Source organism: Microbacterium sp. NPDC055988, assembly GCF_042269505.1.
GTDB lineage: Bacteria > Actinomycetota > Actinomycetes > Actinomycetales > Microbacteriaceae > Microbacterium.
In genome coordinates, this window is record NZ_JBHJXY010000001.1 from 2,833,973 (window position 1) to 2,946,315 (window position 112,343).

Consider the following 112,343-nt stretch of genomic DNA (forward strand, 5'->3'; position numbering starts at 1 on the left):
GAACGACGTGACTGCTCGTGACCTGCAGCGCAAGGACGGCCAGTGGTCGCGCGCGAAGGGATTCGACACGTTCTGCCCCCTCGGGCCAGTGATCGAGACCGACTTCGACCCGGCGAACGCCACGATCGAGACGCGGGTGAACGGCGAGGTTCGCCAGCATGCTCCTCTCACCGACATGATCCACTCGGTGCCGGCGATCATCGAGTACGCGTCCGCCGTGTTCACGCTGCTGCCCGGCGACGTCATCATGACCGGCACCCCGGCCGGAGTCGGCACGTTCGACGCGGGCGATGTGGTCGAGGTCGAGATCTCCGGGCTGGGCATCCTGCGCAACACCGCACGCGACGCCGTCCCCACGCCATGAGCGATGTCGCCCTGACGGCGGCGCAGCAGACGGCGGTCCAGCGACGCACCGTGCTGGTGCTGTCGTTCGGGCAGGTTCTCGGTGGCATCGCCTTCGGGGCCACGGTCTCACTCGGTGCCCTCCTGGCCGCGGACATCTCGGGGAATGATGCCCTCTCCGGTCTGGCGACGGCGTCGGTCACGCTGGGAGCGGCGGCGTGCGCGATCCCGCTCGCACGGCTCGCCGCGCGCGTCGGACGTCGGCGAGCGCTCACTCTCGGCAACCTCTTCGCGCTGGTCGGCATCGCCGTCGTCATCCTCGCCGCCTCCCTGCGCGTCTTCCCCTTGCTGCTTGCCGGCATCCTGATGATCGGCGCCGGAAACGCGGGCAACCTGCAATCCCGATTCGCGGCGACCGACCTGGCGGCTCCGCAGCACCGGGGCCGTGATCTCTCGATCGTCGTCTGGTCGACGACCATCGGCGGCGTGGCCGGGCCCCTGCTCCTCGGACCCGGAGAGATCGTGGGGCAGGCGGTGGGCATGCCGCCGCAGACCGGCTCCTATCTCTTCTCCTTCGTCGCGCAGTGTGCGGCTCTGGTGCTCTACATCGTCGCACTCCGACCGGATCCGCTCCTGGCAGCGCAGCGCCTCGCGAAGGTGGCGGCGGCGACGACCGGAGCGGTGGTGCTCGACCGTCCTCGCGTGGCGCGCTACGCGATCTTCGCGATCGCCGGATCCCACGTGGTGATGGCATCCGTGATGGCGATGACCCCCGTGCACCTGTCGCACATGGCGCACGGCGCGCATGGCATGGCGGCCACCCCGGCCGATGTTTCCGCGCTCGTGGGGATCACGATCGCCCTGCATGTCGGCGGCATGTACGCCCTGTCGCCGGTGTTCGGCGTGCTGGCCGACCGCTGGGGGCGGCTGCGCGTGGTGCTGCTGGGGCAGGTGCTGCTCGCCGGCGCGCTGGCTTTCGCGGTGTTCACCGGCACGGAGGCGTGGGGCGTCATGGTCGCGCTCATCCTGCTGGGGCTGGGGTGGAGTGCGGCGACGGTCGCCGGCGCCGCACTGCTCACAGAGGCTTCGGCACCCGAGCTGCGAACCCGTCGGCAGGGACGCAGCGACTCGCTGATGAGCCTGTCCGCGGCAGCAGGATCGGTGCTGGCCGGGGTCGTGCTGGCGAACTTCCAGTATGCGGGGCTCGGCGTGGCGGCGTTCATCCTGGTCATCGCGATCGTCGCGCTGTCTCCGCTGGCCCGCTCCGGCACCCGATGAAGGACTGGGCCGGGGTCGGCGAGGCCTTCTCCGCCTCGTACGCGGACCTCTGCGCCGGGACCTTCTCGACGATGCACCGCGCGCTCGGCGCGCCGAAGCGGCGCAACCTGCTCGATGTCGGTGCGGGCGATGGCAGGCTCGCTGCTGCCTGGGCAGACGCGGGGTGGATCGTCCGGGCGTGTGAGCCCGAGGCATCGATGCGTGCGGTGTCCCGGCGCCGCCATCCGCAGGTCGACACGGTCAGCGGGGCGCTGCCGGATCTGCCGTTCGAGGACGGCGCGTTCGACGTGGTCGTCGCGAACTTCGTCCTGAATCACGTCGCATCTCCGCGGAGATCCGCAGCCGAGCTGCGGCGCGTGAGCCGTGATGCCGTGGTCGCGACCACGTGGATGCTCTCGCCGTCGTGGTTCTGGGCCGAGATCACCGAACGCGCCGGGGTGGAGCCGTTCGCCGGTGCGAAGCTCTCGGCCGCGGAGGACTTCGAGCGGACTGCTGACGGATTCGCGCGGATGCTGCGGGAGGCGGGCCTGGAGCACGTCACCGTCGCCGAGCACGGGTGGACCTGGAACGCGGAACCGGATGCGCTCTGGCTCTCGGTCGAAGGCGGAGTGGCCGGCGCCGGGGCGCTCTACACCGGGCTCGACGACGATGATCGGCGGCGATTCCGCGCGGCGTTCGACCGCGTCATCGAGGAGCGGCGCACGGGTGGTGTCCTGCCCCTCGAGCACCGGGCGGCGATAGCCGTGGCGACGGCCGGCTGAGCGCCTGCCACCCGCCAACGGAGACGACCCCGTCCCCGTAGAATCGAAGGGCTATGGCTACCCCTCACCCCCTCACCACGACTGTCAGTGGTGCCGACGTCCGCGTCCGCTTCTGCCCATCGCCGACCGGACTGCCGCACGTCGGCATGGTCCGCACGGCGCTCTACAACTGGGCGTACGCGCGCCACAACGGCGGGAAGATGGTGTTCCGCATCGAGGACACCGATGCCGCCCGCGACAGTGAGGAGAGCTTCCGTCAGCTCGTCGACGCGCTCACCTGGCTCAAGATCGACTGGGACGAGGGCGTCGAGGTCGGCGGACCGCATGCTCCCTACCGGCAGTCCGAGCGTCACGACATCTACCGCGGCGTGATCGACAAGCTCATCGCCACCGGTGCGCTGTACGAGAGCTATTCCACCGCCGAGGAGATCGACGCCCGCAACGAGGCGGCCGGCCGTGCCAAGCAGCTCGGCTACGACAACTTCGACCGCGACCTCACCGACGAGCAGAAGGCGGCGTTCCGCGCCGAGGGCCGTCAGCCCGCGCTGCGACTGCGCGTGCCCGACGAGGATGTCACCTATGTCGACCTCATCCGCGGCGAGGTCACCTTCCCCGCCGGCTCGTTCCCCGACTTCGTGGTCGTGCGACCGAACGGTGTGCCGCTGTACACGTTCGTGAACCCCGTCGATGACGCACTCATGGGCATCACCCACGTGCTGCGCGGCGAAGACCTCATGCCGTCGACCGCGCGCCAGCTGTCGCTGTATGCGGCGCTGATCGACGCCGGTGTCACGACATTCGTGCCGCGCTTCGCCCACATGCCACTCGTGCTCGGTGAGACCGGCAACAAGAAGCTCTCCAAGCGCGACCCGCAGGCCGACCTGTTCCTGCACCGCGACCGCGGCTTCATCCCCGAGGGGCTGCTCAACTACCTGGCGCTGCTCGGCTGGTCGATCGGCCCCGACCGCGACGTGTTCTCGCTGGATGAGTTCACTGCGGCATTCGACATCGTGAACGTGAACCCGAACCCGGCCCGCTTCGACCAGAAGAAGGCCGAGTCGATCAACGGCGACCACATCCGGATGCTGGGGGAGAAGGACTTCGCCGAGCGCACGATCCCGTACCTCGCTGCCGCCGGCCTCTTCGACGAGCCCACGCACGAGCAGCTGGTGATGGCCTTCCGTGTGGCACCGCTCGTGCAGGAGCGCGTTCAGTTGCTGGGCGAGGTCCCCGGCATGGTCGGCTTCCTGTTCGAGGACGAGGTGTCCTACGCCGAAGACGCGCTCAAGGGGCTTCCGGCGAATGCCGCCGAGGTTCTCGATGCGTGTGTCAGCGCTCTCGAGCCGGTGGAGGAGTTCACGCCCGAGAAGATCCAGGAGGCGTTGGCGACCGCGTTGGTCGAGCGGCTCGAGCTCAAGCCGCGCGTTGCCTACGGCCCGCCCCGCGTCGCGATCACGGGCCGCCGGATCTCTCCGCCGCTGTTCGAATCGATGGAGCTCCTCGGCAAGGAGGAGTCGCTGCGTCGTCTGCGCTCTCTGTCGGCGTTCCTCGGAAGCTGAGCGCGACGCGCCCGAGCGGCAGCAGACGCCGGTGGTTTTGGTGTTCGGCCGCCGCTCGGGTAGGCTTGATTCTCGGTGCGAGGCTCCTGTTTCGCCCTTGGGGTATGGTGTAATTGGCAACACGACGGTTTCTGGTTCCGTTATTCTTGGTTCGAGTCCAGGTACCCCAGCCACACGAACGTTACTCGAACCATGGTCAAATGAACTGGCCATGGTTCGTTTGTTCTCAGACCTCCCTGCTCTTGAGCGGGGAGGTTTTGTGGTTCTTGGCGTCTGTTCGGCACTGGCTGCATCTTGTCGGCTGTGGACCTCCCGGATGCCGCGGTTCGCGTCGTTGCGTTCGCCGGAGATCTGGATCTTGTTGTCCTCTACGCGGACGATCAGCTTGCTGAAGTACGCAGTCAGAAGGTCGCGGCGGACGGTGTCTGAGGCCCGCTGATAGAGGTTGCCCGGCTCGCCAAGCAAGTCGATGTACGCCAGCGCGGTGTCCGCGCCATACTGGAGGCGATCAAGCGTGACGTCGAGCTTCTCTCTGATGGCTTCCGTCTGAAGGGTTGTCTTCTCGATCCGCTCGCGAATCTTGGCGATGGGCAGTGTGCCAGTCGCGGCGAGTTCGATCAATCGTTCTTCCTGCGCCTCGAGCTTCCGGAGCTGCTTCGTCAGTTGAGCCTTCGTGTCGCGGTCCGAAGCGAGCAGATTGTTGATGGCGTCGGTGGCGCTCGCCCTCATCCCGTCGATGGCGTCAGGCGCGAGCCGTTCAGCGGCCACTACGGGCATGACTTCGCCCTCGATCTGCTCGACCCTTAGCCACGGCGTCGGGCACTGCTTGCGCTGGCGTCCGGCGCAGACAAGATACTCGTACGTGCCGCCGTTCCCTGCGTTCTGGCTGTAGACCATGCGACTCTGTCGACCGGCATCAAGGCACGCGCCGCAATAGAGCATGCCCTTGAGGTAATGGAAGTGGATGATGTCGCGATCGCCCTTGCGGTTGCGGTGGTCGAGCACTTCCTGCACCTTCAAGAATGTCTCCTTCGAGACAAGGGCTTCGTGCCGTCCGACGTAGAGCTTTCCTTTGTAGCGGATGACGCCCGTGTAGTACGGGTTGCGAAGTATGAGCGCCAGACGACTGCGGCTGACGGCTTGAGCTGGCCGCGACGGCGATGGGCGTGTAGTGAGGCCGCGCTCGTCGAGCATGTCGTTGAGTTGACTGATCGAATACCGCCCGGTGGCGTACTGCTCGAACGCCCAGGTGACGAGGGGTGCTCGTTCGTAGTCGACATCGATGGTGTTGACCAGTCGGCCACTGAACTCTTTGCGCACGTTCAGGTAGCCGAGCTTCGCACGGCCGACGGTGCCGCCTTGCTCTACCTTGTGGGCCATCTTCACCTTGACGTCCTCGCCGTTCATGCGGACTTGGACTTCATTCATGATGTCGGTGATGGCTTCCATGGCATCGGCCATGTACCCCTCGCCGAACTCCTCCTTGGCCGAGATGAGCCGGACGCCTTTCTCGAGGAGTTGGCGTTTCGTGATTGCGGCGTCGGTGAAGTTGCGGAAGACGCGGGAGCGCATGTAGATGACGACGAACCTCACTTCGGGGTGGTCATCGACGTAGCGCAACAGCTTCTTGAACTCCGCGCGTTTGGAGATCGTCTGCGCCGACTGCCCTGGCTCAAGGAACTCTTTCGCGACAGTCGCTCCGAGCTCGCGCACCTTTCGCAGTGCCTCGACCCGCTGCGTTGCAATGCTGTTGCCGTCTTCGTCGATGTCTGCAGCAGTATGCAACTGCCTCGGCGTCGAGACGCGCAGGTAGATGACGGCCTGCGCAACGGCGAGTTTGCCGTCCTCGCCGGCGATGGTCGTCGGCGAGGACAGCAGATGTTCGAGTCCGTCGAGGGAGTTGGCGGGTGCCGACGAATCGACTGAACCCGCAATTTCTAGGGTCATGGGTGGGTTACCTCCGTTTAGGTCCTCCGGATTAACCCTCTCTTCGGCCGAGAAGTCCAGTCCTTCTGGCCCTTCCACAGGAGGTTCAGGGAGGCACACCGGGGTGGCGTCGGCGATGTAGTTTTCACCTCGTTCAGCGGCGTTCGGCATGACGTTCCTCCTCTCGTGTGGCTAGGTTCAATGCAGGCGGGTCAGCGTGAGTCCGTCGACTATCCCGTCTCGGTTTCGGTCTCTGCCTGCCCCGCGTCGTACCGCTCTTGGGCGAGACGCAACAGCGCTCGCCCCAAGTGGTGGACATCGATCTGATCACGTCGCTCGGGCGTGAGGTGGATCCTGCGGTTCGTTTGGAGCCCACCACCCTTGCGCGGCGAAGAGCGGCGGCTACTTGTTGAAGACATAGGTGCGTCCCCTCCACTCGATGAGGTCGTAGCCTTCGCGGACGTGATCTTCGATGAGGCCGTAGTCGATGGCGACGGCGTTGTCGGGGAGCGATCGTGATTCGGTGGCTTCGTAGATGGCGAGCTCGAGGCCGTCAACCTCGGCCAGGTCGCGCACCGCGTCCTCGAGGAACGGATAGGCATTGACGAAGCTCTCGTGGAAGCTCTCCATGACGTTGTCGGCCCCGACGCTTACGTCTGGGAGCATGAGGAACGCCTGCAGGGCTTCGTCTTCCCCTAGGCGAAGGTCTGTGAGCAGTTCAATCAGGCTGTCTTCTTCGCCGCTGTCCCAGCTGGCCGGCACGTTCACGGTGAAGTAGTCGCCGCCGACGTGAATGCTGGTCCGAACGAGCAGCTGATCCAGCTTCGGCGGTTGGTGTTCGTTCATGAATTGGCGGCCGCTGCCGGTGTTCTCGCGTTGCACGAGGTAGGTGCCGAGCCAGTCGATCCACTCCTTGACCTCGGCTGGAGTGTCGGGGTCGCCGTAGAGGTCGAGGTACTCGTCGCGAAGCGTCAGGTACTGTCCTTCGCCATTTCGTCCGAACTCGGCAAGGGCCGATTCCCGACCGTAGGCGCGTCCGATGACGTGGGCGATGCAACGGGCCGTTTCGTTGCTGATCTCGTGGCGTTCAGCTTGAGCGGTAGCGATGCCGTCGACGATGTACTGGGCGAACCGTCGGGTGGTGACTTCGAGGCGTCGAAAGTCTGGGATCGTGCGGTCTCCCGCTACTCGTGCTTCAGGTGCCCGCTGCGGTTCGTGTTCGTTCATGATCGGCCTCCCGCGGTTGCGAGGATGTAGCGTCCGAGCGCGTCGACCCAGGCTTCTTGCTCGAAGGGCACGCGGAGGCTGTTCAGTTCAGCGAGTGCCGCCTCGTGGCAGAGTTCGCCCACGCCGGCGAATCGGTACAAGGCGGTATCGGTGCCGCCGTGGACGCTCCCGGCGATGAGCCGCGCGAGCGTTTCGGAGCGAGCTTCGGGGTCCATGGCAAGGCCGAGCTCGATGAGCTGCCGAGCCTTGTCGGTCTGGTCCGGTGTCGCGGTGATGGTGGTTGATGAGTTCATGAAAATCCTCCTTTCGGATTGGTAGTGGTGGGTGCCGAGGGTTGCTCGGCCAGTGCGTAGGGAGCGAGGTGCGCAAGCGCCTGGTCGGTAGTCGTGATCCAGAACAGGTCGGCGTCGAGATCGCGTGCGGCCTGGATGGCGTCTGCAATCATCTGAGCGCGTTTGGTGGTCGGGACGAGCCAGACGACGGCTGGGAAGAGCCCGCGCTGTGCTTGTTCGGTGCCGGTGCGGAAGTAGCGCTGGTAGATCCGGCACTTGCGGATGACGGCCGGGAGGTGCTCGGTGTCGAGGTCGACTTCGACGAACGAGTGTGTCTCGGTGTCCGGGTCGGCGGTGACGACGGATAGGTCGGGTTTGAGGGTTGCTTCGCCGGTCGCTGTGGCGAACGGACGCCAGCAGCGCGGTTCTGTTTCGAGGTCGATGAGTTCGAAATTGGTGGCTCCGGCGTGTTCGCGTAGGGTGACTGCGATGTCGGCGACGGCGAGCGTGTGGGTGGCGAACGGTCGCCCAGGCTCGAGATACTGGATGCGATCGGTGTCGCCTCGCCGTAGTCGCAGGTATCGTTCGCCGGAGTATCCGAGCTGCCAGATGGTGAGCGCGGAGCCGTGTTCTACGCCGCCGATGCGTCGCTCGAGCCGGGAGACGGCTTTGAGACCTTCGAGTCGCGTCAGGATACGGGTGGTGCCGCGAGTGGCGGCGCTGACGGTGACGTGCTCACCGAACGGCGCTGCGGGCAGGTGCAGGCGCTGGATATGCCGCGTGGTGAGGAGCCGGAGGTGTTCCAGGTCTTCGAGTATCCGGATGTCCCTCGCCGTGAGGTGGAAGCCGAGATCGCGCTTGAGTCCAGGGGTCATGATGCCGCCCCCAGGGCTGGACCGGCATCCGCTGCGAAGCAGCGGGAGTCCCTTGCTGAAACGGGCGGAATCGGCCGAAACACGGGGCGATGAGGCGGTGGGTGTTCCTGGTGAAGCGAACGCCGACAGGAACACCGACAGGAATGCGGCCGCCACTTCTTATGGAAGCGAATCGTGGGAATCATGTCTGCCTCGCCTTCTGGTGCGACCGTCGCAGCGGTGGCTCCCTGTCTGCTTGGCCGGACACATTCGGAACGGATGCTGTCGGGACCGGCGCGGTAGGGTTCGTCGGTCGTGCCCCGTACTGTTCGCGGCTGGCGTCGCGGATGAGGTCCCCGACGCGACTGTCGGGTGCGGGCGGGAGGACGGCAGCCGAACACCACTCGGTCGGCGTTGAGCCTGCGACGAGGCGGGCGTAGACGTGGTGCTTCGGCAGCGTTTCGAAGTCGGCGACGGTCAGCGCGGGTGCGCGCTTTGCCATGTCGTGGGCGTCGTCGGTGTCGAGGGCGAAGCAGACTTTGGAGCGGGCGTTGGCGTCGAGGCCGCTGCGCATCTGATCGGGCAGCTGCTTCCGGTACTGGTGCGCGACGTGCAGGCCTACTCCGTAGGAGCGAAACACGCTCATCGCGTTCTCGACGCTGGTGGGCAGGTGGAGGTAGTTCTGGACTTCGTCGATGAAGATCATGCCGGGGCGCTTCATCGGCTCCTTTTCCGTTGCCCGCTCGGTGGTGGCCAGGAAGAGTTCCGCGACGATGAGGCTGCCGAGCAGCTTGGAGGCGCCTTCGCCGAGGAGCGCATCGTTGAGCGGCACGAGGACGGTCTTCTTCTCGCGAAAGATGTCGCGGAGTCGGAAACGCGGCTGAGACTGACCGAGCACCCGAACCAGCGGTTGGCGCATCACGATTTTTCTTAGCTTGTTCAAGGGCGAGGCGATCACCGCGGCACGCTGCGCGGGGCGCATGTCCTCGAACTCGGCCCAGAACGCGGCCAGTGTGGCGTCGTCTTGCACGGCGGCGACGACGGGTCGGCGAAAGGCCGCGTCGGTGAGCAGCGTGGGCAGGTCGATCAGCGTGTACGGCACGGCTCGCTTCTGTCCGGCTCTGGCGAGGGACAGCAGCGCCCCTTGGACGAGATACTCGGTGCGGGGCCCCCATCCGTCGTGGAAGACGGCACCAAGGGCGGCGAGGATGCCGTCGACCACGATGTCGGGATCGCGATCGCCGACGTCGAGCGGGTTGAACCCGACCGGTGCTTCCGTCTCGGTGGCGTCGAGGACGACGATCTGCCCTGCCGCTGTGGCAGGTGCCGTATCGAGGATGCGATCGACCAGTTGCTTCTTGGGTTCGATGACGCAGCAGGCACGTCCCGCTGCGATATCGGAGAGGATTAGGTGTTCGAGCAGCGTTGACTTCCCTGACCCGGTCGGGCCGATGGCGACGAGATGCTGCAGGCGGCTCTCGGTATCGAGGCCAACACGCCGCTCTGGGCCGGGCGCGGTGCCGATAGCGAAGACAGATTCGGTCCGGCTGACGATCTCGGGAACAGGCAGCATCCGCGGATGCACGGCGGGAACGCCCGGGTACGGATGGTCGCCGAGCGGCCATCCGAGGAGCGGGATGAGTTCGGTGGTGGTCAGACGCAGCTTCGTCCCGGGGCCGGCCTGCCCGTTCTTCCACCGCGCGGCGGTGTCGCGGACGAGGGAGAAGCGGACTCCGGGGCTTTCCAACGGTTGCAGGGCACCGAACATCTCCCAAGTGAGGGCATGACGACGCTTCACCGTCTCAGCGGTGACGCCGAGATGGAGCGTGACGTCGAAGCGGGCCTGGGCAGCATGCGTGTGCAGCCGTTTACGGGTGTCCGTCGATGCGGGGCGAACGCCGCCCAGGAGCATCGAGCCCAGCGGCTGCAGCGGATCGAGCGGCGTGGGGCGCAGCGATTGCGGAGGGTGGGCGCGGCCAAGGACCAGCTGGATACCGAGGACTTCGGAGCCGCGTCGGGCAGCCAACGCCTGGTACATACCGGCCATAATCCGCTCTGGATCGACTTCGGCCAGTGGGAGCCCACCAGGGCGGGCGGTGACGCGGCTGACAGCCGCCACGTCCGGGCGCGTGGCGGCCTCGAACCCGACCCCGGGCGCCAGGCCCGTAAGGAGGCGCTTCAGGCGCTGAACGGCCGTCGGCGCGCACCCGAGCACCGGGACGACCCCCTCGGCACTGGCGACAACTTCGAGGGAGATCGGACGCGCGATGTCGCTACCGACGAGGCGGGTCAGCAGCCCGTCGAGCATTTGAGCTTCGAGAGGGCGCGGCAAGTGGAGACGGGTGAAGACGAAGGCATCAGGCATGACCGGCCTCCTCCGCTTTTCGCTGCGCTTCTGTCCGGGCGTCCGCTTGCGCGGCGGCTTCCAGCCGGGCCTGCTCCAGGCCAGCGACGGTGATGATCTTCGCGTCCCGTTCGGGACGTAGATCGTGGTTGAGTTCGGAGAACACCCAGACGCGGCGTCCGGCGTTCGTGCGGTAGTGGCGGCGTGGGCCGCGGGCATGACTACTCATGCGTGAACCTCCTTCCCACCTCTGCTTTGGTTCGCGTGACGGTCGCGGAAGGACGTTCGGATGGCTCGCGGGCATAAGCCGGATGAGCACATTTCGCCCTGTTATGAACTTGAAAGACCGGATTGTCAAGCGTTTTGCGGGGCCGTTGTTCATTCCGCAACGACTTCACAGAGGCGAACGTGCTCATGCTTTTCACCGCCCACCCCACCAGTAGCGGTAGGCGTAGACCGCGGCACACAAGACGAGCACGATCACGCTTACCAGCAGGATCCAGCCCCAGAATCGGGCCAGAAGCTCCAGTGCGACCCAGAGCGCGAGAATGCCGCCGAGGACGAGCAGGCAGGCGCGGAAGAAACGTTGCGTGATCGGTGGTGGTGTCGAATCGCCCATCATGCATCCCTGCTTCCTCCATCGCCCGGCGAGGTGCGCCGGGTGAAGTCGGAGGGCACCGGGTATCCCGGGATCGCAATATCGGAGTCGATCTCGTTGCCCCAGACGCTCCAGTCCGCGTGGCTGTTCGGGCGCTGCCGGGCGAACAGCTCCAGGTATGGCCCGTCGAGAACTCTCTCGATGAGCGGGATCATCTCTTCGGGCTTGTGTGAATGGTCTTGGCGAGGAAACAGCAACGTGGAGCGCTGGCCGCGGAACTTGAAGGGTGCCTTACCTCGCACCCCGTGGAGCAAGATTTCGTGGCTGCCACGGAAGTAGTTTCCGAGCCCCATGTAGTACTTGTCCCAGACGGCGTTCGTCTTGTATTCGAAGCCCCAGGCCTTCATGACTTCCAGCGCACCCGGCAGGGCGGCGTTGGTCGTCCACAGCAGCAGCGTCGAGTCGTCATCCATCAGTTCCGCGATCGGCATCTGCTTGATGCGCTCTAGCGTCATGACGTCGTAGTGCTGGATGGCGCCACGGGCACCCTTCTGGGCGACATCCCAGGGCGGATCTGAGTAACAGACCTTGAACTTCTTCGGCTTTCGGAACGCGCTCGGCGCGTCCCTCGTGATGTTGGTGGTCATGTGAAAGTGCTCCTTCCTCCGAGCCCGCACGGAGCGGGCGTTTGCGATGACTGGTTATGCGCTTCTCGGCGCGGGTCGTCAATGTTCTGGTCGTCGTCGTTGCGAAAACCACAACGACGAAATCGGTTTGCCGTTTGGGTGGGAGGCACCCGGAGAATGGTCCGGGTGCCTCCCGTGGCACTACTCGTTGTCCGGCTTCTCGGGGTAGCGGAGATAGGCGTGGACGCCTTCTGCTCCTTCCACAAGGAAGACGCGATCTGCGAGTGCAGCTTCAGCACGCTCCTCATCGAGGGCGAGAAGCCCGTGATGCTCCCGATCCACGTCGGCGAAGAGTTCGTCGCGCGGCGGCAGGATGGCGAAGTGCTCGAGGAGCTCTTCCAGGGCTTCGCTTCGGTCGCGATACGTGGTGATGTAGAAGCGCAGCCAGAGGCCTTCAAGCTCATCTGGCCCGCTCGGCACCGCCCCGTTCGCGATCGCCAGCGCGAGCCCGAATAAGCACTCGCCGTACTTCTGTAGGCCTGCGCGCAGTTGCGATGCGACCTCGTCGTCCGAGGTGAGCCGGTGCAGCTCTCGCAGGTCTCTCAGCACCAGGGTGCTGATCGCGGCGTCGAACTGTTCGTCGCTCATCTCGTTGGTAGTGGTTGTAGTCATGGTCTTCCCTCCTTTCAGGGTGAGTTGCTTGCCGGGCTGCCCGTTTCGGGAGTGCCCGTCTATGGGGTCGAGTCGAGGGGTGGCCTGGTCGGCTCCCTCGCCCGCGACTGGCGCAGCGAGGAGCGTCGGGCACCACGCCGGCCGGTCGTGAGCGAGTGCATCAGCGCAGCAGCGGCAAGCCCAGGCGGGCTGTCGGTGGCGATACGGGTGATCGTGGCGTTCGGGAGCGCATTCAGCCGGGCGGGCGGATTGGCGTTGAGCGCGACGGCATGAATCTGTCCCGGGAACTGCGCCATCTCCTCGAACGGCTGGGCGATGTTGAGATCGGTGAGCTCGAAGTCCGAGAAGATCGTGCAGCGGGTGATGCCGCTGTACTCCCGAGCCAGTCGGTTCGCTGCGCTCATTGCTGGAGCGAGCGCGCTCGACCCGCCCGAGCCTGGGGGATCTATCAGCGCCGCGAGTACCTGATCGCGACCCGACGCGCGGTCGAGCTGGTGCGGGCCTCCGACCGTGACGTGCGGGTAGTCGAAGTGCAGCACAGCGACCTGCTGGCGGGCGGACGTCGTCCACTGCGACAGCATCTGCACGGCACGGCGAGCTTCTCTATACCGGTTCCCGACTGGGTCGTTACCGTTGCTCGCGCGCAGCGACCACGAGTCATCGAAGATGAGGATGTCGAGGCAGGGGTCAAGCGGGTCAAGGCCCGGCCAGCGCAGCCGTATTTCCCGTGCGGGTGTTGCCGCGGTGCTGAGCGTGCCGCTCGGGTGAAGCCCAGATCGGTGCATGAGCGAGGTCATGGCCGCCCCTCCTCACGTCGGGGCGTCTGACCGCCGATGCGGGCTGTACCCGGTCCGTGACCGGCGTGACTCGGGTTGCGGCGCAGGATGCCCCACTTCAGTGCCCGGATGCGGCGTTCAGCGGCCTCTCCGCGTGTGAGGTGTTCGAGCATGAGGCTGTCGGCTTCGGCGTCCGCCCCGGCCGCTGCCTGTAGAGCCGGGTGTGCGCTGAGTGTGAGGTGCTTGCTCGCGGCCCGGTCGTAGTCCGCCTCCGCGTGGTCGAGGAGATCAGCGACTTCATCAGCTCCGGCGTACGAGATCAGGAACGAGCCTCCGGCGACTGCCAGGGCGAGGCCGCCGAACACGATGCCGATAAAGGGATCGTCCACGGCGGAGCGCAGAGCAGCGATACCCACGCCGATCACGCCTGCCGTGCCTGCTGCGACAGTCAGCATGCGTCTGAGTGCCCCGTCAGTCGGTTCGACGAACAGGTGCGGGAACTCCTGCTGCGCCTCGGACGGCTCGGAGACGGCCCGGTGGCGTTGGCGGCGCTGCTCGCGGTCGCGTACGTCGACGCCGATCAGACCGGCGGCGACAGTAGCAACGGCGGCGCTGGCAGCGAGGCTGATCGCGATCACCGGCAGCTCGCCCAGCCAGATCGCGGCGGTCCCGAAACCAGCGACATCGCCACACAACAGCCCCGCCTTGCCGAGCTGGTACCAGAGCTTCGTGTCTCGGGCGCGGCGACGGAACGGGCTGAGTACGGTGCCTGTGCGCAACATCCGTTCCCGCGCCTGGTCGACGACGGCGCGGTTCGCGCTCAGAAGCGACCCGGCCTCAGTCGCGGTGACCTGGAGCTTCGCAGCTTCGATACCCGCGCTGCGGGCAGCGCCCTCGGCGGATGCCGACCACAGGTGGCGCTGCTCTTCCTGAAGCTCGTCGTACTCGTCTTCGACCCAGAGGTGCCCGATCCCCTCCGGGCGAGCGAAGACCAGCGCCTGCTCGGCATGAGGGATCATCACGCGGGACGCCGCATCCTCGGCGTCTTCCGCCACGACGAGCGGATCGAGAGGCATGGTAGTCATATCGGTCACCGTCCTTCGGTGGAGACGTGGCACTGGGCGGCACGAGTGTTCTGGCAGACCTGCTCCCAGAACACGGTGAGATTGGTGATCACCGAGGACGAAAGCTCACCGGAACCCTGCTTCCCGATCCCGACGATCGACACGTCCGCGCCCGACAGATCGGGCACCGCTTGCTGATCCGCGAGCGCCCGAGCAGCATCCGCATCCGGGACGGCGGTCGGGTCGACGCCGATCGTGTTGACCCCATCGGTGACCAGTACGTTGACCAGCGCGTGCTCCGGGTAGAGAGCGTTGGCCTGCTGCAGGAGCGTCAGCATCCCCAGCGGGACCGAGCCATTGCCGGTCATGTTCATGAGCGCCGCGTCGTAGTGTTCCGAGATCGTGGCGGTCGTCTGGTCCGCGAGCTTGCCGGCCTTTCGCAGCCGGGCATTCTCCGTGGGCGCCTCCACCAGAAGGTCGCCGTCGTAGAGCATCACCGTCGCCCCGGTCGACGATGCAAACGTGAACACTCGGACATGGCCACCGCACAGCGCCGCGCGCCGCACCTCCGCAGCGATCGTGTCCATGGCGGCGGTTTTCACAAGGTCGGACTGGAACGATCCCGACACGTCGAGGCCGACGGTCGACGCCACCGGTTTCGATGCACAGGACGCCACGATCTGCTGATCGGCCCCGGCTGTGCCATGACCGCCCATGCAGGATGCGAGCGTCAGGCCCGAGGTGAGAAGGAGAGCCGCGCGGAGGGCGCGACCGCGTACGGTAGAAAGGGTCATCAGAATGCTCCTGATTCATTTCGCGATGGGTGGGATGTTTTTGGCGACGGAGAGGGCTTCGTTGGCGCGAAGCCCTCTCGTGTCCATTCGGATGTGCGATGCTCCAGATACTCGGTCGTTACCTCGAAGGCTCGAGCGCTCGCTTGATGAGATTGAGCATCACATCAAGCTCGTCGACCCTCTCCTCCGAGTCCTGTCGGACCGCGCCGTCTGCCGGAGACTCAGTTGCTCCGCGACCGAGCACGTCGAGAGCTGAACCGAGGGCGTGTAGCGCGACGATGAAATGGCCATTGGGATCGAGTGATGCGTCCATGGCGGCTGCTCCTTGTCTGACGAGTGGCGGCTAAAGCGACTGCTTCGGTGGTGCCGTCAGAACGATTCTGGTTGGTGCACAAGGAAGCCGGGTGTAGCGCTGTGTACGATCGTGTACTCCCAGATCAGAGGCGATTTCATGAGACAGAAAAAGCCCGCACTCGGATGAGTGCGGGCTAGGTTGGCCCAACTGTTCTTTGGTCGAGAGGGCAGGCATCAGCACGATGCGTGCGCTATGACTAGCTGCTGGTCGCCCACTCGCGTTGCGCGCGAGTGGCTTCTTGCTTGTAGAACTCGTACGTGTCGCGGCGAAGTGCTGGGTGGTCGTACTGTGCACGCAGAAGGTGAAGCACTAGCCCGCCGCGCGCGTAACGTCGCGGCGCGTCCGGCTTCATCTTCGAGAGGTCCTTCTGTTCGAGGAGATCTTCCGTCGGGAGAGCTGGGAAGAGCTCGACGATCGGCTCTAACCCATACTCCTTCTTGACTCCTCCTGGCCAGTCGAAAGCCTCGGGCATTCGCTGCCAAAGATCGATGATCACGAATACGGTCTGGAGGTACGAATCGTACGTCGGGCATCGATAGAATGCTGTCCCGATGTCACCGCGCCGCTCCATCCGTGCGCCAGCCCTTAGCCACAGGTACAGCACATCCATGAGGCAGGTGGGCTCCGGGTTTCCTTGCTCCTGAACTGAATCGGACAGTGTGTCAGCAATGAGGCGATCGTCTTCCATGAAAAACGTCAAGAAAAGTTCTGCACCAAAGATCGATGCGGGAACGTAGTTGCGGGCCATGATTGGCCTCCAATCTGTAGGGGGCCAATCCTGCGCGCATTATGCACTAATTGAGATTACTTGTCAATAGGAGGCGTATGGTCGACACGCTGTCGGAGCATCAACTCGAGAAGGTGAAGGCTGGACTCGAAGCATTTCTTTTCGGGCGCGGCGACATATCGCAGCCGCAAGAGAAAGACGCGGGCTTTACGAGCGCCCTTTCTGAGGTGCTTCACTCGAGTACTCAGATCCAATCAATTCCGCCTGAATTCGTCTTACCCATTGTGCGCTACGCATATGACTGCGCGATGAAACGTGGAGGCCGAAACCCCACGACCGACGACAATCTCAAAGTACTGACGCATCTCCTGGGCCTAGGTGATTACGATGACAGCACTCTCGTACCTATCCTCAGGGGACTGAGACCGTTCGAGGACGGTGACCCAGTGGGCTTCGATTCAGCGAAGGTTGCCTTCTACGAGGCGGCGGGCGTGCGCCCTAAGCGGGACGAGACGTTTACTAGCCTGATGAGGCGTAGTGGCGGCGTGCGCACGCTGCTCGCCGTGTTGTCCACTGGGACCGCGGCCAACCGGGTGGCTCTCAAGCCAGGGTCGCCGGGTCGACGCCGACTGTTGTCGACGTTCTGGCCGATATTCAAGGAAGTTCTCGCTTCCCCTGTTGCCCTTCAGAGCGCATTGACCGATGACACCTATGCGCCAGTGACGGTCGAGAGCGGTTCCAGACTCGCTCCACGCGCGAATGTAAACCCGGCGATGGTGCGAGGCGGCTGGGGACCCGCCCGCGACAGCGTATCGTCTCTTTCGCGTCCCGCGCGTGTCGCGCTCAACTCGATCTTCAACAACCCCAGATACGGCGACGAGCGCAACTTTGCACGCGTCCGGCCCGTTGATGACATCGATGCGGACTACGTCAGTTACCTCACAGTGACGCCAGGGGTGCGATATCAAGCGCTTGTGTACTTCGGAAACAGCGCTCATATCGATTCCGGGCTGTCGACCGTTGACGCACGAGTGCGGGTGCAAGCTCCCGCTACCTTCGAGGGCTCCGGGCGTGTCACAACCTTCTTCTCGGCAGCGAACGCAACTCCGTCGACTGTGTGGGACAGCTTCGTCATCGGACTCCCCTCACCGACCGCAATAGCGGCCATACGGTACCTGCCCGATTCGGCGTTCGTTCACGTTGGCGGCTTACTGCTAGCAGTCGAGGAAGATTTGTACCGTTCTGACGGCGCGCTCGTTGGGCATGACGCCCTTGATGGGGTATTGGCGCCCGCCAGGAGTGATCTTCAGTTCCTCACATTTGAGTTTCGGATAGATCGTCCTGACTTCATCCTTACGTGCAAGATGCGGAAACTCGGATCGGAAACCTGGTCGCCAGAGCATCTAGATGTTCGCCCCGGCGATGTTATTGAAGTCGTCGTGAAGTATAAGAACACCGGGACAACCGTGCAGAACGATGTTGTTCTGCGGGTTCCCCATCTGCCCGATGCGCTGATCTATACCGTCGGATCAACCCGGGTCGCGAACAGTGCTTCGGCTTGGAAGTATCAGCAAACGACAAGCAACCTGGACAGCCCCCTCAACGTCGGCAACTATGCGCCGGGTGCGGGTGTCTATGCGAAGTTCGAGATGACAGTGCGCGATGGGGTGATGCTAGGCGCGGGGGAGAACCAATGGCTCGTACTCAACCCGCTGGCCACCGTCGAGACAAACAACGGAACCAAGGGCGCGCAAGCCACTCTGATTCTGATTCGCTGAGGAGAGCGCATTAGGCCTGATTGGAGGCGTGCGCTGCTTGATTCCCACCAGCTGAGAGGTGATGGTGATCGATGTGTAGACCGACCCGGTTGTGCCCGGGTGCACAACGCGCGAAGCTCGGCGTCCGAGGGCGGGCTGCGGGGCGTGGTCCTCAGGCGGCTTGCGTGCGAGCCGCCCGACCGCCGCGCGGCGACGCTGCTGGCGCGGATCCAGGAGGAGGGCAGCGATCCCGCAGTGAGTCCTCAACTCAAAGGGCCGCCTGTACTTATCGGCCTACAGCGACTCCCGGCGACTTCGACGGAAGCAACTCGCGCACGTCGACGTCGAGAATCTCTGCGAGAGCGATCAGCGTACGCAGCCTTGGATTCGCGGGCGTTCCCGGGTTCGACTCGCCCTTCTCCAGCTTGCGATAGGTGAAGGTCGAGATGCCGGCGGCGTGGGCCGCACGCTCTTGGCTAACGCCCTTCGCCGCACGTGCGCGCTGAAGGTTGATACCGAGTTCGCGAGCGTAGTCGTGCCAGGAGTTCGATGCAGGAGGCATCATTCCAGCCTGAACATATCCAAATCCAGCATGCGCATGTATACATGCGCAATTTCTGGTACGGTGGCGTCGCCGCGAACCGGCGCGGCCGGACGGAGGTGTGCCATGGGGCCACGCGAGGAACACGGTTGCGCTGTACGCATTCGAACGAACACGCTAATTTACGGGCAACCACCAGGCGTTGACTCGGGTGCAGGTTCCGGCCTCCCGCTTCCAGGAAGGTCATCGCCAACCGTCGGATCGCTCGGCAAAGAGTCGGTGCCGCTCATTCGCGTCCGGGGGCTTTCGAGGGCGCGAGCGAGGCGAATCGCGCTCGTTAGCGCCTTTGCGATCGGGGCAGTTGTACTTGCTGGCTGCTCCGCCGACGAAGCACCGGCGCCAACGGCCTCCGCAGACGTAGTTGTCGCGGAGCCTGAACCGACCTCGGAGATGTCTGCTACCGAGGAACCGGTTGTCGCGGCCATCGCCACTGTGCCGCTGGAGCTGGAGCATCGCGACGGGTACAAGGCCAGCGTGACACTTGACTGGTTGCCACTTCGGACGGCGACAGCCGAGGCGATTCCCGCCGCCTGCCTTGAATGGGTCCGAGGAACCAAGGCTATCGACGTAGAGAACTCTGTGTTCACACTTGTACCCGCGCGACTCACGTTTGACTTTCCGCCCAGCGATGGCTTCACGTGGCCGGCTGACCAACCGACGTTGTGGGGGTTCGATGCAGGAGTTCACGACGATAGCGTCGTGAACTGTTCGCCGGACTTCACCACGACTTCGGGACCGTCGGACAGTATCTCAGTCCCGTCGCTCCCGGGTACATGGGAGATCTACGGCATCCTCGTTGCGGAGAAAACTCCAAACAATCCCGAAGGCACACCTGAAATAAGTCCGGCAGATGTCGAGGTCAACGTCGGTTCCAATACTGTTACTTGCCTACCTGATAACTGCGCCTTTGTCCGATACCCGGGCTGAGTGCAGGAGACGCGAGACGGCGGTTTGAGCGATCATCTCGTACCGTCCGTGTAGACGGCTTCGCTCGGTGACGCTTCGCTTGCAGAGCTCGCCGAACGCTGTGTACTCCTCATCGCCAGCCGAAGTGGGCCGCCGCTCCGCGTCCACATCGTGGGCGTGAGGTTTGCGGTCGAGAACTACGTCACGACATCGTGACGCGGATGACAAGGCCCGCTTCAACGAGCTCATCGATCGCCAAGCGAATGTCCTCGACATCCTCGACAGCGTCCTCGTAGGGATTGATCGGTTGCCCCTGGCCAGTGAGCAGCAGCGCGTAGAGCCCTTTCGCGATGAGTGACAAGTGAGGGTCATCAAGCACCGCGTACGGAATCGCGGTGTCCTCGGCCTTCTCGCTCACAGCACGCGGGCCGGTCGCGGCGATCCAGTCCTCGTTCGTTGGCATCAGGTCTAACTCCAAACGTCGCGCATGAGGTTGTCGAAGAACGCATCGCCGCCGACTGGCGGTGGTGCCGGGGCTGGTGTGGCTGGCGGTGGGCTGGTGGCATTCAAGTAGGCCAGCACGCGCTCGACGTGCGTGTCTTTGCTCTTGATGCGGACGCCTTCGGCTCGCAGCATGTCCAGGAAGCGTTCCTTGCGAGCAGCCTGCAGTTTGCGCCACTGGCCATTCCAGTTGACACCATCGTCGGCGAGCAATTGCGGCTCATCCGGCATAACGCGCGTCACCATCATTCCCATAATGAGCGCCTTACTCTCGTCGCTCGCCGGCACCATGTTCTCTGCTGTCTTCGCGTGGTGACAGTCAAGGCAGAGCAACTGAAGATTCTTCGGATCATCGGAATTACCCGCGATGTGATCGACCTCGACGCCGGGCTTGCCGCACTGCTGGCATTGGCCTTGATCGCGCAATCGGATCTCGGTGCGGATGCGCGTCGTGAGTTTTCGTCCGAGCGACCGATACCCGCCGATAACCAGGAACGCGTTCTTCGTCTGGATCGCGAGCTGGACGTCGGGATCGTCGCGGCGGCCGTCTCGGAAGACGCGACGGACATACCGAACCTGAGCCGCGATCTCCTGGCACCATGTCGAGCAGTACAGCCCTTGGATATCGAGCGGCAGCTCGGTGAGACAGTTCGCGCAATGGTCGTCGCGGAAATAGCGCGGGTGCGGCACTTCGATGACGAACGGCGGCTTCATGAGGTCACCCTAGCCGAGCGTCGGCCTGAGACCTGTGATGACTTCGGCACAAGACCGGTGACGCTCCCGGTCACCAGCGCTGCGGGTTCTGCGCATCCCACTCGCGCCAGTCCTGGTACGCGAGGTCGGGGCGGTCGCCGTTGGGTAGCGGGATGAGTCGAAACGGATCCGATGCCTTAAGGTGCTCCTCGGCCCACTCGACGTACTCGAGTAACGCGTCGTAGTGTTCCGAATCCTCCCGTGAAGTCAGCGCCGCGCGGAGCCCGGCAACCACAGGAACGAGACGTTGGTGATGCTCGGCGTCCTTTCGCAGCGACTCGAGAACCTCCACCCAGTGGCCGTAGTTCCGAGCTCGTTTCCGCAGCGCCTCTGCACGCTGTCTCGCCTGCTCCGCTTCGATAGCGCGCAGGCGCTGCGCCTCGGCCCGAGCAACGGCGTCGTCGCTCATCTGCTGGATGCGCATGATGGCGCGCAGCAGCTTGTCCTCGATGCGAGTGGCGACGGTGTCCTCGAGCACCAGTGAGCCGTAGTGCCCCGCCCCGATCTCGAGCCGCATCTTGTCGGTCGGGACGTAGTCGCTTTTCGGTGCCCAGTAGTAACCGCCGCGCTGCTTGTCAGCAAGCTCTTTCTCAGACAGAACGTGATCGACCCGCCGCGTCTTCATGCGGAGCCGGATGGCGGCTGGCTCTTGACCGGCGTCGATGAGGAAGAGGTCGCTGCTGGGCCATTCTCGCTTTCGTGTCGTGTAGAAGGTCGCAGGCGTCATGGTCGAGAGCTGCGGTGTCACGGACCATCCGCGGCGCAGGGATTCCTGAGCCAACGCATGAAGGATGAGGAGTGCGCGCTGCCTTTCCTCTTCGGGAACGTCGAGGCGCTTCTTGTACTTTACGAGTTCGCGAATCGCTGGGTGGGCCCGGCTAATCTCGACCGGGATCGGGATCGTCTCATCGATCAAAGGGCGCCGTGGTTTCGGGGGAGTGGATGCTGGAATCTCCGGGCGGACATCGACTGGAACGGCGTCTGCACTAGGTTCGGACGAGCGCGGCTGCAACGATGCCTTCACTGGACGCTTCTGCGCCGTCGGTGGCGCGGGATTTGTCGAGCCTGCCGTCTCGTCTGATTCATATCGTCCATGCTCGATGTAGTACCGGCCACTGTTCGTGACGGTGGCTGTCCACGAGTCGCCGTGGCCGCGCACCTTGACGAGGCCGCGCCGCTCGAGCGCGCGAGCGGTGATGCGATGCGCGAACCCGTCGTCGTAAATACCCGGGGGCCGATCGTCGGCGACCCACCGCAGCACCGCGAGCTGAACTTCGTTGAGTGGTGTGTGCACGCGATCCAGTCTCCCGACAAGCGTGAACGCCGTCGAGGGCCTCGTGTACTACATCGCCAACCACGCGAGTTATCCACAGGTTGATAGGCCGATTTTCCCGTCTCGAACTACAGTGATGTAGTTCATCGGGTACGTCAAGGCGCCTCAAGCGCCTCAAGATCGGCACAGGTGGCCCCGTGGGGGCCGAAAAGCCTGTGGCTGGGCATCGAGGCCATCCACAGGTCTGAGCGGTTTAAACGGGCTTCTAGCCCGTCGGATGTCGGCGAGTCCAAGTAGACTGAGGAACGATAAACAGAGCCCCGATCTGACGGTTCGGAGCAGGGCTCTCAAACGGACAGGCCGGGGCCGTGTTGTCTGTGGAAGGACTACTCGACTCTAGACGCTCCAATAGCCCTTCGCGACCTCTTCTCGGGGTCGGGAGGCCTGTCTTCCCTTTTCAAGCAGGAAGGAGCGCACCATGGCGAAGTCATCGTCACGGTCGTCCGGAAAGCCCTCGAAAGGCCAGCTGAGCAAGGCGGGTCGCGTCCTCGCGACCGACTCGTCGGGCAAGGCGGCCAAGTCGAAGGCCGGATCGACGCTCGGCAAGGGCTGAGATGAGAGGAGGGCCGGTGACACTGTCGCCGGCCCTCCTTGTCACTCTTTCATCGCCGAGAACGTGTCGGGACTTCACGATTGGGCGCTCATCCTGCGTCAGCATCCCGAGCGGGATGAGGAAGCAGCACAGCATGACGAACGTCAGCTTTGAGTTCAACGAAGAAGGACTGCGCCGCGTCGCGGAAGAAGCCGTCAGGGACACGGCGGCGCAGCAGACGCAGGATCTGGAGCGCCTGCGGCAGCAGTACACCGGCCAGCCGATTGAGGCGATCCGTCCGGCGTTGCAGCAGCTCTTCGCTGGGTACGGCGGCAGCATCACCGAGCCGGATCTGTCGGATTGGGCACAGCTGATCCACGACGGTACGCGGATCGAGATGACGCCTGAGCCGATCGACTGGAGCCGGTGATGTCGGAAGAGCTCGATCCCAACCTGCTGACGCACCAGTACCTCTACGTCCCGTGGACGGATGGTGTCGACATGCTGGCTATCGGTGAAGCACTTGGGCTCTACGTCGCCCAGCACTTCAAGGTGCGACCCACGATCGTCACCGTAACCAAGCAGAGCGTGAGCACCAGACGGAGCTTCGAGAAGCTGAACATCGTCACCGAGCGCTCTGGTTTCGTGCCTGAGAACAGCGTGGTGATCGCCTGGTGCCCGAGTCGGAAAGTGATGCAGAAGGTCTACGACCGGAAAAGCTTCGTCGTCCTGGTTGAGTGGCCGAGTGAACGGTTCGAGGCCTGGGCGAAGCTCGTCGGCGCCTACAACGTGGTCACGCGCGAGGTCATGAGCGCCAACCTGAATAATGAGGCGGTGAAAGCGCTAGAAGGCGTCGTCTGGGAGGGGTACAACGGTTGGCACGACGAGACTGCCCGCATGCTCACGCTTGCCCGGCTCCGTGAGCTTGACGAGGCGGGCGGTTACGACCGCGACATCGTGATCCAGTACGCGGTGATGGAGCGAAGCCTCACCAGCATCGAGCGACTGGAGAAGATTTTGAATCAGTTCGAGGCATCGCGGGTGGCCGCGTAACTGATACTGCCTGCTCAAACCCTGCCGCCTCGGCTGGTTACCTCAGCTGAGGCGGCACGGGGAGCACTGGAGAAGAACCCAGCTTGAGTTCAGGGCAAGTCATCTGGTGGTCAAGCCGAGCGCATGGTCCTCGCGGGTTCTTCTCTTTATGTCTGCGCATGACTCTGAAGCATGAACGGGGTTCATTCAAGGCGTCCACCGCCGTAGTTTTTACAACGCTCGCGACCGGAAGATTGACGCCAGAAATCGTCGGTTCATACTCAGCGTCGTTCCTCGTCGGTATGCGGCTCGAAGGAGAACCATCCAGGTTCGCCGGCCGCTCCCGATGAGGAGGCTCACCATGAGTGAGAACAACCAAGCCGAGGTGCCCTCCACGGCACTCGGCCCGATCCGCACCCTCGCGGTGCGCGTCGCAGACGGACTGCGGGCGCAACTGGACGTCATCGCCCAGCTCAACGACCGTTCCGTCACCGAAGAGATCCGTATCGCCCTGGAGGTCTGGGTCGAGACCAGCAAGTCCGACCCCAAGGTCCTCGCCAGGGCCGAGACGGTGCGCGCCGAGATCGACCGCGAGGCCAAGACCAAGCAGAGCGCGATCGAAGCCATCTTCGGCGGCGCGGGAGCGAAGGCTCCGCGTGCCAAGTCAGGCTCCGCCTGACACACAAGGCTCCCTCTCACTGGGGGAGAGGGGCGGCTGTCCCGGGGATCTGAGCGTTTGGGGACGCTCTCCCCGGGCAGCTGCCCGGAATCACTTCCCTGCCCTCGTTGCTGCCCCGCGGCTTGCCAGAGAACCATTCAGGTTCTCGGCCGCGACAACAGTAAGGAGGTGGGAACGATGGTTCAAGGAATCGTCATCCCGCGGGACGGCGGCGGTGACCTTCGACTCGAAGAGCTCGCCGGTCTCCGGGACTTCCAAGAAGTCACGGGCGGCTGGATCGAACCCATTGAGCTCGACGGCATCGACGCCACGATCTAAGTCAACGGCGAAGCGCAACGTCACCCCGGCCCGTTCAACTCGCGGGCCACCGCGCTGCATTGGTACCACGGTCAGAATCGAGAGCGAGGGCTACTGCTCGGCGACGTCATCGTCACGGGGAGCGACCCAGGCGCAACGGCGGAGCAACTGCCGCGGGTCATCCATGGTCTGCTGGTTCACCGCGAGTTCGTGGTGCAGATCAGCCCAGACCGGGTGGTCTGGCACGACACCCCGCTGCGCTTCTCAACCATGTTCGAAGCGGCCATGTGGACGATGCTTATCGACGGCAACCTCGTTGAGGGTGTCGGACTGCGTATCGAAGCCCTCGATGGCTGCGACGAACATCCGCGGGAAAGTGTGCAGCCATGGTGAAGGCAATCGTCATCCCTGCGGACACTGAACTGCCGCTCCGCGAGATCGACACCACTCGGTCGGACGCCATTGCTCACGCGGTAGGCGGCTTCATGGAGGCCGTCGATCTCTACGAGCTCGGCATCACGGTACGTCAACGAGTCCGGGCTGCTACAGCATCTTCCGTTCAACGGCCGCGTCTCGTTCCTCTGGTGGTATCACGTCCCGGCAGTCCGCCGACGGGCCATGCTCGTGGGCGATGCCGTCATCGTGGGACTACCGGACGAGGACGGCGCCGATACTGAGGTGCCCGCATCCGCCCGCGAACTGCTATTCACAGAGGCGCACTACCGCGTAGAGGTGAAGCTCTCTGGCGAATACCGTTGGCGGCAAGGCCTTCCGATTCGCCTCGACTACTGGGAGGCGATCATGTGGGCAACGCTGTTGCTTGAGCAGATCCCCGGCGCGGAAGACGCACGCGTCGTCCCGGTCGAGCCCCATGAAGGTGCAGCCGCGGTCGCCTGACCTGCTTCCCTTACAGTCTCCGCCACGGCGGCGACCGCCCAGTTTCGAGAGCCACGCGCTTTCGGCTGGAGCGGTCGCCGCTCTTTCATTTGCGGGCCAGCAGAGGATCGATGAGTCTTCGCCGTGATAAGACCTTCGGGGTCGAGCGAATGATGTCCATGCCTGTCAAATCGTCGTACAAGCCGGGCGCGGGTCGCTGACGCGCGTGTGTTCTGCGTCATCTTGCTATCTTGCGATATGGCCAAAGGCAACTCCGACCTCGACGAGACCGAACAGCGCGCCGCAAGAGCGATGCGCGCGACCTACGGCCCGGGGTGGGCCATCGTCCCGACGGATGTCGCTGGAGCCCCAGCCGGAACTCACGACTTCGAGCTGACGAATGGTTCCCAGACGGTTGCCGTCGAGGTCTCGATGATCGCCGAGGAGGCGATTCTTCGGGACTCGGCGAGTTGGTCACGTCACGTTCCGGATCTCTCCGTCACGCTCGATGGACTTTCGCATGGCTGGATCGTTGTGGCCTCGACTCGCGGTCACGCTCGCCGGACTACGCTCGGCTTGAAGACGTGGCTTCGTGAGCTGGAGAAACTCGGGCTCCGCGCCATACGCACGGAACGCTGGCAGGACCAAATGTTCACGCCGGCAACGGGCCGTCCGCCCGAGTTCCTTACCCTGCATGCGATGGCAAGCGTCGGGTCGTTTCGGCTGAGGTAGCAGAGACGCTGCCTCCCGGTGTCTGTACGTTCATGCTGATCGACGACGGGTTCCACTGGAATCCGGATGACGACGTCTATATCTCGGAATTCGTGTCCGACCAACTGGCAGATCAACATTTGTCCGATGTGGAGAAGGTCGGGAGAGCTGCTGCAGACCGCCGCGCACTCTTTCTGTGGCTCGACGCTACGAGCTACTTCGACGTCATCCGCCGTCTGGACAACGGCCTCCTCTCGGGCTCCGTGACCGAGACCGGCACCGTCGATGAGGTGTGGCTTGGTCGGCACCTGGTGGATGGAACCGTCCTCGCTTACAGATGGCGCGCGCCCGATGGCTGGACGTCGCATGCTCTGCCGCAGGAAGCGTCCTAGCGGGTTCCGCGCAGGACCGTGATGATCAAAAGCGAGTGGCACGGATGAAGCTAAGTTAGCGTGACCAAGCTGAGCTGGCGGCGGTCGGCGAAGTACTTGAGTCCGACGACCAGCTTCGTCTGACGCCCGTCGGAGCGCGGTAATTCCAGCATGATCGTGAACTGCACGGTGCCGTCGATGTTTGTCTGCAGGCGGTAGATGTAATCGTTCTCGATCTCGGCACGAATGACTGCTGCGAGATCTTCTCGTGAGTGTTCGTCGAGCCCCGCGATCTTCAGGAGTTCGCCCTTCGCCGACCGGAGGTACCCAAACTTGGCTTCGGGGATGAGGACTTCAAAGTCGTTCAACTCCATGGGGTCATCCGAAATGGCGTTGAGTGAGACGAGCAGGTCGTCGCGATGGAGCGGTGCCCGCTGCGACTGGATCTTGTACGAGAGCAATGGTGCGAAGAGCGCACTCACAGTGCTCACGGTTCTGAACCCGAAGCTGTCGAAGGGCAACCCAATCTCGTTGCTCGTACCGACAAGTGGCTCGTCGAGCCCGTGGTCTGTGATGACAGCGCCGCGGTGCTGCACGAATGCGGCGGGGAGCATGTCCGCCACCTCGGTTCGGAACGCCGAGTGATGGGTGGCGGGAACATGTCCGAGATAGCCAGGCGTATCGACGAATGATGTATGAAGAGTTGTCACCTGCGTCGCCGACAGATTGTTCAGGTAGACGCAGTAGATGAGCTGCTCGCCCCAGTCCGAAAGCGTGCCTCGGACGAGGCCTGAGTACAGGGCGAGCTCGCGCGTGGCGCTCGGGTGCCATCCGATGTCTCCGTGCAGCACACTTCGGGTGGCCTTCCGATCAAGGAGTGGTAGGAGCCGTCTTGTCACGGCATGGCTATACCACCAGTCACCGAGGGCATCGACGTTGAAGAGCAGCGCCATCTCGTGCCGCTTCGTGCTGGGCACGAGAGCCGGGCCGAGTTGCTCGTAGTCGATCCCGTATTCTGCGAGGCCTCGGACAAGGCTGTCGTAGTGCTCACGGATCCAGCGGCGGAACTGAGCCGCGTTCATCTTGAACGTCGCTCGATCGACCTCTAAGCCGTACGAGTGCCTTTGATTCAGCGTGAGGATTGACGGCATCTGCTCTCCATGTAGCCGGTTGGCGCTCCGTCGCATGGTCTATGCAGGACGGGACAGATAGCGTATAAGTAAGGGCAGCGCCACGCGGCTGTTGAGCACTCGCTCCGGCCGCTACGCCACACCCCAGACTCTGGCTTCCGGACGATGTCCGCGTGCCCCGATACCCTGAGAGCAGTCCTGGGAGGACATCAAGTTACTGCGCGCGTTGTCGCGCGTTGGAGGAACCACACAGCATGACCCAAGCCACCTACAGCCGACCGAAACTCTCAACCGAGGAGTGCGTCAGCGAGCGCAGCGCGACCATCCAGTCGCCGAAGGTGGTGACGTGGTAGTGGCTCTCAAGAAGTCGGACCTCTATAGCTCACTGTGGGCAAGCTGTGATCAGCTCCGTGGCGGCATGGACGCGAGCCAGTACAAGGACTACATCCTGACGATGTTGTTCATGAAGTACGTCTCGGACAAGGCGAAGTCGGATCCCGACAGTCTCATCGAGGTGCCTGAGGGTGGCTCGTTCGACGACATGTTCGCCGCGAAGAACGATAAGGAGATCGGCGACCGCTTCAACAAGATCATCGGCAAGCTGGCCGACGCCAACGGTCTCCGGAATGTCATCGATCAGGCAGACTTCAACGACCCGGAGAAGCTCGGCAACGGTAAGGAGATGCAAGACCGCCTCTCGAAGCTCGTAACGATCTTCCGCGATCTGGACTTCCGTGGTTCCCGGGCAGAGGGCGACGACCTGCTGGGCGATGCGTACGAGTACCTGATGCGCCACTTCGCCACGGAGTCGGGCAAGAGCAAGGGGCAGTTCTACACGCCTGCCGAGGTCTCACGCGTGCTCGCCAAGGTTGTCGGCATCGGAAACTTGACCAGTCAAGACGAAACCGTCTACGACGGTGCCTGCGGATCCGGCTCTCTGCTACTGAAGGCCGCCGCGGAGGCGCCCCGCGGGATGACGATCTACGGCCAGGAGAAGGACAACGCGACCTGGGCGCTGGCCAGGATGAACATGATCCTCCACGGCAACGCGACTGCGGAGATCTTCAAGGGCGATACAATCACGAGCCCGAGCCCGCAGCTCACGAACGGCAAGAGCCTGAAGACTTTCGACTACGTCGTCATGAACCCCCCGTTCTCCATCAAGTCATGGAACAACGGCCTCGAAGAGGACTTCGGTCGGTTTGAGTACGGCATGCCACCTGAGAAGAACGGCGACTTTGCCTTCCTCCTCCACGCCCTCACGTCCTTGAAGTCTGAGGGCAAGGCGGCCGTCATCCTGCCGCATGGCGTGCTGTTCCGTGGCAACGCGGAGGGGAACATCCGACGCGAACTCCTCAAGCGCGGCTTCATCAAGGGCATCATCGGTCTGCCAGCGAACCTCTTCTATGGCACGGGAATCCCTGCGTGCATTGTGCTCCTTGATAAGGAGAACGCCGTCAGCCGAACCGGCGTCTTCATGGTGGACGCCAGCAAGGGCTTCATCAAGGACGGCAACAAGAACCGACTCCGTGACCAAGACATCCACAAAATCGTCGACACCTTCAACCGCCAGCTCACGATTGACGGCTACTCGCGCATGGTCCCGATGAGCGAAATCGCCGATCCGAAGAACAACTTCAACCTCAACATCCCGCGCTACATCGACAGCTCGGAGCCCGAGGACCTTCAGGATCTGTCAGCACATCTGCACGGTGGCATCCCGAATCACGACGTCGACGCGCTCCAGAAGTACTGGGATGCACTGCCTGCTCTGAAGGCCGCGTTGTTCGAGCCGCTCCGCGAGGGCTATTCAAGGCTCAAAGTTGACCCGTCTGAGGTCCAGGAGTACGCGCTCAATCGCAGCGGTCTGGAGTTCATCCGCGCAGACGTCGAAAGTGTCGTGAATGCTTGGTTTGCGTCGCATCGGGAGGCGTTGCTCGGCATTACTGCGGATACTACGCCGAATGATCTGATTCGCGACCTCGGAGACGACCTGCTCGCCCGCTTCAAAGACATGCCGCTGCTCGACGAGTACGACGTCTACCAGCAACTCATGAGCTACTGGAACGACACGATGCACGACGACGTGTATCTGCTCATGACTGAGCTCGGAAACGGTGGATCGTGGGCCAGCGCTGCCAAGCCTCGCCCCACAATCGAGGATAAGGAGCGCAAACTCGCCGAGGACGCAGACCTGGAGATCGGCAGCGGGCGCGCCAAGAAGAAGTTCAAGATGGACCTCATCCCGCCGGCCCTCATAGTGTCCCGATACTTCGGCGCAGAAAAGGCGAAGGTCGAAGGGCTCCAAGTCGCCGCTGACGACGCGACCCTCGCCGTCGAGGAGTACGTCGAAGAGCATGCCGTTGAAGAGGGCCTGCTTGCCGAGGCCGTGGATGACGAGAAGATCTCGAAGGTGCTGGCAGCCAGACGCCTGCGCGAGATCAGGGGCTCAGGCGACAAGGGAGAGATCGCCGCGCTCAGCCATCTGATCAAGCTCTACGGCCATGAAGCCACAGCGAAGAAGGCGGCAAAAGACGCTCGGGCCAAGCTCGATGAGTGGACGCTTCGCAAGTACGGCGCCATCACGGACAGCGACGTACAGGAGCTCCTGCTAGATCAGAAGTGGCGATCGGTTCTTCTTGAGCGCATTGACGGGGCGGTGAGCAACCTCACCCTTGCGCTCGTGGGTCGCCTCCGTGTACTTGGCGAGCGTTATGGAGAGACGGTGGGAGATCTCGAGTTGCGGCTCGCTGAAATCGACCGCCAAGTGGCGGCGCACCTAGCGGCGATGGGAGTTCGCTAGTGGTACAGAAAACCCTCGGAGACATCTCAACCTTCATCACGAAGGGGGCGACGCCCACGACGTATGGCTACAAGTGGCAAGCGTTCGGCGTGCCCTTCCTTCGTAGCGAATGCGTCTCCAGCCACGGACTGGACTTGCGCCAGTCGATGTTCATCTCCGAGAGCGCGGACCAGGCGTTGCGTCGTAGCCGTGTCAAGGATGGTGACATTCTGATGACCATTACCGGCAACGTAGGGCGCGTCGTGCGGCTTAGGGGTGTCGGATCAGCGAATATCAACCAGCACATCGCCCGCATCCGCGTGAAGGATGGGACCTTCGACTCTGGCTTCATCTATCACCTGCTCTCGCAGCAGTCGATGCGTGAGTACTACGAGTCGATCGTTACTGGACAGGCCTATCCCCAAATCAGCCTGACGCAGGTCAGATCGACTTTGGTTCCCGAGACCGGGATCAGGGAGCAGCAAGCGATCGCTTCTGCGCTTGATGACGCCGACGACTTGATCGGAACTCTCGAGCGACTCCTGGCCAAGAAGCGCTCGATCGTCCACGGCATGAGGCAGGAGCTCCTTACCGGTCGGACGCGTCTACCGGGGTTCGATTCGCCTTGGACGCCGATGGCTGTCGCTGCGCGCTCGGTCATGAAAGCCCGTATCGGCTGGCAGGGCCTCAAGACAGACGAGTATCGAACTAGTGGCGACTACCGACTCGTCGGCGGAACGGACTTCGTGGACGGGCGCGTCAACTGGCAGACAACCCCCTATGTGGATAAGTGGAGGTTCGACCAGGACCAGTACATCCAGCTTCGCGTCGGCGACGTTCTTCTGACTAAGGACGGCTCGATTGGGAAGACTGCATACGTCGATGCCCTACCTGGCCCTGCAACGCTTAACAGCGGGGTGTTCGTTATCCGCCCGATTCGTGACGCGTATGACCCTCGCTTTTTCTACCTGATGCTTCGTTCGCGAGCCTTCGCTGATTTTCTAGGACGACTATCTGCCGGGTCTACAATCTCCCACCTCTATCAGCGTGACCTCGTGACTCTAGTCCTCGACGTTCCGCCGTCTCTGGAAGAGCAACAGGCGATCGCTGGGGTCCTGCTCGAGGCTGAGCAAGAAATTGTCGTGGTTCGTAGGCAATTGGCCAAAGCGAACTCGATCAAGCAAGGAATGATGCAGCAACTCCTCACGGGCCGGGTGCGCCTCCCCATGGAGGATGCCGCATGAGTGGCCTAAACACCGAGTGGGCGCTCGAGCAACTCGACCATTTCATTAGTGCAACGACGGTGACGTACATCGAGTCACCGCCTGGATCGATCGGGTTTCACAGCTACAGAACCGCCGCGCCGGAGGACGACATTATTAAGAAGGCTCAAGTAGTTGAGCAGATCCTCGATCGCGTCGTTCGCGGTTGGCGGGGCCAGATCAAGAAGAAGGACCAGCAGAAGTGGTCGGTTCACTACGAAGCTTCGGTTAGGGCGCGAGAGGCTCTCCTCCGTTCGGACGAGGTCCGGCAGAACCTCGGCGACGACGCGCCGGAGATCTCTGCAGCCAACCTGCACCCGTGGATCTGGAGCGGCGCGCGGTCGCTGTGGCAGTCCGGCCACTTCGTCCAGGCTGTGCGCGACGCCGCGACGAAGCTCAACGCCGAGACTCAGAACAAAGTCGGTCGCCGCGATGTCAGTGAGACGGATCTCTTCAAGCAGTCGTTCTCCTTTGATGAAGCGAAGCCGGGGAAATCGCGCCTGCGACGCACGCGACCCGAGGACAGCAACACTTACCGGTCGCTGCAGCGCGGCGCGATGACGTTCGCCGAGGGGGTCTTTGCCGGTATTCGCAATCCGCTCTCGCATGAGGCGGACCAGGAGCTTTCCGAGCAGGTGGCACTTGAGTACCTGGCGGCGCTGAGCGTGCTTGCGCGCTGGGTGGATGAATCAACAGTGGAGCACGCAGGGGGCGCGTCATGAGCACAGTGGGACAGATCGAGAAGAAGACACAAGACCGCGTCATGAAGCTGTTCACGGAGCAGCTTGACTACGAGTACCTCGGAGACTGGCACGACGGCAACCGGACGAACGGCATCGAGGCCGATCTGCTCAGCCAGAACCTGCGTGCCCGGAACTACGACGGCGCGCTCATCACTCGCGCGATTGAGCAGCTAGAGAAAGCTGCCGCCGTGGGTGTCGGCCACAACCTCTACGAAGCGAACCGGGACGTCTACCAGCTGCTCCGTTACGGCGTGAAGGTCAAGGCGGCCGCTGGCGAATCAACACAGACGGTTTGGCTCATCGACTGGCAGACTCCGTCCGCCAACCACTTCGCGCTCGCTGAAGAGGTCACGGTGCTCGGCCACCACACCAAGCGCCCGGACATCGTCCTCTACGTCAACGGGCTGGCACTCGGCGTCATCGAGCTGAAGCGCTCCAAGGTGTCCCTTACCGAGGGCATTCGGCAGTCCATCGGCAACCAGAGCAAGGACTTCATCCGTCCGTTCTTCTCAACCGTCCAGTACCTGTTCGCCGGCAACGACGCCGAAGGGCTTCGCTACGGCGTCATCGACACGGCCGAGAAGTACTGGCTCGAGTGGAAGGAAGAGTCGGACGTCGACTCGCCGCTCGATCGCGCCCTCGTGCAGATGTGCTCCAAAGGCCGTCTTCTGGAACTGATTCACGACTTCATCGTGTTCGATAAGGGCGTCAAGAAGGGTCCGCGTCACAACCAATACTTCGGCGTCAAGGCAGCGCAGAAGCGTATCGCCCAGCGCGAGGGCGGCATCATCTGGCACACCCAAGGCTCGGGCAAGAGCCTGACAATGGTGTGGCTGGCTAAGTGGATCCGCGAGTCCCAAGTCGGCACCGATCCACGCGTGCTCATCATCACCGACCGCACCGAACTCGACGATCAGATCGAGAAGGTCTTCAAGGGAGTCAACGAGTCCATCTATCGGACCAAGAGCGGTGCCGACCTCATCTCGACGCTGAACACGTCGGAAGAGTGGCTCATCGGCTCGCTCGTTCACAAGTTCCGCGACAGCGGTGACAACACTGACGCCGATACCGACGACTACATCGCGGAGCTCAGCGCCGCACTCCCGAAGGACTTCCGCGCCAAGGGCAATATCTTCGTCTTCGTCGACGAGGCCCACCGAACCCAGTCCGGCAGGATGCACCGCGCCATGAAGCAGCTCCTACCCGACGCGATGTTTATCGGCTTCACGGGCACGCCCCTCCTGAAGGCTGACAAGGCGACCAGCATTGAAACCTTCGGGTCATTCATCCACACGTACAAGTTCAATGAAGCGGTGAGCGACGGAGTCGTCCTTGACCTTCGCTACGAAGCGCGCGACATCGACCAGGACCTGACCTCGCCCGCGCACGTCGACAAGTGGTTTGAAGCGAAGACCAAGGGTATGACCGACCTGTCCCGCGCCGAGCTCAAGAAGCGCTGGGGCACCATGCAGAAGGTCGTCTCCAGCAAGTCCCGCGCGGAGCAGATCGTCGCCGACATCCTGCTCGACATGGAGACGAAGCCGCGGCTCATGGACCGCCGCGGCAACGCGATGCTCGTCGGCGCCAGTATCTATCAGGCATGCAAGTTCTACGACCTGTTCGTCAGCGCGGGCTTCAAAGGCAAGTGCGCGATCGTCACGAGCTATCAGCCCAACGTCACGGAGATCTCGAAAGAGGATGCGGGCGCGGGCAAGACCGAGAAGCTTGCGCAGTACGACATCTATCGCCGCATGCTGGCCGACTACTTCGACGAATCCGAAGACGCTGCCATGGGGCGCGTCGAAGAGTTCGAGGCTGCGGTCAAGAAGCAGTTCATCGAGGAGCCGGGCCAGATGCGGCTGCTCATCGTGGTGGACAAGCTCCTCACAGGCTTTGACGCGCCGAGTGCCACCTACCTTTACATCGACAAGAAGATGCAAGATCACGGGCTGTTCCAAGCGATCTGCCGCGTGAATCGCCTCGACGGCGACGACAAGGACTACGGCTACATCGTTGACTATCGGGACCTGTTCAACTCGCTCGAGAGCGCCATCAACGACTACACCTCGGGCGCACTCGAGGGGTACGAGAAGCAAGACATCGAAGGGCTGCTGACGGACCGAATCGACAAGGCTCGGGATGATCTTGACGATGCCCTGGAGCGGATCCGTGCGCTCTGCGAGCCGGTGCTCCCTCCTAAGGGAACGGATCAGTATCGTGCATACTTCGTTGCGAAGGACGCGGGAGATGCTGATCAGATCAAGGTCAACGAACCGAAGCGCGTCGAACTCTATAAGGCGGTCTCGGCGGTCACGCGCGCCTTCGCAAACATTGCCAACGACATGATCGAGGCCGGCTACAGTCCTGCGGACGTCGAGAAGATCAAGAAGGAGATCGCTCACTACAGCGACGTACGTGCCGAGGTAAAGCTTGCTGCTGGCGAAGACGTCGACTTCAAGGCCTACGAAGCCGACATGCGCTTCCTGCTCGACACCTACATCAAGGCTGGCGCGTCGGAGGCGGTGTCGAACTTCGAGGACACAGGACTCATTGACCTGATCGTGAAGCTCGGTCCCGCCGCCATCGACAAGCTCCCGCCTGGCATCCGGAAGAGCAAAGATGCGGTCGCCGAGACCATCGTCAACAACATGCGCAAAGTCATCATCGACGAGCACGCGCTGAATCCGAAGTTCTACGACCGGATGAGTGAACTGCTCGACGCGATCCTTGAGGAACGACGAAAGCAGGCGCTCGACTATGAGACCTACCTCGCCAAGATCCTCGAGGCCGCGCAGCAGCTCGGCAACAAGGAAACCGGCAAGAGTTACCCCACGTGGGCGAAGCACGGTGGGCAGAAGGCCCTTATTGACACCCTCGACGACGATGCCGACCTCGCGTTCGCGATCGACTCCGCGGTGCGGAACGTGAAAAAGCACGACTGGGTCGACAACCCGATGAAGCGGAAGCAAGTCAAGCAAGCGGTCGCCCGCTCGTTGCCTGACGGCGATGCCCGGGTCGAGGCAGTCTTTGATCTCATGAGGTCGCGCGATGAGTACCGCTAGCGCATACCTCACCGTTCGCGGCCTCGACATCGACATCATCCGCAAGGACATCAAGCATCTTCACGTTGGCGTCTACCCGCCCGCGGGTCGCGTTCGCGTTGCTGCGCCGTTGGGTTTCGATGACGAGCACATCCGACTGGCCGTGATTCAGCGCCTCGCCTGGATTCGGCGTCAGCGCAAGGAGTTGCAGAGCGCCGAACGCCAGTCCGTTCGTGAGATGGTTACGGGCGAGTCGCACTACGTGTGGGGACGCCGGAAACGGCTGAAAGTAGTCGAACGACCCGGACGCGCGCATGTTGAGGTCGACGGCGATCGGCTCACGCTGTACGTCGGGCCGGAAGCGTCAGCTGAGCAGCGCCGCACCTATCTCGAGCGGTGGTATCGCGATCAGCTTCGCTCCGCGTTGCCTGATCTGATTAGCAAATGGGAACAGCGCCTCGAGGTGACCGTTCCGAGGTGGACCATCCGAAAGATGAAGACGAAATGGGGATCGTGTAACCGCGAAACGCACGGCCTCTGGTTCAACATCGAACTCGCCAAGAAGCACCCGGATTGCCTTGAGTACATCGTGGTGCACGAGCTCACGCACTACTTCGACGGTAACCATGGTGCACGCTTCGCGGCGTTGATGGACCGTAATCTCCCGGATTGGCGGTCGCGTCGCGACGAGCTCAATGGCGCACCGCTGGCCGAAGAGGACTGGTACGCGTGAAGAAGGCGAAGTTCTCAGCCAAAGCGAAGACGCCTACACACGAGGCGCTGTTTGCGCAGCCGACGGTCCATTTCACGCTCACGACACATCTCGGCCGCGACCTTGATCTAAGGACTGCAGTGCGGCAGCTCCTCGGGGACGACGTAGCGGTTTCTGCGGCCTGGCCCTCAGAGTTAGGGATCCGTGTAACTCCGTCGATGCGAAAGCTCGCACGCACGCTGGAGCGGACGAGGCGACTGAAGGACGACGCGGATCGGTTTCGACGGGAGCGGACTGCGGGGTCCTTGACGCGTTTCGTGCTGAGGCATCCGCTGATCATGTGGGGGGGACTTGCTCGAGGCAGCGGGTCCACTGAAGAACTGGAACCCAGCAGTGGTGATGGGTCGATCGATGAAGCACTCGAGTTTGGCCAAGAAGTCATTCTCAACGCACAGAAAATATCGGCCGTCGAGCGAGAGATGGACGCACGGCTGTTTGGTGGGCAGAGCCGCGACTTCGACCGCTTCGTGCGTCTGAATCTCCGCGGCTCGTACCACGACATTCGGTTACCTGCGTCGTCAGAAACCGCACATGTTGTCTTCGAACCACGACTCCTTCTACATTCATCGGGCGTATTGCAGCTCACTATTGCAGTGCCCCTCCACGCCAGACTCACGACGTCTCAGCTGATTCACCTGTCTCGATCGGACAGGATGGAGGTTGCGGCATCGCAAGTCCCGGAGCCGCTCCTTGCGCTACAGACCGAAGGGACCTGGGCAGACGAGCTAGATGCTGGTGCGCGTCTGTTCGTGCGAGATGTGGGCGAGGGATTGACGCTCGCGGACCTTATTCACGAGCATCTGCTCGTGGTTCGCAAGGCTCTCAAGCGCAGGGGCAATGCGCAGTGGAACATCCACGCAACGGTCTTTGCCTCCGCAGGAGCGTGTTGCAAGGAGCAGGACTCTTGGCGCAACATGCATTCGGATGACGCTGCTCAGGTGGCCGCGCGGTATCAGCCCAACGGAGGTTTCGACCGTGAACGCCTGCGAGGGATCAATCTCGCGCTGGAGACCGATCGTTTGCTGACGACGAATATCGGCTCGACGACGCTGATTGACTTCAGAAGTGGTGATCGCGAGCCCTTCCATGAACTCAACACGGTCTTGCTCGTCGAGCACGTCATGCTTCAGTACGCTCGGCTGCAAGACATCGAGGGCCGTGTGGCTAAGCCGCGTCTCTACGGGAAGAAGCTCACACGGCTTCAGCGAGACAGCGTTGACGTCTTCACCGACATGCGGCAACACGAATTGCGATATGGCTCGGCGCGTGAGATCGCGACGCGTCTACTCAACGAACTCGGTGCCCAGGATATGCGGCGCACGATCGAAACTGCTCTAGGTCTGGCGTCACAGAGTGATGCAACTCATCAGGCGACTGTTCAATCTCGCCGATCCATGGTGCTGACTGTGATCGCCACAGTCCTCGCAGTGCTGGTCGCGATACCTGCGCTTCAGGATCTGCTCACTCTGGTTTCGCAAACTCCGGACCTCGCGCACACCCCTTGGCTCCTCGCACCGTTCAAGTGGTTTGCGAGCCTCGGCGGATGGGGGCCCTGGGCGATCATTGCCGTGATCCTGGCTGCTGTCGTTACCTGGTGGCTGTTCCGCAAGCTCTGGTGGGCGCTGCGGTTTCTGGTGATCGTTGTGGGCGTGATTGTCGGCCGTCGAGGACCACTTGTGCCTCAGAGCCTTACTTTGACGGCGGACCTACGAGAGAGTACCGACTCGGCTATGGATGAAGAGGAAGAGAAGGAACCTGGGCTTGAAGTGGGAGGCCGTCGATGAAGCTTACGCGCGTCAAACTTGAAAACTACCGTCGGCTCGAGGACACGGAAATCGAGGTCCGCGACCACCTCGTCCTCGTTGGTGCGAACGACGTCGGCAAGTCATCGCTACTGCGCGCGATCGACCTGGTGCTGGGTGCCAGCACGGCCCAGCTGTATGCGAATCTCAGCGTCGATGATTTTCGTAACACCGAGCAGGAACTTCGGTTCGAGATTGAGCTTGTCGACTTCAGCCCTGACGAGAAGACATTGTTTGCAGACGAAATCTTCGTCGACCCTGTGACGAACGACCGATCACTTGCGATTCAGCTGACGGCCTCCGTCGACGCAAGTGAGTCGCTCAGTATCGCGAGAATTGGGCCGCATGCCGGCACCGGGCGTCAGCTGTCCCGCGATCAAATCACGGGGCTCGGGTGGAAGTTCCTCAGCGCAACAGCTCAGACGCGGGATCTTCGAGAGGACCGGCGCTCTGCACTTGACGACATGCTGCGCGCTGTCGAGCTCGGCGGGGAGAAGGCGGATTTCGACGCAATCTCCACGAGCTTTCAGAACGCGCTCAACGAGTCCGATACTCTCGGTGACCTCCGTAAGCAGTTGGCTCGTCAACTTTCGAAAGCTCTGCCCGAGAAGCTTCGAAAGAAGGACCTTTCGTTTGTCAGCGGTGCTTCTGCTGACGATGACGTGCTCAGCGATGTCCGACTCAGAGTCACAAAGGGTGGTGTCGAGCACGAACTTTCCGAGCAGTCCGACGGGACGCGCGCGTTGTACGCGATTGCCCTCTACGACCTCATAAGCGCGGGGGCAAACGTCGTCGGTATCGATGAGCCCGAGATCCACCTGCACCCCACGTCGCAGCGCAGCCTGGCGCGATTGCTCCGGGCCAGCAGCAATCAGAAGGTGCTGGCGACCCACTCCTCAGATATTGTGGGCGCGTTCGATGCGGACTCGATCGTCGTGGTTCGTCCGGGCGGCAAGATCGTCCAGCCCGATGCTGGCTTCCTTGCAGCGGACGAACGAACTTTCGTCAAGTGGTGGGTCAGAGACAAGCTGGAACCGCTCACCGCGACTCGCGTCGTCACGGTCGAGGGGCTCTCGGATCGCATCATCCTTGAGCGTGTCGCCGATCTTACGGATCGTAATCTTGATCGTCTCGGTGTATCCGTCATCGAAACGGACGGCGCGAGCGAGATTCGGCCGATTGCCAAGCTGTTCGGCCCGACCGGCTTCGACCTGGCGGTCTCGCGCCTCATAGATCTCGACGCAGAGCAGGAACTGGCAGACACGCTCGGCGTCGCGGTCGCTGACCTCCGCTCCCACTCGGTCCATACCTCGCAACGTGATCTCGAGGATGAATATGTCCGAGCGCTCGGCGGCGCGAACGTCCACGCCGCGCTGGCAAGCGGCGGGCACTTCTCGAAGAACGAACTCGGGAACTGCGTGCCGACCGGCGATGGGGGCGCATTCACGGACGAAGACGTTGCCTCCTTCTGCCGCGTTAACAAGCGCAAGGTCCGAGCGGCTCTCTCTGTGCTCCCGGTCCTGACTGCGTCGAACGCGTCCGCGATAACAAGCATCGATGACCTCCTCACGGAGATCGCGCCGTAAATGATCAGACCGACACCCTCTCAGATCGCGATCCGTGACACCGATGCTCGGGACCTCCTAGTCATCGCCCCGGCAGGCTGTGGCAAGACCGAGGCATTGGCTCTTCGCATCCAAGGGCTCCTTCAACGCGGCGACGTGAGCGCCCCGCAGAGGATTCTCGTGACCACGTTCTCGAACCGCGCCCGAGACAATATTCGCGAGCGTCTGCAGGACTACCTCCCGAGCGCGACTCTTCGTGATCGCGTCACCATCACCAACTTTCATGGACTCGCAGCTCGTCTCTTCCGCGCACACGCTAACGTCATTGGGCTCGACCCGTCGATGATCATCCCGGACGGCGATTGGGTGGGCGCACAATGCCGCGCCCAGGGGTTTGATTTCAACACGTCGGCCGCGGTGCAGACCACGCTGCGGAAAGCCAAGCAGGAGCCCCATACCGATGAAGAGGTGGAGACGTACTTGAGCGGACCGGGGCGAGAGGCCGCGCTCGCGATCGAGCGACTACGAGTCGCTGAGGGGAGGCTGACGTACGACGACCTCCCGCGATTGGCGGAGCTGATCCTCGCGAACGACCTCGTGGCGGACCTATACCAGGCACACTTTGGAAGCGTCATTGTCGATGAGTTTCAGGATCTCACTCCGCAGCAGCTGCGCATTGTGAACCGAATCGGATACAAGAAGACCACCTATGCGGGCGACCTGGCTCAGGGCATCTATGGCTTTGCCGGTGCTAAGCCGAGCGAGATTGATGCCGCGATCCGAGCCGAATGTACCGAGGTGATCGAGTTTTCGGAGTCGCATCGTTCGTCACCCGCTGTGCTGGCGATGGTGAACGCTATGTCGACTCTGACGGCCGGAACGCCGCTTACTGCTGCGGATCCTGGGTCATGGCCCAGCGGAGGGCTGGCCGCCTCCGTGGTACATCGTACGGCCGATGCGGAGGCGACGTGGGTGGCGCAGGTGGTCACAGCGCTCGTCGCTCGTGTGCCCGGCCAGAGAGTCGGAATTATCGCAAGGACGCTCGGCCGACGGCGTTTCGTAGAAGACGCATTGACGAGCGCTGGCGTTGCTTTCTACCGCTGGGACGACGGCGTCCTCGACACGGAAACGGCCCGCACCATCAAGTCAATGCTCGCGCGGTTCGACGTTCGTGGATATGACGCAGCCGGCGACAAGATGGCGTTTCTACGCGACGCGGCTGTTTTTGAATCAGTCACGGATCCGACGGGGCGCGAGAGTCTGCTCGGTGCCTTGCACTGGTGTCATGACCTTCTTCGCGACGGGACAACAGCTGCGGACATCCGTTCACGGATCCACATTGGTGATGCGAACACGTTGATCACGGCCTCCGGAGTCCACCTACTCACCGGCCATGTTGGTAAGGGCCAGCAGTTTGACTGGGTCGTAGTGGTGGGCCTTGAAGAAGGTGTCATCCCGGACTTTCGCGCGACGAGTGCGGACGAGAAGACCGAGGAAGCCAGGGTGCTCTCCGTCATGCTCTCTCGCGCGCGTCACGGCGTAGTCGTCAGTCGCGCGGCGTCCGTGCCAACGAATGCGGGGCGTCCGATGAATCGAACAGCTTCCTCATTCCTTGCCAACATCGCGACGGCCAGTCCGCTGGACGACACGGGCCTTGTCGAGTGGTTCAGCGCGGCTGATTGGGCCGCGATCGCCGTCCGGTAGGCCGAAGTACAGAAAGAGAAGACAGCTCGTGGCTTTGACACTCGGACCGATCCTGCTCGACGCGGGCATTGACCTGTCGGACTCGCTGGTGATCCGCCACGCCTATGTGCGCGAGCACGAGGACAGCGGCATCTCGGGTATCCATGCGGACTCGACTGACGAGGAGATCCTCGAGTACACGCGCAACCAGTCGGCGAACACACGACGGTTCCCTGAGGTGCCGCCCCGCTACTGGGTCGTCTTCATCCGCGAGGGTGGTGACCAGGCTCGGCTGTGGGCCGTAGTCGAGAACGGCGGTGAGATCGCCAACGACGGCGTGCGCAGGATCTTCGACATGGTCGTATCCGAGCACATGGCGGATCTGCGTGGGCGCCTTGTCATCGGCTGGCGTTCACCGCGTACCTGGTGGATGCGTGCCAACACAGCAGCCAGCTATCCGGTGATGGGTATCGCCGACGCAGAGCCGGTGCCGTTCCCCGGCTTCGACCGTCTCGTTCTCGATTACGCGCAGCTCCAGGCGGTCATGCGCGAGCATCGCTACGCTTCCTGGCGTACCGCGCTGTCGTCGGTGGTCGGCATCTACTTAATCACCGATACCCGCGATGGGCGCCACTACGTCGGCAAGGCCGACGGCGAAGAGAACATTCGCCAGCGCTGGACCGTGTACGCGACGAACGGACACGGCGGCAACGTCGAACTGCGAGGGCTCGATCCATCGAGCTTCCGTTACTCGTTGCTGCGCGTGTTTGATCCGTCCACGCCGACGTCGGCAATCGATGCTTCGGAGGGTCACTTCAAGGTCGCGCTCGACAGTCGCCGGCACGGACTCAATCGGAACTGACGGACGGCGACTCGCCCGCGACTAGGGGGAATGTCAGTCGTCGTTCCTACACTCGGTTGTATGACTATTACTGCGGCGCTGCCGACTGAAGCTCGTGTACGGCGTCTGCGCCTGCTCGTAGGTGTTATCGGGCTAGCAGGCGGCAAAGTCCGCGAGTTTGTCACTACCGACGGTATCGCCGAGATCGGCGAAGCCGAGCTTGCCTTGAGTCGCGACGATGTTGTCAACGAGCTTGAGTTGCTCGACGAGGAGGGCCTGGTCACGGCACACCACTCTTTGGCCGGTCTGAACGGGGTCTTTGTCCTGCCTGCAGGGAAGTCTGCTGCGGAGAGCTTCGATAAGGCGCGGCGCGATGTGGTTCTTCGACGTCGCCAACTTCAGGACGACTACTTGCGCTGGCTGTACGAGGAGATCGAGGTCAATGGCCACGGACCGACACCGGATGACTTCCTACGCAGCGGCGCGAACTTTCACGGCGTCGTCTACACCGCAGAAGAGTTGATGAAGGCAGGGGCGCGGCTCAAGGAAGGCGCGTACATTGACGGGCCGGAGGCCTGGCAGTACTCAGCGCCATTGCGTCCGCGGATCACCGCGAAGGGCCGGCACGCCGTCGAGCAGGGGCGGTCCGTCCATGACCCCGTGTATCCGGCGCCGACCCAGCATTTCGAGACGCATGTGCAGGGACCTGCGAACGTCTCGATCGCCAGCTCACAGGTGAATCAGACGCTCATGGTCAGCGACCCTGCATGGGGCGAAAAGGTGTCTTCCGTGCTCGATGCGGTGACGCAGGCGATCGGCGCGCTTACTTTCGACGAGTCGAAAAAAGTTGCGCAAATGGTCGAGGACGCCCGGCAGGGAGTGGCGGCAGTGGAACCGACACGCACCAAACAGGCCCTGATCACGCTCGGCGGCTTCTTGAAAGACGTGTCATCCGGCGCGCTCGGGGGCATCTTGTCGATGCAGGTACTCGCGCTCGTGGCGCTTTTCAGCTGACCACCCAGTCGAAGGAGGCGCCGGTGGAAACGGCTGCAGCGTACTCCTGAAGCTTCGCCTCGGAGATGTCTACCTTGGGGCCATGCGTTGCGAAGTCGGCGACGATCACGTCGACCGGGAGCCCGGCGTGAGTCTGGCGAAACCGTCTGTCGGCGGAATCGATGGACGCTGCAGCCTCGGCGACGAGCCTCCTGTAAGCGCGCTGGTCGAACTTGATCTTCATGCGTTGAACGTTACGGGTGACCAGCGACATTGTGCCGAATACAGCCAGGTGAACGTGAGACACCCATGGAGTTGACTGTCACAGTGCTTTGCGTGGCGCCTTCGCCCTCATCTCGACGCCAACTCGATGTAGTGCTCTCAAGACCGCTCCGTGGGACAGATCATACTTCGCCTCAAGTTCCCGCATCGTCGAGCCCGCCTCGTAGTCGTTCGCCATGCGTCGCGCCTCCGCGTCGGTCACCTTCCGCTTCTTCACGACGACGTTGTTCTCGCGTAGGAGTCTGATGAGCGCCGATGCGGCGACGCCATGTGTTTCGGCCAGTGACCGGGCGCTCTCACCTTCCTCGTATCGCCGAACGATCTCTGCCACGGTTTCCGGGGAGAGCCGCAGTGATAGCGCTTGGGCGCGGTACGACGGCATTGTGCTCGAACCATCGTCGCGGTTGCCGGGGGAGGCCAGCTTCCGCAGTTCATCAGGGGTGAACGGCAGATTCCAATGGTTCGAACAGAGGTCGTGTACGTCAGCCAGACGAAAGCCCCCGCTCAGGCGGGGGTTTCGTCGTTTCCGGGTGCTGACTCCGGAAGGCGGCAGAGACCGTGTCGGCCTCGACATCCATCGAACGGACGAGGGCGGCGCGGTTCGCACGCAATAGGCTCCGAACATGGCCCTGGAGTCTCTCTTCCTCCGTCTCGACCGGATCGCGGGCGGACGGCAGGCCGGTGTCGCGATCAGCGAGGCCGACCGCACTCACCCCAAGACGGTGCGAGCATTCACCTGGATCCTCTGGCTCCTCGTCGTCGAGCTCGTGATAGGCGTGGGTGCCGTCGCCGTCGCACTGCTGCTCGCGGTCGAGGGGGAGTCCGTCTCGTTCGCCGTCTGGATGCGGACACTGGTCGTCCTCGCGATGACCGCGACGCTGTTCTACTTCGCCTGGCGTGCGCAGCGCGGCTGGCGGTGGGCCTATCAGCGGCTGCGACTGTTCGCCCAGATCTTCCCCGTCATCACGCTCGTGATGGCCGCGATCCCCGGCCTGTACCCGCTCTGGATGGTGTCGGAGCAGATCATCTTCAGCCTCATCATGATCGGCATCGCCGACTTCCTCACGAGTGATCACATGCGCCGAACCTTCGCACGCTCGCCGGCCGACGCCGAATAGCACGGCGGAGCGCGCGACGCCACTCCCTACCGCTGCCCTGGCGAGACCTGCATCCTCGACGGAGACGACGTCAGGGGAGGAACACGAATGGCCAGACTGGTTCGAGTCGCACCGGATGAGGATCCGGGGTTCCGGCGGGTTCGCTCGGGGTCGGGGTTCCGCTATGTCGACCCCGCCGGCGAGACCGCACCGGAGGCGGATCGCGAACGCATCAGCGATCTGGTCATCCCGCCTGCGTGGCATGACGTATGGATAGCAGCGGACCCGCTCGCACACATCCAGGCGGTGGGGATCGACGGCGCGGGGCGAAAGCAGTACCTGTATCACCCGCTGTGGCGCGTGAGCCGTGACCGTCGCAAGTTCGTGCGAGCACTCGACCTCGCCGCCGCGCTTCCCAGCGCCAGAGCTCAGGTGACCAGGGCGCTCAAGGAAGAGGGGCAGACCAAGGAGCGCGCTCTGGCGATCGCCTTCCGCCTGCTCGACGACGCGGCGCTCCGCATCGGTTCCGAGCGATACCTCGTGCGCCACGGCAGCCGCGGACTCACGACACTCCGCCGGCGCGACGTGCGCGTGTCCGGCAGCGACGTGGCGTTGTCCTTCCCCGCGAAAAGTGGCCGCACCGCGTCGATCGAGATTACCGACGAGTCCCTCGCCGACGCGCTGACCGATTTCGCGGCGGGGAAGTCGGCGGCCTTCCTTCTGGCCCATCGACGCGGTCGCCGCCGCGTGCGTATCAATCCGGCCGAGGTCAACACGTATCTCCGCGAGGTGACGGGTGCGGCTTTCACCGCCAAGGACTTCCGTACCCTGCACGGAACGGTGATCGCGGCCGATGCGCTCGCCCGGATCGGTGAGCTCGACCGGCGCAAGGATCGGGACCAGGCAGAGCGACTCGCCGTGCAGGCGGCCGCGACCGCGCTCGGGAACACGACGGCCGTCGCGCGCGGCAGTTACATCGATCCACGGGTCTTCCGCCAGTACGCACGGGGACGCACGCTGGACCTCTCGGTGACGCCGGAGACGGCCATCCGACGGCTCTTGGGTGGGCCGGAGATCTCGAAGAAGGTCACCCGGCGAGCTGCAGCCAGACGACCGCGATGAGCATCGGGATGAGTGGCGTGGCCACCGCGGCGATCACCGGCCACCATCGCACACGGGTGTCCACGGTCCGAGCGCGCTCCGCGAGGGTGTCGCCTTCGCGGCGGTAGGACTGCGGGTCGAGCGGTTCGGCGGCCTCATCGCGGTACAGCAGCGTCCGCCGTCCGAACCGATCGTGAAGCGCGGCGATCACGGTGAGGAACCTGCGGAGCTCGATCTCATCGGTGAGATCGACCGCGGGAAGGTACAGGTGCAGCGTGCGGTCGACGATCTCCAGATCGAGGTCGGCGCTCTCATCGAGAAGGATCGCCATCAGATCGGGTGTGAGCACATACAGTGCGTCGGTCTCGTAGCCGTGCGGGACGGACACCTCGAACACGTCGCTGAAGTCGCCCTCCAACCGCAGCTGCGAGCGGCCGGTCGGACGCCGCGGAAGCACGCTGAGCGCTCCGCCTCCCCGTCGCGAACGGAGCATGATCCTCGGCGCTTCCGCGGGGAGGGGGATGCGCACCGCTCGCGCGGTGTGTGTCGTCGCTCCCTCTCGATCGCCGACGACGAAGATGCGCTCGATGCTGTCGAACGGGAGATCTGTGTGGAGAGCATCGAGATGATCTTGGGCGGTCCGGCTCCCGCGGTCGATCTGCTCATCGATGGATCCGCCCCAGATCCGGTCGCCGACGTCTGCGCGGTACGTCCACCCGAGCGTGTGCGCGATGGCTTCGAGGGTCGCGCGTCGCCGCCGTTGCTGCACGATCGTGAAGGTCGAGGTGGCGACGAGTGCGGCGCCCGCGAGGACCGTCCCCAGCTGAGCGAGGAGCAGGGCGGCGCCGTCGAGCCCGAACCCGACCGGCAGCAGGTAGAAAGCGACGCTGCCGGCGATCGCCAGGTAGGCCGCCGACGCGCTGATCAGTCGGACGCCGCCCCGCACGCGGGTTCCTGCGTGCGGGGCGGGCATCGGGTCCGAGTGCGCGAGCACCGTCAGGGCTTGTAGACGATGGCGATGTTCAGCTGGCCGCTCTCGCGTGCCCAGGCGAGCCAGCGGGGTTCGTTCAGGCCGTTGAGACGCTGGATCGGGATGACGTAGATGCCCTGATCGATCCGGCTCAGCGCTCGGAACTCCGGCTTCTTCGAGATCCAGATGGTGCCCCCGCCGTCCCACGGCTCGAGGCACGAGTACACATACCCGTGCTCGCGGAGGTTGATCCGTTCGGTCACGCTCTCCGCCTGCTGTCGGAGCTCGGCGACGACGTCGGCGGGAACCGTTCCGTCGAGGGTGAACGCGGCGACGTCGTACACGTTTCCCTCGCCGAAGTCCCGTGTGGTGAGGATGGTCAACTCCGTGACCCCCTTGTCGGAGGTTCGGGTCCAGAGCGCGTGCGAGTTCTTCGCGCGCTTGTTCATCAGGAACCCGCCGAAGTTCACCTTCTGGAACGCGAAGTCGTCGAGCTTCGCGGCGATCTCTGCGCGTGTCGTCATGAGGGAGTCTCTCCTTGTCCGGGAGGTCGGGCGGCCTCTCCGTCGAGCGAGCCTAGGCGCCGGCGTCGAGGCGCCGTCGGACCCCGAACGAGTCCGAACGAAGCCCCGCGCAGGTGCCGCCGCAGCCTGCCATAGGCTCGACTCATGCCCGCCCCGCGCACCCTCGACGAGCTCTGCAGCGGGTTGGGGCGGATGCGCACGGATGCCGGATCCCCCTCGTACGCGGAGATCGCCCGGCGCATCGGACGGCTGCGCGGAGGAGCGGAACCGGCGAAGGTCACGGTCTACGACTGTTTCCGTCCCGGAAGGAGACGGGTGGACGATCGACTCGTCGGAGACATCATCCGGGCCCTCGGCGGCGAGGAGACCGATTCGGAGTTTTGGCGCGAGACGGCGCGCGTGCTCAACGGCGAGCGGTCGGGAGTGCACATCGAGGTGGCGCATGCTGCGCGGAACGCTCCCGGTGCGGAGATCGGTCGCGAGGCGCTGCTCGCCTCGGTGCCGGCGGCGGATGTGCTCGTTCTCACCGGGCTGCCCGGTTCGGGGAAGAGCACCTTCGCCTCAGCGCTGATCGGAACGGAACCGGTGCTCACGGTGCACCTGCGCGAATCCGAGCCCGACCGTCCGCATGCCGACCCCATCGACATCCTGAGACGCATGCTGGGTGCCCTCGGCGTTCGTTCGCTGCCCTACGAGCTGCCCCGCCTGCGCGAGAGTCTGCAGGTCGCCGCGCACGGCACGACCGTGATCGTGGAGGATGCGGGTGACGCTCGACGCCTTGCGGCCCTGATCGTCCCGGGGGTGCGGTTCGTCGTCACCTCGCGGGTCGACCTCGCCGACCTCGAGCAGCGTGTGAGGCCGCAGACGCTGACCATCGCTCGTGTCGTCGTTCCGCCGATGACGGATGCCGACGCGCAACGGCTCCTCTCGCATCTCATCCCGGTAGAGCGGACGGAGCCGCTCGCAGGCTCGGAGGCCGACGTCGGTGTGGGCGCGCTCGGACGCATCGTGGCCGTCGGAGGTGGCCTCCCGCTCGACCTCGTGATGCTCGCGGGTATCGTCAGGGAGCACGGGGGGTGGTCGTTCCAGGATCTCGCGTCGCGCTTCGAGCACGAGCCGCGTGATGCGAGGATCCGTCCTGTGCTCGAAGCCGCCACCCGCTCGTTGTCGCCGAGCGAGGCCGATCTGCTCGCGGACGCTGCACTGTTGGACAGAGGCATCGACGCCGAGGTGCTGGTCGCTGCCGGTGGCCCGTCGGCCGAAGCGGATCTGCGTGGCCTGCATGCGCGCCATCTCGTGGAGCTCCGCGACGGGCATGTGCACGTCCATGCCACCGTCTTCGCATTCGCCGCGGAGAGATCGCGGTCGCTTCGTCCGTCCTCGGAGCGCCGGGCCTTCGTGCGGAAGGCAGCGGCTGCGGTGCTGGCGCGGATCCGCTCGGATCCGGACTATGCCGCGCGGGAGGTCGTGACCGTGCTCGCCGTGGCGGCGGCGGCGCGCGAGCATGCGGCCGATTCCGCGGTGGAACAGCTCGCCATCGAGGCGCACCCCGGCCTCTCCCGATGGTCGTTGTGGAACGAGTCGCTGCGCCTGCATGACCTCGCTGCGCGCGGGGAGGGGCTCGACCTCGTGCCCGAGATCGCACTGGGCGTCGCGCACTGCGCCGAGAAGCTGGGGCGGTTGGACGAGGCGCTGATCACTCTGCACCGGGTGCGACGCATCGCGACCGGGGCATCACTCGCACGCACCTGGAATCAGATCGGCAACGTCCAGCGGTGGATGAGCCATCTCGACGAGGCGCTGCGCTCGTACGAGGTCGCGATCCGTCATGCGCGGGCCGCGGGGGATCGGATCGTGCAAGGGCGGGCGACCGGCAATCATGCCGACACGCTGCGCATCCTCGCCCGCTACCCGGAGGCACGCGACCGTTACGCGGTGGCCTTGACGATGGCTCAGGAGGAGGGAGATGACCTCAACGTCGCGGTCGTCCGAGGCAACCGGCCGCTGCTCTTCCTGGCGACCGGGCAGCTCGATGACGCGGCCGCCGAGCTGCAAGGGCTGCTCGACGAGTCGAACGTCGACTCCCTGCCGTTCGTGCGGAGGACCCTGGCACTGGTGGCGGAGGCGACGGGCGACGACGCGCGCGCCCGCGAGCTGTGCGCGACAGCGAGACAGGCGCTGCAGAGGGCGGGGGAGTTCGCGACCTCGGCGGACCTCGACCTGCTGGAAGCACGGATGGACGGCCGCGCCGGCGACTTCGTGAGAGCGCGATCCATCGCCGAACGGACGCTGCGCGAGGCGGAACGGGCCGGCTCGCCGTTGATCGCGACCGAGGCGGCGAACTCACTGGCTGAGATCCTGGTGCGCGCTGCGGAAAGCGACTCGACGGCTGCCCACAACCCGCTCGACGCCGCGGAGCGGCACGCCGAGGAGGCGCGCAGCATCGCCGAGGCGACCGGTGATCGGGCGGAGGTGGCGCGCAGCGACGCCGTCCTCTCGTCGATCGCGGCTCTGCGGGGCGACGTCGCGACGGCTGAGACGCTGGCGGCGGTTTCGGCGCGGCTCTATGCGGAGATCGGCCATCGCCTGCGCGGTGGCTGAGGCGTGAAGGTGGGGCGGTCCGCGTCTCGTCCGGATGCCAGGATGGAGGAATGGACACCGCCAACCTCACCCGGGAGGAGACCGCCGCGCGATCCGCCGCGGTCACCCTGCATCGCATCCGTGTCGAACTCGACCTGACGGGGGCCCCCGAGCGCGCGCGCACCGGGTTCCCGACAGTGACGACGCTCGAGTTCGACGCCACGGCGAAGACGACCTGGCTCGACTTCATCGGCGAAGAGGTCCGCCGCGTCGAGGTGAACGGCGTCGACCAGGACGTCGTGTGGGATGGAGCACGGATCTCGCTCGCCGGACTCGCCGCCTCCAACGTGGTCCGCGTCGAGGCGATCGGGGCGTACAGCCGGTCCGGCGAGGGACTGCACCGTTTCCACGACCCGGCCGACGACGAGACGTACCTGTACACGCAGTACGAGCCGGCTGATTCGCGTCGTGTCATGGCGTGCTTCGAACAGCCCGACATGAAGGCCGAATACACCTTCGTCGTCGATTCCCCCTCCGAGTGGGAGGTGCTCTCCAACCAGACCGCGGCGCACACCGACCTCGGCGTCGGAGTGCAGCGGGTGGAGTTCACCCCGACCCTGCCGATCTCGAGTTACATCACCGCGGTCGCCGCCGGGCCCTACACGCGTGTCGACGGCGAGTGGCGGCGCGACGAGCAGCAGATCAGCCTGGGGGTCTTCGTCCGCCGGTCGCTGGCGCCGTACCTGGAGGCCGACGAGATCCTCGACGTCACCCGGCAGGGACTGGACTTCTTCACCGACGCCTTCGCCTACCCGTACCCGTGGGGCAAGTACGACCAGATCTTCGTGCCCGAGTACAACCTCGGTGCGATGGAGAACCCCGGTCTGGTGACGTTCACGGAGTCGTATCTCTCCCGCGGCGCGGCGACGGAGGCGCAGCGGGCCGCACGGGCGAACACGATCCTGCACGAGATGGCCCACATGTGGTTCGGCGACCTCGTCACGATGACCTGGTGGGACGACCTGTGGCTCAAGGAGTCGTTCGCCGACTACATGGGGGCGCACGCCTCCGCCGTCGCCACCCGTTTCCATGACGCCTGGGTGAAGTTCGCCGCGAGCCGAAAGGCCTGGGCGTATCAACAGGATCAGCTGCCCACGACGCACCCGATCGTGGCGGACATCACCGACCTCGAGGCCGCGAAGCTGAACTTCGACGGGATCACGTATGCCAAGGGCGCCGCGGTCCTCAAGCAGCTGGTCGCCTTCGTCGGCGATGATGCGTTCTTCGAGGGCGCTCGGCGGTACTTCGCAGCGAATGCGTTCGGGAACACCACGCTCGACGATTTCCTGGTGCAGCTCAGCGCCGTCTCCGGCCGCGACATGAGCGACTGGTCGGCGGCATGGCTGCAGACCTCCGGTGTGTCGACGCTGTGGACCGAGATGGACGACGAGGGCCGTGTCGTCCTCGTGCAGACCGATCCGCGTCCGCATCGACTGCGCATCGGCCTGTACGAGCGCCAGGACGGGCGCGTCGTCCGGCGAGAGCAGCGGGAACTCGACGTGATCGGCGAGCGGACCCCACTGGACCTGCCCGAGGCCGATCTGGTGCTCCTCAACGACGACGACCTCACGTATGCCAAGGCGCGGCTCGACGAGCGGTCGCTGCGTACGGTCGAGGCGTCGCTCTCGGAGATCGAGGAGCCCCTGGCGCGGGCGCTGGTGTGGTCGTCGCTGTGGAACGCCACGAGAGACGGTGAGCTCGATGCAGCGCGGTACGTGGCGATCGTGCGCAGGCACGGCCCCGCCGAGTCCAACATCGGGCTCTTGACGGGTGTCCTCGCGAACGCCGCGTACGCCATCCGGCACTTCGTCGCGGACGACGACCGTGCTGCAGAACAGCGCAGCTGGACGGATGCCGTGTGGAATACACTGCAGGCCGCCGACGCCGGCAGCGACGCGCAGCTGTCGTGGGCGCGGGCTCTCGCGACCGCATCCGCATACGATGACGCGCACCACGAGCAGGTGCGAGCCCTCCTCGACGGCGACGTGCCCACAGGTCTCGTGGTCGACCCCGACCTGCGCTGGCAGTTGCTGACGGCGCTCGTCACGACGGGGCACGCCGACCTCGCGGACATCAGCGCAGAGCAGGAGCGCGATGACACGGGCAGTGGACGGACGGCGGCGCGACGCGCACGGGCGTCGCGCCCCGACGCCGCCGTGCGGCGCGAGGCGTGGGACTCCGCGTGGAACGACCTCTCGCTCAGCAACGATCACCTCGACGCCGAGATCGAAGGATTCCGGGCCGGCGGCCGTCGCGACCTCATCGCGGGCTTCGACGCGGCGTACTTCGACCGCATCGCGTCGGTCTGGGAGGATCGCAGCATCGAGATCGCGAGGCGGCTCGTGCTCGGACTGTTCCCCGCGACGGAGTCGCTGCAGCAGGTCGACTGGTGGCTCGCGGAGAACCCGGAGGCACCGGCAGCACTCCGGCGCCTCGTGGTCGAGCAGCGCGATCAACTCGCGCGTGAGCTCAGGGTGCGCGGAGTGCTGCCTCGCTGATCAGTTCTGCGGCCGCGTCGAAGCCGAGTGCGCGCAGGTCATCGCGGTCGTCGCTGGCATGGCAGAAGATGGCCGCGACGGCGGCTGCCCAGGCGCGCGCACGCGTCCAGGTCGCGTCGTCGTAGCGGTCCCCGGTGGCACGTCGGAAGATCTGTCGCCCGGCCCGGTCGAAGGCGAGCCAGCCCGCGGCGAGGTCGTAGGCGGGGTCTCCTGCTGTGACGTCGCCGAAGTCGATGAGCGCGGAGAGCCTGCCGCCGTCGACCAGGATGTTCCCCGGGTGCAGGTCGCCGTGGATCCACACGGACTCGGCCGACGGCTCGGCCTCGAGACCCGTCCGCCAGAGGCGTCCGAGAGGATGAGCGATCTCCGCGGGGAGTTCGTCGAGGCGGTCGCGGATGCTCTCGTCCCGGATCGCCAGCGGAACGCCACGGACGGGATTGCGGGGCGCGTCCGCTGGCGCGGATCGATGGAGCGCGAGTAGGGCGACCGCGAGCTGAGCGGCCCACGTGGCGTTCTCGGCGCGCGCCAGGCCGAGTGCCTGCTGTCCGGGCAGCCACGGCACGATCGCCCACGGCCACGGGAAGACCGGGGTCGGCGAACCGGCCCGCACGGGCAGCGGGGTGCGCACGTCCACGGCGGCGAGAAGGGGCGCGATCAACGGCAATGCGTCCTGCTCGTGCGAGATCAGAGGAGCCGACAGGCCCCGACGGGGGATGCGGACCGCGAGCTCGGCGCCCAGGCGCCAGGTCACGTTGTCCCAGCCCTCCGCGACGCGGGTGAGGGGGAGTAGTGCGAGATCGGGCGCGACGGTGCGGATGAGAGCGCGGACGCCGTGTTCGTCGAGTGCGTGCTCGGCGGCGGGGGAGTCCGCCACGATCAGAGATCGAGCGATTCGCCGGGCTCCAGCACGAAGAACTCGCCGCCGCCCTGCTCGGTCGCCCACTGCAGTCGCTGACGGTGCATGTTCTTCCCGATGACCGAGAGCGTCATGTCATGAGTCCCGAAGGCGCGACGCGGCGCGACGGCGAGCACATAGTCCATCGCCTCGCCGATCTTCAGCCAGGGCGCCCCGAGCGGCGCGGCGAGCGTGCCGACCGCGATCCCTTCCGGAACCGCATAGGAATCGCCGGGGTAATAGAGCTCGTCGTTCACCAGCACGCCGACGTTCTCGACGACGGGCAGCGACGAGTGGATGACCTCGTGCGTGCCGCCGAAGAATTGGAGCGAGAAGTCGCCGAGCTCGACCGAGTCCCCGGGGGAGACCACGGTGATGTCGTACCCCTCTGCCGCGTGAGCCACCCCCGACGGCGCGAAGATGGGCGTGCCCGGCGCGGCGCGCAGGAGGCGGTCGAAGTGATCGGAGGTCCAATGGTCGGGGTGCTCGTGAGTGATCACGATCCCGACCAGGCTGTCGAGATCCACCAGCGGTGCGGTGAAGGAGCCCGGGTCGATCAGGAGGGTCTTCCCGCCGACATCGAGGCGGAGGGCGGCATGTTCGAACTTGGTGACGCGCATGAGACGAGTCAACTCCTTCATCCGGCGCACGGCAAACGGATTCTGCGCGCCACGCCCGGGAGTCAGGTCGGGGTGGCGTCGATTTGGCGGACCGAGAAATGCCATGGCATACTTGAACGGTTGTCGCGCGACGGAAACGTCCGCCAGACGGCCCCATCGTATAGCGGCCTAGTACGCTGCCCTCTCACGGCGGTAACGCGGGTTCGAATCCCGCTGGGGTCACACAACATGAGAAAGCCTCCGGTTCGCCGGGGGCTTTCTTGTTTTCCGCACATGCGAAGAGGCCGCTTCCTGTTATCGGAAGCGGCCTCCGCGGGGTTTTCGCCCGACGACGTCAGGCGTCCTCGGGGCTCGCCTGTTCCGCGCTCGTCGGGGGTGCGGGTCGGCGGTTCCGGCGCCCACGGCGGATCAGCCACACGATCAGCACGACGACACCGACGACCGCGAGCCACGGGAGGACGAAGCCCACCGCGATCACGAGGGCGTTGAGCGAGACGACGAGGCCATTCCATCCGGCGAGCAGACCGTCGGCGAATCCCGCGGGGTCGGCGGTGGTGGCCGTCGTCTCCCGGGTGAGTTGCACCTGAAGTGACGACATGGCGACCTGATCCTGCAGAGACTCGAGCTGCTGCTCATACGACTCGAGCTGCGCCTGCCGGTCGGTCAGTGCGACTTCTGCCTCGATCAGTTCGGAGACGCTGCCCGACTGCGACATCAGCTCGGTGAGACGATCGACGGAGGCCCGCGTGGAATCGACGCGCGCCTGGAGATCGATGGAAACCGACGTCACGTCCTGCTTCGTCGTGGACGATGAGAGGACCTCACCGGTTTCGCCGAGCGCGGCGATCACCTCCGGCAGATCCGCGGACGGTACGCGGATGCTGATCCAGCCGTACGCCGAGTCGGCGGGCGCAGGTTCCGACGTGGTGTCGAGGGCGACCGATTTCCCGACCTCGGTGCTCTCGACGTAGCCGTCGTGCTCCTCCGCGAGCGCGGCGATCGCCGACGCAGCGTCCGCGATGCTCTTCACCTGGACGGTCGCCTGCGCGGTCGCGATGATCTCGCGGTCGGCCTCGGCACTGTCGTTGCCGGCGACGGCGGAGTCGGAGACATTCCCGGGAAGCGATTCGGGTGCCGACTCGGACATCTGATCCGGGGATGAGGACGAGGAGTCCATCGAGACGCCGCCGGGGAGGCTTTCCCCATCGGCCGTCGACGATGCACTGCCGCCGACGGCGCCCAGTATCGGGGGAGTGACGAGGACGCCGACGACGAAGGCGGCGGCGATGCCGGCGCCGGTGAGCCAGCGCCGGCGGCGCTTCCTGGCGCGCTCGGACTTCGGATGCGCAGGGGAGCGTTCTGCGGCGATCTCGGTGAACACGGCGGTCTCCATGCGGGCGATGGTCTCGTCCGACAGCACGGGCAGATCGCTGCGGGGACTTTGGTCGTTCATGCGTCTCTCACTTCCTTCACGGCGCCGCGCAACCTGGTGCGCACTCGGGAGAGACGATTGCGGACGACCGCGTGCGTGATGCCCAGTTCTTCGGCCGCGGCGTGATAGGCATACCCCTCGGATGCGCAGAGGCGGAAGATCTCACGGTCGAGATCGTTCAGGGTGCCCACTTCGGCGGCGATCCGCGCGGCGAGCTCAGCCGTGATGACCTGTTCTTCCACGCTGACGGAGTCGGGGATCAGGGTCTCATCGACGGCGTCGGCGGTGTGCGCTTGATCACGGCGTCGCTGGCGCAGCCGGTTCGCGGCCTGGAAACGGCAGATCGTGGCCAGCCAGGGCAGGATCGACTCACCCTGGAGCTCGAGGGCGGGGAGCTTGCGCCAGGCGACGATGAAAGTCTCCTGGGCGACGTCCTCCGCGTCGGCGGGCGACGCGAGGATGCCCTGAGCGATCCAGTAGACCGGCCGCACGTGCGCGCGGTACAGCTCGCGGAAGGCGCTCTCGTCGCCGGCCGCGGCCTGCGCCGCCCATTTCTGATCACTCGTCTGCACGGGCATCCTGATTCCGTTCGGTGTCTCTCACCAGGGAAGTGTCGATCGCTGCCTCATCGTCTCAGATTCGGTCGTCGCGTTCGCGTGTTCGCTGTACCCGGGACGCCACGGCTCCGGTAGCATTGCCCGGGCGAGAGGGAGTATCCCGGATCCGCGCGTAACGTCATCACGAGCACCGTCATCGCTGCTCCGGGCGCGCGACGCACATCTGTGCGGGGGAGAGACTTTCGACTGATTCCCGACCCCTCCGCGAAAGGCCCGTGCGCCCTTGGAAATCCCTGTCTGGTTCGAGATCACCTCGATGGTCGTCCTCACGATCATCCTGATCGGCGATCTGCTCCTCATCCGGCTGCGGCCGCACATCCCCTCGACGAAGGAGTCCACCCTGTGGGTGGTCTTCTACGTGGGCCTCGCACTGCTGTTCGCGGTGCTCCTGGGTAATGTCGGAGGCTGGCAGAACGCCGGCGACTTCATCACCGGCTGGGCCCTCGAATACAGCCTGTCGATCGACAACCTCTTCGTCTTCGTCCTGATCATGGCTCAGTTCGCGGTACCACGACGCCTGCAGCAGCAGGTCCTCATGGTCGGCATCATCATCGCGCTGATCCTTCGTGGCCTCTTCATCCTCGCGGGTGTGGCGATCGTCGAGAACTTCTCGCCGATCTTCTACATCTTCGGTGCGTTCCTCATCTGGACGGCGATCCGTCAGGCCATGCCCGACGGCGACCACGAGGGCGAGGTCAAGCGTGAGAACTTCATCGTGCGGTTGCTGCGTCGCCGCGTCGACATCAGCGAGGAGTACGACGGATCGAAGATCCGCACCACGGTCAACGGCAAGCGCATGTGGACGCCCATGGTGATCGTCTTCATCACGATCGGTGTCACCGACCTGATCTTCGCGATCGACTCGATCCCCGCGATCTTCGAGATCACCACGAACGGCTTCCTCGTCTTCGCGGCCAACATCTTCGCGCTCATGGGTCTGCGCCAGCTCTACTTCCTGCTGGGTGACCTGCTCGATCGCCTCCGCTACCTGCACTACGGCATCGCGGTGATCCTCGGCTTCATCGGCATCAAGCTGATCCTGCACGCGCTGCACGTGAACGAGCTTCCGTTCATCAACGGCGGAGAGCACGTCGAGTGGGTTCCCGATATCAGCAACATGGTGTCGCTCGGCGTGATCCTGGCCTCGATGACCATCGCGACGGTCGCGAGTCTCATCGCCTCCTCGCGCGACAAGCGCGCGGAGAAGAAGGCCGCGCTCAGCGAATAGTCCTTGCGGCGGACCTGCGCGCTTCAGAACGCGCGCAGGTTCGCCTGCAGGCCGCCGTCTGCGTACTCGCGACGGAGGATGCCACGGCGGCGCAGGACGGGCACGAGCTCGTCGAGCGTGCGGTGCAGAGTGACGGGGTGGAAGTCACCCCAGAGCAGCACGCCGTCGTTGCCCCACTCGCCGAGTTCCTCGATCAGGTCGGCGAACTCCTCGGCCGTTCCCACGAAGCCGGAGCGGTCCGTGATCCGGCCCGTGCGTGCGAGCGCCGTCAGATGCGCGCGCAGCGGGGCATCCTCGCCGCGGTCTCCGATCAGACGCTGGATGCTTCCGCGCGAGACGTGGGCGCCGAAGATCGAGAGGTCGAGCGCCTTGTCGAGGTCGAGCGACGTCAGGTCGGTCTCGAGGTCGCTGGACTGCTTGCGGGCGATCTGCACCAGTGCTGCGTCGTCGGGGTGGGCGGAGGCGGCGACGATGCGGTCCGCCTCCTCGCTCGATGAGGCGATCACGGGCTGGATGGCGAACAGGATCTTGATGTCCTCGGGCCGCCGCCCCTTCGCGTTCGCCGCCTCGTGCACTCTGGCGCGGTAGTCGCGGACGGACTTCTCGTTCAACGGGGCCAGAGCGAGCTGGACATCGGAGTTCGCGCCCGCGAAGCCGAGTCCGCGCCCGGAACCGCCGGGGGAGACGATCGCGGGATCCGCGTCGGTGAACGGGAGGGCGTTGAGCGGGCCGTCGAAGGCGAAGTACTCGCCTCGGTGGCGGACCGGCTGCAGCTTCGCGCCGTCGGCGTAGACGCCTGTCTCTCGGTCGGCGACGAGTGCGCCGTCGCCCCAGCTGTGCCACAGGGCGCGGATGCCGGCGAGCCATTCCTCCGCCCGGTCGTACGCCTCGTCATGACCGAGCTGCGGCGCATCCGAGAAGTGCCGCGCGCTACCGGTGTCCGTGACCACGTTGAGACCGAGCCGATGCCCGCTCAGGTGCTGCAACGTCGCGAACTGGCGCGCCGCGGCGTACGGGAGGTACGCGGCGGGGTTGACGGTCGGCACCACGCCCAGGTGCCTCGTCGCCTGGAACAGGTACGGAGCGAGCAGGAGCGGATCGTGCTTGGGGCCGCCGAAAGCGTGGCGGACCCGCAGATCGATCGTGGACGGCGACCCCAACGATGGCGCATCCTCGATGATGACCAGATCGAAGCCCGCCTGCTCGAGGGTGCGAGCAGCGTCCTGATACACCTCGGGACGCGTCCAGTCGTAGTCCCAGTCGAGCGAGGGATAGCCCCACCCTTGCGGTCCGAAACCGCGCGCCAGGAACCAGCCGAAGTGCTGGGGGCGGCTCATGCCACCGTCTCCCGCACGCCCTGGAGCGCGTGCGACAGGTCGGCGATGAGGTCGTCCACGTCCTCGATGCCGATCGACAGACGCAGGGTGCCCGGTCGTACGCCGAGAACCTCGCGTTCCTCCTCGGTGCGCTGCGCATGACTCGTCGTCCCTGGATGCAGGACCAGGGAGCGGACATCGCCGATATGGGTCATGTGGGTGAAGACCTGCACGTTCTCGACGAATCGGCGTGCCGCGGGGAGCCCGCCGCGCAGGGTGAACGTGAAGATCGAACCGGATCCGCCATCGAGGTACCGCTTCCCGAGCTCGTGGTCAGGATGCGAGGGGAGCCCGACGTAGTCGACGCTCTCGACCGCGTCGTGCTGTTCCAGCCATCGGGCGATCTGGAGGGCGTTGCGAGACTGACGCTCCACGCGGAGGCCGAGCGTCTCCACACCCTGGCCGATCAGGAAGGCGTTCAGCGGAGACGGCGACGCTCCGAAACGCGGTGCCACCGACTCCCGGGCATAGGCGATGCGAGCGCGACCGCCGTGACGAGCGAAGACGCTGGGCGCGTCGCCGCGTCCGGGAAGGACGAGGTGCGGCGCGTTGTGTCCCGCGAGCTCGGCGTCGAAGCGACCGTCGTCGATGATCACGCCGCCGAGGACGGATCCGTGGCCGGCCAGGAACTTCGACGCGGAGTGGACGACGATCGCCGCGCCGTGCTCGATCGGTCGCAGCAGGGCCGGGGTCGCCAGGGTGTTGTCCACGATCAGCGGGATTGCGAAATCATCGGCGATGTCGCTGATGGCACGCACATCGAGCACATCGTTGCGCGCGTTCGCGAGCGACTCGGCGAACAGCGCGCGCGTGTTCGGCCGGATCGCCGCACGCCAGGGATCGGGGTCGGAGATTTCCTCGACGAACGTCACCTCGATGTCGAGACGCGCCAGGTTGTCGAGGAAGAGCCCCCTGGTGCCCTCATAGATGTGGGTGGAGGAGACGATGTGATCTCCGGCGCCCACGACGGTGAGCAGGGCGGTCGCGACCGCCGCCTGTCCGCTCGCGACCAGCACCGCGTCCGCGCCCGACTCCAGAGCTGCGAGCTGACGCTCCACGGCCCGAACCGTCGGGTTGCCCGTGCGGGTGTATCCGAAGCCGGTGCCCGTGCTGAAGTGGTCCGCTGCGTGATCGAAGTCATCGAACTCGAAGCCTGCCGTGAGGTAGATCGGGGTCGCGCGAGAGGACGCCGTCTCACGGCTTCTCGCCGCGTGGACCGCACGGGTGGCGAAGCGGGCGGTGTCGACGGTCATGCGGTGCCTCTCAGTCGTTCGGGTGTCAACAGAGTGTCATGACGGGTCGGCGCGCGTCCGAGCGGTGGTAATCTGACGTCATGCGGACCGTGCTCCTTCTTCTTAGCGGCCGCGACGAGACCTCGATCTGAGCCCCTCCTCGTCGCGGAGTCCATCGTGGGCCGAACCGCCAGCCACAGGAGACACGCAATGACCACCCCCGCAAACGGTGCCGATTCCGCACGCCGCCGGACCCTCGCCGAGAAGGTCTGGGACGACCACCTGGTCGTCAAGGGCGAGAACGGCGAACCCGACCTCATCTACATCGATCTGCACCTCGTGCACGAGGTCACCAGCCCGCAGGCGTTCGACGGCCTCCGCAGCGAGGGGCGGCCGCTGCGCCGTCTCGACCTGACGATCGCGACCGAGGACCACAACACCCCGACGCTGGAGATCCACAAGCCGATCGCCGACCTGACCAGCCGCACGCAGATCGAGACCCTGCGCCGCAACGCCGCCGAGTTCGGAGTGCGTCTGCACTCTCTCGGTGACGCGGAGCAGGGGATCGTGCACGTCGTGGGACCCCAGCTCGGACTGACGATGCCCGGTATCACGGTGGTCTGCGGCGACTCGCACACCTCGACGCACGGCGCGTTCGGAGCCATGGCGTTCGGCATCGGGACCAGCGAGGTCGAGCACGTCATGGCCACGCAGACACTGCCGCTGAAGCCGTTCAAGACGATGGCGATCAATGTCGACGGCATATTGCGCGAAGGCGTCACCGCGAAGGACATCATCCTCGCCGTGATCGCGAAGATCGGCACCGGCGGCGGTCAGGGCTACGTGCTCGAGTACCGCGGCAGCGCCATCCGCGCCCTCTCCATGGAGGGTCGGATGACGATCTGCAACATGTCGATCGAGGCGGGAGCACGGGCCGGGATGGTCGCTCCCGACGAGACCACGTTCGCCTACCTCGAGGGTCGTCCGCACGCACCGAAGGGCGCGGACTGGGACGACGCCGTCGCCTATTGGCGCACCCTGCCGACCGACGAGGGCGCGACGTTCGACGCCGAGGTCTTCATCGATGCCGACGAACTCGAGCCGTTCGTGACCTGGGGGACCAACCCCGGCCAGGGCAGCTCGCTGTCGTCGTCGGTGCCGAACCCCGCCGAGATCGTCGACCCGAACGAGCGGGCTGCCGCCGAGCGGGCGCTGGAGTACATGGCGCTGACGCCGGGCACCCCGCTCAAGGAGGTGCCGGTGGACGCGGTCTTCATGGGATCGTGCACCAACAGCCGCATCGAGGACCTGCGTGCCTTCGCCTCGATCATCCAGGGCAAGAAGAAGGCCGACGGCGTGCGCGTCATGGTCGTCCCCGGGTCCGCGCGCGTGCGCCTGGAGGCGGAGGCCGAAGGGCTCGACAAGGTCATCACGGACTTCGGAGCGGAATGGCGATTCGCCGGCTGCTCGATGTGTCTGGGCATGAATCCCGACCAGCTTGCGCCGGGGGAGCGCTGTGCTTCCACGTCGAACCGCAACTTCGAAGGACGACAGGGCAAGGGAGGGCGCACGCACCTTGTGTCGCCGCTCGTGGCCGCCGCGACCGCGATCCGCGGAACCCTTTCGAGCCCGAGCGACCTGATGGATGCATCGACAGGCTCAGCAACCCAGGAGGGAAACTGATGGAGAAGTTCATCACGCACACGGGCATCGCGGCACCGCTGAAGCGGTCGAACGTCGACACCGACCAGATCATCCCGGCTGTCTTCCTGAAGCGCGTCACGAAGACGGGTTTCGAGGATGCGCTGTTCCACGGCTGGCGCCAGGACCCCGAGTTCGTGCTCAACCAGGCGCCGTTCCAGGGTGCCTCGGTGCTGCTCGCCGGACCTGATTTCGGCACGGGATCCAGCCGCGAGCACGCGGTCTGGGCGCTGCGGGACTTCGGCTTCAAGGTCGTTCTCAGCCCTCGCTTCGCCGATATCTTCCGGGGGAACTCCGGCAAGCAGGGTCTGCTCGCGGCGACGATCTCGGAAGAGGATCTCGAACGTTTCTGGGCCGAGGTCGACCGGAATCCCGGGGTTCAGATGACCGTCGATCTCGAGGCACGGACCGCGTCGATCGGCGACGTCCAGGCCGAGATCGGGATCGACGATTACACTAGATGGCGGCTCCTCGAAGGGCTCGATGACATCGGGCTCACGCTGCGCAATGAAGACAAGATCGCGCAGTTCGAGGCCCGTCGCGAGTCGTGGCGGCCCCGAACCCTTCCCGTTCAGTAGACGGTGGGGGCGGGGGAGCCCAGGGGCAACCCGCCCCCGAAATCCGTAGATGAAGTGAGGCTCCGAATGACGACACCTGTGCGCGACGCTCTCCCGGACGGAGTCCCTGCACTCACCGGAGACGTCCTCGCCATTCGAGGCGGACGCCCGCTCCGCGGTCGCGTCGACGTCAAGGGGGCGAAGAACCTGGCGACCAAGGCCATGGTCGCCTCGCTCCTCGGCGAGACAGTGAGCACCCTGCGCGACGTGCCGGCGATCAGCGACGTCGCCGTCGTGCGCTCGCTGCTCGAGGTGCACGGTGTGCGCGTCAGCGAGGGCGATGAGCCCGGCTCCCTCGTCTTCGACCCGAGCGACGTCGAATCCGCCCACTTCGAGGAGATCGACGCGCACGCCGGTGCATCGCGCATTCCGATCCTGTTCTGCGGCCCGCTCCTGCACCGTCTCGGTCAGGCGTTCATCCCCGACCTCGGCGGATGCCGTATCGGGGATCGTCCGATCGACTTCCACCTGGACGCCCTCCGCAAGTTCGGCGCCATCGTGGAGAAGCTCCCCAGTGGCATCCGCCTCTCCACCGGCGGAGGTCGACTGCACGGGGCGAACATCCACCTCCCCTACCCGAGCGTCGGTGCGACCGAGCAGGTGCTGCTCACCGCCGTCCGAGCCGAGGGTGTCACGGAGCTGCGCAACGCCGCCATCGAGCCCGAGATCATGGATCTGATCGCGGTCCTCCAGAAGATGGGCGCGATCATCTCCTACGAGCCGAATCGCGTCATCGTCATCGAGGGCGTCGAGAAGCTCCGCGGCTACGACCACCGATCGATCTTCGACCGCAACGAGGCGGCGTCCTGGGCATCCGCGGCTCTGGCGACCGACGGCGAGATCTTCGTCGGCGGAGCCAAGCAGCAGGAGATGCTGACGTTCCTCAACGTCTTCCGCAAGGCGGGCGGCTGGTTCGACATCCAGGAGGACGGCATCCTCTTCCGCCGCGACGGCGAGATCAAGCCCGTCGTCGTCGAGACAGACGTGCACCCCGGCTTCATGACCGATTGGCAGCAGCCCCTCGTGGTGGCGCTGACGCAGGCGCACGGGCGTTCCGTGGTGCACGAGACGGTGTACGAGAACCGGATGGGTTTCACTGACGCGCTGGTCAAGATGGGCGCCGACATCGTCGTGCACCCGCACGGTCTGCAGGCCGGACCGCGTCGCGTGCCGCGCCGCGAGCTCGAGCAGGCCGCCGTCATCACCGGTCCGACGCCGCTGCACGGAGCCGAGATCGTGGTTCCCGACCTCCGCGGCGGTTACAGCCACGTGATCGCTGCCCTCACCGCCACCGGTGAGTCGCAAGTGTCGGGAGTCGACATCCTCAGCCGCGGCTACGAGAAGTTCCTCGCCAAGCTCGACGCGCTCGGCGCCGACTTCGACGTCATCCGGTGAGCCGGATGGCACGGCGGTCGGCGGAGACGACCAGGCCGAGCGTCTTCTGGCCGCTCGCCGCACTGGTGATCCCGCCGGTCGCGCTGATCGCGAAGATTCGCGTCTCCGGCGGCGAGAAACTCCCGCAGGAGGGGTCGTTCATCCTCGCGCCGAACCACTATTCGGAGTTCGATCCGCTCATCGTGGCGGTCGCCGTGTGGCGGATCGGTCGTGCGCCGCGGTTCATGGCGAAGGAGAGCCTCTTCAAGGTCCCGGTCCTCGGCTGGTTCCTGCGCCGTACGGGCATGATCCCGGTGGCACGCACCTCTTCCGCGGCGTCTGCGCGGCAGACGATGAAGCAGTCCGAGGAGCTGGTGGAGCACGGTCGCGGAGTGATCGTCTATCCCGAGGGAACCCTCACACGTGACCCCGACCTGTGGCCGATGCGCGGCAAGTCCGGTGCGGTGCGTCTGGCCCTCGCCGACGGCATCCCCCTGATCCCGATGGCGCAGTGGGGTACCCAGGCGATCATGGGGCGCTACCAGAAGGGCCTGAGCCTCTGGCCGCTGCGCAAGCCCGTGCGGGTGCTCGTCGGCGATCCTGTCGACGTGTCGGACCTGCGCGGACGCGCGGGCGAGCCGGCGGCGCTCACCGAGGCGACGAACCGCCTGATGAACGCGATCACGGCGCTCCTGGAAGAGCTGCGTGACGAGAAGGCACCGGCCGAGCGCTGGAACCCGGCAAACCATGGGCAGAAGGAGACAGGACGCCTTGACTCCTAAGAGAACAGCGCCTGTCGGGCCGCGCGTCACCGTCATCGGAGCCGGCAGCTGGGGGACGACCTTCGGCAAGATCCTCGCCGACGGCGGAGCCCAGGTGACGATGTGGGCACGCCGAGCCGAGCTCGCGCAGGAGATCAACGAGGCCAAGCGCAACTCCCGCTACCTGCCCGGCATCAATCTTCCCCGCACGATGGCCGCCACTCATGAGCTCGCGACATCGCTCGACGGCGTCGAACAGGTCTACCTGTCGGTGCCCAGCCAGTCACTGCGCGAGAACCTGAAGGCGCTGCGTCCGCTGCTCGCCGACAGCGACACCAAGGTCATCAGTCTCATGAAGGGTGTCGAGCGCGGCACCGGATTGCGCATGAGCCAGGTGATCCAGCAGGAGCTTCGCTGCGACCCCGACCGCATTGCCGTGGCGTCCGGTCCGAACCTCGCGCTGGAGATCGCCCGCGAGCAGCCGACCGCCGCCGTGATCTCCTCGCGCAGCCAGGAGACGGCCGAGATCGTCGCGCGTGCCGCCCGCAACAGCTATTTCCGCACGTTCGTGAACACCGACGTGATCGGCACCGAGTTCGGTGGAGTGCTCAAGAACCTGATCGCGGTCGCCATCGGCATCGTCGATGGCGTGGGCTACGGCGAGAACACCAAGGCGTCGATCATCACGAGAGGTCTCGTCGAGATGACGGACTTCGCCGTGGCGAACGGCGCGCATCCGGAGACGCTGCAGGGGCTCGCCGGCCTCGGTGACCTGATCGCCACCTGCCAGTCGCCGCTGAGCCGCAACAACACGGCCGGGCGCCTGCTCGGGCAGGGATACAGCTTCCAGGACGTCGTGAAGCAGATGCAGCAGACGGCGGAGGGGCTGGCATCGGTCGCGCCGATCCTGCAGCTCGCACGCGAGGCCGAGGTCGACATGCCCATCGTCGAGCAGGTGAAGATGGTGCTCGACGGCAAGATGGATCCGCGAGACATCGCACCCCACCTGACGACGGACGACGACACCCCGCAGGGTGAGAGGACCAACCATGGACAAGCAGACGGTGGTGGTGCTCTTCGGCGGGCGCTCCAGCGAGCATTCGATCAGTTCCGCAACGGCGGGGGGCGTGCTGGGCGCGATTGATCGCGACCGCTACACGGTGATCCCGGTGGGGATCACGCGCGAGGGGGCGTTCGTCCTGGAGGACGACGATCCCGCGAAGTTCCCCCTGGATGCGGCGCACCTTCCCGAGGTCGTCGACAACGGCACGCGCGTGCTGTGGCCCGAACCGGGCGGCGACCGCACGCTGCGTGTCGTGCAGGTCGACGGGTCGGTCGTCGGCTACGGCGCGGTCGACGTCGTGCTTCCGATCCTTCACGGGCAGCACGGCGAGGACGGCACGATCCAGGGGTACTTCGACACACTCGAGGTGCCCTATGCCGGCGGCGGTGTCCTCGACTCCGCCCTGTGCATGGACAAGCACTTCATGAAGATCGCCCTCCAGGCCGCAGGCATCTCGGTGGCACCCTGGGTGACCGTTCGCCGCGCCGACTGGGATCGGGATGCCGTGGACATCCGCGAGCTCGCCGCCGCCCTCGGGCTGCCGTTGTTCGTGAAGCCCGCCCGCGCGGGCTCGAGCGTCGGGGTGTCCAAGGTCGATGTCGCCGAGGAACTCGATGCGGCACTGGCGGTGGCGTTCGCCGAAGACGACAAGGTGCTCATCGAGACCGGTGTGAGCGGCCGCGAGATCGAAGTCGCCGTGCTGGAGACCGCCGAAGGCGTGCGTGCCTCTCTTCCGGGGGAGGTCGTGCTCACCTCGCGCGGGTTCTACGACTTCGAGGGCAAGTATCTCGGCGGTGACGGCGTCGATGTCGTCTGCCCGGCCGAGGTGAGCCCAGATGAGACGGCGGCCATCCAGGAGGCGGGCCTGCGCGCATTCGAGGCTGTCGACGGCCGCGGACTCGCCCGCGTCGACATGTTCCTGACCCCCGAGGGCGAGCTCGTCGTCAACGAGCTCAACACGATGCCGGGCTTCACGCCGATCTCGATGTTCCCGAAGTGCTGGGTGGCATCCGGCCTGAGCTACGGCGAACTGATTACCGAACTCATCGAGGCGGGTCTGCGCCGCTGACGTCGGCGCCTCCGCCCGCGGTCAGCTCGCGGGGAACTCGACGCGGTCGGTGCACTTCGCCGTCGCCGGCGCCAGTCCGGACTGGATGCTCGTGGAGATCGAGTCCACGATGGACTGGAAGTCGACCTGCTCGCCGCGACGGATGTTGACCTCGACGGCGGGCTCGCGCCCGTAGGTGACGAGGCGCTGCCGTTCCTCCTCCTGCTCGAGGACCAGCCAGTCGACACCCCCGAGTGTCGTGCAGACGAGCGCGGAGGGGGCGGGCGGCTCGACGCCGCAGCGCAGCGCGACCGTGGTGGGCTCGCCCCACGCTCCGGTCGCCTGGGCATCCGTCCACACCCGGTCGAAGCCGGCGACGCTGTCCGGCAGCAGTACCGAGACCGAGGCGCAGGCCGGATCGTTCGCATCATCGGCCGGTTCGAGGTGCACGGTCGTGGAGCATCCGGCGAGGGCGGCGGAGAGGATCACCGCGCCTGCGAGGGCAGCGAGGCGACGGGAACGGAGCATGCTTCCAGGCTACCTTTGACAGCATGCCCTCCCGACCCGATGCCGATGATCCGCGCCTGGGCGATGTCTCCGAAGGACGCATCCTGCAGGCGATCCTGACCCGCACCGCGCCGGCCGCGCATACCCTGATCGGGCCGGGTGATGATGCGGCCGTGATCGCGACGCCGTCGGGCAGCGTGGTGGCGACGACCGACACCCTCGTGCACGGACCCGACTTCCGCCTCGCGTGGTCCAGCGGGTACGACCTCGGCTGGAAGGCCGCGGCCGTGAACCTGGCGGATGTCGCGGCGATGGGGGCCCGGCCGACGGCACTCCTGGTCGCGCTTGCCGTTCCGCGGGATCTGCGTCTCTCGTTCGTCGAGCGCCTCGCCGACGGCTTCCGTGACGCGTGTGACGCGTTGGCGCCGGGCTGTGCGGTGGTCGGCGGAGACCTCACGGTGTCCGACGTGCTGACCATCGCGGTGACGGCGCTCGGGGATCTCGAAGGTCGCGCTCCGGTCACCCGCAGCGGCGCTCGTCCCGGTGACGTCGTCGCCGTCGCCGGCGAGCTGGGCCATGCTGCACGCGGGCTCGCCGTGCTGTTCGGACGTTTCCGCGACGGCGACGTGCCCGTGCCGGTCGATGTCGCGCAGCTGGCCGCTGGGGAGTCCGCGGCACTGGCCGCACAGTTGCGCCCCTCGCCTCCGATCGGGCTCGGCACTGTGGCGGCGACGGTCGGCGCCACCGCGATGATGGACATCTCCGACGGGCTCGCTCTCGATGCGCGCCGGATGGCGGCCGCGTCCGGAGTCACGATCGCTCTCGACCGCGCGGCGCTGGGCGCAGACCCGGAGCGGGCGATCGCCGGGGGAGAAGACCATGCGCTGCTCGCGACGTTCCCCGAGGGACTGCTCCCGCCCGGGTTCCGCGTGATCGGACGGGTCATCTCGCGCGGAGACGACGACCTGCTGTGCGACGGACTTCCCGTCGACCTCAGCGGATGGGATCCCTATCGGGACTGGGACTCGGTCTCCGGCTGATCATCGGCTGACGAGCTCTCGTCCGCCGCGGGCTCCGCCCACCAGAGTGTGGTGTCGCCGTAGGACTTCTCCCGGAACAGCTCCAGACCCGCGGCGCCGAAGTCCGGAGGCGTCGAGCGGCGTGCTCGTTCCACGACGACGACCGCGTCCGCCGACAGCAGCGGGGCGAGGGCGACGAGGTCGGCCGTCATGGTCGCGTCGTCGAGGTCGTAGGGCGGGTCGGTGAAGACCAGATCGAAGGGGCCGGTCGCGCGCTGCAGGAACGCATGGACCGTGCCCTCATGCACCCGACCGGTCGAGACGCCGCCCGCCTTGGCGACGACGGCGGCGTTGCGGCGGACGATGGCCGCCGCCTGGCGGCCTCGCTCGATCAGATCCGCACTGACGGCACCCCTGCTGAGCGCCTCGAGGCCCAGGGCGCCGGAGCCGGCATACAGGTCGAGGACGCGCGCGCCGCTGATGGCGCTCAGCGCCTCCAGCGCTCCGAAGAGCGACTCTCGGACGCGGTCGCTGGTCGGTCGCGTGCCGGCCCCCGGTACTTCCAGCCGGGCGCCCCTGGCAGCCCCTGCGATGATCCTCGTCACCACTTCACGATACGACAGCGCGAGTGCCCGGCGGTGTCGGTCGCGTTCCCTAGACTCGGAGCATGTCGCTCACGCTCGATTCCTCGTTGGAGGATGCGCTCGGTGCGGCGTCTGCCAAGACGCTCGGACGCGCTTTCGGCATGCAGAACGTGGGCGACCTGCTCTCGCACTACCCGCGGCGCTACGCCGATCCGGGTGAGCTGACACCGATCCGCGACCTGCCGCTCGGCGAGACGGTGACCATCGTCGCCGAGGTCCTGTCGTCGAGCTTCCGACGCATGCGCAATCGGCCGGGGGCGATGGTCGACGTGGTCATCGGCGATGGCATCGGGCGGATGTCCCTCACCTTCTTCGCGAAGAACGTCGGTGCGGCGGAGTGGCGTTCCAAAGACCTCGCGGTCGGCCGCCGTGGCGTGTTCTCCGGCAAGGTGGGGGAGTTCAACGGCGTCACCCAGTTCGCGCACCCCGAGTACGAGCTGTTCGACGATGAGGATTCCGCCCGACGGAGCGCTGACGCGCGTGCGGCGGTTCCGATCCCGATCTACCCCGCGACCTCGGCGATCCAGACATGGCAGATCGCTCGACTCGTCGGTCGGGTGCTGGACGATCTCGAGAAGGTGCCCGACCCGCTCACGGCCGAGATCCGGGAACGGGAAGAGCTGCTCACCGCCGACGAGGCACTCGAGCGGATCCATCGCCCGCGCACGCGCAACGACATCGATCCGGCGGTTCGCACCCTCCGCATGCACGAGGCACTCACGCTGCAGACCGCGCTCCTGCAGCAGCGCGATGCGGTGCGCGCGCTCTCCGCGACGTCGAGACCCGCCCGGCCGGGAGGGCTTCTCGAGCGCTTCGACGCCGCGATGCCCTACACGCTCACGCCGGATCAGGAGACCGTCGGGGCGCAGATCGCCACAGACCTCGTCGGCTCGTGGCCGATGAACCGGCTCGTTCAGGGTGAGGTCGGTTCCGGTAAGACGCTCGTCGCGCTGCGAGCGATGCTGCAGGTGGCCGAGAGCAGCGGACAGGCGGCGCTGATCGCTCCGACAGAGGTGCTGGCCGGCCAGCACCTGCGCTCGATCGCGAAGATGCTCGGTCCCGACCTCGCCCCGCAGCTGATGCCGACACTGCTCACGGGCCAGCTTCCGGCCGCGGAGCGACGTAAGGCTGCGCTCCGGGTCGCTTCGGGTCAATCGCTCATCGTCGTCGGCACGCATGCACTGCTCGGCGAGAGGACGACCTTCGCCGACCTCGGCCTCGTCGTGGTCGACGAGCAGCACCGGTTCGGAGTCGAGCAGCGGGAGGCCCTCCGCGCGAAGGGTTCGAGCCCCCACGCGCTGGTGCTCACGGCGACCCCCATCCCGCGGACGGTGGCGATGACCGTGTTCGGCGACCTCGACACCTCCGTCATCCGCACTATGCCGGCCGGTCGCGCGGGCATCGAGTCGTTCGTCGCCCCGTTGGCCGAGCACCCCGGATGGTTCAATCGCGTCTGGGAACGCGCTGCCGAGGAGATCGCCCAGGGGCGGCAGGTGTTCGCGGTGTGCGCGGCGATCGACACGACGAAGAAGACCGCAGAGCCGGCGGAGCCCTCCGCGCTGGTCCCGGATGGTTCATCCGGTCCCCGTTGGGGTGTGGTGCAGCTCGACGAGGCGCTCGCGACCCATCCCACCCTCGGCGGCATCCGTCGCGCTGTGCTGCATGGCCGGATGCCATCCGACGAGAAGGATGCCGTGATGCAGGCCTTCGCCCGGGGAGACATCGACCTGCTGCTGGCAACCACGGTGATCGAGGTCGGCGTCGATGTCCCCAACGCGTCCACGATGATCGTGCTCGACGCCGACCGATTCGGGGTCTCCCAGCTGCACCAATTGCGGGGGCGCGTGGGGCGAGGCGGTGTCCCCGGGCTCTGCCTGCTGGTCACAGAGGCGGAAGCCGGCTCGCTCGCTCGAGACCGTGTCGATGCCGTCGCGGCGACGCTCGACGGTTTCGCTCTCGCCGAGGTCGATCTCGAGCTGCGGGGCGAGGGCGACGTGCTCGGGGCGGCGCAGGCCGGCGTCCGCTCATCCCTCAAACTGCTGCGCGTCGTCAAGGATGCGGCGCTCATCACCCGCGCCCGTGAGGTGGCCGAGACGATCCTCGCTGACGACCCGACGCTCCAGCAGCACCCGGGTCTTCGCGACGCCATCGCTCGGCGGGTGACCGACGAAGATCGTGCGGCGCTCGCGAAGAACTGAGCTCCGTTCCTGCCCTAGGCTGGTGGCATGAGCAGCCGGATCGCCGTCGTCCCGGGTTCCTTCGATCCGCCGACCCTGGGTCATCTCGACGTGATCCGCCGAGCAGCAGCCCTGTATGACGAACTGCACGTGCTGGTGGTGCACAACCCCGGCAAAGAGGCGATGCTCCCGATCGCGCAGCGGCTTTCTCTCCTCGAGCGCTCGATCGCCGAGGACGGCATGCCGGGCAATATCGTGATCGGTTCGTGGAGCATGGGTCTCCTCGTGGATTATGCCCGCGATGTCGACGCAGGTGTTCTCGTTAAGGGCATCCGCTCGCAGATCGACGTCGCCTACGAGTCGCCGATGGCGATCGTCAACCGCCACCTCGCCGACATCGAGACCGTGTTCCTCCTGCCCGATCCGTCTCATGCGATGGTCTCGAGCTCGCTGGTGCGTCAGGTCGCATCGCTCGGCGGCGACGTGACACCGTTCGTTCCTCCCGCGGTGGCAGACTTCCTCGACACCGGTGGGCGCGGCATCTGAGTCCTCCTCGAGGACGACGGTCAGCCCGGCCGCAGGTGCAGCCGAGTAGCATGGAACAGTGCGCTCTCGAATGAACGGCCCTTTCGTGCTCCCCGTCCGTGACATCGTCCGACGTCCGGGAGAGATGCGGGAACACGAGTTCACCGTGGCTCTCAAAGAGACGTGGGGGGAGGGAATCGTCACCTTCGAAGCGGGCTCGGACATCGATCTCGATGTGCGTCTGGAGTCGGTCCACGAGGGCATCCTGGTGTCCGGAACCGCCGATGCGGAGTATGTCGGCGTGTGCGGCAGATGCCTGATCGACATCGCCCGGCCCGTCGAAGTCGAGTTCCAGGAGCTTTTCGCGTATCCTGGTGAGGAAGAAACTGACTTCGAGGTTCAAGACGACCACGTGGATCTTGAAACTCTCGTCAGGGATGCGGCCGTATTGTCGCTTCCTTTTCAGCCGGTGTGTCAGCCGGATTGCCCGGGTCTCGACCCGAAAACGGGTGAACGACTGGCCATGAGCACCGGAACGGAGCAGGTGGCTCCCATCGATCCTCGGTGGAGCGCGCTCCAGAACATCACAGACCAAGACGGCACGGAAGAATCTCGTGCCGCCGAGAAAGAAGAGAGCTAGTCATGGCTGGTAACCCCCCGAAGCGCAAGGTTTCCCGTTCGAACACCCGCTCGCGCCGCGCGCAGTGGAAGGCGGCTCCCGTCGCCCTTGTGAAGACCATCGAGAACGGCCAGGTCGTCTACAGCCGTCCCCACCAGGCGAAGGTCGTCACAGACTCGCAGGGCACCGAGCTCTTCCTCGAGTACAAGGGCCGCAAGGTCGCCGACGTCTGAGTCGCGTACCGTGACGGAGGTCCCCGGGGGGACGAGACCTCTCCCAGATAAGCTCCGCGTCGATATCGACGCGGAGCTTCTGGAGTTGGCCCTCACCCACCGCTCCTACGCGTACGAACACGGCGGGATCCCGCACAACGAGCGCCTGGAGTTCCTCGGCGACTCGGTGCTGGGTCAGGCCGTGACGGTGATGCTCTTCACCACGCACCCCGACCTCGACGAAGGTGAACTGGCGAAGCGGCGCGCGAGCGTCGTCTCCACCGTCGCTCTCGCGGAGGTCGCTCGCGGCATCGATCTCGGAAGTCATCTGCTGCTCGGACGCGGTGAGGAGCAGACCGGTGGTCGGGACAAGGACTCGATCTTGGCCGACACGATGGAAGCCGTGATCGGCGCGACGTATCTGTCGGCCGGTCCGGAGGCCGCCACAGCGCTCGTGCTGCGGTTGACCAAGCCTCTTCTCGCAGATCCGGAACGCTATGGCGCAGCCATGGATCCGAAGACCAGCCTGCAAGAGCTCGCCGCTCGCGTCGGCGCGACGCCTCCGCAGTACTCCGTGGAAGCGAGTGGCCCGGATCATGACCGCCGCTTCACCGCCACGGTGTCTGTCGGCGACGTCAGCATGACCGGCCGCGGGAGCAGCAAGAAGACCGCTGAGATGGCGGCGGCCCTCAGCGCCTGGCGCACGCTCAGCGAGCGTGCCTGAGCTTCCCGAGGTCGAGGTCGTCCGCGCCGGCCTCGAGCCGGCCGCCGTCGGTTCCCTGATCACCTCGGTCAGCGTCTTCGATGAGCGTGCGCTCACCCGCCACACGGCCGGCGCCGCCGATTTCGTCGGCAGGTTGGAGGGGAGGAGCTTCACCGCGGCTTCCCGCCGCGGAAAGTTCCTCTGGCTCCCGCTCGACGATTCCCGGTCGGCGTTGATCGCACACCTCGGCATGAGCGGGCAGATGCTGCTTCGGGCGCCTGACGCCGATGCGGAACGGCACGAGCGCGTGCGGATCGGCATCGAGCACCCCGCGCACGGCGAACTGGCCATCGTTTTCGCCGACCAACGCACCTTCGGCTCTCTCGCCGTGGATGCGCTGATCGACGACGGGGAGTCGCCGATTCCGACGCAGGTCGCGCACATCGCGCGCGACCCCATGGACGAGAAGTTCGATGACAGGACGTTCCGCGCGGCGCTTGCGCGGCGCGGCAGCGCGATCAAGCGCGTGCTCCTGGATCAGGGCGTCGTGAGCGGAATCGGCAACATCTACGCCGACGAGTCGCTCTGGGCAGCACGTATCCATCCGGAGACACCGGCGAACCAGCTCTCCACCCGGGCCGTCCACCGTCTGGTGGCCGAGGTGCGGATCGTGCTTGCGAAGGCGTTGGCCGAGGGCGGGACGAGCTTCGACGCCCAGTACGTCAACGTGAACGGGCAGGCGGGCTACTTCGCGCATTCTCTGAATGCGTACGGCAAACAGGGCACACCCTGCCCGCGCTGTGGAACCGACATCGTGCGCGAGAGCTTCATGAACCGGGGCTCGCACTTCTGCCCGTCCTGCCAACGACGTCGCTGACCTGCCCCCGACGGAGCAGGTCAGCGGCGTCGCGGTCGGTCACGCCGTCTGGAACGCGCCTCGCAGCAGCGGACGGGTGGCCCAGGTGCTCGCCCAGACGATGACGATCCCCACAGCGACCACCGCGGCGATCGTGACGAGTGACAGGGGCGCCGTGATCAGAGCGATCCCGATCAGGGGGATGACGAGGACGGCCGCGACCAGCGCCGAGCCGATCGCCGTGACCAGCAGCGGTGACATGATCGCACGTCTCCGGGCGCGGTCCACGGTCTCCAGTGGCATCCCCAGATGATGGAGACTGCGGTGCAGCTCGCGCTGATCGAGCACGTCGGATGCCTGGTTGACGCCGACGGATGCCGCCACCATGAGGAACGAGCCGATCAGGGTGATGATGAGCCCGGTACGGATGTCGCCGGCGAGGGCGAAGTCGGACTCCGACGCCTCCGGTCCTGTCATCACGTTCATCAACGCCACACCCGTGCCGGCGAAGACAGCCATGAAGCTCGCCATCGCGATGCCGCCCACCTGTCGCCACGCGGCTTTCGGGGAGTCGAGGACCAGGCGTGCGGCGAGCAGTCTGTCCGGCTGTTCGGCCCGGCGAAGCTGCCGTGTCGCCGTCACCTTGAGGACCCACGGACCGACGACGTTGAGCACGGCGAGCGCGGCACCGAAAAGCCCTGCGACGACGACGATGGTCGTGACCAACCCGCCGATCGAGGGGAAGACCTTGATGAGCACCACGGCGATCGCGATGGCGCCGGCCGCGATCAGCGCGCGGATCCAGTGCACGCTGCTGGTCGTGGCACGGGTTCGGACTCCGAGCGGGGAGATCACCACACGACGAAGGCCGACGACGGCGCTGGCAGAGGCGAGGACGAGCACTCCCGCGAGCACCAGGGCGATCTGCGCCGGAGGCAGCACGACCGCGCCGAAGCCGAGTGCCTCACCGCGGAACGGGATCAACCCGATGAGCGGACTCAGCGCGACGTGTCCGACGACACCGGCGAGGGCTCCAGCTGCGGCGACCAGCACGGACTCGGCGACGGTGGCGACCGTGACACCTGCCGGGGAGACCCCGAGCAGACGCAAGGTCGAGAGGCGCTCATCTCGTCGTCGGGCGGACAGCCGTGCGGCAGCGCCCCCGAGCGACATCAGTGGGACGACCAGGAGGACGAGCGCGATCGCTGCGAGCGCCTGATAGACAGGCGCCTCCGGATCTGTCCAGCCCCAGAAAGACTGGGCCCCGCCGATCACCGTCAACACTAGGGTGGTCACCACGCCGAACGCGACGACGGGAAGGGCGAGAACGCCTTTCTGCCCGGGGACGGGGCGCAGCAGCAGCGCGAGGACGTTGCGTTTCATGCGGCCACAGCCGAGGAGACGATGCGTCCGTCGCGGACGGCGATCGTGCGCGTGCAGCGACTGGCGACCTCGGGGTCGTGGGTGACCACGACGAGGGTCCGACCCTGGCTCGTGGTCGACCACAGCAGGGCATCCATGACCTCGGACGACGTGTGCGAGTCGAGCGCGCCGGTCGGTTCGTCGGCGAAGACGAGCTCCGCGCCGGTCGCCTGCGCGCGGGCGATCGCGACACGCTGTGCCTGACCGCCGGAGAGCTCGCCGATCCGGCGATCCTCCATGCCCGCGAGTCCGAGCGCGGCGAGCCAGGACGCTGCGTGCTGGATGGCGTCCTGCCTGCGGACGCCGTTGATCATCGAAGCGAGAGCCACGTTCTCCACTGCCGTCAGTTCCGGGATGAGCAGCCCCTGCTGGAACACGAATCCGAACCGCTCGCGGCGCAGACGGGAACGCGCGGACTCGTTGAGCGCGGTGATCTCGATGGGTGCGCCCTCTGCGGGGCGGAAGAGCACGCTGCCCGCATCGGGTGCGGTGATTCCTGCCAGCACGTGCAAGAGGGTCGTCTTGCCCGAACCCGAGGCGCCCATGATCGCCACGGACTCGCCGCGGTGGATCGCGAGATCGACTCCGGCGAGAGCGCGCGTCATCCCGAAGGTCTTGGTCAGGGCATGGGCTTCGATCACGGGGATGTTCATGTCTCCACTCTCGTCACCGCGCCGGCGGGTGTCGTCGCTCCGGCGGATGAGGATGCGGACCCGGCCTCATCCTCCAGAATGAGATCGGGTCCGCACGCCCATCAGAGCTTCTTCTGCCACGCTCCGGCGTACGAGACCGGACGGAAGCCGATCTTCTCGTTGATGCTGAGCATGGGGCGGTTCTCCTCCGCATTGAACGTGGAGACGACGGGCGATTCCGGCATCAACTCCTGCCACCGCAGAAGGTTGGCGCACTTCACGACCGTCCCGAGCCGATGGCCTCGGTGGTCTTTCGACACCAGGGTGCCGTACTGATGGGTGACGCCGGTGCGGTCGGTCCCGATCAGCAGCTCGTTGTAGGCGACGATGTCCCCGGTGGGGACGTGCTGCACGGCCACGACCGAGACGACGCGCCCGGACTCCATGATCCGTGCATCTCGCCGTGCCACGCGATCCGCGTCCCACACCTCGGCGACGAAGTCCATCTCGCCGCTCGGGGCGTCCGTCGACAGCCGCGCGAGGATGTCGGCGTATGCCGCGCGCAGTTCCGGCGGCGTCGGAAGCATCCATTCGAGGGTGCGGTACTCCGAACCGGCATGAGCGTTCGCCTCCGCCAGCGCCGTGCGCAGGAGCGTCGGGTCGGAATGCAGGTCGAACTCGCTGTTCCGTTCGACCTGCTCGAGCGTGTACCCGGCGGATTCGGCGAGATCGCTCAGAGGTGTGGCCGGAATTCGGCCCCACCCCGTCCGCGGCTCGAGCATGCGCTCGGCTTCCTCCGGCCGGTGCAGGCTCCACAATTGCACGACGCTGCGACCGCGCGCCCGGGCCTCGTCCTCGGCGTGCGCGAGCAACGCGTTCTCGATTCCGCGACCCCAGTGCGTCTCGGGCACCAGCATGTCGATCTCGCCGGCGTTCGCCTCCTCCTCCTGCGCGAAGGAGACGGTCACCATGCCGACGATCTCGCCGTCGACGCGGGCGACGAAGCCGCGGTCCAGTGAGTCGGTGTCGTCCTGCCAACCCGGCAGGATCTGTGCCGCATCGAGAGCGAGTCCGGGAAGTCCGACCTGCTCATCACAGATCTGACGGTTGAGTTCGCCGTATGCGCGGAACTCCGCTGCCGTGTCGTCGTCGATCGAGGCCGGCACGATCAGGGGAGTGATCGTCGGTTCAACGATGGTCATGTCAGTCCTTACTGTGGGGGTTCAACGGGAAGGTGGGATCGTCGTCCGCTGGTTCCGAGAATCAGCGGATCCCGCGCTGCAGGGCGAACGCCGTGAGGACGCCCAGTTCGTGCTCGGCGCGGCGACGCTGTTCGGTGATCAGCAGCTCCGCCGACTCGATGTGCACGGTGCGGCCTTGCCGCCGCGGGCGCTGAGATCGCTGGAGCAGCCAGAGGCCGATCCGCAGGGAGATGCGATCTGAGAGCGCCAACCGGCGGAGCTCGTCGTCGCGGGGGATCTGGAAGACCTCGCGGTCCTCGGTATCGGGCGGGTGGGTGATGTTGCGGCGCAACGTGGTGTTCACGAGAGAGTCCTTTGAAAGAGGTGAGGGAGTGCAAGAGCAGGAGGCGTCGCGCGACGGTGGGGCGCGTGACGCGTGGGTGCGAGAGTCGGCAGCATTCGGGCCACGGGACGTGGGCGCCGAAGGCGGCGAGATCCATGATCCGGACGCGGATCAGAGGGTGGGGCGCGGGTGCACCGACGGGAGAAGGCCCACTACGGGCTGAGATTCTCGGGGTGCGCTGCTACGAGAGCGCGCTGAAGCGGACGCCGGCGGTTACCGAGAACGCAGGGCGCGGCGCGAAGTGCGCTGGCGCTTTGAGGCCAGTGGCCTGTGCGTTGAGCTGAATCATCATCATCGGTAACCTCCTTTCGTGCGTCGATCCGGAGGACACGGTAGCGAACTCCGTCGGGCAGCGTCAAGCATTTTCCTCTCGCACGGCGTGTCGCCGAGCGGTACCGGTTCGATGAACGCCCGCGCGGGATGACGGCTGAGGCCCGGGATTCCGGTAGCGTAGCGGCGTGATTCTCCCCGGACGAGCGGTGCCCGCATGCATCTGAAGAGCCTGACGCTCAAAGGGTTCAAGTCGTTCGCGCAGCCGACGAGCTTCGTCTTCGAACCCGGCGTGACCTGCATCGTCGGTCCGAACGGATCCGGCAAGTCGAACGTCGTCGACGCCCTCGCCTGGGTGATGGGTGAGCAGGGCGCGAAGACGCTCCGCGGCGGCAAGATGGAGGACGTCATCTTCGCGGGTACCTCGACGCGCGGTCCTCTGGGTCGTGCCGAGGTGCAGCTGACGATCGACAATGCCGACGGTGCCCTCCCGATCGAGTTCGCCGAGGTGACGATCAGTCGCACGTTGTTCCGCAACGGGTCGAGCGAGTACGCGATCAACGGCGAAGGATGCCGACTCCTCGACGTGCAGGAGCTGCTCAGCGATTCCGGACTGGGTCGGGAGATGCACGTGATCGTCGGCCAGGGGCGCCTGGACACGGTGCTCCAGGCTTCTCCGGAAGACCGACGAGGCTTCATCGAAGAGGCGGCGGGGATTCTCAAGCACCGCCGCCGCAAGGAGAAGACCCTCCGCAAGCTCGACGCGATGGAGGCGAACCTCACGCGTCTCAGCGACCTGGCGGGGGAGATCCGCCGTCAGCTCAAGCCGCTCGGTCGCCAGGCCGAGATCGCGCGGGAGGCGCAGACGATCGCTGCCGTCGTGCGTGATGCGAAGGCGCGGATCTTCGCGGACGACGTCGTCGCGTTGCGCACCGCCCTCGCCGACCACACCCGCACAGAGCACGAACGCCACACGGAGCGGCTTGTCCTTTCCGACCAGGCAGAGACCGTGCGAGCGAGCATCGCGCGGCTCGAACAGGATCAGAATTCGGTCGCCGTCGATCAGGCTCGCAGCGTTGCCTTCGGTCTGGAGCAGGTGCAGGAGCGCATGCGCGGGCTTTACACGCTCGCGAACCAGCGCCTGGCGCTGCTCGGTTCCGAAGACGACGACGCCGCGGTCACCGCGGTCACCGTGACCCAGGCAACGATCGACGAGGCGAAGGAGGAGATCGACATGATCTCCGCAGGCCTCGGCGATGCGCAGGATGCGGCGGCATCGGCGAGCCGTGACGTCGTCCATGCCAGGGCCGAGCTCGACACGCTCGATGTGGACATCGCCGAACAGAGCGCGCTCGTGTCGGAGTACGACATGCGTCTCTCGGCGCTGCGCGGCACGGCCGACGCTGCGGCATCGGCTCTCGCCGCCGTGCGCGGCGCGGTGCTTCGCCAGGAGAACGCGCTCGAGGCGGCGAATGCGCGCAGGCGCGAGGCGGCCGAGGCGCTCGAGGCGATCGATGATGCCGAAGCGCCCGAGGGCACCGCCGTCGAACACGCAGCGGCCTACGACAGTGCGCAGCGAGCGGCGACAGCCGCGGAGGCCGAGCGGGAGACTCTGCGGGAACGGCTGCACGCGGCTGAGCGCGAGGTCGACTCACTGACTGCGAAGGCCGCAGCCCTGAGCAGTGCTCTGGCGCTGTCGGGCGGCGCCGCCGAGATCGTCAAGGCCGGCGGTAAGGGCGTTCGCGGACTCGTCGGAGACGCCGTTCAGGTCCGCGCCGGCTTCGAAGCGGCGATCGCCGCCGTGCTCGGCCCGCTCACCGAGGGCGTGCTCATCGACACTGCCGCCGATGCGTTCGCCCAGGCGGCGGAGGCGGCAGAGAACCGCAGGGGAGTCGTCGACTTCGTCGTCGCCGACGCACTGCGTCCGGAGCCGGTGGCCGCTCCGATCGAGGGGGTCACACCTGCGGTCGAGACCGTGACGGCCCCCGATGGTGTGCTGGGCATCCTGTCGCACGTACTGATCGCGGTCGATCTGGAGTCCGCCCGTGCCGCGCGCACCGCGCTCGACCGTGCAGGGGATGCCTCCACGACGATCGTGACGGTCGGCGGAGACGTGATCACCGCCCAGACGCTGCGCACCGGATCCGGGGGCGAGCGATCTCGTCTGGAGCTCGCGGCCGAGCGGGATGCGGCGGCCGAGCGGCTGGCAGAGATCCAGATCGTGGTGGACTCGCTGCGCGAGGCGCGTGAGGACGCGAACGAAGCGGTCGAGACGACCAGACGACAGGCCAAGGACGCGCTCCGCGCACTGCGCGAGCACGACGCGGCCCTCGCCACCCACGCCGAGCAGGTGAACCGGGTCACCGTCCGTCATGAATCAGCGGTGGCCGAGTGCGAGCGACTCGAGACCGGACTCGCACAGGCTCAGGCCGCCGTGTCCGATGCCGAGGCGAAGGCGGAGACGGCCAAGGCAGCGCTGGACGAGGCGATCGCGGCTCCGCGTCCCGTGCTCGACGCCTCTGCGCGAGACGGCCTCCTCGAAACACTGGAGCTGGCCCGCGAGGGCGAGGTGCGGGCGAGGCTGGAGATCGAGACGCTGCGTGAACGCGTGCGTGCGGCTCAGGCGCGGGTCACGAGCCTCGAACGGCAGCGCGAACAGGAGCGCGACGCCGCGGCCGAAGCGGCGCGGCGAGCGGTCATCCGTCGAGCCCAGCGCGAAGCGGCGTCGGGCGTCGCGGAGGAGCTGCCGCGGATCCTCGACTCCCTCGACCGATCGGTCACCGAGGCCCGTGTAGCCCTGGCAGAGGCGGAGGCCGCGCGTTCGGCCCAGAACGAGGAGCTCGTCGGGCTCCGCGCCCAGGAGACGTCGCTGCGGGAGCGTCTCGCGGGTCTGACCGAAAGTGTGCATGGCCTCGAGCTGCAGATCCACGAGAAGAAGCTGCACCTCAACAGCCTGCTCGAGCGCGTGTCGTCGGAACTCTCCCTCGACGAAGATATTCTCATTGCGGAATATGGTCCGGATCAGCTGGTTCCTCGTGATCCGGGAGTCGAGCCACCGGCGGATGAGCTGCTCGACGACACGGCGATCCCGTTCGACCGTCGCATCCAGCAGCGCCGCCTGGCCGACGCCGAGCGCAAGCTCGCGCAGCTCGGACGCGTCAATCCGCTGGCGCTCGAGGAGTTCGCCGCGCTCGAGCAGCGCCACGCCTTCCTGACGGAGCAGTTGGCCGACCTCACGCAGACGCGCCAGGACCTGCTGACGATCATCGCCGACCTCGATGAGCGCATGCAGACCATCTTCGCGAGCGCCTTCGAGGACACGAAGGAGGCTTTCGGCCAGGTCTTCCCGCTGCTGTTCCCCGGTGGCACGGGGAGCATCTCCCTGACCGACCCCGAGAACATGCTGACCACCGGCATCGAGGTGTCGGTGCGCCCGGTCGGGAAGAAGATCGAACGGCTGTCGCTGCTCTCCGGTGGGGAGCGTTCACTCGCCGCGGTCGCCCTGCTCGTGGCGATCTTCAAAGCGCGGCCGAGCCCGTTCTACATCCTCGACGAGGTCGAGGCCGCGCTCGACGATGCGAACCTGGGTCGCCTGCTCACGGTGTTCGAGCAGCTGCGCGAGAGCTCGCAGCTCCTGATCATCACGCACCAGAAGCGCACGATGGAGATCGCCGACGCGCTCTACGGTGTCTCGATGCGACAGGACGGCGTGTCTGCGGTCGTGGGACAGCGGGTGGGGGACCGCGCAGCAGCTGCCGTCTGACCCCCTTCGCTCGGGGAGGCGTGGTTCGGCCCGCGCTACCCGTAGGCTGGAGGGATGGCGGAGAAGTCCTGGTCTCTCGGTCGCGCACTGCGCGGCATGTTCGTCAAGCCCACCATCGATGAGACGACCTGGGAGGACCTCGAGACCGCCCTCATCACCGCGGACTTCGGCCCCGACATCAGTGAGCGCGTCGTCGACGAACTACGGGCCAAGGTCGACAAGTACCGCACGACCGATCCTCGCGACCTCCAGCGCATGCTCCGCGAGACTCTCGAGGAGCACTTCGCAAAGTTCGACACGACGCTCAAGCTCACCGAGCGTCCGGCAGTCGTGCTGGTCGTCGGCGTCAACGGCGTCGGCAAGACCACCACCATCGGCAAGTTCACGAAGTTCCTCCGCGGCTATCAGCGCAGCGTCGTCGTCGGTGCAGCCGACACGTTCCGCGCGGCGGCCGTCGATCAGCTCGCGACCTGGGCACAGCGCGGGGGAGCGGCGATCGTGCGCCCGCAGCAAGAAGGGCAGGATCCCGCATCCGTGGCCTTCCAGACCGTCGAGTACGCCAAGCGCGAAGGCATCGAGATCGCGATCATCGACACCGCCGGGCGTCTGCACACCAAGGGAGGGCTCATGGACGAGCTCTCCAAGGTCAGGCGCGTCATCGAGAAGCAGGCTCCCATCAGCGAGGTGCTGCTCGTCCTCGATGCCACGACGGGCCAGAACGGCGTGATGCAGGCCGAGGCTTTCCTCGAGCACGCGGGCGTCACGGGCCTTGTCCTCACGAAGCTCGACGGGTCGGCGAAGGGCGGGTTCGTGCTCGCGGTGCAGGAGCGCACGGGCATCCCGGTGAAGCTGCTCGGCCAGGGCGAGGGAATCGATGATCTCACCGGATTCACCCCCCATATCTTCGTCCAATCGCTGGTCGGTTGATGACGGGACTACCGCAGTGAGCACGAGGCTGGTTTCATAGCGTTATGGCGATCGAACACGACTACTTCGGACTCCTGTCCTCGGGCCCCGACGGCTCGATCTTCTGGTCGGAGACCGTCGAGCTCGGAGACCAGAGCGTCACCGTCGATCTGACCGCTCCGGACCAGGACGACGTGTCGTCGGACGCACTGGACATCGCCGCGGGTCTGATCGCCGGACTGGAGAACGTCGACGACACCGCACGTCGCGGCATGCTCGCCGAGGTCGATGACCGCACCAGCGAGGTGACCGAGTACATCCTCCAGCAGCAGGAGGCATACGGCGATGATCTCTCCGAGGTCCTCGTCGATGTGTCGGGGGATGCTGCCGTGGACATCATCCGCTCGCTGCGACTGATGAGCATGACGATCCTCGCCGACGAGCACGGCGGCTCGGAGCCGTTCGCAGTCCTCGAATACGCCCTGGACGACAGCTCATCCGACGACGTCCTGCTCGTGAACCTCGGCTCGGACGGCACGGTGCAGTCGGTGATGAGCGCCGACTGAGCCACCGCCCCGGGGTGCACCCGGGACGGCGGTCGATCAGACAGCCTGCGCGAACCCGAGGTCAGCGCTCTCCGCGATGTGCGACAGGTGCTCGGGGATATCTCGTCCCTTGGACACCATCGACTGCGCCCACAAGCGTCCCGCGCGGTACGACGACCGCACCAGGGGACCTGCCAGCACGCCGAGGAAGCCGATTCGCTCCGCCTCCTCCTTGAACTCGACGAATTCCGCCGGCTTCACCCATCGAGCGACCGGAAGGTGGCGCGGGGTGGGTCGGAGGTACTGCGTGATCGTGATGATGTCGCACCCGGCTTCGTGCAGATCGTTCAGGGCCTGGACCACCTCTTCCGGCTCTTCGCCCATACCGAGGATCAGGTTCGACTTCGTGATCAGTCCGGCGTCGCGTGCCTGGGTGAGGACGTTCAGCGAGCGCTCGTAGCGGAACGCGGGACGGATCCGCTTGAAGATGCGGGGCACCGTCTCCACGTTGTGGGCGAACACCTCGGGGCGGGCGTCGAAGATCTGGCCGAGGAAGGCGGGGTCGGCGTTGTGCTCGTTCGCCAGCAGCTCGACTCCGGTGTTCGGGTTGAGTTCGTGGATCTTCCGCACGGTCTCCGCATTGAGCCAGGCGCCGGTGTCGGGCAGGTCGTCGCGGGCGACGCTCGTCACAGTGGCGTAGCGCAGGTTCATCCGGGCCACGCTCTCGGCGACGCGGCGAGGCTCGTCGGTGTCGTAGGCGTCGGGCTTGCCCGTGTCGATCTGGCAGAAGTCGCACCGACGGGTGCACTGCGAGCCGCCGATGAGGAACGTCGCCTCGCGATCCTCCCAGCACTCGTAGATGTTCGGACAGCCGGCCTCCTGGCAGACCGTGTGCAGGTCCTCGCTTTTCACGAGGGAGTGGAGTGCCGTGTACTCCGGGCCCATCTTCGCCTTGGTCTTGATCCACTCCGGCTTGCGTTCGATCGGCGTCTCGGCATTCCGGATCTCGAGACGGAGGAGCTTGCGGCCCTCGGGGGCGGCGGTCATGCGCGTGCTCCCGCCAGTGTCGTTCCCGCATATTCGAGGATGAACGCGTCCCGCACGCCCTCGACGATGTCGACCGGGGAGACGTTCGATCCCGTCACCTCGCTCACCGTCGTGACCCCGGCGTCGGTGATGCCGCACGGGATGATGCCGCGGAATCCGGCGAGGGAGTTGTCGCAGTTGATCGCGAAGCCGTGCATCGTCACGCCCTGCTGGACGCGCACGCCGATCGCCGCGACCTTGTCCTCCGACAGCGGGCGGCGCACCCATACGCCGCTCCGGCCGTCGACCTGGTAGCCCTCGACGCCGAGCGGTCGCAGCACATCGATCAGAACCCGCTCGAGCCGGCGCACATGCGCGACGACGTCGATGGGCTCGACGAGTCGGACGATGGGGTATCCCACCAGCTGGCCGGGGCCGTGCCAGGTGATCTTGCCCCCGCGGTCCACGTCGATCACGGGGGTGCCGTCCTGCGGCCGCTCCTGAGGCTCGGTCCGCTTGCCGGCGGTGTAGACGGCCTCGTGTTCGAGGAGGATCAGCGTGTCCGGACGGATGCCGGCGACGACGTCCGCATGGACGCGTCTCTGCAGCTCCCACCCTTCGACGTACGGCACGGGTGTCGGGGCGAACCCCGGAGTGAGGATGTCGAGCATCACGCTCTCCTTCTCTATAAATGGACTGAGGCCAACAATACTCCTTGGCTGGTCGCCAAGCGGCCTTCGGGCCGCGTCGCGGTAGCGTGAGGGCATGAGTTCCACCGGCAGGGCGGGGCGCCCGAAGGCGTCGTCGCGAGAGACGCTCGCTGAGGCGGCGTGCGAGCTCTTCCTGGAGCGCGGGTACGAGGCGACCTCGGTGGCGGACATCACCCAGCGCGCCGGGGTGAGCCGGTCGAGCTTCTTCAACTACTTCACATCGAAGAGCGACGTGCTCTGGTCCGGCGTGGACGAGCGCATCGGCGAGGCGATCCGGTCGCTCGGCGCGCTGGGGGGTGGGGCATCCGGCGACACGGTGCGCCGGATCCTGCTGCTCGTCGTGCACGGCTTCGAGCCGGACCCGCTCGCCCTCGCGCTCCGCAACGCCACGGCGATGGGATTGCAGGATGAGCTCGTCCGGGACACGGGGCTCCGCCTGGCGAGACTGTCCGATGCCGTGGCCGCCGCGGCGCGGACTGCGGGGATCGACGTCATCCGTGCCGACATCCTCGGCGCGGCCTATGCCGCAGCGGTGTTGTCGGCTCTGCGTGTCTGGGCCGAGCAGGGTGCGGGGCGAGGAACGCCGGAGGCGGTGTTGCACGACGCGCTCCACGTGATCAACGACCTTCCCTGGCGAGAGTGACGCGCGCGGACGAAACGTCGCGAACCGGACAGGTCATGAGTGAACCCACCCCTGAGGAGGACCTCATGAGTAGAGACCATCTGGACGAACTGCTGGCGTCGTCCGCCCCGGCCCCGGCGCTGCACGCGACGATCGAATCGGCAGACCTGCGCGCGATGCTCGCCGAAGCGAAGACCGTCGTGCGTCCGCCACGGAAGAAGCGTCGCACCGCGGTGCTGAGCGGAGCGCTGGGGCTCCTCCTCGCCGGCGGTGCCGGTATCGCGACCGCGTCGTCGGATTGGCTCTGGAATGCGGGGCTGGAGAACCCCGATCGCAGCTACTCCTACACATCACCCACCTGGGGAGAGTGTGAGATCCGTTACAGCGGCTGGGACACGCACGACCCGCTCACGCAGTCCCAGGTCGATCGGATCATCGATGAGTGGTTCGCGAACACAGACGTCGAGGCGGCTGCAGCACCGTACGTGGCGGAGTACCTCACCGCCGTCGCGGCTGACATGGCCGGCTCGGAGGAAGCGATCTCGGATCCGCGGGCTGCCGACCTGAATGCGTGGCGGGCGCACGATCAGGGCCTCTCCATGGCGCTCTACGAGGAGCTGAAGGCGAACGGCTTCGACACCGGACGCGGTGACCTGGAAGGCTCGGACTCGCACAGTCAGCTGCATTGCGAGGGTGAGGACTGGGGTGGCGAGGGTGGCACTCCGTGAGCCGGCACCCGGAGGACGCGGCGCTCATCTCGGTCTTCGAGGCGAGTGCTTCCGACGTGCTCGCCTACCTGTCGCGTCGCGTCGGCCCTGACGACGGTGCAGACCTCCTGGGAGAGACGATGGTCGTCGCGTGGCGACGGGTTCGGCAGCTTCCGACCGACCCGGAGCGCGCACGCATGTGGCTCTTCGGCGTCGCGCGGGGAACGCTGCTCAACCATGCGAGGGGGGAGCGGCGGCGCTGGGCACTGGTCGACCGCATCCGCTCCCACGCCGCGGAGGAGCTGTCAGCGGCACCGGCCGACACAGGCAGTGAGGTGCGCGACGCCATCGCTCGGCTGGACTCCGACCTGTCCGAACTCGTCCGTCTGGTGCACTGGGACGGCTTCTCGCTGACGGATGCGGCGGAGTTGATGGGTATTCCTGCCTCCACGGCGCGAGGGCGCTACCAGAGGGCGAAGGTAGAACTCCGTGCCGCGCTGAGTGTGGAGGCTCCGCTCGCGTAGAATCGACAGCACCATGGCTACCTTTGGCACGCTCTCCGATCGACTCACCGAGACCTTCCGCAACCTGCGCACGAAGGGAAAGCTCACTGCTGCCGACGTCGACGGCACCGTGCGCGAGATCCGTCGCGCTCTGCTCGACGCCGACGTCGCGCTCGTCGTCGTCAAGGAGTTCACCGCGAAGGTGCGCGAACGCGCCCTCGGCGACGAGGTCAACAAGGCGCTGAACCCGGCCCAGCAGGTCGTCCAGATCGTCAACGAGGAACTGGTGCAGATCCTCGGAGGCGAACAGCGGCGTCTGCAGTTCGCGAAGACCGCACCGACCGTCATCATGCTCGCGGGTCTGCAGGGCTCCGGCAAGACGACCTTCGCGGGCAAGCTCGCGAAGCAGCTCGAGGGCGAAGGGCACACGCCCCTCCTGGTCGCCGCCGACCTCCAGCGCCCGAACGCCGTCAACCAGCTGCAGGTGGTGGCCGAGCAGGCAGGTGCCGCGGTCTACGCGCCCGAGCCCGGCAACGGCGTCGGCGATCCCGTGAAGGTCTCGCGCGAGGGCGTCGAGTACGCGCGCCGTCAGCAGCACGACGTCGTGATCATCGACACGGCAGGTCGTCTCGGCGTCGATGCCGAGCTCATGAAGCAGGCCGCCGACATCCGCAAGGCCGTCGAACCCGATGAGGTCCTGTTCGTCATCGACGCCATGATCGGTCAGGATGCCGTGAACACGGCGAAGGCCTTCCAGGAGGGCGTCGACTTCACCGGTGTCGTGCTCTCGAAGCTCGACGGCGACGCCCGCGGTGGTGCCGCGCTGTCGGTGGCTTCGGTCACCGGGCGCCCGATCATCTTCGCTTCGACGGGCGAGCGTCTCGAAGACCTCGAACCCTTCCACCCCGACCGCATGGCGAGCCGCATCCTCGACCTCGGCGACATCCTGACCCTCATCGAGCAGGCCCAGCAGGCCTTCGATGAGGAAGAGGCCATGAAGATGGCCGAGAAGCTCGCCACCGAGGCCTTCACTCTCGAGGACTTCCTCGACCAGCTTCAGCAGATGAAGAAGATGGGCTCCATGAAGAAGATGCTCGGGATGCTCCCGGGCATGGGGCAGATGAAGCAGCAGCTCGAGGACTTCGACGAGCGTGAGATCGACCGCACCGAGGCCATCATCCGTTCGATGACCCCGGGGGAGCGTCGCAACCCCAAGGTGCTCAACGGCTCGCGTCGTCTGCGCATCGCGCGCGGTTCCGGCATGACCGTCACGGACGTGAACCAGCTGGTTCAGCGCTTCGAGCAGGCTGCGAAGATGATGAAGACCGTGGCACGCGGTGGCACCCCGAACATTCCCGGCATGGGTGCGGTTCCGGGGATGGGTCGCCCCGGAGCCTCCTCGAAGCGTGGCAAGAAGGGCAAGTCGTCGAAGGGATCCCGCTCGGGGAACCCGGCCAAGCGTGCGGCAGAGAACGCCGGAATCGCCGCGACCTCGACGCCGACCGGCTCCGGTTTCGGCCTCGGTGGCGGCGCGGGTCAGGCGCCGAGCGAGGCCGACCTCGCCGAGATCCAGAAGCTGTTCGGAAAGAGCTGACCGCGGTCAGCGCGGAGCGGCCAGGGCGGCTGCGGACGAGGTCCTCCGGGATCTCCTGGCGTCTGCGGCCGACGGCCGGGCGACGATCTGTCCGAGGACGAGCGCGCCGATCGTCAGCGCGAGGCCGATCGCCTGGAGTCCGGTGAAGCGCTCGCCCGCCACCAGCACACCCAGGGTGGTCGCGACGATGGGGGAGAGCAGCGCGAGCAGGCCCGGTGCGATCACGGGGAGCCGTTGGACACCGCGGAACCACAGCGTGTAGGCGACGATCCCGCCGGCGGTGCCGAGCCACAGATAGCCGAGCGCGGCGCCACCATCGATCTCGGCGGGCACGCCTTCTACAGCGAGCGTGAGCGGGAGGAGCAGCAGACCTCCGGCTGACAACTGCCATCCGGCGTACGCGACCGGACCGACTCCGTCAGGTCGTCCCCAGCGCTTGGTGAGGATCATGCCCGCCCCGGTGGCAGTGACGCCGCCGATCGCGGCAAGCACGCCCCAGAAGTCGAGCTCTGCGGCCGGCCCCAGGACGACGAGTGCCACCCCGCCCGCTCCGATGACGGCGGCCGCTGCGGTGAGGGGTCTGATCTTCTCCTGCAGGACGAGGGCGCCGAGCGCCAGCACGATGAGGGGCTGAGCCCCCGCGACCGCCGCCGCGACTCCGCCGGGAAGCCGCTCGGCCGCGAGGAAGAGGAGGGGGAAGAGCGCGCCGATGTTGAGCGCCCCGAGCACGAAGGACTTCCACCACCATGAGCCGTGCGGCAGGCGGCGGCTGATGAGCACGGCCAACAGGCCGGCCGGGAGGGCGCGGAGCAGTCCGGCGAAGAGCGGGTGCCCCGGCGGAAGCAGCTCGGTGGTGACGAGGTACGTCGTTCCCCACGCGATGGGGGCGAGTGCGGTGAGCAGCACGAGCATCAGGCGATTCATGTCTCCAGCGTGCGCCGTACACCCGCATGAGTCCAACGCATCCGGTTCACCGTATTCATGAAGTGAGATCATTGATGAATGGAACTCCAACAGCTCCGGTACGTCGTCGAGGTGGCCGCGACGTCCAGCTTCACTCGCGCGGCCGAACGCTGCTTCGTCACGCAGTCGGCGTTGAGCCACCAGATCGCCGCCCTCGAACGTGAGCTGGGTCAGCGGCTGTTCGTGAGATCGAGTCGCAGCGTCCGGTTGAGCGAGGCAGGGGAGGCCTTCCTCGGGCACGCACGGACAGCGCTCCAGGCGGCCGAACAGGCGCGAGAGGGAGCGGCTGCGGCCGGGGGCGTGGTGACCGGCACGCTCCGGATCGGCGTCATCCCGACCGTCACCGCCGTCGACATCCCGGAGGTGCTGGTCGCGTACCGTGCCGCGCACCCGCTCGCGCGAGTGGAGCTGCAGGTGGGGAACAGTGACGTGCTGATGGCGCTCCTCCGTAACGGAGAGCTCGATGTCGCTCTGCTCGGCCTGCGTGAAGGGGCGGAGCCGAGCGGCGTGGCTTCGCGCGTCCTCTCGCGGGACCGACTGGTGGCGGCGTTCCCGCGTGGAGACGAGCGGTCCGACAAGGACGTCGTGGCTCTCCACGATCTCGCCGGTGCGACGTTCGCCGATTTCCCGGCAGGCACATCGGGGCGCGCGCAGAGTGATGCCGCCTTCGCCGCCGCTGGACTGACGCGGGATGTCGCCTTCGAGGCCGACTCCGCCACCCTTCTCCTCGGCCTGGTCGCCGCCGGTCTGGCGGTGACACTGCTCGCCCCGGGGACGATCGCACGATCAGCGGCGGATGTGGCGACCGCGGAGGTACGTAACGGCCCCGTACGAGTCGAGTACCTGGCATGGGACGGCGCAGCACCGCGGAATGTGGCGAGAGCCTTCCTCGTCGTCATCGACCACTTCGTTGCCGCGAACGCGAAAGCGGGCCCGGAGAAGAACTCCGGACCCGCTTCCGACTGACGTCAGATCACTTGACGTCGTCGTCGACCCAGTCCATCGACTTGGTGACGGCCTTGCGCCAGAGGCGCAGCTGGCGGTCGCGCTCATCGCCGTCCATGGACGGCTCCCAGCGCTTGTCCTCCTGCCAGTTCGCGGACAGGTCGTCCAGACCGTTCCAGAATCCGACAGCGAGGCCGGCCGCGTAGGCTGCACCGAGCGCCGTGGTCTCCGCGACGACCGGACGTACGACCGGAACCCCGAGGACGTCGGCCTGGAACTGCATGAGCGCGTCGTTCGCGACCATGCCGCCATCGACCTTGAGCTCGGTGAGGTCCACTCCGGCGTCGGCGTTGACCGCATCGAGCACGTCACGGGTCTGGAAGGCGACGGCCTCCAGGGCTGCACGCGCGATGTGGTTCTTGTTCGCGTAACGGGTGAGGCCGACGATCGCGCCACGGGCGTCCGAACGCCAGTACGGCGCGAACAGACCGGAGAACGCCGGGACGATGTACACGCCGCCGTTGTCGTCGACCTGCTCGGCCAGCTTCTCCACCTCGGGAGCCGAGGAGATGATGCCGAGCTGGTCACGCAACCACTGGATGAGCGATCCGGTGACGGCGATCGATCCCTCCAGCGCGTAGTGCGTGGGCTGGTCGCCGAGCTTGTATCCGACGGTGGTCAGCAGCCCGTTCTTCGAGTGGACGATCTCCTCGCCCGTGTTGAAGATCAGGAAGCAGCCCGTGCCGTAGGTGTTCTTGCTCTCGCCGGTCTGGAACGCGGCCTGTCCGAACGTCGCCGCCTGCTGGTCACCCAGGATGCCGGCGATCGGCGTCTCACGCAGCAGCGACGAGCTCTCGGCGGTGCCGTACACCTCGGAGGAGGAGCGGATCTCCGGCATCATCGAGCGCGGCACGCCGAACGCCTCGAGGATGTCGTCGCGCCACTCGAGCGTCTCGAGGTCCATGAACATGGTGCGCGAGGCGTTGGTGACGTCCGTGACGTGCACTCCGCCGTCGACGCCACCGGTGAGGTTCCAGAGCACCCAGCTGTCAGTGGTGCCGAAGATCAGGTCGCCCGCCTCCGCTTTCTCGCGCGCACCTTCGACGTTCTCGAGGATCCACGCGATCTTGGTGCCGGAGAAGTACGTCGCCAGCGGCAGGCCGACGACCGGCTTGAACCGCTCGACGCCACCGTCGGCCGCCAGGCGGTCGACGATGTCCTGCGTGCGGGTGTCCTGCCAGACGATCGCGTTGTACGCCGGCTTTCCGGTCTTCTTGTCCCACACGACAGCCGTCTCGCGCTGGTTCGTGATGCCGACGGCGGCGATGTCGTGGCGGGTCAGATCGGCGCGACCGAGGGCCAGACCGATGACTTCCTGCACGTTGCGCCAGATCTCCGCAGCGTCGTGCTCGACCCAACCGGCCTTCGGAAGGATCTGTTCGTGCTCCTTCTGGCCGGTCGCGACGATGCTGCCCTTCTTGTCGAAGATGATCGCTCGGCTCGACGTCGTTCCCTGGTCGATGGCGATGATGTAGTCAGCCACTTGTGCTCTCCTTTGAATTCAGTGCGATGGGATGTGCGTCAGGCGGCGAGGCCAAGCAGCACGGGTGCGGCGAGGGCGGCGATCACACCACCGATGAGGGGACCGACGACCGGCACCCACGAGTAGGACCAATCGCTGGTGCCCTTGCCCTTGATCGGCAGGATCGCGTGCGCGATGCGCGGACCGAGGTCACGGGCGGGGTTGATGGCGTAGCCGGTCGGCCCACCGAGCGAGGCGCCGATGCCGACGACGAGCAGGGCCACCGGGAGCGCGGTGAGCGGGCCGAGGCCGCCGGGAACACCGATCTCGATGTCGCCGTAGTCCGCGAACGCGAAGATGCCGAAGACCAGCACGAAGGTGCCGACGATCTCGGTCACCAGGTTCCACCCGTAGGAGCGGATGGCGGGGCCGGTGGAGAAGACGCCGAGCTTGTTGGCGGCGTCCGGCTCCTCGTCGAAGTGCTGCTTGTAGGCGAGCCAGACGATGATCGCACCGAGGATCGCACCGACGAGTTCGGCAGCCGTCGCGGTGAGGAACATCACGAAGCTGATCTTGCCGGCCACCAGGAGGCCGATGCCGACGGCGGGGTTGAGGATCGCACCGGAGTACGCGGAGACGAGCACACCGGCGAAGACCGCGAGGCCCCATCCCCAGTTGACCATCAGGAAGCCGCCGCCGAAGCCCTTGGTCTTCGCAAGAGCCACGTTGGCGACGACACCACATCCGAGGATGATCAGCATCGCCGTGCCGACCAACTCCGAGAGGAAATAGAGACCGAGATTCACATCAGCCATGTCTTCTTTGACCTTTCTTGTGTGTCGAGGCCCCTCTGCCCCGACACGTTATGAGGGATTGCACCGCGAGGAGGGCGGCAGTTCGAAGTCCTGTCAGCCGCGGGTGCGGGAGCGGATATCGAGTCCGTGTCGTTCGTTCAGCAACTGGCGGGTCTGGTCGAGTTCGGCGTCGTGGCGCGCGCGATCCCAGCCGAGCATCGGTGCGAGCGCGTCGGCGATCTCATCGAGCACCTCGGCGTCCGCGTTGCCGGTGAAGGCGATGCTGGTGCGGCGGAGCACGATGTCCTCGAGGCGCGCCACCATCTCGTTCTGCACCATCCACTCGAGCTCGCGTGTGGAGAGGTCGCCGCCGGCGAGGGACGCGTCCGGTCCCTGCTCGACGTACGCCCACACATCTGCGGCGCGCGTTCCGTATCGAGCCAGCAGCTGATCGGCCCGTGCTCCGGCACCCGGGAGGTTCTCCTGGATCCAGATCCGGCGTGCCTTCTCGGTGCGCGGGAACTCACGGCCGCCGCCGATCGCTCGCCCGGTGGTCGAGACGGTCCTGGTGCGACCGATGAGGCCGAGCACGACGTCGGAGAGCGATTCGCCGAGCGCGCGGAACGTCGTCCATTTGCCCCCGACGAGGCTGACCAAGGGGACGGCACCCTTCTCGTCGACCTCGATGCGGTAATCGCGGGACACGAACCCGGGGGCGGTGTCCTCGTGGCGCGGCAGGGGGCGGATTCCGGAAAACTTGTAGACGATCTGATCGCGGGTGACGGGAATCGTCGGGAACACGTGGTGGATCAGGTCGAAGAAGTAGTCGACCTCCTCCTCGGTGCACACCGGGACCTCGCGCGGGTCGGCGTCGATGTCGGTCGTGCCGACGAGGACTCGTCCCTTGAGCGGATAGATGAGGACGATGCGGCCGTCGGAGTGCTCGAAGAAGATCTCCCTGCCCTGCGTCGCCTCGAGCAGCTCGGGGTGGTCGAGCACGATGTGCGAGCCCTTGGTGCCGCCCATGAAGCGGGTGTCCTCGCCGAGCGTGTCGTTCGTGAGATCCGTCCAGGGACCGGAGGCGTTCACGACCACATCCGCGTGAACGCGGAATTCGGTGCCGCTCTCCCGATCGCGGAGGACGACCTCGTCACCGTCGCGTGCGATCGCTTCGACGTAGTTGAGCGCATGCGCTTCGGGGTGAGCGGCGCGACCGTCCTGGAGCACGTCCAGCGCGAGGCGCTCCGGGTCGTGCATCGAGGCGTCGTAGTAGGTCGCGGTGTACTTGATGTGCGGGTCGAGCGAGGGCAGCTCTGCGAGCGACTTCTTCCGACCGAGGAAGCGGTGTCGGGGAACCATGCCGCCGTCGCGCGAGAACGTGTCGTAGATCGTCAGGCCGACCTTGATGAGGAACGCGCCGCGCTCCTGCGGTTTGCCGCTCTTGTGCGTCAGGAATCGCAGGGGAGCGGAGAGGATGCCGGAGAAGGTGGAGTAGATCGGGATGGTCGTCTGCAACGGCTTCACGTAGTGAGGGGCGATCTTGAGCAGTCCGTTGCGCTCCTCGACGGACTCCCGCACGAGTCGGAACTCGCCGTTCTCGAGATAGCGGATACCGCCGTGGATCATGTGGCTCGATGCGGCGGATGCTCCAGAGGCGAAGTCGCCGCGCTCGACGAGCACGACGTCGACCCCCTGCAGGGCCAGGTCGCGGAACGTGGAGATGCCGTTGATCCCGCCACCGATGACGAGCACGCCGGTGCGTCCGGATTCGCGGACGGCGCGAACCTCTGCGCGCTCCGCTGACGAGTGTGTGGAATCGATCATCGTCGACCCTCTCTTCCTTACTTGCCAACCAGCATCGACCTGTGTGGCATCCCGCGCAAGCTCACTGCACATATGTGCAAGGATCGAGGTCGAGGAGGTCACGATGGTCGGTCAGAGCGCGGAAACCCGCGACAGCAAGCTGATCGCGGCGCTCACAGCCGCGCAGCTCTACTACATGCAGGACAAGACGATGGAGGTGATCGCGCAGGAGCTCGGCACATCCCGATCCTCGGTCTCCCGTCTCTTGAGCTTCGCGCGGGAGAGCGGTCTGGTCGATATCCGCATCAACTCGCCGCTGGAGCGGCTGGGCATGCTCGAGCAGCGCATCCGGGATCGGCACCGGGTCGCGGCACACGTCGTGCCGATGCCCGAGATCCTCAGCGAGGTGGAACGTCTCGAGCGCGTCGCGCTCACAGCCGGCCGTCTGCTGTCGCAGTTCGTCGACTCCAACATGATCATCGGTGTGGCGTGGGGATCGACGATCAGCGCCGTCAGCCGTGGCCTCACGCAGAAGGAGACGCACAACACGACGTTCGTGCAGCTCAACGGGGCGGGCAACACCCAGACCACCGGTGTGGAGTACTCGAGCGACATCCTGCAGCGGTTCGGCAGCGCCTTCGGCGCGCAGGTGCAGCAGTTCCCCGTGCCCGCGTTCTTCGACGACCCGGCGACCCGTGAGGCGATGTGGCGCGAGCGGAGCACCCGCCGGGTGCTCGACCTGCAGGCGAAGATGGACGTGGCCGTCTTCAGCCTCGGTTCCCCCGCTGCCGAGGTTCCGAGCCGCGTGTACGTCGGCGGCTATCTCGGACGCGACGATTACCGCAGCCTGCGCGAGGATCACGCGATCGGCGACGTCGCCACCGTGTTCTTCCGTTCTGACGGGTCGTGGCGAGACATCCGTGTAAACGCCCGCGCGACCGGGCCCGGACTCGATCGCCTGCGCCGTGTCCCGAGACGGATCTGCGTCGTCTCGGGCATCCCGAAGCTGGTGAGCCTCCGGGCCGCACTCTCGGCGGGGCTTATCACCGACGTCGTCCTGGACGAAGGGCTCGCCCGGCGTCTTGTCGACGATTGACCCGCAGCACCCGACGTCTTCGGGCTAGTCGCCCTCTGTGGAGGACTCCGGCCCGGAGCGGAACTCGCGGATGAGGTGCTGCACGACGGCGGTGAGGTCCCCGCCCGTCGCGTTGGCGATGACGAGCTGGCGCTCGTAGCTTGCCCCGTTCTCGAGCGTGAGGGCGTTGCTGCCGAACTCCCGGACACAGCCGAGCTCCACCGCGACGGGCGCCAGCTCATCGAGGACTTCGGCGAGATGCTCACGCACCGGACGCTGCGTTCCGGCGGCATCGACGATGACGCGTGCGTCGAGTCCGTATCGCGCCGCTCGCCACTTGTTCTCCCGATGGAACCAGGCGGGGAGCTCGGGGAGGGTCCGACCTTCGTCGAGCAGACGCGAGAAGTGCTCGACGAGCACCTGCACGAGCGCCGCGACCGACGCCAGCTCCGGCAGCGTCGAGAGACCATCGCAGGCGCGCACCTCGATGGTTCCCCAGCGCGGAGCCGGACGGATGTCCCAGCGAACCTCTGTAGCGTCGGCCATCACGCCGGTGCGGACCATGTCGTCAAGGTAGGACTCGTACTGGGACCAGTCCCGCAACGGCCAGGGGAGTCCGGCCGTCGGAAGCTGCTGGAACACCAGGGCGCGGTTCGAGGCGTACCCGGTGCGCTCTCCCGCCCAGAAAGGACTCGATGCCGACAGCGCCTGCAGGTGGGGGAGGTATGCCGAGAGCGCGTTGATGATGGGAAAGACCTTGCGGTGATCCTCCACGCCGATGTGCACGTGGATTCCCCAGATCATCATGTTGCGACCCCACCACTGCGTGCGCTCGATCAGTGTGTGGTACCGGGACTTGTCCGTGATCTCCTGGTCGAACCATTGCGCGAACGGATGGCTGCCCGCCGACAGCAGCTCGATGCCCGCCGGATCCGTCGCGGTGCGTACGGCCGTGATGGCGTTCGCGATGTCATCCACCGCGTGGGCCACCGAATCGCCGATGCCGCTCGTCACCTCGATCGTGTTCGTCAGCAGCTCGCCGGTGACGGTGTGGCGCTCATCCTCACTCTGGGATTCGAGCGCGGCGAGCAGTTCCGGGGCGCGTCCGACGAGGTCACCGCTCGCGGGATCCGCGAGCATGATCTCCCATTCGAGGCCGACGGTGGAACGGGCGGAAGAGGCGAACTCGAGCTTCACCCGCACAGTCTGACATGCGGGCGGGACGACACGACAACGGCGGTTTCGCCACGTTTCGCGCCGGGCGCGAGGATCTGGCAGAATAGAGGGTCGGACCACCTGCTCGACCCTCTATCCGGCAGGTGTCCACACTCATTTGAGCTTCCGCCGGGTGTGCACCCCACTCTCCAGGCGATCAGTTCGTTTCCTTCCACACAATTCAGGAGAATCGTGGCTGTCAAGATTCGTCTCAAGCGCCTGGGCAAGATCCGTGCGCCGTACTACCGCATCGTCGTCGCCGACTCGAAGACCAAGCGCGATGGTCGCGTGATCGAGGAGATCGGCAAGTACCACCCCACCGAGGAGCCCTCGTTCATCGAGGTCGACTCCGAGCGTGCGCAGTACTGGCTCTCCGTCGGCGCGCAGCCGACCGAGCAGGTCGCCGCCATCCTCAAGATCACCGGCGACTGGGGCAAGTTCAAGGGCGACAAGGACGCGAAGTCCACGCTCAAGGTCGCCGAGCCGAAGGTCCCCTTCGAGATCGACGCATCCAAGAAGTCCGTCGTGAAGCCCAAGGCCGAGAAGAAGGTGGAGGCCCCCGCTGAGGAGGCTCCCGCCGCGGCCGACGCGGAGGCCGCTGAGGCTCCCGCCGCCGACGCAGAGTAATCCGCCGTGCTCGCCGCCGCGCTCGAACACATCGTCAAGGGGATCGTCGATCACCCGGAAGATGTCCGCATCAGTGAATCCACGTCGCCGCGAGGCGACCTCCTCGAGGTGCGTGTGCACCCCGATGACCGTGGACGCGTGATCGGGCGCGGCGGCCGCACAGCCAAGGCCCTTCGCACCCTCGTCAGCGCTCTCGCTGACGGGCGCCGGGTCCGCGTCGACGTCGCGGACGACTGACGTGGTGTCGAAGGACCGCAACCAGGGCAAGAATCAGCTGCGCGTCGGGCGCCTCGTGAAGGCGCACGGCCTCAAGGGCGGGCTCAAGCTCGAGCTGTACACCGACAATCCGGCGGGTCGTTTCACCCCCGGTGCCGGTTTCACGGTGCAGGTGCCCGAGGCATCGCCGTGGCATGGCAAGGACATCACCGTTCGCGAGTACCGCTTGATGAACGGGAATCCGGTCGTCTTCTTCGAAGACGTCGATGACCGTGAAGCCGCCGAGAGTCTCGTCAAGGCGATCCTCTGGATCGACCAGGATGTCGACGAGGTCGAGGACGACGCGTGGTTCGATCACCAGCTGGTCGGTCTCGATGTCGTTCGTGACGACGCGGTCATCGGCCGCGTCATCCGCGTCGAGCACTTCCCGGCGCAGGATCTGCTCATCGTGAGGTCCGGCGAGCAGGAGGTGATGGTGCCCTTCGTGGCCGCTATCGTCCCCACCGTCGACGTCTCCGGCGGGCGCGTGATCGTGACGCCGCCGCCCGGACTCTTCGAAGAACTCCCGGACGCCGCGGATGTCGAGCAGCCGTCGGGCTCGGACGCCGAAGCGCCTGAGTGACCGCTGATACGGTTCCCCCGTGCGCATCGACGTCCTCTCCATCTTCCCGTCCTACTTCGACGGGCTGACGCTCTCCCTCCTGGGGAAGGCACAGGCCGCCGGCATCATCGACCTGCGCGTCCATGATCTCCGTGCCTGGACGTCGGATCGCCACAACACTGTCGATGACACCCCGTACGGCGGCGGCGCCGGCATGGTCATGAAGCCGGACCCCTGGGGCCTCGCCCTCGATGATGTCGCCCGCCCTTCCGAGTCGTCCGGTGCTGAGCGGCCGACCATCATCTTCCCTTCGCCCGCCGGCGAGGTCTTCACGCAGAAGACCGCGCGTGCGCTGGCGACTCGCGAGCACCTCGTCTTCGGCTGCGGGCGCTACGAGGGCATCGACGAACGCGTGTTCGAGTACGCCGCCGAACTCGGAGAGGTGCGTCTCATCAGCCTCGGCGACTATGTCCTCAACGGGGGAGAGGTCGCCACGATGGCGATGATCGAGGCCATCGGGAGGCTTATCCCCGGCGTCGTCGGCAACCCGGAGAGCCTCGTCGAGGAATCGCACGAGGACGGGCTTCTCGAGTACCCGTCGTACACGAAGCCCGCTTCGTGGCGCGACCGTCCGGTGCCGGACATCCTGCTCAGCGGAAACCACGGGGCGATTGCCGCTTGGCGCCGCGAGCAGCAGTTCGAGCGCACCAGGATGCGTCGCCCTGATCTGCTCCAGGGTGACGAGGCTCCCCGGTCCTGACCGAGGTCGGGACCGGTTCGAGACCTGAGGCTCTCGTCAGAGCATCCGCTCCGAGGTGCCGTCGATCTCGAACACCACTCCGTGCGGGTGCCGGAGAGCGAGTGCGTTGGACGCATCGAGCCCGCGGAGCTCAGCCCGCAGCATCCGCCCGATCATCTCGTGGCTCACGACCAGCGGTGTTCCATCGGACGCCCACCCGCAGCTGCTCAGGGCCTTTCGTGCTCGGGACCTGGCCTGCGCATAGCTCTCACCGCCGGGGAACGCCCAACCGTAGCGATTGGCGGCGCGCTCCTCTCTGGTAGTGGGATACGCCGCGTCGATCTCGTCCCATGTCATCCCGGCCAGTGCGCCATGGTCGAGATCGGCGAGTTCCGGCACCTCCACCACCTCGGCTCCGAGCCTGTCAGCGATGATGACGGCGGTGCGCAGCGCCCTGCCCAGCGGGCTGGAGCACACGGTGAGCACGCCGACATGACCGATACGGTCGGCGATCGCATGGGCTTGGGCGATGCCCTCGTCGGTGAGGGGCGAGTCGAGCTGTCCCTGCAGCCGGTGTTCGACGTTCCAGACCGTCTGTCCATGCCGAGCGAGGAGGAGACGCTCCGGCACGTGACGGTCCTGCGGAATCATGGACTCAGAATGGCATAAGCCGTCACATTTCGGCTCGTGGCGGCCGTCAGTCGACGCCGAGGAACGACCGGTCGGTCAGGATGATCGGGCCGTCGTCCGTGATCGCGATGGTGTGCTCCGAGTGGGCGCCGCGGGAACCGTCGGCGCTGCGCAGAGTCCATCCGTCGGGGTCCGTGACCAACTCGTCGGTCGTGGCGAGGAACCAGGGTTCGAGTGCGAGCACCAGTCCCGCTCTCAGGGGAAAGCCTCGGCCGGCGCGGCCGTCGTTCGGGACGTGCGGGTCGCCGTGCATCGTACGTCCGACCCCGTGTCCACCGAAGTCGGTGTTGATCGAGTAGCCGTCACCGTGCGCGACGGCAGCGACAGCTGCGGAGATGTCGCCGATGCGGTTTCCGACCGTCGCGGAATCGATCGCTGCGGTCAGCGCACGCTCGGTGGTGTCGATGAGTCGGAGATCCTCGTCACGCGCCGCGCCGACGACGAACGACACCGCCGAGTCGGCGACCCAGCCATCGACCGATACCGCGAAGTCGAGGGTGACGAGGTCACCGTCGCGCAGCGTGTAGTCATGAGGGAGACCGTGCAGCACGGCATCGTTGACGGAGGTGCAGATCACCTTGCCGAAGGGACTCGCTCCGAACGAGGGGTGATAGTCGATGTAGCAGGACTCTGCCCCGGCCTTGCGGATCATGTCGTGTGCACGGCGATCGATCGAGAGGAGATTGGTCCCGACCTTCGTCTCGTCGCGCAGGGTCGCCAGCGTCTCGGCCACGAAACGTCCTGCGGCGCGCATCTCGTCGATCTCGGCAGGGGTGCGCAGTTCGATCATCGGGTGTCCTCTCGTCGTCTCCATTCTCCCTGATCCTGCGCGGCAGGATGCCCGACCGCTCTCAGCGAACACCGGGCCATGGCGGCGCTTGGCGTCGTACGATCTGAGCATGTGGTTGCGACAGGCCTTCTTCCGCTGGCTCCTTCCGGCGGCCTTCATCCTGCCGCTCTGGCTGCTGATCGGCTGGGGAGTCTTCCAGGGCGGCTGGTCCATCCTCTGGGTGCTGCTCATCGCGATGCCGTCCGTCTTCCTCGGTCAGCTCCTGCTCACTCTTCTCACGCGCTCGCGCCCATCCGTTCGTATCGAACGCGCCGTGTCATGGTGGGATGTCGTCGGCTTCACGATCTGGAACGGGCTCACGATCGCCGTCGGCTTCTTCATCGACGGTGCGTTCCCGTGGTTGCTGACCGGCGCGATCGTCGCCGGCATCGCCCTGATCTGGTTGCAGCTGTGGCAGCTGTGGAACGAGGCGAAGGGGAGCGGGACCCGACTTCGCGAGACCATCGCATGGTCCACCATCCCCACCGTCGACGAACCGGCGCCACCCACGCGAGCGCACGAGATCATCGTGGTGCGGGAGACCGATACCCGCGACTGACATCAGCGTTTTGGCCGGGCGCAGCATCCATGGCAGAATGGGTGTTTGTGCTGTGACCGGCTCTGCCACAGGGGAGCCCGCGGACGTTCACCGTTTCGTACAGCTCACTCCATTCTTGTTCCTTTGAAAACATGCATGCGACCTGTGGCGGGTGCAGAGAGAGATGATCATGCAGATCCTCGACGCCGTCGACGCGGCTTCCCTTCGTTCGGACATCCCGGACTTCTTCCCCGGTGACACCGTCAAGGTTCACGTCAACATCACCGAGGGCAGCCGCTCTCGTATCCAGGTCTTCCAGGGCGTCGTCATCGGCCGCCAGGGCGACAGCGTGCGCGAGACCTTCACGGTCCGCAAGATCAGCTTCCAGGTGGGCGTCGAGCGCACCTTCCCGGTGCACTCCCCGGTGATCGACCACATCGAGGTCGTCACCCGCGGTGACGTGCGTCGCGCGAAGCTCTACTACCTCCGCCAGCTGCGTGGCAAGAAGGCGAAGATCAAGGAGAAGCGCGACCGCTGAGTCGCAGGTTCTCCACAGCACCCCAGGACACGATGTCCTGGGGTGCTGTGTTCTGTCCCCGGTGTGCGAACCTTGATACCGTCGCGCCAGAGCGGTGTATGACTCGAGAAGGAACCTGATGACTGATTCGCCGGCCACGCGCACTTCCAGACGACGCGGGTTCCTGGTCTTCCTTCGCGACGTGCTGGTGATCATCGTGATCGCCGCCCTCGTATCCTTCGTGGTCAAGAGCTTCGTCGTGAGGTCTTTCTACATTCCGTCAGCGTCGATGGAGCGCACGCTTCTCGTGAAGGATCGGATTCTCGTCGACGAACTGACCCCTCGGTGGACCGACTACGAACGAGGCGATGTCGTCGTCTTCAAGGATCCGGGCGGCTGGCTCGACCCACAGCCGCAGAAGCCCGCCCAGCCCCCGCTCGTGCAGGCGGTCGACTGGGTGCTGAACTTCGTGGGCATCTCGGCGACGGACTCGCAGGACCACCTCGTGAAGCGCGTGATCGGGTTGCCGGGCGATCACGTCGTGTGCTGCAACGCTCTCGGCCAGATCACGATCAACGGCGCCCCGATCGACGAACTCAGTTACCTGAATCTCCCGGAGGGCGACACCGCCGCGTCGAACGAGCCGTTCGACGTCGTCGTGCCGAAGGATTCGGTCTGGCTGCTGGGTGACAACCGCGACCGCTCGCGTGACGCGCGCGCGCATCAGGACCTTCCGAGCGGCGGCTTCGTCCCGATGGAGAACATCGTCGGGAAAGCGTTCCTGACGACGTGGCCCCTCGATCGGATGGGTCCCATCGACGGGCATCACGACACCTTCAACGGAGTTCCGGACCCCGAATGACCGTGATCACTCCGAAGCTGACCTTGGAACGCAAGCTCCTGGGGGAGTGCGGCGTGATCATCGCGCTGGATGAGGTCGGCCGAGGAGCGCTTGCCGGACCGGTCGCCGTCGGCGCGGCGTTGATGGATGCCGCAGGAGCGCGGCGACGCGTGCCTGAGGGGCTGCGTGACTCCAAGCTCGTGACGGAGAAGCGTCGACCCGAAGTCGCCGCTCGCGCAGCAGCCTGGGTGCAGGCCTCCGCCGTCGGGTGGGCGAGTGCCGAAGAAGTCGACCAGGTCGGCATCATGCGAGCCCTCGGACTCGCCGCATCGCGGGCGGTTTCAGCGATCGCTGCCCAGGGAGCGGCGATGGACGAGGCGCTCATCCTGCTCGACGGCAACCATGACTACGTCTCACGGGTGCATTCGTCGCCGTTGCGGGTGCGACCGGTGATCAAGGCCGACCGCGACTGCGCCTCCGTGTCGGCAGCTTCGGTAATCGCGAAGGTCGCCCGCGACGGATACATGGCCGAAATCCACGAGAGCCATCCTGCGTATCGGTGGAACCGCAACAAGGGCTACGCGAGCCCCGAGCACCGCGATGCCATCCGGAGCAACGGGCTGTCTCCTTTCCACCGTGCATCCTGGGCCATCGCCGACGCCCCCACCCTGTTCTGATGCGGGCGCGCACCGACCGGCGATGCCGCGCCCGGCGCGCCGCGACTCTAGGATGGAGTCATCATGGATGAGGAAGCCTTCGACGACTACGACCGCGAGCTCGAGCTGGCACTGTTCCGGGAGTACCGGGATGTGGTGTCGCAGTTCCAGTACGTCGTCGAGACTGAGCGCCGCTTCTACCTCGCGAACGAGGTCAACGTCGTTCGCCGCGATACCGAGCACGATTTCTACTTCGAGATCTCGATGAGCGATGTGTGGGTGTGGGACATCTACCGTGCGGACCGCTTCGTGAAGGCCGTGCGCGTGCTCACGTTCAAGGACGTGAACGTGGAGGAGCTCCAGCGTCGAGAGTTCGAACTCCCGCAGGAACTGTCGCTTGACGGGGAGTGACCCGCTTCGTCGAAGTCGGGCACGGTGCTGCTCCTGCACCACGATGCGGCGTCTCTGAATAGTCCCCAGTTCAGCGCGAGGGCGTGAACGTACCTCACAGGCCGTGGAGGGGATCGCAATGCTGAGGGCATGGCAGCAAAAGATGACCTCGGCCGAGCGGGAGAAGAGCGCGCAGCGCAGTATCTGACGGGCAACGGGTACACCGTGCTCGACCGGAACTGGCGGTGTGCGCAGGGAGAGATCGACATCGTCGCCGCAATGGGCGATCAACTGGCGATGATCGAGGTGAAGACGCGGCGCACAGCGGCATTCGGTCACCCGTTCGAAGCCGTCGATCGACGAAAGCGCCGCCGGCTCTGGCAGCTCGCGCAGGCGTGGGTCGCTGCACATCCCGACGTGGCTCGCACCCGCGCCGTGCGTCTCGAGGTCATCGGGATCATCGGCCCGGACCCGTTCCTGGGGTCGCTCGAGCATCTCGTGGACATCGCATGAGCACAGCGCGAACGTGGGCGGTCGCACTCACCGGAGTAGACGGACACCTCGTCGAAGTCGAGGCCGACCTGTCGAACCAGACGCCCGAGTTCCGGATCATCGGGCTGCCCGACAAGTCGCTCGCAGAAGCGGTCCAGCGGGTGCACAACGCGTGCAAGAACGCCGGACTCGACCTGCCTCGACGACGACTCACGGTCAACTTGTCTCCGGCGAGCCTTCCCAAGCACGGAGCGGGTTTCGACCTCGGGATCGCCGTGGCAGCTCTGGCTGCCGGTGGCTCGATCGAACCGCGCTCGATCGCAGCCACGGTGCATGTCGGGGAACTCGGACTCGACGGTCGGATCCGACCCGTACCGGGTGTGCTCCCGGCCGTGTTCGCTGCCGCGCGCGCCGGGTTCGAAAGAGTGATCGTTCCTCATGCCAATGAAGCGGAGGCGAGGCTGGTAACCGGGATCGACGTGCGTGCTGCCGCCTCCCTCGCCGAGGTCGCAGTGTGGCACGGGGCCGATGTCGAAACGCCGGAGGTCGAGGCCGTCGACATGGCCTCGCCGGTGGTCGAAGAACCGTCCGTCCTGGATCTGTCCGACGTCGTCGGACAGGACGAGGCGATCGAAGCGCTCATCGTCGCGGCCGCAGGTGGGCATCACATGCTCCTGAGCGGGCCCCCTGGGGCGGGAAAGACGATGCTGGCCCGACGGCTCCCCGGAATCATGCCGCCGCTGGCGGAGCAGGAGGCGCTCGAGGTCGCCTCGATACGCTCGCTCAGTGGCGATCTCATCCCGGCGCTCGACCGGACTCCACCGCTGGAGGCCCCGCACCACAGTGCATCCGTTGCAGCGCTGATCGGAGGCGGGTCGCGCACCGCGCGTCCGGGGGCCATCGCGCGGGCGCACTGCGGCGTGCTCTTCCTCGACGAGGCTGCGGAGTTCTCTCGTGTCGCGCTCGATGCGCTGCGCCAGCCGCTCGAATCGGGGGTCATCGAGGTGCACCGGGCGGGGTTCACGGCCCGATTTCCCGCAAAGTTCCGGCTGCTGCTCGCGATGAATCCCTGTCCGTGCGGGAATCACGGCGTGCGGGGATCCGAGTGTGTGTGTCCACCCATGGCGATCCGGCGGTACTCGACACGATTGTCCGGACCGCTCCGCGATCGGATCGACATCGACCTGCACGTCGCCCGGGTGGCTTCGTCATACGCGACGGACGATCGGGGGGTGAGGACCACGACTTCTCAGGCGCGGGCACGTGTCCTCGCGGCGAGCGAGCGTGCGGCCCAGCGGTGGGAAGGCGCCCCCTGGCAGCGGAACGCAGATGTGCCGGGGACGTGGCTCCGTCAGGGGGCTCAGCGGCTCTCGCCAGCGACCCGATCGCCGCTCGATCGTGCGTTGGAACGCGGAGCACTGACGTTGCGGGGCTATGACCGCGTGCTCAGAGTCGCGTGGACCATGGCCGACTTGGGAGGGATCGACCGACCCGGATCAGACGAGATCGGCCGTGCGCTGCATCTGCGGAGAGGGCTCTCCGGATGATGGGCGAACTGTTGGACGACCCTGAGATCGTCGCAGCGGTCCGCCGCATCCACCCGGGCGATGCCGTCGCGGAGTGCGTGGCTCGCGCTGCATGGAGTGTTATCGCCGAACCCGGCGATGCGGTCGCGGGCGCGCTGATCGAGGCACTGGGCGCCGATGAGGCGCTGTCGGCAGCGTTGGGCGATGGCTCGGCGCTGATCCCCTCAGGCGCGGGGAGCGGGCAGGCGTCTCGGGCCTTGGCGGAGGCCAGGGCCCGGTGGCGCCCGCGCGCGGATCCTCGAGCGGTACGGCAGGCCGTTCACAGCGCCCGTGATGTCGGAGCGCGGCTGGTCATCCCCGGCGATGTGCAGTGGCCGGTGAGCCTCGATGACCTCGGGCACCATGCTCCGAGCGCGCTGTGGGTGCGCGGGCACGTCGATCTGCTCGTGAGGGAGCCGCGCGTGTCCATGGTCGGAGCGCGGGCCGCCAGCAGCTACGGCGAACATGTCGCGGCGGAACTCAGCGGAGATCTCGCGGCCTCGGGAGCGGTGATCGTCTCCGGGGGCGCGTATGGAATCGATGGTGCCGTGCACCGCGCTGCCCTCGGTGCAGGCGGAGCAACCGTGGCCTTCCTGGCCGGCGGGGTCGACCGCGCCTACCCGATCGGTCATCAGAGGCTCCTCCAGCAGATTGCGGTCGAGGGCGCTGTGGTGAGCGAACCGCCGTGCGGAGCAGCCCCGACCAAATGGCGCTTCCTCGCGAGGAATCGACTGATCGCTGCGCTCGGGCAGGCGACTGTGGTGGTGGAGGCTGGCTGGCGCAGCGGTTCGTTGAACACCGCGGGGCATGCAGCGACGCTCGGTCGCCCGCTCGGAGCGGTTCCCGGACCGGTGACGTCGGCCTCATCTGCGGGGTGTCACCGGCTGCTCAGAGAGTACGACGCGCAGTGCGTCACCTCGGCGCGAGAGGTGCGCGAGCTGTGGGGGCTGATCGAGCCGCCGCGTGCCGAGCGCGAAGAGCACGACCCGAATCGCACGCGAGTCCTCGACGCGATGAGTACGAGGTCTCGGCTCTCGGTCGAGGAGATCGCCCGAAGGTCGGGTCTGTCTCCCGATCGGGTGCGGTCTTGCCTCGGGCTGCTGCACCTGGAAGGGGATGTTGCACTCGATGAAAAGGGGTGGCACCGGGCGCAGCCGTCGCAGAACACGTGAGCGACATCCGCGGAGAACTCGGCGAGGCTCAAGAGGGGACGCCCGCGCAGCGGCATGCTGAAGTCATGGATCTTGCGGTCGCCACCGAGGCGTTCGTCGACCACCTGGAGCGGGTGCGTCGGCTCTCGCCGGCGACGGTCAAGGCGTATCGGTCGGACCTCCGAGACCTCCAGACGTCGGCGGGTGCTGTCGACCTCGAGGCCGTCGACCTCGAGGTGCTCAGAGACTGGCTCTGGCGTGCGACGCAGCGGGGGGATGCGAGATCGACGCTCGCCCGGCGGGCCGCTGCTGCCCGGTCGTTCCTCGGTTGGGCGCACGAGCGTGAGCTCATAGCCCATGATCCGAGCCTCCGGCTGATCGCACCGAAGAAGGGCCGTACGCTGCCGACGGTCGCGTCCAGGGACGCGATGTCAGGGCTGCTCGATACGCATCGCGCTGCGGCCGAGGCGGGAGATCCGATCGCATTGCGCGATCACGCGATCCTCGAGCTGCTCTACGGCTCCGGCATCCGCGTCTCCGAACTGTGCGGGCTCGACGTCGACGACCTCGACCTCGACCGGGGCACAGCCCGTGTGCTCGGGAAGGGCGCCAAGGAGCGGGTCGTGCCATACGGTGCTCCGGCAAGGGACGCGCTGGAGGCATATCTCCGTCGCGGCAGGCCCGTCCTGGTGGCCAGGGGGCGAACCTTCACACCGGCGGTGATGCTGGGGAGTCGAGGCGCCCGCATCGGACCGCGCGCGGTCTACGAGCTGGTGGCCAGGGTGCTGGCACCCGTCGTCGGTGCGGAGACGATCGGCCCGCACGCACTACGGCACACGGCCGCCACGCACCTTCTCGACGGGGGCGCCGACCTGCGGGCTGTCCAGGAGATACTGGGTCATGCCAGCCTCGGCACGACCCAGATATACACACACGTCTCGGCCGAACGCCTGACCGCTACCTATCGGCTGGCGCATCCCCGCGCGTGACGCCCCCCGGCATGCTTGAACTCGGTCGGTCCTGGTCTCAAGGAATCGGTCACAGACTGTCGCAGCAGGGGAGCAGGATGGCCCGAGGGACGCTGCCGAACAGGAGCATCGGGTTGATGTAGCTGCCATGTCGTCGCACGCCGAGGTGCAGCGCTCCCGCCGCGCTGTGACCGCCCAGGTCGACGAATCCGATCTCCTGCCCGGCCGACACGGCATCGCCGGGATCCAGTGTCGTTCGGAGTGGCTCGAAGGTGCTGACGAGGCCGTCCGCGTGCTGGATCGTCAGGAGCGGGCGGTCGACGACGGTCCCGCGGAATGCCACAGTGCCATCCGCAGGAGCTGTGACGGGCGCATCTATCGACGAGGCCAGATCGACGCCGCGATGACCCGCACCGTATTCGTGCGCCGGCGCCCGAAATGGTTCGACGACTGCCCTCACGCCGGTCAGCGGCCATCGCCAGCGCGGCAGCTCGGCAGGGTCGCCTGATGCTGCCGAGGCGTCGGCCGTGCACAGGGCGAGCGAGATGAGCAGGGCCGTGGTCGTTCCGGAAACCACTCGGAGCAGAGTGCGCATGAGGAGAGTGTGTCCTCTCAGCCGAAGGGCCGTCGCGAGACCTCGGCACGTTCAGCGGCAGGCGTGCACGATTCCGTCGAAGCGCCCCTGGTGCAGGGTGGGTGTCGTCGCGGCATCCTGTATGCTGGGGGAGCACCTCGATATCGGGGTGACTACGCGTGCCCAGAGCGGTTCATCCGCGGCATCCACATCCACAGGTCCTTCTCACCAGAGGGCGGGTGTGCGCCGGGCACCAGGAAGTCCGATCATCCGATCGGCTTGACAACCTCAACGGCGCAGAAACGCGCCAGAACCAGGAGACGACCATGGCTGTGGTCACCATCCGCCAGCTGCTCGACAGCGGCGTGCACTTCGGACACCAGACCCGTCGGTGGAACCCGAAGGTCAAGCGCTTCATCCTCACCGAGCGCAGCGGCATCCACATCATCGACCTCCAGCAGTCGCTGGGCTACATCGACAAGGCCTACGACTTCGTCAAGGAGACCGTCGCCCACGGTGGCACGATCCTCTTCGTCGGCACCAAGAAGCAGGCGCAGGAGATCCTCGCCGAGCAGGCCACGCGCGTCGGCCAGCCCTTCGTGAACCAGCGCTGGCTCGGTGGACTCCTCACCAACTTCCAGACGATCTCCAAGCGTCTCGCCCGCATGAAGGAGCTCGAGGAGCTCGACTACGAGACCCCGGCGAACAGCGGTTTCACGAAGAAGGAGCTCCTGCTCAAGAAGCGTGAGCTCGACAAGCTGCACAAGTCCCTCGGCGGTATCCGCAACCTCACCAAGACGCCGTCGGCCATCTGGGTCGTCGACGCCAAGCGCGAGCACCTCGCGATCGATGAGGCCAAGAAGCTGGGCATCCCGGTGATCGGCATCCTCGACACCAACGCCGACCCCGACGACTTCCAGTACCCGATCCCCGGCAACGACGACGCGATCCGCTCCGTCTCGCTGCTGACCCGCATCATCGCCGACGCCGCGGCTGAGGGCCTGCAGCAGAAGCACAACCCGGAGACGGGTGACGCCGAGCCGCTCGCCGATTGGGAGAAGGAGCTCCTCGAGACTCCGGCCCAGGAGGTCCAGGAGTCCGCTGACGCTGCTGAGGTCGCCGACGCAGACGACGCTGCTGCCGTCGTCGAGACGCCCGCCGCCGACGAGACCGCTGCCGACGAGGCCGGTGCTGAGGCTCACGACGAGGCGATCGCCGCCGCTTCCGGTGAGGAGACCGCTGAGGTCGCCGCCTCCGAGGCAGCTGACGCCAAGTAATCCCCTCGTACACACACCTAACGAAGCAAGGAGCCACCACACATGGCCAACTTCACCATCGCTGACCTCAAGGCCCTGCGTGAGCAGCTCGGCACGGGAATGGTCGACACCAAGAAGGCGCTCGAGGAGGCCGACGGAGACGTCGCGAAGGCCACCGAGATCCTGCGTCTCAAGGGTGCGAAGGGCAACGCGAAGCGCGCTGACCGTTCGACCAGCGAGGGACTGATCGTCGCTCGCGAGCAGGACGGCGCTGTGACGCTCATCGAGCTCGCGTGCGAGACCGACTTCGTCGCGAAGAACGAGCGCTTCATCGCGCTGGCCGACAAGGTCGCCGACGCCGCCGCAGCGGTCAAGGCCGACTCGGTCGACGCTGCCCTCGCCGCATCCGCCGGCGACAAGAGTGTCGAGCAGGTCATCTCCGAAGAGGCCGCGATCATCGGCGAGAAGGTCGAACTGCGTCGCGTGCGCACCATCGCCGGCGACAAGGTCGAGGTCTACCTGCACCGCACGAGCAAGGACCTGCCGCCGCAGATCGGCGTCGTCGTCGCCTACTCGGGTGACGACGCCGAGACCGCGCGCAGCATCGCCCAGCACATCTCGTTCGCGAACCCGTCGTACCTGTCCCGCGAGGACGTGCCGGCGGACGCTGTCGAGAAGGAGCGCGAGATCGTCACCGAGATCTCTCGCAACGAGGGCAAGCCGGAAGCGGCGCTCCCGAAGATCGTCGAAGGCCGTGTCTCTGCGTTCATCAAGCAGGTCGCACTGCTCGAGCAGGACTACGCCAAGGACAACAAGCTCTCTGTCGCCCAGGTGGCGAAGGACGCCGGTATCACCGTGACGGACTTCGCGCGCTTCAAGGTCGGCGCGTAGCAAGGTCGAAGGGGTTCGGATCGCCATGATCCGAACCCCTTCTTCATGCCCACGAGGCACTATCTTGAATCGGGACGAGAGGACACCCACCCATGACTGAACGCACCGGACGCCGACGCGTCCTACTCAAGCTCTCCGGAGAGGCATTCGGAGCGGGGCAGCTGGGTGTCAGCCCCGATGTCGTCTCCCAGATCGCCCGCGACATCGCCGCGGCCGTCGATCGGGTCGAGGTCGCGATCGTCGTCGGCGGCGGCAACTTCTTCCGTGGCGCGGAGCTCAGCCAGCGCGGCATGGATCGAGGCCGTGCCGATTACATGGGCATGCTGGGCACGGTGATGAACGCCCTCGCTCTCCAGGACTTCCTCGAGCAGGCCGGTGCAGCCACCCGTGTGCAGTCCGCGATCTCGATGACCCAGGTCGCCGAGCCCTACATCCCGCGTCGCGCCGAGCGTCACCTCGAGAAGGGCCGTGTCGTCATCTTCGGCGCCGGCGCAGGACTCCCGTACTTCTCCACCGACACCGTCGCAGCGCAGCGCGCGCTCGAGATCGGGGCGGACGAGGTCCTCGTCGCCAAGAACGGCGTCGATGCGATCTACACCGCCGACCCGAACAAGCACGCCGATGCCGAGCGCATCGAGCGCGTGACATATCGCGATGCGTTGCAGCGCGGCCTCAAGGTCGTCGACTCGACCGCCTTCAGCCTCTGCATGGACAACAGCATGGACATGCGCGTCTTCGGCATGGAGCCGGCGGGGAATGTGACCAGGGCCCTGCTCGGAGAGCCCATCGGAACCCTCGTCACCGCCTGAGTGTGTGACACGGCGGAGACTGCTTCGCCCGATAGAATTTGCAGAACACCCCGACGATAGGAGCCACCGTGATCGCGGACGTCCTCGCTGAAACCACCACTCGTATGAACCGGGCGGTCGAAGCTGCCAAGGAGGACTTCTCCACGGTGCGCACCGGGCGTGCGAACCCGCAGATGTTCCAGAAGGTCCTCGTGGACTACTACGGCACGCCGACCCCGATCGCGCAGCTGGCCTCGCTCGCGAACCAGGAGGCACGCACGCTCATCATCACGCCGTACGACAAGTCGGCGCTGAAGGCGATCGAGCAGGCCATCCGCGACATGCCGAACCTCGGTGTCAACCCGACGAACGACGGCAACCTCGTCCGTGTGACGATGCCCGAGCTCACGGCGGAGCGTCGCAAGGAGTACGTCAAGCTCGTCAAGACCAAGGCCGAGGACGCGAAGGTCCATGTCCGTGGCATCCGCCGCAAGGCGAAGGACGAGCTGGATGCGCTCAAGAGCGAACTCGGCGAGGACGAGATCGCCCGCGGCGAGAAGGAGCTGGACGGCCTGACGCGTCAGCACGTCGACCTCATCGACGACGCGCTGAAGCGTAAAGAGGCAGAACTCCTCGAGGTGTAGTCGGGATGTCTGACGAAACGCGTGACGCCGAGGAGGACAGGCAGCCGCTGACGCGCCGAGACGCGCGTGACGGCACGCCTGCTGACGGCGTCCCGCTCGCAGACGCGGCCTTCCCGACGTTCGATGCGGAAGCCATCCCGCCTCGTCCACCCCTTCCGGCGTCGGCGGGCGGCGGGACATCCGTCGTTGGTGGTCCGCTGGATACGGCGGACCACAATGCGATCCGCGAGCAATGGCGGGCGGCGAGGGACGAGCTCGAGAACCACGTCTCCCATGCACGGGATCAGATCGATCAGGCGAATGAACGGATCAAGCAGCGCACGGGACGTGATCTCGTCCTCGCGATCCTGATCGGTCTGGCGTTCGGAGCGGCGCTGCTCGCATCCTTGCTCTTCGTCAAGGCGCTGTTCGTACCGTTCGCTCTCGCTGCGGCGCTGCTGGGCGTGTACGAACTCTCCCGGGCGCTTCGGGCGTCCGGCCGCCGGATCGACGTCATCCCTCAGCTGGTTGCCGGTGCCTTCCTGGTGCTCTCGGCCTACTTCGCCGAGCCGTGGCTGTCCTGGGTCATGCTTTTCGTCGCCGTCGCGTTCGTCATCGTGTGGCGACTCATCGCACAGATGGTCGCGAAAGACGGACGCACCTACGGAGACGTCCTCGCCGATGCGGTCATCAGCGGATTCGTCCAGGTCTACGTTCCCTTCCTCGCCGGCGTCGCCCTCATCCTCCTCGAACAGGAGGGCGGCCAATGGTGGGTTCTGAGCTTCATCGCCATCGCGGTCGCCGCCGACACGGGTGCGTATGCGGCGGGTCTCGCGTTCGGGCGGCACCCGATGGCCCCGAAGATCAGCCCCAAGAAGACGTGGGAGGGGTTCGGCGGAGCGGTGCTCGCCTCCCTGGTCGCCGGCGTGCTCCTGGCCATCTTCCTTCTCGAGCTGCCGTGGTGGGCCGGTGTGATCTTCGGAGTGTCGATCCTGCTGTCGGCGACGCTGGGCGATCTCGGTGAGTCCATGCTCAAGCGTGATCTCGGCATCAAGGACATGAGCTCCTGGCTTCCCGGGCACGGCGGTCTCCTCGATCGACTCGACAGCATCCTGCCCTCGACGATCCCGGCGCTCGGCCTCTACTTCCTCTTCTCTCCCTGGGTGGTGCTGTGATGAACGAAGAGCAGATCGCGGAGCGGACGGCGGACGCTCCGCCGGCGTTCGCACTGACATCCGGGCGCGAGCGCGGATATCACCGTGCTGCCGTCGACGCGTTCCTCGCGTCCGCTCGACGAGCGTTCGAGTCCGGTAC

General features: G+C 65.9%; 114 protein-coding genes, 2 tRNA genes and 1 pseudogene (2 of these 117 running past the window's edge). 72 read left to right on the forward strand and 45 right to left on the reverse strand.

The genetic code is table 11. From position 1 onward, the window contains the following. The 5 genes from ACFC14_RS13510 to ACFC14_RS13530 all read left to right on the forward strand — a co-directional run. Positions 1–364, forward strand: the 3' end of a protein-coding gene (locus tag ACFC14_RS13510) for a fumarylacetoacetate hydrolase family protein (protein WP_376105366.1). 413 nt of this gene lie to the left of the window's left edge; only the last 364 of its 777 coding nucleotides appear in the window; the start codon falls outside the window, past its left edge; its stop codon occupies positions 362–364. After that, a complete protein-coding gene (locus tag ACFC14_RS13515; protein WP_376105369.1) occupies positions 361–1,620 on the forward strand; it encodes an MFS transporter in 1,260 nt (419 codons plus the stop codon). Before ACFC14_RS13510 ends, ACFC14_RS13515 begins: the two co-directional genes overlap by 4 nt. Then, positions 1,617–2,381, forward strand: coding sequence for a class I SAM-dependent methyltransferase (locus ACFC14_RS13520; RefSeq protein WP_376105372.1), 765 nt, complete (start codon positions 1,617–1,619; stop codon positions 2,379–2,381). Before ACFC14_RS13515 ends, ACFC14_RS13520 begins: the two co-directional genes overlap by 4 nt. Before the next feature lie 53 nt (positions 2,382–2,434). Continuing rightward, complete coding sequence (gene gltX, locus ACFC14_RS13525; RefSeq protein ID WP_376105375.1) at positions 2,435–3,940, forward strand: glutamate--tRNA ligase; 1,506 nt, start codon at positions 2,435–2,437, stop codon at positions 3,938–3,940. A 98-nt stretch (positions 3,941–4,038) separates the two neighbouring features. Continuing rightward, a tRNA-Gln gene (locus tag ACFC14_RS13530) sits at positions 4,039–4,113 on the forward strand. Between the two features lie 880 nt (positions 4,114–4,993). On the opposite strand, the pseudogene ACFC14_RS13535 reads toward ACFC14_RS13530, so the two are convergent. The 14 genes and pseudogenes from ACFC14_RS13535 to ACFC14_RS13600 form a co-directional block, all read right to left on the reverse strand. Next, positions 4,994–6,037, reverse strand: a pseudogene (locus ACFC14_RS13535) (recombinase family protein); the annotation flags it as partial. 231 nt (positions 6,038–6,268) lie between these two features. Further along, positions 6,269–7,093, reverse strand: a complete 825-nt coding sequence (locus tag ACFC14_RS13540) for a hypothetical protein (RefSeq protein WP_376105378.1) — start codon at positions 7,091–7,093, stop codon at positions 6,269–6,271. After that, positions 7,090–7,386, reverse strand: coding sequence for a hypothetical protein (locus tag ACFC14_RS13545; protein WP_376105380.1), 297 nt, complete (start codon positions 7,384–7,386; stop codon positions 7,090–7,092). The genes ACFC14_RS13540 and ACFC14_RS13545 overlap by 4 nt, the downstream gene beginning before the upstream one ends. Beyond that, entirely contained in the window at positions 7,383–8,240 is an 858-nt protein-coding gene (locus tag ACFC14_RS13550) for a replication-relaxation family protein (protein WP_376105383.1), read from the reverse strand. Before ACFC14_RS13550 ends, ACFC14_RS13545 begins: the two co-directional genes overlap by 4 nt. A 181-nt stretch (positions 8,241–8,421) precedes the next feature. Then, a complete protein-coding gene (locus ACFC14_RS13555; RefSeq protein ID WP_376105385.1) occupies positions 8,422–10,584 on the reverse strand; it encodes a type IV secretory system conjugative DNA transfer family protein in 2,163 nt (720 codons plus the stop codon). Continuing rightward, positions 10,577–10,792, reverse strand: a complete 216-nt coding sequence (locus ACFC14_RS13560) for a hypothetical protein (RefSeq protein WP_376105388.1) — start codon at positions 10,790–10,792, stop codon at positions 10,577–10,579. The genes ACFC14_RS13555 and ACFC14_RS13560 overlap by 8 nt, the downstream gene beginning before the upstream one ends. Before the next feature lie 192 nt (positions 10,793–10,984). After that, a complete protein-coding gene (locus ACFC14_RS13565; RefSeq protein ID WP_376105390.1) occupies positions 10,985–11,185 on the reverse strand; it encodes a hypothetical protein in 201 nt (66 codons plus the stop codon). After that, a complete protein-coding gene (locus ACFC14_RS13570; RefSeq protein ID WP_376105392.1) occupies positions 11,182–11,808 on the reverse strand; it encodes an MT-A70 family methyltransferase in 627 nt (208 codons plus the stop codon). The genes ACFC14_RS13565 and ACFC14_RS13570 overlap by 4 nt, the downstream gene beginning before the upstream one ends. Before the next feature lie 180 nt (positions 11,809–11,988). Further along, complete coding sequence (locus ACFC14_RS13575; protein ID WP_376105394.1) at positions 11,989–12,459, reverse strand: hypothetical protein; 471 nt, start codon at positions 12,457–12,459, stop codon at positions 11,989–11,991. A gap of 59 nt (positions 12,460–12,518) precedes the next feature. Continuing rightward, complete coding sequence (locus tag ACFC14_RS13580) at positions 12,519–13,046, reverse strand: hypothetical protein (RefSeq protein ID WP_376105397.1); 528 nt, start codon at positions 13,044–13,046, stop codon at positions 12,519–12,521. 206 nt (positions 13,047–13,252) lie between these two features. Then, complete coding sequence (locus tag ACFC14_RS13585; RefSeq protein ID WP_376105400.1) at positions 13,253–14,320, reverse strand: hypothetical protein; 1,068 nt, start codon at positions 14,318–14,320, stop codon at positions 13,253–13,255. Positions 14,321–14,325: 5 nt separating this feature from the next. Beyond that, the gene (locus ACFC14_RS13590; protein WP_376105402.1) at positions 14,326–15,093 is read right to left on the reverse strand and encodes a hypothetical protein; all 768 of its coding nucleotides are present in this window, start codon (positions 15,091–15,093) and stop codon (positions 14,326–14,328) included. 118 nt (positions 15,094–15,211) lie between these two features. Next, positions 15,212–15,406, reverse strand: coding sequence for a hypothetical protein (locus ACFC14_RS13595; RefSeq protein ID WP_376105405.1), 195 nt, complete (start codon positions 15,404–15,406; stop codon positions 15,212–15,214). Between the two features lie 238 nt (positions 15,407–15,644). Beyond that, positions 15,645–16,196 (reverse strand): hypothetical protein, encoded by a 552-nt coding sequence (locus tag ACFC14_RS13600; RefSeq protein ID WP_376105407.1) that lies wholly within the window; start codon positions 16,194–16,196, stop codon positions 15,645–15,647. Positions 16,197–16,273: 77 nt separating this feature from the next. Between ACFC14_RS13600 and ACFC14_RS13605 the strand changes: the two genes are divergently transcribed. Further along, positions 16,274–17,953: a hypothetical protein gene (locus ACFC14_RS13605; RefSeq protein WP_376105410.1), complete on the forward strand. Its 1,680-nt coding sequence runs from the start codon at positions 16,274–16,276 to the stop codon at positions 17,951–17,953. Between the two features lie 265 nt (positions 17,954–18,218). Here ACFC14_RS13605 and ACFC14_RS13610 read toward each other — a convergent pair whose 3' ends face one another. From ACFC14_RS13610 to ACFC14_RS13625, 4 genes are all read right to left on the reverse strand, one after another. Then, entirely contained in the window at positions 18,219–18,494 is a 276-nt protein-coding gene (locus ACFC14_RS13610; protein ID WP_376105413.1) for a helix-turn-helix domain-containing protein, read from the reverse strand. A gap of 1,147 nt (positions 18,495–19,641) precedes the next feature. Continuing rightward, on the reverse strand, positions 19,642–19,902 hold the full coding sequence (locus ACFC14_RS13615; protein WP_376105416.1) for a hypothetical protein: 261 nt from the start codon (positions 19,900–19,902) through the stop codon (positions 19,642–19,644). 5 nt (positions 19,903–19,907) lie between these two features. Further along, complete coding sequence (locus ACFC14_RS13620) at positions 19,908–20,654, reverse strand: HNH endonuclease (RefSeq protein WP_376105419.1); 747 nt, start codon at positions 20,652–20,654, stop codon at positions 19,908–19,910. A gap of 70 nt (positions 20,655–20,724) precedes the next feature. Next, on the reverse strand, positions 20,725–21,987 hold the full coding sequence (locus ACFC14_RS13625; protein ID WP_376105422.1) for a hypothetical protein: 1,263 nt from the start codon (positions 21,985–21,987) through the stop codon (positions 20,725–20,727). 457 nt (positions 21,988–22,444) lie between these two features. Between ACFC14_RS13625 and ACFC14_RS13630 the strand changes: the two genes are divergently transcribed. The 9 genes from ACFC14_RS13630 (at position 22,445) to ACFC14_RS13670 (ending at position 26,545) form a co-directional block, all read left to right on the forward strand. Then, entirely contained in the window at positions 22,445–22,579 is a 135-nt protein-coding gene (locus tag ACFC14_RS13630; protein ID WP_376105425.1) for a hypothetical protein, read from the forward strand. Positions 22,580–22,712: 133 nt separating this feature from the next. Further along, positions 22,713–22,988: a hypothetical protein gene (locus ACFC14_RS13635; RefSeq protein ID WP_376105428.1), complete on the forward strand. Its 276-nt coding sequence runs from the start codon at positions 22,713–22,715 to the stop codon at positions 22,986–22,988. Then, positions 22,988–23,611, forward strand: a complete 624-nt coding sequence (locus ACFC14_RS13640; protein ID WP_376105430.1) for a hypothetical protein — start codon at positions 22,988–22,990, stop codon at positions 23,609–23,611. Before ACFC14_RS13635 ends, ACFC14_RS13640 begins: the two co-directional genes overlap by 1 nt. Positions 23,612–23,951: 340 nt before the next feature. Then, a complete protein-coding gene (locus tag ACFC14_RS13645) occupies positions 23,952–24,269 on the forward strand; it encodes a hypothetical protein (protein ID WP_376105433.1) in 318 nt (105 codons plus the stop codon). Positions 24,270–24,446: 177 nt separating this feature from the next. Beyond that, positions 24,447–24,587 carry a hypothetical protein gene (locus tag ACFC14_RS13650; RefSeq protein ID WP_376105435.1) on the forward strand — a complete coding sequence of 47 codons (141 nt, stop codon included), beginning with the start codon at positions 24,447–24,449 and terminating at the stop codon, positions 24,585–24,587. 189 nt (positions 24,588–24,776) lie between these two features. Then, positions 24,777–24,959, forward strand: coding sequence for a hypothetical protein (locus ACFC14_RS13655; RefSeq protein WP_376105437.1), 183 nt, complete (start codon positions 24,777–24,779; stop codon positions 24,957–24,959). Positions 24,960–25,190: 231 nt separating this feature from the next. Further along, complete coding sequence (locus tag ACFC14_RS13660; protein WP_376105440.1) at positions 25,191–25,463, forward strand: hypothetical protein; 273 nt, start codon at positions 25,191–25,193, stop codon at positions 25,461–25,463. Positions 25,464–25,700: 237 nt separating this feature from the next. After that, complete coding sequence (locus ACFC14_RS13665) at positions 25,701–26,174, forward strand: hypothetical protein (RefSeq protein ID WP_376105442.1); 474 nt, start codon at positions 25,701–25,703, stop codon at positions 26,172–26,174. 32 nt (positions 26,175–26,206) lie between these two features. Continuing rightward, complete coding sequence (locus ACFC14_RS13670; RefSeq protein ID WP_376105445.1) at positions 26,207–26,545, forward strand: hypothetical protein; 339 nt, start codon at positions 26,207–26,209, stop codon at positions 26,543–26,545. A gap of 50 nt (positions 26,546–26,595) precedes the next feature. Here the strand turns inward: ACFC14_RS13670 and ACFC14_RS13675 are convergent, their stop codons facing one another. Further along, complete coding sequence (locus ACFC14_RS13675) at positions 26,596–27,675, reverse strand: hypothetical protein (RefSeq protein WP_376105448.1); 1,080 nt, start codon at positions 27,673–27,675, stop codon at positions 26,596–26,598. Positions 27,676–28,006: 331 nt separating this feature from the next. Between ACFC14_RS13675 and ACFC14_RS13680 the strand changes: the two genes are divergently transcribed. From ACFC14_RS13680 to ACFC14_RS13725, 10 genes are read left to right on the forward strand one after another with little or no spacing between them, the layout of a single operon-like run. Further along, the gene (locus ACFC14_RS13680; RefSeq protein WP_376105450.1) at positions 28,007–30,457 is read left to right on the forward strand and encodes an N-6 DNA methylase; all 2,451 of its coding nucleotides are present in this window, start codon (positions 28,007–28,009) and stop codon (positions 30,455–30,457) included. After that, positions 30,457–31,680 (forward strand): restriction endonuclease subunit S, encoded by a 1,224-nt coding sequence (locus ACFC14_RS13685; RefSeq protein WP_376105452.1) that lies wholly within the window; start codon positions 30,457–30,459, stop codon positions 31,678–31,680. The genes ACFC14_RS13680 and ACFC14_RS13685 overlap by 1 nt, the downstream gene beginning before the upstream one ends. Next, positions 31,677–32,420: a TIGR02391 family protein gene (locus ACFC14_RS13690; protein ID WP_376105455.1), complete on the forward strand. Its 744-nt coding sequence runs from the start codon at positions 31,677–31,679 to the stop codon at positions 32,418–32,420. The genes ACFC14_RS13685 and ACFC14_RS13690 overlap by 4 nt, the downstream gene beginning before the upstream one ends. Next, positions 32,417–35,503: a type I restriction endonuclease subunit R gene (locus ACFC14_RS13695; RefSeq protein WP_376105457.1), complete on the forward strand. Its 3,087-nt coding sequence runs from the start codon at positions 32,417–32,419 to the stop codon at positions 35,501–35,503. The genes ACFC14_RS13690 and ACFC14_RS13695 overlap by 4 nt, the downstream gene beginning before the upstream one ends. Next, positions 35,490–36,215 (forward strand): M48 family metallopeptidase, encoded by a 726-nt coding sequence (locus tag ACFC14_RS13700; RefSeq protein ID WP_376105460.1) that lies wholly within the window; start codon positions 35,490–35,492, stop codon positions 36,213–36,215. Before ACFC14_RS13695 ends, ACFC14_RS13700 begins: the two co-directional genes overlap by 14 nt. Then, positions 36,212–38,038, forward strand: a complete 1,827-nt coding sequence (locus ACFC14_RS13705; RefSeq protein ID WP_376105462.1) for a hypothetical protein — start codon at positions 36,212–36,214, stop codon at positions 38,036–38,038. Before ACFC14_RS13700 ends, ACFC14_RS13705 begins: the two co-directional genes overlap by 4 nt. Continuing rightward, the gene (locus ACFC14_RS13710) at positions 38,035–39,642 is read left to right on the forward strand and encodes an ATP-dependent endonuclease (protein ID WP_376105464.1); all 1,608 of its coding nucleotides are present in this window, start codon (positions 38,035–38,037) and stop codon (positions 39,640–39,642) included. The genes ACFC14_RS13705 and ACFC14_RS13710 overlap by 4 nt, the downstream gene beginning before the upstream one ends. Next, complete coding sequence (locus ACFC14_RS13715; RefSeq protein WP_376105466.1) at positions 39,643–41,325, forward strand: UvrD-helicase domain-containing protein; 1,683 nt, start codon at positions 39,643–39,645, stop codon at positions 41,323–41,325. It abuts the gene before it with no gap. A 28-nt stretch (positions 41,326–41,353) separates the two neighbouring features. Further along, entirely contained in the window at positions 41,354–42,166 is an 813-nt protein-coding gene (locus tag ACFC14_RS13720; protein WP_376105469.1) for a GIY-YIG nuclease family protein, read from the forward strand. A gap of 60 nt (positions 42,167–42,226) precedes the next feature. Then, the gene (locus tag ACFC14_RS13725) at positions 42,227–43,159 is read left to right on the forward strand and encodes a hypothetical protein (RefSeq protein ID WP_376105471.1); all 933 of its coding nucleotides are present in this window, start codon (positions 42,227–42,229) and stop codon (positions 43,157–43,159) included. Here the strand turns inward: ACFC14_RS13725 and ACFC14_RS13730 are convergent. Both ACFC14_RS13730 and ACFC14_RS13735 read right to left on the reverse strand, forming a co-directional pair. Next, on the reverse strand, positions 43,152–43,382 hold the full coding sequence (locus ACFC14_RS13730; protein ID WP_376105474.1) for a hypothetical protein: 231 nt from the start codon (positions 43,380–43,382) through the stop codon (positions 43,152–43,154). The genes ACFC14_RS13725 and ACFC14_RS13730 overlap by 8 nt on opposite strands. Before the next feature lie 78 nt (positions 43,383–43,460). Continuing rightward, positions 43,461–43,751 (reverse strand): hypothetical protein, encoded by a 291-nt coding sequence (locus ACFC14_RS13735; protein ID WP_376105477.1) that lies wholly within the window; start codon positions 43,749–43,751, stop codon positions 43,461–43,463. Between the two features lie 292 nt (positions 43,752–44,043). On the opposite strand from ACFC14_RS13735, the gene ACFC14_RS13740 reads away from it, so the two are divergent. Further along, positions 44,044–44,538, forward strand: a complete 495-nt coding sequence (locus tag ACFC14_RS13740; RefSeq protein WP_376105479.1) for a hypothetical protein — start codon at positions 44,044–44,046, stop codon at positions 44,536–44,538. Positions 44,539–44,625: 87 nt separating this feature from the next. Continuing rightward, entirely contained in the window at positions 44,626–45,639 is a 1,014-nt protein-coding gene (locus ACFC14_RS13745; RefSeq protein WP_376105482.1) for a DNA topoisomerase IB, read from the forward strand. On the opposite strand, the gene ACFC14_RS13750 is transcribed toward ACFC14_RS13745, so the two are convergent. After that, complete coding sequence (locus ACFC14_RS13750) at positions 45,605–46,591, reverse strand: hypothetical protein (protein WP_376105485.1); 987 nt, start codon at positions 46,589–46,591, stop codon at positions 45,605–45,607. The two genes, ACFC14_RS13745 and ACFC14_RS13750, sit on opposite strands and share 35 nt — an antisense overlap. Before the next feature lie 23 nt (positions 46,592–46,614). Next, a complete protein-coding gene (locus ACFC14_RS13755; protein ID WP_376105488.1) occupies positions 46,615–47,112 on the reverse strand; it encodes a hypothetical protein in 498 nt (165 codons plus the stop codon). A 144-nt stretch (positions 47,113–47,256) separates the two neighbouring features. On the opposite strand from ACFC14_RS13755, the gene ACFC14_RS13760 reads away from it, so the two are divergent. Next, positions 47,257–49,713 carry a hypothetical protein gene (locus ACFC14_RS13760; protein ID WP_376105491.1) on the forward strand — a complete coding sequence of 819 codons (2,457 nt, stop codon included), beginning with the start codon at positions 47,257–47,259 and terminating at the stop codon, positions 49,711–49,713. Positions 49,714–49,763: 50 nt separating this feature from the next. After that, positions 49,764–52,250, forward strand: a complete 2,487-nt coding sequence (pepN, locus tag ACFC14_RS13765; RefSeq protein ID WP_376105494.1) for an aminopeptidase N — start codon at positions 49,764–49,766, stop codon at positions 52,248–52,250. Here pepN and ACFC14_RS13770 read toward each other — a convergent pair. Both ACFC14_RS13770 and ACFC14_RS13775 read right to left on the reverse strand, forming a co-directional pair. After that, positions 52,222–53,124 carry a phosphotransferase gene (locus ACFC14_RS13770; RefSeq protein WP_376105497.1) on the reverse strand — a complete coding sequence of 301 codons (903 nt, stop codon included), beginning with the start codon at positions 53,122–53,124 and terminating at the stop codon, positions 52,222–52,224. The two genes, pepN and ACFC14_RS13770, sit on opposite strands and share 29 nt — an antisense overlap. A 2-nt stretch (positions 53,125–53,126) precedes the next feature. Then, positions 53,127–53,765 carry an MBL fold metallo-hydrolase gene (locus ACFC14_RS13775; RefSeq protein WP_376105499.1) on the reverse strand — a complete coding sequence of 213 codons (639 nt, stop codon included), beginning with the start codon at positions 53,763–53,765 and terminating at the stop codon, positions 53,127–53,129. A 149-nt stretch (positions 53,766–53,914) separates the two neighbouring features. Between ACFC14_RS13775 and ACFC14_RS13780 the strand changes: the two genes are divergently transcribed. Then, positions 53,915–53,987: transfer RNA gene (locus tag ACFC14_RS13780), tRNA-Glu, on the forward strand. Positions 53,988–54,099: 112 nt separating this feature from the next. Here the strand turns inward: ACFC14_RS13780 and ACFC14_RS13785 are convergent. Both ACFC14_RS13785 and ACFC14_RS13790 read right to left on the reverse strand, forming a co-directional pair. Next, positions 54,100–55,218 (reverse strand): DUF4349 domain-containing protein, encoded by a 1,119-nt coding sequence (locus ACFC14_RS13785; protein WP_376105502.1) that lies wholly within the window; start codon positions 55,216–55,218, stop codon positions 54,100–54,102. Further along, positions 55,215–55,775, reverse strand: a complete 561-nt coding sequence (locus tag ACFC14_RS13790; RefSeq protein WP_376105505.1) for an RNA polymerase sigma factor — start codon at positions 55,773–55,775, stop codon at positions 55,215–55,217. Before ACFC14_RS13790 ends, ACFC14_RS13785 begins: the two co-directional genes overlap by 4 nt. Before the next feature lie 262 nt (positions 55,776–56,037). Between ACFC14_RS13790 and ACFC14_RS13795 the strand changes: the two genes are divergently transcribed. After that, on the forward strand, positions 56,038–57,042 hold the full coding sequence (locus ACFC14_RS13795; protein ID WP_376105508.1) for a TerC/Alx family metal homeostasis membrane protein: 1,005 nt from the start codon (positions 56,038–56,040) through the stop codon (positions 57,040–57,042). A gap of 23 nt (positions 57,043–57,065) precedes the next feature. On the opposite strand, the gene ACFC14_RS13800 is transcribed toward ACFC14_RS13795, so the two are convergent. Next, a complete protein-coding gene (locus ACFC14_RS13800) occupies positions 57,066–58,379 on the reverse strand; it encodes an LLM class flavin-dependent oxidoreductase (protein ID WP_376105511.1) in 1,314 nt (437 codons plus the stop codon). Further along, positions 58,376–59,671, reverse strand: a complete 1,296-nt coding sequence (locus ACFC14_RS13805; protein ID WP_376105513.1) for an O-acetylhomoserine aminocarboxypropyltransferase/cysteine synthase family protein — start codon at positions 59,669–59,671, stop codon at positions 58,376–58,378. Before ACFC14_RS13805 ends, ACFC14_RS13800 begins: the two co-directional genes overlap by 4 nt. A gap of 189 nt (positions 59,672–59,860) precedes the next feature. On the opposite strand from ACFC14_RS13805, the gene leuC reads away from it, so the two are divergent. From leuC to ACFC14_RS13835, 6 genes are all read left to right on the forward strand, one after another. Then, positions 59,861–61,333 carry a 3-isopropylmalate dehydratase large subunit gene (gene leuC, locus ACFC14_RS13810; protein WP_376105516.1) on the forward strand — a complete coding sequence of 491 codons (1,473 nt, stop codon included), beginning with the start codon at positions 59,861–59,863 and terminating at the stop codon, positions 61,331–61,333. Further along, entirely contained in the window at positions 61,333–61,929 is a 597-nt protein-coding gene (gene leuD / locus ACFC14_RS13815) for a 3-isopropylmalate dehydratase small subunit (RefSeq protein ID WP_376105518.1), read from the forward strand. The genes leuC and leuD overlap by 1 nt, the downstream gene beginning before the upstream one ends. A gap of 66 nt (positions 61,930–61,995) precedes the next feature. Further along, positions 61,996–63,363, forward strand: coding sequence for a UDP-N-acetylglucosamine 1-carboxyvinyltransferase (gene murA, locus ACFC14_RS13820; protein WP_376105521.1), 1,368 nt, complete (start codon positions 61,996–61,998; stop codon positions 63,361–63,363). A gap of 5 nt (positions 63,364–63,368) precedes the next feature. Further along, positions 63,369–64,124 (forward strand): lysophospholipid acyltransferase family protein, encoded by a 756-nt coding sequence (locus ACFC14_RS13825; RefSeq protein WP_376105523.1) that lies wholly within the window; start codon positions 63,369–63,371, stop codon positions 64,122–64,124. Beyond that, the gene (locus tag ACFC14_RS13830; RefSeq protein ID WP_376105526.1) at positions 64,090–65,247 is read left to right on the forward strand and encodes an NAD(P)H-dependent glycerol-3-phosphate dehydrogenase; all 1,158 of its coding nucleotides are present in this window, start codon (positions 64,090–64,092) and stop codon (positions 65,245–65,247) included. Before ACFC14_RS13825 ends, ACFC14_RS13830 begins: the two co-directional genes overlap by 35 nt. Then, positions 65,153–66,235: a D-alanine--D-alanine ligase family protein gene (locus ACFC14_RS13835; protein WP_376105529.1), complete on the forward strand. Its 1,083-nt coding sequence runs from the start codon at positions 65,153–65,155 to the stop codon at positions 66,233–66,235. The genes ACFC14_RS13830 and ACFC14_RS13835 overlap by 95 nt, the downstream gene beginning before the upstream one ends. 21 nt (positions 66,236–66,256) lie before the next feature. On the opposite strand, the gene ACFC14_RS13840 is transcribed toward ACFC14_RS13835, so the two are convergent. After that, entirely contained in the window at positions 66,257–66,742 is a 486-nt protein-coding gene (locus ACFC14_RS13840) for a DUF3515 family protein (protein WP_376105532.1), read from the reverse strand. Positions 66,743–66,765: 23 nt separating this feature from the next. On the opposite strand from ACFC14_RS13840, the gene thiL reads away from it, so the two are divergent. After that, complete coding sequence (gene thiL, locus ACFC14_RS13845) at positions 66,766–67,761, forward strand: thiamine-phosphate kinase (protein ID WP_376105534.1); 996 nt, start codon at positions 66,766–66,768, stop codon at positions 67,759–67,761. On the opposite strand, the gene rsmD is transcribed toward thiL, so the two are convergent. Beyond that, the gene (rsmD, locus tag ACFC14_RS13850) at positions 67,731–68,345 is read right to left on the reverse strand and encodes a 16S rRNA (guanine(966)-N(2))-methyltransferase RsmD (protein ID WP_376105537.1); all 615 of its coding nucleotides are present in this window, start codon (positions 68,343–68,345) and stop codon (positions 67,731–67,733) included. The two genes, thiL and rsmD, sit on opposite strands and share 31 nt — an antisense overlap. Before the next feature lie 62 nt (positions 68,346–68,407). Between rsmD and ACFC14_RS13855 the strand changes: the two genes are divergently transcribed. The 6 genes from ACFC14_RS13855 (at position 68,408) to mutM (ending at position 73,497) form a co-directional block, all read left to right on the forward strand. Next, on the forward strand, positions 68,408–70,582 hold the full coding sequence (locus ACFC14_RS13855; RefSeq protein ID WP_376105540.1) for an ATP-dependent DNA helicase RecG: 2,175 nt from the start codon (positions 68,408–68,410) through the stop codon (positions 70,580–70,582). Positions 70,583–70,609: 27 nt separating this feature from the next. Further along, on the forward strand, positions 70,610–71,107 hold the full coding sequence (coaD, locus tag ACFC14_RS13860) for a pantetheine-phosphate adenylyltransferase (RefSeq protein WP_136043793.1): 498 nt from the start codon (positions 70,610–70,612) through the stop codon (positions 71,105–71,107). 70 nt (positions 71,108–71,177) lie between these two features. Continuing rightward, entirely contained in the window at positions 71,178–71,726 is a 549-nt protein-coding gene (locus ACFC14_RS13865) for a DUF177 domain-containing protein (RefSeq protein WP_136044039.1), read from the forward strand. Between the two features lie 2 nt (positions 71,727–71,728). Beyond that, the gene (gene rpmF, locus ACFC14_RS13870; RefSeq protein ID WP_017830754.1) at positions 71,729–71,938 is read left to right on the forward strand and encodes a 50S ribosomal protein L32; all 210 of its coding nucleotides are present in this window, start codon (positions 71,729–71,731) and stop codon (positions 71,936–71,938) included. Between the two features lie 10 nt (positions 71,939–71,948). Beyond that, positions 71,949–72,641: a ribonuclease III gene (rnc, locus tag ACFC14_RS13875; protein ID WP_136043795.1), complete on the forward strand. Its 693-nt coding sequence runs from the start codon at positions 71,949–71,951 to the stop codon at positions 72,639–72,641. Further along, complete coding sequence (gene mutM, locus ACFC14_RS13880; protein ID WP_376105547.1) at positions 72,634–73,497, forward strand: bifunctional DNA-formamidopyrimidine glycosylase/DNA-(apurinic or apyrimidinic site) lyase; 864 nt, start codon at positions 72,634–72,636, stop codon at positions 73,495–73,497. The genes rnc and mutM overlap by 8 nt, the downstream gene beginning before the upstream one ends. A 39-nt stretch (positions 73,498–73,536) precedes the next feature. On the opposite strand, the gene ACFC14_RS13885 is transcribed toward mutM, so the two are convergent. The 4 genes from ACFC14_RS13885 to ACFC14_RS13900 form a co-directional block, all read right to left on the reverse strand. Further along, positions 73,537–74,859, reverse strand: a complete 1,323-nt coding sequence (locus ACFC14_RS13885; protein WP_376105549.1) for a permease — start codon at positions 74,857–74,859, stop codon at positions 73,537–73,539. Further along, entirely contained in the window at positions 74,856–75,551 is a 696-nt protein-coding gene (locus ACFC14_RS13890; protein WP_376105552.1) for an ABC transporter ATP-binding protein, read from the reverse strand. The genes ACFC14_RS13885 and ACFC14_RS13890 overlap by 4 nt, the downstream gene beginning before the upstream one ends. Before the next feature lie 101 nt (positions 75,552–75,652). Continuing rightward, positions 75,653–76,732, reverse strand: coding sequence for a GNAT family N-acetyltransferase (locus ACFC14_RS13895; protein WP_376105554.1), 1,080 nt, complete (start codon positions 76,730–76,732; stop codon positions 75,653–75,655). 61 nt (positions 76,733–76,793) lie between these two features. Then, complete coding sequence (locus tag ACFC14_RS13900; protein ID WP_376105555.1) at positions 76,794–77,075, reverse strand: hypothetical protein; 282 nt, start codon at positions 77,073–77,075, stop codon at positions 76,794–76,796. Between the two features lie 526 nt (positions 77,076–77,601). Between ACFC14_RS13900 and smc the strand changes: the two genes are divergently transcribed. From smc to ACFC14_RS13915, 3 genes are read left to right on the forward strand one after another with little or no spacing between them, the layout of a single operon-like run. Then, entirely contained in the window at positions 77,602–81,147 is a 3,546-nt protein-coding gene (gene smc, locus ACFC14_RS13905) for a chromosome segregation protein SMC (protein WP_376105558.1), read from the forward strand. A 54-nt stretch (positions 81,148–81,201) separates the two neighbouring features. Next, positions 81,202–82,074 carry a signal recognition particle-docking protein FtsY gene (gene ftsY, locus ACFC14_RS13910; RefSeq protein WP_376105561.1) on the forward strand — a complete coding sequence of 291 codons (873 nt, stop codon included), beginning with the start codon at positions 81,202–81,204 and terminating at the stop codon, positions 82,072–82,074. Positions 82,075–82,118: 44 nt separating this feature from the next. After that, positions 82,119–82,619 carry a DUF2004 domain-containing protein gene (locus tag ACFC14_RS13915; protein WP_376105564.1) on the forward strand — a complete coding sequence of 167 codons (501 nt, stop codon included), beginning with the start codon at positions 82,119–82,121 and terminating at the stop codon, positions 82,617–82,619. Between the two features lie 36 nt (positions 82,620–82,655). Here the strand turns inward: ACFC14_RS13915 and lipA are convergent, their stop codons facing one another. Next, the gene (lipA, locus tag ACFC14_RS13920; RefSeq protein ID WP_376105567.1) at positions 82,656–83,645 is read right to left on the reverse strand and encodes a lipoyl synthase; all 990 of its coding nucleotides are present in this window, start codon (positions 83,643–83,645) and stop codon (positions 82,656–82,658) included. Beyond that, entirely contained in the window at positions 83,642–84,295 is a 654-nt protein-coding gene (gene lipB / locus ACFC14_RS13925; protein WP_376105570.1) for a lipoyl(octanoyl) transferase LipB, read from the reverse strand. The genes lipA and lipB overlap by 4 nt, the downstream gene beginning before the upstream one ends. A gap of 94 nt (positions 84,296–84,389) precedes the next feature. On the opposite strand from lipB, the gene ACFC14_RS13930 reads away from it, so the two are divergent. From ACFC14_RS13930 to ffh, 4 genes are all read left to right on the forward strand, one after another. Further along, a complete protein-coding gene (locus ACFC14_RS13930; protein WP_376105572.1) occupies positions 84,390–84,977 on the forward strand; it encodes a TetR/AcrR family transcriptional regulator in 588 nt (195 codons plus the stop codon). A gap of 65 nt (positions 84,978–85,042) precedes the next feature. After that, positions 85,043–85,684 carry a hypothetical protein gene (locus tag ACFC14_RS13935; RefSeq protein ID WP_376105575.1) on the forward strand — a complete coding sequence of 214 codons (642 nt, stop codon included), beginning with the start codon at positions 85,043–85,045 and terminating at the stop codon, positions 85,682–85,684. Continuing rightward, a complete protein-coding gene (locus ACFC14_RS13940; protein WP_376105578.1) occupies positions 85,681–86,187 on the forward strand; it encodes an RNA polymerase sigma factor in 507 nt (168 codons plus the stop codon). Before ACFC14_RS13935 ends, ACFC14_RS13940 begins: the two co-directional genes overlap by 4 nt. Before the next feature lie 13 nt (positions 86,188–86,200). Next, entirely contained in the window at positions 86,201–87,760 is a 1,560-nt protein-coding gene (gene ffh / locus ACFC14_RS13945) for a signal recognition particle protein (RefSeq protein WP_376105581.1), read from the forward strand. A gap of 6 nt (positions 87,761–87,766) precedes the next feature. Here ffh and ACFC14_RS13950 read toward each other — a convergent pair whose 3' ends face one another. Further along, positions 87,767–88,684 (reverse strand): EamA family transporter, encoded by a 918-nt coding sequence (locus ACFC14_RS13950; protein ID WP_376105584.1) that lies wholly within the window; start codon positions 88,682–88,684, stop codon positions 87,767–87,769. A gap of 78 nt (positions 88,685–88,762) precedes the next feature. On the opposite strand from ACFC14_RS13950, the gene ACFC14_RS13955 reads away from it, so the two are divergent. Continuing rightward, positions 88,763–89,689 carry a LysR family transcriptional regulator gene (locus ACFC14_RS13955; RefSeq protein ID WP_376105587.1) on the forward strand — a complete coding sequence of 309 codons (927 nt, stop codon included), beginning with the start codon at positions 88,763–88,765 and terminating at the stop codon, positions 89,687–89,689. A 7-nt stretch (positions 89,690–89,696) separates the two neighbouring features. On the opposite strand, the gene glpK is transcribed toward ACFC14_RS13955, so the two are convergent. The 3 genes from glpK to ACFC14_RS13970 form a co-directional block, all read right to left on the reverse strand. Next, entirely contained in the window at positions 89,697–91,211 is a 1,515-nt protein-coding gene (gene glpK, locus ACFC14_RS13960) for a glycerol kinase GlpK (protein ID WP_136043820.1), read from the reverse strand. Between the two features lie 38 nt (positions 91,212–91,249). Beyond that, positions 91,250–92,005: an MIP/aquaporin family protein gene (locus tag ACFC14_RS13965; RefSeq protein ID WP_136043821.1), complete on the reverse strand. Its 756-nt coding sequence runs from the start codon at positions 92,003–92,005 to the stop codon at positions 91,250–91,252. 93 nt (positions 92,006–92,098) lie between these two features. After that, positions 92,099–93,808, reverse strand: a complete 1,710-nt coding sequence (locus ACFC14_RS13970) for a glycerol-3-phosphate dehydrogenase/oxidase (protein ID WP_376105591.1) — start codon at positions 93,806–93,808, stop codon at positions 92,099–92,101. 103 nt (positions 93,809–93,911) lie between these two features. On the opposite strand from ACFC14_RS13970, the gene ACFC14_RS13975 reads away from it, so the two are divergent. Next, positions 93,912–94,883, forward strand: coding sequence for a sugar-binding transcriptional regulator (locus ACFC14_RS13975; RefSeq protein ID WP_376105594.1), 972 nt, complete (start codon positions 93,912–93,914; stop codon positions 94,881–94,883). A 24-nt stretch (positions 94,884–94,907) separates the two neighbouring features. On the opposite strand, the gene ACFC14_RS13980 is transcribed toward ACFC14_RS13975, so the two are convergent. Further along, positions 94,908–96,059, reverse strand: coding sequence for a glutamate--cysteine ligase (locus ACFC14_RS13980; RefSeq protein WP_376105597.1), 1,152 nt, complete (start codon positions 96,057–96,059; stop codon positions 94,908–94,910). A gap of 210 nt (positions 96,060–96,269) precedes the next feature. Between ACFC14_RS13980 and rpsP the strand changes: the two genes are divergently transcribed. From rpsP to trmD, 4 genes are read left to right on the forward strand one after another with little or no spacing between them, the layout of a single operon-like run. After that, positions 96,270–96,704, forward strand: a complete 435-nt coding sequence (rpsP, locus tag ACFC14_RS13985; RefSeq protein ID WP_376105600.1) for a 30S ribosomal protein S16 — start codon at positions 96,270–96,272, stop codon at positions 96,702–96,704. 6 nt (positions 96,705–96,710) lie between these two features. Then, on the forward strand, positions 96,711–96,941 hold the full coding sequence (locus ACFC14_RS13990) for an RNA-binding protein (RefSeq protein ID WP_136043826.1): 231 nt from the start codon (positions 96,711–96,713) through the stop codon (positions 96,939–96,941). 1 nt (position 96,942) lies between these two features. Further along, positions 96,943–97,542, forward strand: coding sequence for a ribosome maturation factor RimM (rimM, locus tag ACFC14_RS13995; RefSeq protein WP_376105604.1), 600 nt, complete (start codon positions 96,943–96,945; stop codon positions 97,540–97,542). A gap of 19 nt (positions 97,543–97,561) precedes the next feature. Next, positions 97,562–98,281 (forward strand): tRNA (guanosine(37)-N1)-methyltransferase TrmD, encoded by a 720-nt coding sequence (gene trmD, locus ACFC14_RS14000; RefSeq protein WP_376105607.1) that lies wholly within the window; start codon positions 97,562–97,564, stop codon positions 98,279–98,281. A 36-nt stretch (positions 98,282–98,317) separates the two neighbouring features. On the opposite strand, the gene ACFC14_RS14005 is transcribed toward trmD, so the two are convergent. Both ACFC14_RS14005 and map read right to left on the reverse strand, forming a co-directional pair. Further along, positions 98,318–98,911: a histidine phosphatase family protein gene (locus tag ACFC14_RS14005; RefSeq protein ID WP_376105610.1), complete on the reverse strand. Its 594-nt coding sequence runs from the start codon at positions 98,909–98,911 to the stop codon at positions 98,318–98,320. Positions 98,912–98,957: 46 nt separating this feature from the next. Further along, complete coding sequence (map, locus tag ACFC14_RS14010; protein WP_376105613.1) at positions 98,958–99,740, reverse strand: type I methionyl aminopeptidase; 783 nt, start codon at positions 99,738–99,740, stop codon at positions 98,958–98,960. Positions 99,741–99,849: 109 nt separating this feature from the next. Between map and ACFC14_RS14015 the strand changes: the two genes are divergently transcribed. The 9 genes from ACFC14_RS14015 (at position 99,850) to ACFC14_RS14055 (ending at position 106,918) form a co-directional block, all read left to right on the forward strand. Beyond that, on the forward strand, positions 99,850–100,338 hold the full coding sequence (locus ACFC14_RS14015) for an MFS transporter permease (RefSeq protein ID WP_376105616.1): 489 nt from the start codon (positions 99,850–99,852) through the stop codon (positions 100,336–100,338). A gap of 169 nt (positions 100,339–100,507) precedes the next feature. After that, positions 100,508–100,855: a 50S ribosomal protein L19 gene (gene rplS / locus ACFC14_RS14020; protein ID WP_017830722.1), complete on the forward strand. Its 348-nt coding sequence runs from the start codon at positions 100,508–100,510 to the stop codon at positions 100,853–100,855. Between the two features lie 118 nt (positions 100,856–100,973). Continuing rightward, complete coding sequence (gene lepB, locus ACFC14_RS14025; RefSeq protein WP_376105619.1) at positions 100,974–101,696, forward strand: signal peptidase I; 723 nt, start codon at positions 100,974–100,976, stop codon at positions 101,694–101,696. After that, positions 101,693–102,352, forward strand: coding sequence for a ribonuclease HII (locus ACFC14_RS14030; RefSeq protein ID WP_376105621.1), 660 nt, complete (start codon positions 101,693–101,695; stop codon positions 102,350–102,352). Before lepB ends, ACFC14_RS14030 begins: the two co-directional genes overlap by 4 nt. 63 nt (positions 102,353–102,415) lie before the next feature. Further along, on the forward strand, positions 102,416–102,742 hold the full coding sequence (locus ACFC14_RS14035) for a DUF2469 family protein (RefSeq protein WP_017204525.1): 327 nt from the start codon (positions 102,416–102,418) through the stop codon (positions 102,740–102,742). A gap of 129 nt (positions 102,743–102,871) precedes the next feature. Next, positions 102,872–103,234: a YraN family protein gene (locus tag ACFC14_RS14040; protein ID WP_376105625.1), complete on the forward strand. Its 363-nt coding sequence runs from the start codon at positions 102,872–102,874 to the stop codon at positions 103,232–103,234. After that, complete coding sequence (locus ACFC14_RS14045) at positions 103,231–104,760, forward strand: YifB family Mg chelatase-like AAA ATPase (protein ID WP_376105628.1); 1,530 nt, start codon at positions 103,231–103,233, stop codon at positions 104,758–104,760. Before ACFC14_RS14040 ends, ACFC14_RS14045 begins: the two co-directional genes overlap by 4 nt. Further along, on the forward strand, positions 104,757–105,950 hold the full coding sequence (gene dprA / locus ACFC14_RS14050; RefSeq protein WP_376105631.1) for a DNA-processing protein DprA: 1,194 nt from the start codon (positions 104,757–104,759) through the stop codon (positions 105,948–105,950). Before ACFC14_RS14045 ends, dprA begins: the two co-directional genes overlap by 4 nt. A gap of 65 nt (positions 105,951–106,015) precedes the next feature. Beyond that, positions 106,016–106,918: a tyrosine recombinase XerC gene (locus tag ACFC14_RS14055; protein WP_376105634.1), complete on the forward strand. Its 903-nt coding sequence runs from the start codon at positions 106,016–106,018 to the stop codon at positions 106,916–106,918. 49 nt (positions 106,919–106,967) lie between these two features. Here ACFC14_RS14055 and ACFC14_RS14060 read toward each other — a convergent pair whose 3' ends face one another. After that, entirely contained in the window at positions 106,968–107,492 is a 525-nt protein-coding gene (locus ACFC14_RS14060) for a murein hydrolase activator EnvC family protein (protein ID WP_376105637.1), read from the reverse strand. A gap of 305 nt (positions 107,493–107,797) precedes the next feature. On the opposite strand from ACFC14_RS14060, the gene rpsB reads away from it, so the two are divergent. The 6 genes from rpsB to ACFC14_RS14090 all read left to right on the forward strand — a co-directional run. Then, entirely contained in the window at positions 107,798–108,748 is a 951-nt protein-coding gene (gene rpsB / locus ACFC14_RS14065) for a 30S ribosomal protein S2 (RefSeq protein WP_376105640.1), read from the forward strand. A gap of 42 nt (positions 108,749–108,790) precedes the next feature. Further along, positions 108,791–109,618 (forward strand): translation elongation factor Ts, encoded by an 828-nt coding sequence (tsf, locus tag ACFC14_RS14070; RefSeq protein WP_021200481.1) that lies wholly within the window; start codon positions 108,791–108,793, stop codon positions 109,616–109,618. 92 nt (positions 109,619–109,710) lie between these two features. Next, positions 109,711–110,427, forward strand: a complete 717-nt coding sequence (gene pyrH / locus ACFC14_RS14075; RefSeq protein ID WP_017830711.1) for a UMP kinase — start codon at positions 109,711–109,713, stop codon at positions 110,425–110,427. Positions 110,428–110,495: 68 nt separating this feature from the next. Next, the gene (gene frr, locus ACFC14_RS14080; RefSeq protein WP_029263480.1) at positions 110,496–111,050 is read left to right on the forward strand and encodes a ribosome recycling factor; all 555 of its coding nucleotides are present in this window, start codon (positions 110,496–110,498) and stop codon (positions 111,048–111,050) included. 5 nt (positions 111,051–111,055) lie between these two features. Then, positions 111,056–112,204 (forward strand): phosphatidate cytidylyltransferase, encoded by a 1,149-nt coding sequence (locus ACFC14_RS14085; protein WP_376105645.1) that lies wholly within the window; start codon positions 111,056–111,058, stop codon positions 112,202–112,204. Next, positions 112,204–112,343 carry the 5' end (the start) of a DivIVA domain-containing protein gene (locus ACFC14_RS14090; RefSeq protein WP_376105648.1) on the forward strand. The gene runs 439 nt beyond the window's last position, so only the first 140 of its 579 coding nucleotides appear in the window; its start codon is at positions 112,204–112,206; the stop codon falls past the right edge of the window. Before ACFC14_RS14085 ends, ACFC14_RS14090 begins: the two co-directional genes overlap by 1 nt.

Coding starts and splice junctions, on each gene's coding strand:
- ACFC14_RS13515 (WP_376105369.1), top strand. CDS start 361: ATGAGCGATGTCGCCCTGACGGCGGCGCAGCAGACGGCGGTCCAGCGA.
- ACFC14_RS13520 (WP_376105372.1), top strand. CDS start 1,617: ATGAAGGACTGGGCCGGGGTCGGCGAGGCCTTCTCCGCCTCGTACGCG.
- gltX (WP_376105375.1), top strand. CDS start 2,435: ATGGCTACCCCTCACCCCCTCACCACGACTGTCAGTGGTGCCGACGTC.
- ACFC14_RS13540 (WP_376105378.1), bottom strand. CDS start 7,093: ATGAACGAACACGAACCGCAGCGGGCACCTGAAGCACGAGTAGCGGGA.
- ACFC14_RS13545 (WP_376105380.1), bottom strand. CDS start 7,386: ATGAACTCATCAACCACCATCACCGCGACACCGGACCAGACCGACAAG.
- ACFC14_RS13550 (WP_376105383.1), bottom strand. CDS start 8,240: ATGACCCCTGGACTCAAGCGCGATCTCGGCTTCCACCTCACGGCGAGG.
- ACFC14_RS13555 (WP_376105385.1), bottom strand. CDS start 10,584: ATGCCTGATGCCTTCGTCTTCACCCGTCTCCACTTGCCGCGCCCTCTC.
- ACFC14_RS13560 (WP_376105388.1), bottom strand. CDS start 10,792: ATGAGTAGTCATGCCCGCGGCCCACGCCGCCACTACCGCACGAACGCC.
- ACFC14_RS13565 (WP_376105390.1), bottom strand. CDS start 11,185: ATGATGGGCGATTCGACACCACCACCGATCACGCAACGTTTCTTCCGC.
- ACFC14_RS13570 (WP_376105392.1), bottom strand. CDS start 11,808: ATGACCACCAACATCACGAGGGACGCGCCGAGCGCGTTCCGAAAGCCG.
- ACFC14_RS13575 (WP_376105394.1), bottom strand. CDS start 12,459: ATGACTACAACCACTACCAACGAGATGAGCGACGAACAGTTCGACGCC.
- ACFC14_RS13585 (WP_376105400.1), bottom strand. CDS start 14,320: ATGACTACCATGCCTCTCGATCCGCTCGTCGTGGCGGAAGACGCCGAG.
- ACFC14_RS13590 (WP_376105402.1), bottom strand. CDS start 15,093: ATGACCCTTTCTACCGTACGCGGTCGCGCCCTCCGCGCGGCTCTCCTT.
- ACFC14_RS13595 (WP_376105405.1), bottom strand. CDS start 15,406: ATGGACGCATCACTCGATCCCAATGGCCATTTCATCGTCGCGCTACAC.
- ACFC14_RS13600 (WP_376105407.1), bottom strand. CDS start 16,196: ATGGCCCGCAACTACGTTCCCGCATCGATCTTTGGTGCAGAACTTTTC.
- ACFC14_RS13605 (WP_376105410.1), top strand. CDS start 16,274: ATGGTCGACACGCTGTCGGAGCATCAACTCGAGAAGGTGAAGGCTGGA.
- ACFC14_RS13610 (WP_376105413.1), bottom strand. CDS start 18,494: ATGCCTCCTGCATCGAACTCCTGGCACGACTACGCTCGCGAACTCGGT.
- ACFC14_RS13615 (WP_376105416.1), bottom strand. CDS start 19,902: ATGCCAACGAACGAGGACTGGATCGCCGCGACCGGCCCGCGTGCTGTG.
- ACFC14_RS13620 (WP_376105419.1), bottom strand. CDS start 20,654: ATGAAGCCGCCGTTCGTCATCGAAGTGCCGCACCCGCGCTATTTCCGC.
- ACFC14_RS13630 (WP_376105425.1), top strand. CDS start 22,445: ATGGCGAAGTCATCGTCACGGTCGTCCGGAAAGCCCTCGAAAGGCCAG.
- ACFC14_RS13635 (WP_376105428.1), top strand. CDS start 22,713: ATGACGAACGTCAGCTTTGAGTTCAACGAAGAAGGACTGCGCCGCGTC.
- ACFC14_RS13640 (WP_376105430.1), top strand. CDS start 22,988: ATGTCGGAAGAGCTCGATCCCAACCTGCTGACGCACCAGTACCTCTAC.
- ACFC14_RS13645 (WP_376105433.1), top strand. CDS start 23,952: ATGAGTGAGAACAACCAAGCCGAGGTGCCCTCCACGGCACTCGGCCCG.
- ACFC14_RS13650 (WP_376105435.1), top strand. CDS start 24,447: ATGGTTCAAGGAATCGTCATCCCGCGGGACGGCGGCGGTGACCTTCGA.
- ACFC14_RS13665 (WP_376105442.1), top strand. CDS start 25,701: ATGGCCAAAGGCAACTCCGACCTCGACGAGACCGAACAGCGCGCCGCA.
- ACFC14_RS13670 (WP_376105445.1), top strand. CDS start 26,207: ATGCTGATCGACGACGGGTTCCACTGGAATCCGGATGACGACGTCTAT.
- ACFC14_RS13675 (WP_376105448.1), bottom strand. CDS start 27,675: ATGCCGTCAATCCTCACGCTGAATCAAAGGCACTCGTACGGCTTAGAG.
- ACFC14_RS13690 (WP_376105455.1), top strand. CDS start 31,677: ATGAGTGGCCTAAACACCGAGTGGGCGCTCGAGCAACTCGACCATTTC.
- ACFC14_RS13695 (WP_376105457.1), top strand. CDS start 32,417: ATGAGCACAGTGGGACAGATCGAGAAGAAGACACAAGACCGCGTCATG.
- ACFC14_RS13700 (WP_376105460.1), top strand. CDS start 35,490: ATGAGTACCGCTAGCGCATACCTCACCGTTCGCGGCCTCGACATCGAC.
- ACFC14_RS13710 (WP_376105464.1), top strand. CDS start 38,035: ATGAAGCTTACGCGCGTCAAACTTGAAAACTACCGTCGGCTCGAGGAC.
- ACFC14_RS13715 (WP_376105466.1), top strand. CDS start 39,643: ATGATCAGACCGACACCCTCTCAGATCGCGATCCGTGACACCGATGCT.
- ACFC14_RS13725 (WP_376105471.1), top strand. CDS start 42,227: ATGACTATTACTGCGGCGCTGCCGACTGAAGCTCGTGTACGGCGTCTG.
- ACFC14_RS13730 (WP_376105474.1), bottom strand. CDS start 43,382: ATGAAGATCAAGTTCGACCAGCGCGCTTACAGGAGGCTCGTCGCCGAG.
- ACFC14_RS13740 (WP_376105479.1), top strand. CDS start 44,044: ATGGCCCTGGAGTCTCTCTTCCTCCGTCTCGACCGGATCGCGGGCGGA.
- ACFC14_RS13745 (WP_376105482.1), top strand. CDS start 44,626: ATGGCCAGACTGGTTCGAGTCGCACCGGATGAGGATCCGGGGTTCCGG.
- ACFC14_RS13750 (WP_376105485.1), bottom strand. CDS start 46,591: ATGCCCGCCCCGCACGCAGGAACCCGCGTGCGGGGCGGCGTCCGACTG.
- ACFC14_RS13755 (WP_376105488.1), bottom strand. CDS start 47,112: ATGACGACACGCGCAGAGATCGCCGCGAAGCTCGACGACTTCGCGTTC.
- ACFC14_RS13760 (WP_376105491.1), top strand. CDS start 47,257: ATGCCCGCCCCGCGCACCCTCGACGAGCTCTGCAGCGGGTTGGGGCGG.
- pepN (WP_376105494.1), top strand. CDS start 49,764: ATGGACACCGCCAACCTCACCCGGGAGGAGACCGCCGCGCGATCCGCC.
- ACFC14_RS13775 (WP_376105499.1), bottom strand. CDS start 53,765: ATGCGCGTCACCAAGTTCGAACATGCCGCCCTCCGCCTCGATGTCGGC.
- ACFC14_RS13785 (WP_376105502.1), bottom strand. CDS start 55,218: ATGAACGACCAAAGTCCCCGCAGCGATCTGCCCGTGCTGTCGGACGAG.
- ACFC14_RS13790 (WP_376105505.1), bottom strand. CDS start 55,775: ATGCCCGTGCAGACGAGTGATCAGAAATGGGCGGCGCAGGCCGCGGCC.
- ACFC14_RS13800 (WP_376105511.1), bottom strand. CDS start 58,379: ATGAGCCGCCCCCAGCACTTCGGCTGGTTCCTGGCGCGCGGTTTCGGA.
- ACFC14_RS13805 (WP_376105513.1), bottom strand. CDS start 59,671: ATGACCGTCGACACCGCCCGCTTCGCCACCCGTGCGGTCCACGCGGCG.
- leuC (WP_376105516.1), top strand. CDS start 59,861: ATGACCACCCCCGCAAACGGTGCCGATTCCGCACGCCGCCGGACCCTC.
- leuD (WP_376105518.1), top strand. CDS start 61,333: ATGGAGAAGTTCATCACGCACACGGGCATCGCGGCACCGCTGAAGCGG.
- murA (WP_376105521.1), top strand. CDS start 61,996: ATGACGACACCTGTGCGCGACGCTCTCCCGGACGGAGTCCCTGCACTC.
- ACFC14_RS13825 (WP_376105523.1), top strand. CDS start 63,369: ATGGCACGGCGGTCGGCGGAGACGACCAGGCCGAGCGTCTTCTGGCCG.
- ACFC14_RS13830 (WP_376105526.1), top strand. CDS start 64,090: ATGGGCAGAAGGAGACAGGACGCCTTGACTCCTAAGAGAACAGCGCCT.
- ACFC14_RS13835 (WP_376105529.1), top strand. CDS start 65,153: ATGGACAAGCAGACGGTGGTGGTGCTCTTCGGCGGGCGCTCCAGCGAG.
- ACFC14_RS13840 (WP_376105532.1), bottom strand. CDS start 66,742: ATGCTCCGTTCCCGTCGCCTCGCTGCCCTCGCAGGCGCGGTGATCCTC.
- thiL (WP_376105534.1), top strand. CDS start 66,766: ATGCCCTCCCGACCCGATGCCGATGATCCGCGCCTGGGCGATGTCTCC.
- ACFC14_RS13855 (WP_376105540.1), top strand. CDS start 68,408: ATGTCGCTCACGCTCGATTCCTCGTTGGAGGATGCGCTCGGTGCGGCG.
- coaD (WP_136043793.1), top strand. CDS start 70,610: ATGAGCAGCCGGATCGCCGTCGTCCCGGGTTCCTTCGATCCGCCGACC.
- ACFC14_RS13865 (WP_136044039.1), top strand. CDS start 71,178: ATGAACGGCCCTTTCGTGCTCCCCGTCCGTGACATCGTCCGACGTCCG.
- rpmF (WP_017830754.1), top strand. CDS start 71,729: ATGGCTGGTAACCCCCCGAAGCGCAAGGTTTCCCGTTCGAACACCCGC.
- ACFC14_RS13885 (WP_376105549.1), bottom strand. CDS start 74,859: ATGAAACGCAACGTCCTCGCGCTGCTGCTGCGCCCCGTCCCCGGGCAG.
- ACFC14_RS13890 (WP_376105552.1), bottom strand. CDS start 75,551: ATGAACATCCCCGTGATCGAAGCCCATGCCCTGACCAAGACCTTCGGG.
- ACFC14_RS13895 (WP_376105554.1), bottom strand. CDS start 76,732: ATGACCATCGTTGAACCGACGATCACTCCCCTGATCGTGCCGGCCTCG.
- smc (WP_376105558.1), top strand. CDS start 77,602: ATGCATCTGAAGAGCCTGACGCTCAAAGGGTTCAAGTCGTTCGCGCAG.
- ftsY (WP_376105561.1), top strand. CDS start 81,202: ATGGCGGAGAAGTCCTGGTCTCTCGGTCGCGCACTGCGCGGCATGTTC.
- ACFC14_RS13915 (WP_376105564.1), top strand. CDS start 82,119: ATGGCGATCGAACACGACTACTTCGGACTCCTGTCCTCGGGCCCCGAC.
- lipA (WP_376105567.1), bottom strand. CDS start 83,645: ATGACCGCCGCCCCCGAGGGCCGCAAGCTCCTCCGTCTCGAGATCCGG.
- lipB (WP_376105570.1), bottom strand. CDS start 84,295: ATGCTCGACATCCTCACTCCGGGGTTCGCCCCGACACCCGTGCCGTAC.
- ACFC14_RS13930 (WP_376105572.1), top strand. CDS start 84,390: ATGAGTTCCACCGGCAGGGCGGGGCGCCCGAAGGCGTCGTCGCGAGAG.
- ACFC14_RS13935 (WP_376105575.1), top strand. CDS start 85,043: ATGAGTAGAGACCATCTGGACGAACTGCTGGCGTCGTCCGCCCCGGCC.
- ffh (WP_376105581.1), top strand. CDS start 86,201: ATGGCTACCTTTGGCACGCTCTCCGATCGACTCACCGAGACCTTCCGC.
- ACFC14_RS13950 (WP_376105584.1), bottom strand. CDS start 88,684: ATGAATCGCCTGATGCTCGTGCTGCTCACCGCACTCGCCCCCATCGCG.
- ACFC14_RS13955 (WP_376105587.1), top strand. CDS start 88,763: ATGGAACTCCAACAGCTCCGGTACGTCGTCGAGGTGGCCGCGACGTCC.
- ACFC14_RS13965 (WP_136043821.1), bottom strand. CDS start 92,005: ATGGCTGATGTGAATCTCGGTCTCTATTTCCTCTCGGAGTTGGTCGGC.
- ACFC14_RS13970 (WP_376105591.1), bottom strand. CDS start 93,808: ATGATCGATTCCACACACTCGTCAGCGGAGCGCGCAGAGGTTCGCGCC.
- ACFC14_RS13975 (WP_376105594.1), top strand. CDS start 93,912: ATGGTCGGTCAGAGCGCGGAAACCCGCGACAGCAAGCTGATCGCGGCG.
- ACFC14_RS14005 (WP_376105610.1), bottom strand. CDS start 98,911: ATGATTCCGCAGGACCGTCACGTGCCGGAGCGTCTCCTCCTCGCTCGG.
- map (WP_376105613.1), bottom strand. CDS start 99,740: ATGATCGAACTGCGCACCCCTGCCGAGATCGACGAGATGCGCGCCGCA.
- ACFC14_RS14015 (WP_376105616.1), top strand. CDS start 99,850: ATGTGGTTGCGACAGGCCTTCTTCCGCTGGCTCCTTCCGGCGGCCTTC.
- rplS (WP_017830722.1), top strand. CDS start 100,508: ATGCAGATCCTCGACGCCGTCGACGCGGCTTCCCTTCGTTCGGACATC.
- lepB (WP_376105619.1), top strand. CDS start 100,974: ATGACTGATTCGCCGGCCACGCGCACTTCCAGACGACGCGGGTTCCTG.
- ACFC14_RS14030 (WP_376105621.1), top strand. CDS start 101,693: ATGACCGTGATCACTCCGAAGCTGACCTTGGAACGCAAGCTCCTGGGG.
- ACFC14_RS14035 (WP_017204525.1), top strand. CDS start 102,416: ATGGATGAGGAAGCCTTCGACGACTACGACCGCGAGCTCGAGCTGGCA.
- ACFC14_RS14040 (WP_376105625.1), top strand. CDS start 102,872: ATGGCAGCAAAAGATGACCTCGGCCGAGCGGGAGAAGAGCGCGCAGCG.
- ACFC14_RS14045 (WP_376105628.1), top strand. CDS start 103,231: ATGAGCACAGCGCGAACGTGGGCGGTCGCACTCACCGGAGTAGACGGA.
- dprA (WP_376105631.1), top strand. CDS start 104,757: ATGATGGGCGAACTGTTGGACGACCCTGAGATCGTCGCAGCGGTCCGC.
- ACFC14_RS14055 (WP_376105634.1), top strand. CDS start 106,016: ATGGATCTTGCGGTCGCCACCGAGGCGTTCGTCGACCACCTGGAGCGG.
- ACFC14_RS14060 (WP_376105637.1), bottom strand. CDS start 107,492: ATGCGCACTCTGCTCCGAGTGGTTTCCGGAACGACCACGGCCCTGCTC.
- rpsB (WP_376105640.1), top strand. CDS start 107,798: ATGGCTGTGGTCACCATCCGCCAGCTGCTCGACAGCGGCGTGCACTTC.
- tsf (WP_021200481.1), top strand. CDS start 108,791: ATGGCCAACTTCACCATCGCTGACCTCAAGGCCCTGCGTGAGCAGCTC.
- pyrH (WP_017830711.1), top strand. CDS start 109,711: ATGACTGAACGCACCGGACGCCGACGCGTCCTACTCAAGCTCTCCGGA.
- ACFC14_RS14085 (WP_376105645.1), top strand. CDS start 111,056: ATGTCTGACGAAACGCGTGACGCCGAGGAGGACAGGCAGCCGCTGACG.